Below are 81,389 nucleotides of genomic sequence, written 5' to 3' on the forward strand. Positions count from 1 at the left end.
CCGACAGAGTTCATCCTGAGCCAGTAACAAACTCTCCATAAAAAATATGATGTTTGTTTAGCTCATAAACTACTTATTTGTGTCATTAATAACACGTTGTTTTGATTCAACATTTAATGTTGAAATCGGAATTAACGTTGACATATTGCAATTCAGTTTTCAATGTTCATTTAAATAAATAATTGCTTTACTACTATATCATCTTTGTTTACACTTTGTCAAAAAAGATTTCATTTGCTTAACAATCATTTAACATTACTTTAACAATATTAAATTATTAATATCTTTTTTTCAAGTATATTTTTTACACTTTTAAAAATTTATTTAAAATAATGTTTTGCCGTTTTGACGACTTTTATATATTATCAACTTCATAATAAAAAGTCAATAGTTTAAATATATTTTTGCAACAAACTTTTCAAGCTACTTAATCGTGCTTTCATTGGTCACAAGAAATTATTCTAACAGCAATTCAAAAAATTGCAAGAGAAAAACTGAGCAGAATTAAAAATTTCTACCCAGTTCTATAAATAATCTATTTTTTTGTTTTGTCGATGATTTGTTTTGCCATTGATTGATATATTTTACCTAGTCGATCATCCGCTTGATAAATAGAAGGTGCGAAATCTTTTGGATTCCATGATGGCTGTTCTAATGGTAATTGACCTAAAAGTTCTGTTTGCAACTCATCAGCTAACTTTTCACCGCCACCTTTACCAAACACGTATTCTTTATTACCAGTTTCTTTACTTTCAAAGTATGACATGTTTTCTATAACACCTAAAATAGAATGTTCTGTATGTTTAGCCATTGCACCTGCTCTTGCTGCAACAAAAGCTGCAGTCGGATGCGGCGTAGAAACAATAATTTCTTTACTAGATGGTAGCATTGTATGGACATCTAAAGCGACATCACCTGTACCTGGAGGTAAGTCTAAAAGAAGATAATCTAAATCTCCCCAACGTACCTCAACAAAAAAGTTAGTTAACATTTTACCTAACATAGGTCCTCTCCATATAACTGGCGCATTTTCTTCTACAAAAAATGCCATCGAAATGACTTTAACTCCATGTCTCTCAACTGGTATAATCTCTTTGCCATCCACTTCTGGCTTTTTGTCTATACCCATCATATCTGGAACACTGAAACCATATATATCAGCATCGACGAGTCCAACTTTTTTACCTTCCCTTGCTAATGAAACGGCTAAGTTTACAGCTACAGTGGATTTACCAACGCCCCCTTTACCAGATGCGATTGCTATAAATTCAACAGGATTATCCTTTGATAGTAAACCTTCTATTGTTTGCGGTTGGTCATCACTGTTACCTCTATACTGTTCAACAACATCAGACGGTAATTCCTCAAATCTTATTCCAACAGTATTCGCGCCATTTTCTTTAAGCACTTCCACAATAGCCATTTGTAAATCTAACTGTGGCTGTCCTCCTAATTGAGCCATAGCCACTTTAACACTTACATGTTCTATCTCATCTTTTGTTGTTACCTCTACGATTCCATCAGTTTCCTTTAAAGGAACATTAATAATTGGATCCTTAAGTTCTCCAACAAGTTCTTTAACTTGCTCTATCGTTAACACAAAGCGTCCCCCTCTATTATATAAATATATCCACTAATATTCTAACAAACATAACTTAATTTTGCTTAAGTAGTTTACACTTAGTATAAATATAATCTTGGTAATACAAAAGCAGTTAGCTCAACGGTCACTTAACCACCTCTTAGCACTTATATCATCAACTATTTATTCTGATTAAGATTTTTGCTATCAGGATAAAAGACTTCTTTACATATAAATAGAATACCCATAATTACAACAATCACCCAAAAATCAATATCTATATATGCATAATGAATGTGAACAATAAAATAGAATAATAACGTTGTAACAACAAATGTTATTAAATGATAAGTTATTCCTTGAAAATAGGGATTATCTGGTAATTTTTTTCTGAAATAATCCATTAAGTTCTCAATAATAAATAAAGTAAAATAACCTAATACGATATAACTGCCGTAATAAATTAAGTTATCATAAAAGCTTTTATTATAACCAAAGTATGCTAGATGAAAAAATATAAGGATACGGCTTAATCCATATAAGCCAAATCCTAAGAATGCTAAAAATATAGCGCCAGAAATGATAAATACCGAAAGCACAATAAGCGTCGTAAATAAATACTTTATATATTTCATTGCTTACTGTCCTCCCCTTCACCTAATTTATTTTCTGCTTATTTCACATTAATCCTTAATTAAAAACTGTTTCTTATTTTACCATTATAACAACATACACCCAAATACAAATAAGCAAGTATTAAAATTCACTAAACTTCAATATTTGCTTAATAATTAAAATACATATAACTTTTTGTTTTATTCTAAGAATTGAATTTGCGATCATCTTGTTTATACAGTGTATTCCAAAGTACAAACAGTACGATTAAAATGATAAAACTAAGTAAAATCACATTGTGTATTGGTAAATGAATAAATGCGATTGTTAAACCATAAACCGTACCCATAATTGTAGAGCCGATAGAATTACCTAAACTTTTTGTTAATGTATATAATGACATCATACGCTTCATATTCTGTGGGGAGGTTTCTTCTTGAGTTATTACACTATCTTTCGTATAAACTGTTCCAAAACTAATACCAGCCAGCAATAAACTAAACGCTATAAATATTGGTGTTTTTGTACCTGCAAATATAAAAATGCCACATATTGTTAATAATGTAAAAGCAAATATATACAAGCCTTTTCTAGACATTTTTGCTTCTAACCTATTTAAGTTGAAATTTAACACTAACCAAGCAAAGGAAATTGGAAAAATAACAAACCCACTTTGTAATGGTGATAGTCCGAGTTCTTCTTGAAGATATATCGGCATATATAAATTATATCCCATCAATATCATTGCATATAAAAAATCTGTGATGAAAACAAGTATAATTGTTTTGTTAAATTCTTTAACAGGGAAAAATGGAGCCGCTACGCCCTTTTCATTTTTAATTAAGATCATACCCATAGCTATCGCTACAATAAACGAAATACAATTTAAATACCAATGACTGCTATTCATTACTGTAAACATTAAAAAGAAAACAAACAGATAAAATAACATAAGCCCTTTAATATCTAATTTATGTGAAGTTGTCGTTTGTTCATGTTCAAAATGAAATGTAAATACTACCAATAACATCGCAATGATAGCGATAGGTATATTGACAAAGAATAGCCAATGCCATGTAGCAAATTCTAAAATCCCACCGCCTAGGACGGGACCTATGATACTTGATATACCCCACACACTGCCCACAATCCCCATGATTTTATATCTTAATGGAATTGCAAAAGCAAGCTTTGGAACTATTTGACTCAAAGCCATCATTATTCCTGCACCTAATCCTTGAATAAAGCGCGAGATAATTAATATACCAAATGTACTACTTATACCTGAAAAAAAGCTTCCAATCGTAAAAAAGACTAATCCTAATAGTGTTATGTATATGATTTTAGTGCGGTCCAACAACTCACCTACAATTGGATTAGCAATTACAATTGCTATAAAATAGACTGAAAATATGAGTGATATTGAACCAGTCACATTTAAATCTTCTTTTATAGTAGGCAATGCTAATGAAACGATTGATGTTTCAATTGCAGACATAAACATAATTAATATTAATGCAACAACAACACCAAATGTTTTTATATTCATAATTAATCTCCTAACACGATACTTTCATTATCAATCATTACTAAATCACTAATTGTGCCTAAGTTCAATAGGTTTGCTGCAAATTACTTCTTTTGCCCTATAAAAAGGGATTAAAAAGAAAGCGAGAATTATAATCAAATGAACCTTTTTGATTTACTTCTCGCTCCCTTATTTGAGTGCTTTTTTAATCCTATTCATTTTGTAAAATAATCATACTTTACATTTAAATGGTCCATCTATTCAATGATTACATAAAATATAAAATAGCTATAAAGTGAAAAACAGAAGCTATTAAAATAAACAAATGCCAAATCATATGAAAATAAGGTCTATCTTTTTGCGCATAGAACCACGCACCTATTGTATAGGCTATACCGCCCAATAGTATAAATAACATAAACTTCAAGCTAGTATCGAAAATAATTGTGGGTAAAAATATTATGCCAATCCATCCCATCACTAAGTACATCGTTAAGCTAAGCTTATGATTGACATGTTTAGCTAAAGATTTATAGAGTATGCCCCAAAGCGTTATACCCCATAAAACAATCATTGCTGTCCAGCCTATCCAACCACCTACTAGTACTAGACACACTGGTGTATAGGTTCCAGCAATGGCAATATAAATCATACTATGATCAATGATTCTAAGTATAAATTTATGTGAAGAATAATTAGGCATTGTATGATAGACCGTTGAAGATAGAAACATTAAAAAAATACTTATTACATAGACAGAAACACTAAAAGAGCCTAAAACACCATGTGCAAAATAACTTTGTAATGCTGCATATGGCAATGCGCATAAAGTAACAAAGGCAGCTACGCCATGTGATACTGCATTACCAATTTCTTCTCCAAAAGTTAATGGTATGATGTTTTTAAATGATTTAGTGACTTTATTGCTTTTAATCTCTAATGGTTTAGTCATTAGTGTAATCACCTTTTCTTAGATCCTATTTAAACGTTTTAAATCAGCTGTAGCGGTTTCCACACTATCTTTGCCCTCTTTGTTTTTTAATGGTGAGAACTCTTCGTCCCTCGGTACTTGTAATGTTATAAAACTATGAGCATATTGGAAGATATCAAAATAAAATAATTCAAATTTTAAAGCAGGATTTTCAATAACGCCAAAATCATCGTCCAATTGTTTAAGCTGTTTTACTGCTAAATGATATGGCAAATGATTATCTACAGCAGTGTTAATAAATTGTAGCTTAAACATATGTATACCAATGTTTGCATTATTTAATTGATTTGCAGTTTCTGCTTCCAATTCTGAGTATTCAAGCACTGTATCTTTATCCTCGTTTGTAACTAACCTTCCGACGCTTTCCCCATGCTTGGGATGAATCGATTTCGTTGTAATATCCATACTATTTTGGAAAGTATAACCTGCAAAAAATAAATCTAGCACTTTTACCAAAACATTATCAATGTTATTTAAAAAGATATATTCAACACCATTTTCTGTCATATCTTCAAGATATCCTGCTTTTTTGAGTGATTTAAATACGCCACCATTACCATTTGGAGTTTCCAAAATAGAACTATCAACATCTAAAATAAGTTTGCCTTCTTCAGATAATGCGACGATATTATCTTGAATAAAAAAGTGTACATGTTCTTTGTCATATCCAAAATAATTTTTTTCTTCAAAAAACAACTGGGTTTGACTATCATTTATTTTACTTGTCATGATATACCAATCTACATAAACACCCGTTTTTTCTTTCAATTCTAATAATTGACGTGCTTGTAGTTCAAATAAGCTCACACCTTCAATCTCAAATGCACCCTTAGGTCCTTTGTATCCTAAACGTGTGCCTTGTCCACCTGCCATTAAAACTACTGCAAATCTACCTTTTTTAATTGCTTCTATGCCAACATCTTCAAATTGTTTAATTTCTTCATCTGAAAAATTTTCTTTTATATCGTATTTCACTTCATTTACTGAAGATATATCATCTATCATTTGTTTATTTAAATACAAATCACGATATAAATCTTGAATGTAAGCTAAATCTAATTGATCAACTTGACTAGCTAATTGTTCTTTTTCATTATTACTCATTAATTTTTCAAATTCTATTAGATGTTCTTGGTTAAACTTTGCTAACTCTTTCTTATCTAACATGTTCTCTCTCCTTTATATTCAAAATAGATAAAAATAATATCTTATATCTAATAGGAATATATAATTTCACTATATGCACTTTATATTATTACAATTATAATCACAACCATAATCACTAAAAATTTAAAAAGAGATTATTAAAAAATGATTTGAATAATACGTAAAGCGCACCTATTGAAAGCGCGCCTGCTAACGATAAGTCTACTAAGCCACCTGTTTTAAAAACTAAGGGGAATTTAATCGTTAACGGTATTGGATATAATAATTTTACACCTCTAGGTGTTAACATATCTAGTATAACATGTGAAAGCAAACCAAGGATAATTGAAACCAAATAATACTCTGGTGTTTGGATAAAATATAAAAGGATACTAATTATAGAAAGGAATAATAACGAGTGTGTAAATGTCCTATGACCAAACAGTATACGAACTAAAAAACTCAATACTTTGAAACGTCTTCCAACCTTGCTTTGCGTGTGACAAATATCAGGTAATAAGCTTGATATAACTGCAAGCGTCATAATTGTAATCGATGTAAATAAATCTGTTTGGTAATATTCTATAGTTAATGCGCCTACTAATAAACCGCATGATGTGTGTGTTTTACCTGTCATGTGCATTGCCCCTTTTCTCGGCTAAATTTTACCATAAAATTATAGATAATGCGAACATACTTTCGTAAAATAAAATAGTATGACATAATGATTAAAAGTATCACACAATCACTTGAAAACGATTACTTTTTATTGTATGCTATAGCTATAAATAATTTAAAGGATGTGTTCGCGATATGGCAATGACAGTAAAAAAAGATAACAATGAAGTAAGAATTCAATGGAGAGTCGCTGATATTAAGATTCCAACAAGTGAAATTAAAAATGTTTCTCAAGATCAAAATATCCATGCAGTTCCAAAATTAGATAGAGAAAAAGTTTCACGTATTGGTTCTACATTTGGAAAAACAAATCGTGTTATCATTGATACTGATAATCATGAATACATTATATACACGCAAAATGATCAAAAAGTTTATAATGAAATTACAAAATAATAATCACTAAAAGTTTAATTTAATAAATCTAATTGATTATAAAAAGAAGTGAAATTCTGATAAATAGAATTTCACTTCTTTTTCAATATACAGAGTAAGTGAATATTGAACAATGGCTTTCAATCATATAAAGGTTTAGTTAAATGCTATACTAAAAATATCAATTAGAAAGTAGGTGAATAACATGTATGTTGTTACTAATAGAATAGATGTTAAGAAAGGGTTTGCTGAAAAACTAGCACCAAAATTTACACAAGGTGGAAAAATTCAAGATTTAGATGGCTTTCATCATATTGAAGTGTGGTTAATAGATGACGAAGCAGATTACGACCAAATGTATGTTAATACTTGGTGGGAAAATGAGGCAGCTTTCAACGGTTGGCTAAAAAGTGACGCTTTTAAAGAAGCGCATAGTCAAAACAATAATTCCCAACAAGATGAGCCATCTCCTATTTTAGGAAATAAAATTGTCAAAGCTACTGTTTTAACAGAACTTCACTAATCTAATTAAAAAACACACATTTACAAATATGAGAAATGACTTAAAGGTAGATTACCTCTAAAAATTTCAAATATGAGTTCATGTGTGTTTTATTTTATTTAATTAAAATAAAGATGTGCCATTAAAGCAATAATTGGTAAAGCGATGATTGTTCTAATCAAGAAAATAACAAACAATTTAAAAATACTAACTGGTATTTTAGATCCTAATATGACGCCACCCACTTCAGATAAATAGATCAACTGCGTAATACTCAAAGCACCAATGACAAACAATGTTATGTCATTGCCCACACCTTCAATTAAAATAGAAGGCAAGAACATGTCAGCAAAACCTATTAAAACTGTTTCTGAAGCCTGTGTAGCTTCTGGAATTTGCAATAAATCTAAATAAGGTACAAAAGGTTTACCAATGATTGCAAATATTGGAGTATAAGTCGCAATGACTGTAGCTAAAGTCCCAACACTCATTACAACTGGTAATATAACGAACCACATATCTATAACAGTTTTAAATCCAGATTTAAAGAACGATTTGAATCCTGGTGCTCTAATTCCTGTTTCTGTAGCCATATCAAATCCATGTCTCAACGCAGTTTTATTTTCAGGTAACTTCTCAGTTCTCATTTCCTCAGATACTTCTTTGGAATATTCATCTTTAATCTTACTCAATGGCCATATTCTAGGTAAAATCAAGGCACATACAATACATGATACGATTACTGATAAATAAAAATAAAAGAAATGATTTTGCATATGTACTGTTTCTGCAACAACAATTGCAAATGTTAATGATACTACACTGAAAGTTGTGGCTATCACTGTCGCTTCACGTCTAGAATAAAATCCACCTTCATACTGCCTACTTGTTATTAAAACTCCAACTGTCCCATCGCCAATAAATGATGCTAAATTATCTACTGTCGAACGTCCTGGCAGTGTAAATAGTGGTCTCATGATTGGTCTGAAAATCGGTCCTAATAATTCTAATAAGCCATATTCCATTAATAAAGGTAAAAAAAGTGCCGCAAAGAAAAACACAGATACAAGCGTTGGTAATAAACTTTCGAACACTAAACCACCAGTATCAGTTGAATAAATTGCTTTTGAGCCCATTTTCAAATATGTCATCCAGACAAAAATAACGGCTAAAACCCTTAAAATAAGCCATACAAATTTTACATTAAATGCGTTATTCATTAATCCATCAGGTTTCAATTTATTTTTCAATACCGTCGAACAGATGATAGATAAAACACCTGAAATAGTAATTATTATTACAATAATCACTGGCATCGCATCACCTAATAAATCTTTTAATAGACCTGCTAAAAATGCCACTGGTAAAGTCGTTTGCTTTTCACCATCTTCAGTCACGGTTATAGGAATCAAAAATAGAATAATCCCCAAAACTGACATCAAAATGAATTTTAATCTTCCTTTGATAATTTGTGCTTTACTATAATCGTCCATTTCGTTCACCCCTTAGGTGTGTATATATTTTCATAAACACTTTAAAAAGCAACAGCAATAATTATAACCTATTTTGTATAAATATGTAAATCAAATTTTAATGTCTTTTTAATGTCATTTCTTTTTATAGCTAATAAAAGGAGTGGGACAGAAATCTAATTTTATTAAATAGATTTCGTCGTCCCACCCCGATAAGGTTGACTAGAATTGAAAAACTTAATCTAAAGCGCGTTTTCAGTTCAATCATTTTCTGTCAATATGAAGTGAGGTTGGTACAAATGCATGTTGTCTCAGCCTCTACTTTAAATGAAAGCGCTTTCGTTTTCAATCTTTTATATATTGAATTTATAATTTTCTCAATAAAAATAGAAAATATGGTACACCAACAATTGCGACAATGACACCAACAGGAATATCAATTGGCGGATGGATGCCTCTTGCTAGACTGTCGCTTATCATTAAAATTAAAGCACCTAATAAGCCAGACATAAGCGTAATATGCTTATGTTTATGACCAACTAATTGTCTAGCTATGTGAGGTGCAATGAGACCTAAAAAGCTCAGTCCACCAACTACTGATATTGAAGCACCTGCTAGGATGACAGCTAAAAATAAAAGAATTGCTTTTACCTTTTTCACTTTTGCCCCGAGTGCAATCGCTATCTCATCCCCTAATGTCAAAATATCTAGTTGATGACAATAATAAAATATCACCGGTAACGCAACAATAAACCAAGGTAATATCACCCACACATTTGACATACTATGACCATATAAGCTACCTGTTAGCCAGACTAATGCCGTGTTAGCGTCAAGCGGGTTACGTATGAGCATATATTGTACAATTGCTGTACATATTGCACCTATCGCTAAACCAATTAATGCTAACTTAGAGCCCTTTACATTAAATCTTGATATTAATATAGTTAAAATTAAACTTATGATTAATGCGCCTGCAAATGATCCAAATGGCAATATGAATAAAGGCGCTGATGGAAATAACATGATGATTGTAACGGCAGATAAACTTGCACCTTTGGTAATACCTATCACATCAGGAGAAGCCAGAGCATTTCTTACTACGCCCTGTATCAATGCACCGGAAATAGCAAGGCTACTACCTACAATTAATGCCAAAAACATTCTTGGCGCTCTATACTCGTTAATTATAAAATTATTTTGCGTAAAAAGGCTATTTACCGCTTCAAACGGATTGATTAAAACAGCACCTATTGAAAGGGACGCAATTGACGCAATCAATAACAATACTGTAACTAACAAATAGCGAAATATGAATGGACGCCTCATAGCCTTCTCACCCCTTTTATTGTAAATGCTAAGAAATAAAAAGCACCTATAAATGACGTTACTATACCTACAGGTGATTCAAAAGGAAAGGCAATCAATCTACTTAAAACGTCAGATAATAATAATAAGTTTGCACCGATAATCATCGTTAAAGGCACCATTAATCTATAATCTGTTTTAATATAGTGTTTAACAATATGTGGCACTATCAGTCCTACAAAACCAATTGGACCTGCGATTGAAACAGAAGTACCTGCCAACACAATGACTAAGATACCAATGATCATTCTTATCAATTTAACATTTTGGCCTAATGAGGTGGCCAAATCTTCACCTAATTCCATGATTGTCAATTGTTTAGCTATGATAACTGTACAGATAAATGCAAGTATCAACCATGGCAAGATACCTAATACTTGTGTCCATGTAATCGAAGATAAAGATCCTACTAACCAAAACATCACTGTTGATGTTGCATCTTCATTTAATAAGATAATACCCTGTGTCATACTTGAAAAAAATAAATGGATTGCCATTCCGGCAAGCGCTAACTTAATTGGAGTCATCCCTCTAGTTGAGCCAGATAAAGCGTAGACAGTTAGACCACCTATGAAGGCACCTATAAAAGCTAATATCGTTGCATAAGATGACAACGATGGCACAATCATAGTAATCAATACAATCACGAAAGATGCACCTGAATTCACGCCAAATATTTGAGGAGAAGCTAAAGGATTTCTAGTCATCGCTTGCATTAACAATCCTGCTAACCCTAGCGCTGCACCTATGAATAAACCAGCTAACATTCTTGGTATTCGTACATTATGTATTAAAAAAGTTTGTTTCGTTTGTGAATGCGCAAAAAAATAATCATTAAAGTCATTGAAAGTAATATGAGATGCGCCTATACTTAAATTAAAATAAATAATGACAAAAAGCGCACACACACTCACAATAAATGTGAGTGCTGTGCGTTTGTTATTTTTCTTGTCTTCAGTTTTGGTTTGGTTAATGCTATTAGACTTAGTCATTTACCGTTCACCTTACTTTTGTTGTTTATCATTTTTTTCATCTTTTGAAATCTCTACTAACTGTTTAGCAATCTCTTCAGAAGAAATGATACCTCTTGCACGAGCCCAAGTATTTCTATCTACAATAGCAATTCTATCATTTTTAACAGCATCTAAACTTTGCCAAACTGGCTCTTCTTCTTGCTTTTTCAAGTTTGGATCAGCTTTTCCTTTGTCCACCATGATAAACATGCGTCCTGGATTAATGTCTGAAAGCACTTCTGAATTTAGTTGTAAGTATGGTCCTTTTAAATACTTAGATAGATTATCTGTTTCAGTTTTATTAAGCGCGTTGTTAAAACCTAATTCTTTTAATAATTCACCTACATATGTATTTTCTGGGTGTGCAAGCAAACCAGATTTGGCAATTACTGTAGCTAATACTGGTTGAGATTTGTCCATTGTTATTTCTTTCTTATATTTATCCATTAACTCATTATGTTCTTTTAATCTTTCTTTTCCTTTATCTTCTTCACCTGTAGCTTTAGCAATTGTTTTAAATGCCTCTAAGTTGTCTTTATAATCACTATCAAAGCTTGGTAACATTATCGTAGGGGCAATTTTTTCTAAATCTTTTTGTATGCCTTTATGTCTATTACTATCTGCGATAATTAAATCTGGTTTCTGATTACTAATTTCTTCCAGGTTTGGTTGTTTACGTGCACCCACTGATTGATAATCACCTATTTTTTCACGAATCGGTGCTAAAATTCTATCTTTTTTACCATCATCAGCGACACCAACCGGTTTAATATCCAATGCCGCTAATGCATCAACAAATGAAAACTCAAGTGCAACTACACGTTTAGGTTTTTTATCAATGTTAGTTGTTCCTCCATCATGCTTAATCGTTGTGCCGTTTTTACTTTTGTCGTCATTTTTAGATTGGTCAGAACCATTATCACTAACTTTACCACAAGCCGCTAACAGGATAAGCGTTAATGTGATTAATAATAGACCCATCCATTTAGATCTCTGCTTCATCGTTTTCACTCCTTAGATATGTATCATTACACATCTAATTTTATTGATAACGATTCTCAATGTCAATAATTTTTTTATTAAAATTTGATAAAAATCAAATTTTATTCAATATTCTCATATTTTTGATATAACACATTTTTTCAATAACATCATCACTCTGATAATCTTTAGCTAAATTAGGTACAAACATACTTTGTGCTAAAGCTTTGTAACCTAAACTGAACTGTATTTTATCTCCGATACGGTAATGATCATTATTTAATAAATTTATCATAAGGTGATCACTCGTCGCACCCAAAACTTTCACTTGATGATGTAATGGTTTAATGTCATTAACGTCTGTGTCTAAATTTCCTATATCTACAATTGCTTGTAAATAGTGTTCTCCATCATTCATGTTAATACGTGGTTTGATTTCAACAATTTCTGTTTCTAAAATGATGGCATTTTGATATAAAGTAGCAAATGAATTATTTGTAGTCGTTTCAATTCCTCTAAACAAAGTTTCTCCAACTCTTAATTCATTAATTTTTCCTAAATCGTTATAAAGCATTTGTAATAGCATACTAGAATTGCCACCTGAGATTATTTCAAATTTCATATGTGTTTCTTTCTCGATTGAAGTTATAAACTGATTGATCATCTCAACGTCCTCTTCGGTTGGAGCAATAGCATTAAAACACATAAAATTAAAAGCCAATCCTTTGAGGGAAATATGATGCATGTTAATAATTTCTCTAATATAGGCAATTACATCGTAAGTCAGCACACCTTCTCTAGCATCTTTCCAATCAACCATTAATAATATTTTATGTTTCACATTATAATTACTTGCGATTTCATTGATTTGTCGTATTGTTTCTAATTCAGTTTGGATGCTCATGTCAATGTGGCGTACTACATTTTCTAATTCATCATGGTTACTATTTCTAATTAATGTATAAGATATGGCTTCATCTGTACTTTTTAGAATATTGCTGATCCTTGCGTCTGCAACATGTGTAATGCCAATACTTTTCAACGTTTCAACGATTGTTTTATCACCCGCTACACATTTAATCACAGGTGTAAAAGCAATGTGATGTTGTTTTAAAAGTGTGTTTAATGTCATGGCGTTGTATTTAATTTTAGAAAGATTTATGTTGATTTTTGCCATAATTACACCTCATTACTTAAAGGATTATCTAAATCTACAGTTAAATAATTTTTAACCTTACCTTCCATTCGCATACGTAGCAATGCTTTCACATTTATTTTAGCTCCAAATAAGGTTTGTCGTAGTATGTGTGCATGTGCTTTTTTAGAATCAATGGATTGTTCAACTGCTTCGCGTACAAGGTCAAATAGTTCGTCTGCTTCAATACCATCATATTGCGTAAAATGATGTATTAGTTCTGAAATTTGATTTTGAATGACAGCATGTTGAAATTTTGCAATGACCGCTTCAATATTCTCGACGATTAAACTTTTATTAGTAACATTAATGTTAGGTAATTGAGCTTTTAACGTATCTAAGTCAATTCTTGAACCTCCTAAATCTCTGATCATAAACTTCATTTTAAAATCGTGGTTCAAATTAACAATTGTGTTTTGCATGTGCGCTTCTAATGCAACACCGTAATCTTGGATATAGGCTATTAATGGTTTTATAAGTGTTAATGCATAATTACTAATAAATTTTTTAATTGTCTCTTTGGTTAACTTTAGACCAAGCCATTCTATATAACTATCGACAATGATTTGATTATCTACAGGATTTCTATTGACCAAACTTCCAGTTACTATCGTGAGACCAGTGTTTGAAATTTGTGGCTGATAGCGCACAATACAAGCTAATTGGCGTGCGATATCTTCATCTGTATCAGCATATATACCATAGGGCTCCAACGCGACCTTTAATTGAGGATACACATCCATCATATCTTGCAGCTCATAACTTAATTTAGGACCGTCAACGGTTGTTACTGCTGAAACGGTTCTCACTGCACTTGTCGCCTGAACATTTATTGGTAATTTGACATGAAATGGTTTATTGAGTAGCTCCATTGTTCTAAAAGACAGTGTTGCTTTGGATTCTAAGTCAAACGGTGTCGCTACAAGACGTTGTGTTTCTATCCAATGTCCAAATTGTTGTGGAATAACATTTTCATATTGCCATGGATGTACAAATATAATTCGATAATCTGCTAAATCTAAATCATGTGAATCTAGAAATGCTTTTATTTTAACTTTATATTCAGGAATGACTTGATTGATGATATATTGTTCATCGTCTTCCATCGCAGTTGCTATACAAAATTGTTTATGGATAAGCATGATTTTCAATGGAATAATTTTTTCAAATTCAGGCGCATATAATTTAACTTCTTCATTCGTTAAGGGTAACTTTGTTTTAGTTAAAGGGTGTGTTGGATGCCCCTCCACTACAAGACTTTCAGAATAAATTAAATCATTAACATCATTATCTTCTTTCATATGTTGGAGCCATGTAAAAAAGTTGATCGTAATTGGCATTCTTGAAAAATTCAAACTATCACGAATGTTAGATTGTCTATTATTAAAATGTTCATAACTCATCGCTAGTCCTTCTCGGCTTGATTGTAACTCTGCTGTTAGTCTAGTACTGATAGGGATATCAAATTGATTTGTTAATAATTCAAGCAATTGTTCCAAAGATTCAATATTAAAACTTGCGTCACCTTTAATATAACGTATCTCACCTTCAAAGACATAACGCATTAAAGTACTCTTTCTTATATAGTTAACATTTAATGCTTGTCCTTTGTATTGAAGTTCTAGGCATTTATCAAAAGACTTAAAGAACATTTTATCAGGAAAAATATGTTCTTTAAGAATCGCATTAAACATGCGGTATTGAATATTTAAATCTGCTAATTTCCATATATGATGCATCATACAACATTGCCTCCATTTGTTCTTTGTCTGTTAATCGTGCCAAATATTAATGCAATCGTTAAGGTACTTAATCCCATAATAATGAAGGTTTCTATAATACCTATGTACTCAGTTAAAAAACTCATGATCATGGCACCTAGGGGAATCATCCCTCTATCCATCATTACAACACTTAGTATTTTCCCTCGATGTTCTGATTTAACACGATGTTGAAAATAAATCCTATTAGTGGTACGCATCCATTGACTGAACAGACCAATTAAGAAAACTGAAATAAAAAAAACAACAATATTCTGGCTAATACTACCTAATAAAGAAACGCCAAATAATATCGAACTATAATAATACATCTTCACCATAGAGATGTTTTCTAGTAAATTAGGTAAAATCATCGTCGCAATAATACCACCTATTGCACAACATGTCATTGCTGTCCCAAACATCGTTACTTGTTCAGGGAACGTCTTATCTGTTAAAACTGGTAATAATGAAGTATATGTAAAACCACTAGCCATTATAAATAAAGATGTTACAAATATCCTAGTGCCAACGCTATTATCTTTAAAGTATTCAAACACAAATTTAATACTCATTTGTGTTTGTGCTTCATTATCTCTCGGTTGTTCAATCTTAAGAGGCAAGCACAGCATTAAAGATATTAAGTAACATACCGCTTGTATAATGAAACTTATTTCTGCGTTATAGCTCGCCATTACTAAACCTGCTATAGCAGGACCTATAGATCTACAAATATTAATAATAAATGAATGGTACGAAACAACCTGTGTTGTTGTTAAACGGTTCGTCAAATCTGGTAGTACAGATTGACGAACTGGCGTTTCTATTGCACTCATAATACCTCTACCCAATGAATATAATAAAAATACTACAATCGGTATATCCCATTCTTGAAAGATTAAGACACACAATAAAGTGGTAAGTAAGAAAGAAGAAGAGATAGTTATTTTCAATAATTTCCCCCTATTACATCGATCTGCTAATGCACCAGCCCATACACTTATGAGTAAAATAGGTACAAGACGGAAAAAATTAATGAGTCCAAGATGAATTGCGTTATGATATAACGTATACACATACCAATTTAAAGTGATATGTCCAATCCAATTTCCTAAAAATAATAGGAACGAACTTGGGAAAAAATACTTTGCCATAATTTCACCTGACTTTTTTAATTGATAATAATTATCATTATCGATATTATGGATTATACAAATATCTTATACTTTTGTAAAATAATTTTTAGAGGTGCTTTATGAATTCAAAAAGTATTAACAACAATTTTTTAAATAATATTAACAATGACGAACAACATGCATTTGATTATTTATCATCAATCAATGAACAATGGGCAAAATTGTTCCTAAATATGCTTTTAGAAAGTCGAGATAAAATATCTCAAAGATTAATTTCTTCATTACATAGGGAAAATTTAGTAGAAAGTCGGAGCCACAGTAAGGTTATTTCTAATCAAGATTTGAACATTGTACACTTACCAGCAAACAGTAAATTGTTATCCATTGCGTTTCCTAAACTTAATAAGACACTATATGCAACTATAACAGGAGAACATGCATTTGATCGCTTAGATGTTCAAGGGCCATTTTATATTGAACACAATGGCAGTTACAATAGAGTACAACATCCAAATGAAATATTAAACATCATTTTAACAATATCGCCAGAACTTGATAATGAAGCTAGCACTCAATTTTATGAAGATTTGAACAATAGTGTCACAAATATGGCAATTGCATTAAGCTATCAAGCATACACATTAGAAAACAATAAAAAAAGTTTATATGATTTAATTATAAATTCAGAGGATAGTTATTTGAGTTCTGAACAGTTTGTTATTGAAGGACACCCAATTCATCCGGGAGCTAAATTACGAAAAGGAATGACACCAGAAACTGTAATTAATTATTCAGCGGAATTTGGTAATGCCATATCCTTACAATTTATTTTAATACATAAATCAATAGCAAAAGCTCAAACTTATATTGAAGAAGAAAATGATTTACTTTTTAGAATGTTTGAAGGGTTAAAAGCAGCTGTTATGAATCATGTTGGTCGTGATCAAATTAATCAATATTACGTAATGGTCGTGCATCCATGGCAATACGACCATATATTATTACAGGAGTACAAAGCAGAATTAAATACCAAGAAAGTGATACCAATTGATTATCAACAATCATATTACGCAGGACTATCATTTAGAACATTAATGCCCAAATATCCTGAAAAATTACCTCATATTAAGTTATCAACTAATGTTCATATTACTGGTGAGATAAGAACATTATCTGAACAAACTACAATAAATGGGCCACAGGTAACACGTATCCTTAATGATATTAAACAAAATGATTCATTGTTTAAGCATATAAACGCTGATACAATTGATGAGCTTGCCGGTATTCATTTTTATAACTCATTGGATGAGACAACTATCAGAACAAAAAGAAGTGAACAACTAGGTACATTATTTAGAACCAATATTTATCAATTGATCAAAAATGATACTACACCCATCATTCCTTCAGCATTAGTTACTTCAACTATATATAATGATGAACCATTAATTGTCTCGTTAATTAAAAAATATAAAGAAAAAAATAAACTTCCGACCTTTGAAATAGCTGCTTTATCTTGGATACAACAATACAGCCAAGCCTTAATAGATATCACGATTCCTCTATATGTGAAATACGGAATCGCCCTTGAAGCGCATCTACAAAATTCAATCGCTACATTTACCGAAGATGGGCTTTTAGATACACTTTATATACGTGATTTTGAAGGGCTACGTATAGATCAAATGCACTTAAATAAGATGGGCTATAGTACTGCAAAATTTCATGAAAAATCTTTAATTTTATCTGACCAACCTCAAACAGTATTCAATAAAGTTTTTTACTCAAGTATTCAAAATCATCTCGGTGAATTAATTGTCAGTATTACAAAATCAAGTGAGCACTCTAATTTTGAAACTCAACTTTGGCAATTGATCCGTGATATTTTAATTGCTAAATTAAAAGTTATTGCAAATGATATAGATGACCAACAACGCGTAGAAAATATTAAATCAATTCTATTGGCACCAAAAATAGATTATAAATGTGTTACAACGATGCGCCTCACAGATGAAGCGGATTATTATACTTATATCAAGGTTAGCAATCCATTATATCAGGAATAAAAATACGCTATATGAACGTACAAAAAAACTACCGGTAAAGTAATTACTTTACCGGTAGTTTTGTATTAAGCATTATTGTAAGCCTTTATTTTCGTTGTTTGAATCTTGGCTTTTTTCATTTTTTTGTGACCATTCTTTTCTAGTCATCACGTCTTCAACACGCATATTCACTTCTACAACTTCAAGACCAGTAATATATTTAACTTGTTCTTTTACTAAGTCTGTCACTTTGCGGAAGATTTTAGGTGCAGATTCACCATATTCTAAAATAACTTTTAAATCAACTGCCGCTTGTTTTTCGCCTACTTCAACGCTAACACCTTGTGTTACGTTGTTACTGCTACCAAATGAACTAGAAATGTTATCAACGAAGCCGCCTTTCATTTCTAAAATACCATTTACTTCGCGTGCAGCAATACCAGCAATTTTTTCAATAACTTCGTCTGAGAAAGTTAACTTATTAGTGAATTCTGGTTCTTGTTGCTGTTGTTGCTGTTCTTGCTCTTTTTCTTTTACTCCAGTTTGATTATCATATGCTTGTTTTGCTTTATTATTATCTACTGCCATAATTAATTCTCCTTTTTTATATAAGATTTTAAAATGATTAATTTACTATTTTAAATTAATTAACTCCATCGATTTAAGAAATTCAAAAAATCCTGCTTACGGTCTTTAGTATACCCAATACCAATACCAATTAAACATAAAACAATTATTAATATTGTACTCCAGAAACCTAACGTTAAAAATAAGATAGCGATAATTAGAAATGCTAAAAATCCAATTATTCTCCATTTAAACGTTTTGAAAAAATCAACAACTTCTTGTGTAGAATCTTGTCTTTGTTGGTTATTATTGTTAGCCATGATAACCCTCCCTTACAACACACGTTTGCCTGAGGCTTTTTGATCTCTAACATTAACCTCTAATTTTGAAACTGGTAATTCTGTGAAATGCTCAACATTTTGTTTAATGTCATTTCTTACTTCTTCTGTCAATGAACCAACTTGAACATCACCTGGAACAAAGAAATCCGCTTTTAAAGCAATATGTGATTTCTTTTTCTTGTTATATAGTTTCGCTATAACATTTGGTTGACGAATTTGGTCATATTTTACAAGTGTATCGTATGCAGATTTTTCAACTGCTTTTCTTGATACATAAATATGTCCATCTTCATAGTCTTTATAAAGTCCAGGTTTTCTGTACGTAGGTTTAAACAAGCTAAATACAAGTATTAGACCTATTAAAATCAGTAGGGCTGCTAAGCCAATAAGCGTCGGTTCAAACCAATTAAATTGCTTGAAGTAGTCTTGGTACTCACTAATTCTAGAATCTTTGATATACATAAATAGTAAAAAACCAACGATGACTACGATTAATAGACCTAGTATAAAATTTTTAATTCGCTTCACCTCGTATGACACCTCCTATAGTTAAATTATATGTACATTTCATACATCTTTATACCCCGTTAAATAAAAGTAAAAACATTTTAAATTGAAATTATAATGTATTTGGTAAAATAATTTTAATTACTGTCGTGATGCGTTTGTGATTGACTATTTTTTTCATGGTCTTGACTCGCTTTTCGATATTGTAAATATTTTTCATCTGAAACAAGTAATTTATTGCTAGGCCGTGGTTTTTCAATTGATAATGATTTGAATAACGACCAAATCATAAAGATAATAACGATTGAAAAAGGTAATGCTGCTATGATTAATAAGTTTTGTATTGACTGTGTACCACCTGTATAAATCATAATCATAGCAAATAGTGCTAAAATAACACCCCAACTTACTTTTACTACGCCAGATGGATTAATACTCCCTTTAGAACTCAACATACCTAGCACATAAGTTGCAGAGTCTGCTGAAGTAACAAAGAAAATCATAATTACAATGAGTGTAATAATACTGAGTAAAAATCCTAATGGAAAATGCTCAAGTGTTGCAAATGTTGCAGTTTCAGTTGCCTCTTTAGCAATGTTGGCAATGCCATTTTGCTGTAAATAAATCGCTGACGCCCCGAACACTGCAAAGAATAAAAAACAAACAAGTGCAGGTACAAAAAGTACACCTAAAATAAATTCTTTAATTGTTCTACCTCGAGAAACTCGAGCAATGAATATGCCAACAAAAGGTGCCCAAGAGACCCACCATGCCCAGTAGAAAATTGTCCACTGTTGCAACCATTGGAATTTCTCCCCACCTGATTGTGGAATACGTAAACTCATGTTAAAGAAATTAGCAATATAATCTCCCAATGAGTTAGTAAACGTATTTAAAATGTTTAACGTAGGTCCGACACAAAATAATGCGATTAATACTACAAAAGCTAAAAACATATTAATATTACTTAAGTTTTTAATGCCTTTATCAATACCTGACCAAGCAGACCACGTAAATAACACTGTAGCAATAACAATAATCACAACTTGTGTACCAAAATTAGAAGGTATTTTAAATAAAAAATTTAGACCTTCATTAATTTGTAATGCACCAAATCCAAGTGTCGCAGCAACACCAGTCACTGTGGCGATAATTGCAAGCACATCGATTGCGCCACCTATTGGCCCACGCATCATCTTTTCTCCTAAAACTGGTCTTAATGTAGCACTCACTAATCCAGGATAACCTTTATGAAAATTAAAGTATGCAAACACAAGTCCAACAATTCCGTACACTGCCCATGCATGTATACCCCAGTGGAAAAATGAGAACTGCATCGCTTCATTTATAGCAGTTTGTGTTCCTGCTTTATGTATCGGTGTTAATGTAAATGCATGACTGATAGGTTCAGCTGTTGTCCAAAATACTAAACCAATCCCCATACCCGCACTAAACAACATTGCAAACCATGATTTTAGTGAAAATTCTGGGTCTTCTCCTTCTTCTCCTAAAGTTATTGTTGAATATCTAGAAAATAATAAATAAATAGATACAACTAAAATAGCTAATACTAATAGTAAATAATACCATCCAAAATTTACTGCAATAAAATTGGTAATCGCTTGTGTAACCGATTCTAATTGTTTAGGCGCAATTGCGCCATAAATAACAAATAGCGTACAAATCGTTAGCGCTACCCAAAAAACTACTGTTAATTTTTTAAGACGCATATTAACATGACACTCTCCCTTTACTTTATGTGTCATATATACCCTTACATCGTGGTAATATGCGTAATTTATGAATTTAATTGTATTTAACACTTTAATTTATACATTTTATATCTTAAATTGTGCGTATATTCAAAAGTAATAATTTTCGATATTGATATTGTGAGAAACCGTTACTTTGAAAAAATAAAGGAGCAAAATAACAATCAAATATACTGTTTTGATTGTCTTTGCTCCTTTGTAGCAGCTATTTTATTGAAAGCTGTTAAACTTTTATAGTATTGCTTAACAATAAGAATTTCTCAATAGCAGTGTTCATATTTATAACATCGTGCACTTTTACTAAATAGAAATAACTAATTTGCCAACCATGCTGTGGTTTTCCATTTTTTTATGCGCTTCATAAATATTATCTGCTGTTAATCCTTTTAACACTTCATTTGCTGTTGGTTTATAGTCGCCTGATTCTACTTTGTTAGTGATATCTTTTAAATAGGTACCATGAATAGACATATCTTCTGTTTTATTTAACGGTCTTGAATACATATATTCATGTGTAAAGGTTACACTTTTAGGCTTCAATAAATTTAAATCTTGCTTATTGTTGAAAGCAACAATTGTAGCAATCTTACCGCGTGGTTTTACTAATTCAATCATTTTTTCGTAATACAAGTCCGTATCAAAAGTACAAAATATATAATCTACTTCACTAATTTCATATTTTTTAAATTCATCTGTCAGATTATTTTTATGATTCAACACGATGTCTGCACCTAATGATTTTGACCAATTATACGTTTCATTGCGAGATGCAGTGGTGATGACGTGTAGCCCGTAATACTTTGCTATCTGTGTTGCGATACTGCCTACGCCACCTGCGCCATTAATTATTAATATGGACTTGCCTTTATTTTCTTCTGGATTATGAGAAATATTAAAAACATCAAAAAGCGTTTCTGAAGCTGTTAAACCAGTTAAAGGGAGACTTGCCGCTTCAACATCACTAATATTACTCGGCTTCAATGCTACCAATCGTTCATCAACAAGTTGATATGTCTGATTCGATCCTTGATACGAAGGTGAACCTGAATAATAAACTTCATCGCCAATCTTAAATTGTTTAACATCTTCGCCTATAGCTTCTACAACACCTACAGCATCATATCCTAAAATTCTTGGCGACTCATTTATAGACGATTGTCTAATTTTCGTATCTACTGGATTCACACTAATAGCAGTTAAACGCACTAATAATTCATATTGCTGAGGCTTTGGCTTCTCTATATCCATTTCATAAAATTGATTACCCTCATCTAATGTAAACGGTCTATCTGCAGCAATTGCTTTCATATGTGCATCTCCTTTACTTATAAATTGTCTGAAACTTGGACCACTTGTTTACCAAAATTATCTCCAGTAAATAAATTTCTAAATGCATTAGGCACGTTTTCAAATCCTTCTACGATCGAAGTTTTTGTTTTTATTTTATCTTCATTTACCCACTGAGCAAGCTGTTGACTCGCTTGTTTAAAGTCATCAGCAAAATTTGCAACAACAAATCCTTTCATAAGTGCTTGTGATTTTATCAAAATCGGCTGAATACGTGGTCCGTGCTCAATACTTTTATCATTATAGCCAGAAATTGCACCACATACTGGAATTCTAGCAAATTGATTTAAGTGTTTCATTACTTCATCTGCAATGTGTCCACCAACATTTTCAAAATAAACATCTACACCATCTGGAACTGCTTGAGCTAATTGTTCTGAGAAGTTATCAGCTTTATAATCTACACTAGCATCAAATCCTAATTGTTCAGTTAAATATTTCGTTTTGGTTGTTCCGCCTGCAATACCAACCACACGCGCACCTTTTAATTTAGCTATTTGACCTACTACTGAACCGACAGCCCCTGAAGCTGCAGATACAACAACAGTTTCTCCTTCTTTTGGTTGGCCGATTTTTAGCAGACCATGGTATGCCGTTTGACCAGTCATACCTAATACACTTAGATATAAATAAAGTGGAATGTCTCTCTGAGTAATTTTCGTAACTTTTTGAGCTGATACATTTGTATATTTTTGCCAAGGTAACATACCTAATACATAATCACCTTGCTCAAAAGTGTCAGCGTTGGATTGCACTACTTTTCCAACAATATGTCCTGCCAATGGTTCATCTAATTGAAATGGTTGTATATAAGATTTACTATCATCCATTCTGCCACGCATATATGGATCTACCGAAATATATATCGCTTCAACTTGAATCTCATCATTACCAGGCTCATCTATTTCAATAGTTTCGTATCTAAATACATCATCAGAAGGTATGCCTTCTGGGCGTTTTGCTAATACAATGCTTTCTGTTTTCATTATTTTGCCTCCATTTCATATTTTCTTCTATTCTATAGTAATGAAGTTATGCAATCAATCAAATCGCTTATTTGATATTTTGTCCTCGTGTTATGATAAATAAAATGGAGCACTTAAATGATTGTAATGAAGGAGAGTGTAATATGCGATTAAGTATACTAGACTATGTTCCAATATTTGAAGGCAGCGATACTACTCAAGCGATAAATCATTCTGTTGAATTAGCTCAATTTGCAGAATCGCTAGGTTTTTATCGATTTTGGGTTGCTGAACATCACAAAGTATTGTCAGTTGCTTCTAGTGCTCCTGAAATGATAATGATGACTTTGCTAGAAAATACAAATTCGATTCGCATAGGCAGTGGTGGTGTTATGCTTCCTCACTATAGTGCATATAAAGTAGCAGAAGTATTTAAAATACTAGAAGGACGTCATCCCGGCAGAGTGGATTTAGGCATTGGCCGTTCTATGAGTTTTAAAAATGTAAATCAAGCATTAAATGAAAACAAAACAACCAACGTTGATTTTAAAACACAAATTGTGGATTTAACAAACTATTTTAATGATGACATTCAAAGACAAAGATTTCTTGGATTATACGCTACACCTTTAATCAATACACAACCTGCTATGCATTTATTGGGCACAAGCCAAAATAGCGCTGAACTCGCTGCACAACTTGGTTTACCCTTTGTCACTGCTTTAATGGGTAAGAATAAAGATAAGGTTAAACAATCCATCGATGATTATCGAAAACTATTTTCAAAACTTCATCCAAACCGAACACCTTATGTTATTATTTCAACTTTTGTAATCACTGCAAATGACATTCAAAAGATTAAAGAATTGGAACAAGCTTTTCATCTATGGTTATTGCGTATTAACTATTTAAAACAACCTAGTCACTATCCATCAATTACATTTGCTCAACAAAGACAACCATCTACTAGAGAACTTGAAAAAATGAGGCAAAATGAACCACGCTTTATCAGTGGTTTACCAAATGAAGTTTACACACAATTACAAGCAATCGCACATAACTACAATGCGGATGAAGTAATGATTCAACCACATGTTTATGGGGAGTCAAACCGCAAAAACGTGTTACAATTATTAGCAATTGAAAACAATCAATTTTAAGTTTTTTATAATGAGTAAATATAGTGACTTCATAACTGTTCAAAAGATAATTCTAATATAATAGAGTTATCTTTTTTATTTATAATTCCCAAAGAAATGCATTAATTTGATCTGTAACTTTTTCATTATCATGAAGCTCGCTATGTTCAGCTTTAGGTCCATAAACTTTGTATGTTTTATAAGTTTTAACATGATTTGATAATAAGTACCTTAACGATTCTGATGATACATTCGTTACTCTACCATCAGAATGCGTCCCGTCTTTTAAATCACCATAAATATTAAGAACTTCAGCGTTTTTAGGATAGTGTGCTTGCATGGATAATAAATCGCGGTATTCTTTTAACATCTTGTTGGGTTTGCCATTTTTGTCTAAATGTATATTTAAGTCTAAACCATTGATATCTACTTCTCCGTTAAAGTTTCCAGCTAAACTAACTTGCTTATTCAACTTAGGTAAAACACTATCATCACCATACTTTAACATATAATAACTAAAAGATTGATTTCCCATTGAATGTGCAACAAAATTAAATTTTTTAAAATGATATTTTGCATTAAAAGCTATCATAACATTTTTGATCCATTGTGCATTTTTTTCTAAATTTTTATTTTCATTATCTTCAAGTATAATTTTTATAATTGGACGCTTCATATTGTTAGATATATTTTTATTAAATGTCACCTTTCCATTTGATGAAACTTTAGCTTCAACAACGTCATTTGTAATATTATTTTGGACTGCCGAATTTACCATGTATTTTTCTGATTGAGTTGTTCCAGAATAACCATGTAAATAAAATGTCGGTACTGATGTTTCACTGGACATGTTTTTAATTAACGTTTTGTTAAACACTTGGTTCATGACCAAAAGAATAATGCTAGAAAAAATAATTAATATTAATACGATACTCAATTTTTTTAAGTGATGATTTAGTTTGTTGAATGTCATATGTATAACCTCTAATACTGTTTTATTTTATTATACTTCATACTATTTGAACTTACTAAAATAAAACAAATTCTTTCTATTTTTACGAGTACAAAAGTTGTATACATTTTTGATTATTTATAAAACAAAAAAACTTCCCATATTAATATGGGAAGTTTGAAACGTTTCTTCTGTTTGACATCAATTACCTAAGCAATTAATGTACCAAATCTGTGAGCGAAAAATATTCGCAACAACATTTGGGAAATTAACGTTTTGAGAATTGTGGTGAACGACGAGCTTTTTTAAGACCTGGTTTTTTACGTTCTTTCATACGTGGGTCACGTGTAAGTAATCCAGCGCGTTTTAATGAACCTCTATATTCAGGATCTGCTTCTAATAAAGCACGTGCAATACCATGACGGATAGCTTGTGCTTGTCCAGTGAAGCCACCACCGTGAACGTTAACTAATACATCATAGTTACCTTTAGTTTCTGTAACATCAAATGGTTGGTTTAAGTCTAAGATTAATGATTCGAATGGTAAGTAGCTACGTACATCAGTGTGGTTAACAGTAATGTTACCTTCGCCAGGTACTAAACGTACACGTGCTACTGAGTTTTTACGACGGCCTGTGCCTTTATATTCAACTTGTGCCAATGTAATTTCCTCCTTTTAATTAACCACGTAACTCGTAGTTTTCTGGTTGTTGTGCAGCGTGTGGATGTTCAGCGCCACCATATACAAATAATTTTTTGCCTTGTTTTTCACCTAGACGTGTGCTTGGTAACATACCTTTAATTGAGTTTTCAAGTAGACGTTCTGGGTTTGTAGCTTTTAACTCACCAGCAGAGATTGATTTGATTCCGCCTGGGTGGTTACTATGACGGTAATACATTTTGTCTTGTTCTTTATTACCAGTGAATTGAATTTTAGCAGCGTTGATGATAATTACATAATCACCTGAATCAACGTGTGGTGTATAAGTTACTTTATTTTTACCGCGTAGAATAGCAGCTACTTCTGATGATAAACGACCAAGTGTTTTACCTTCAGCATCAATAACATACCATTTGCGCTCAATGTTTGCTTCATTAGCCATAAATGTTTGACGCATATAATTGTCCTCCTAGAATAAATAAATGTTTCTTGTCTAATTAAAGTGATATTTAAACTTAAATTCATTTATTTTGTTAATTTATAATTTCTACGTGCTTCTATATCTTGTTACACAATAAGATTCCGGGGCTTATCGTGGGGTGATATAAAACAATACCGTTAGTTATCGTATAATTTTTATGGGGTTTTGTCAATGTAATTCAACTATTTTGTGTAGATTTTTTTTGATATATTTTTATATCTTCACCAAAGTCTCTTTTCAGTGCTTCGGGGGATAAATATATATGTTCCAAATACAATCCATCAGCTGGTGCAGTGAACGGAACTTTATTGCGATCTTTAGCAATTAATAATTGTGGAACTACCTCAGGTTGGAATTTCCCTTTGCCTACTCCAATTAAAAATGCTACTAACACACGCACCATATTATATAAAAATCCCGAACCAGTAACGACATAATCAAAACCATATTCTGTTTTTTCTATTTTACTTTCATATAACGTACGGACTTTACTTTCAACTTCTGTTTTTTGGGAACAAAATCCAGTAAAGTCATGTGTACCAATAAACAAATTGGCAGCTTGTGACATTTTTTCAAAGTTTAAACTTTCTGGTACGTGATTTTTTAAACCACATTCAAATGGATTTTTATTAGGTGATTGATAAACTTTATAGCGATAAGTTTTACCGACACAATCATAACGACAATGGAATGATTCATCTACAAATGAAACATCTTTCACATAAACATCATCAGGCAATGCCCGATTCATCGCATATCGCCATTGATCTGGTGAAATGTTAAGCTCTGTATCAAAATGAAAATATTGTTCTAATGCATGCACGCCACGATCAGTTCGACTACTAGGATGTATTCTAATATGTCGTTTGTGCATGCGTTTAAGTATTTTTTCAAATTGTTGTTGTACGGTTCTACCATTATTTTGAATTTGAAAACCTAAGAATTGACTACCCTGATATGAAATATTTACTAAAACACGAACCATTCTTTACACTCCCATATACTTTAACACAAATAATATTATTGCTATTGGTATAATTGAAATCAATAACAAACTATCAGACCATTGCCAGTCTAATTGACGATAACTTGTTCGCTGTTTGTTTGTTTCATAACCACGGACTTCCATTGCAATGGCTAAATCTTCTGCTCTTTGGAAAGCTGAGATAAATAAGGGTATCAATAAAGGAATAAATGCTTTAACTCTGTTGATTAACCCCCCAGAACTGATTTCAGAACCTCTTGATTTCTGTGCTAAGATAATCTTATCTAGCTCATTCATTAAAGTTGGAATAAAACGTAAAGCGATTGACATCATCATACTCAGTAAATGTACAGGAACTTTTATCAACTTTAATGGATATAATAATCGTTCAAACGCATCAGTAAGATCTAATGGACTTGTCGTTAAAGTCATGATCGTAGATACCATAATGATAAACATTAGCCTCAACACAATATAAATACCTTCTAAAACGCCTTGAGTATCAATTGAAATAAACCCTATCTCAAATATACGCATACCACCTTTAGTTAAAAACAAATGCATTAAAAAGGTGAAAATCAGAAAAATCCATATAGGTGTTAATCCCTTTATTAAAAACCAAGATTTTATGTGCGCTGCTTTCATCATGGTTACAATGATCAAGAATAACCATAAATAAGTGATAAATGAATGTGCAAAAAATATTAGTATGATAAATAAAAATACAAATATTAATTTGGCACGTGGATCACGACGATGTACAAAAGTGTCTAATGGAAGATAACGTCCTATAATAAACTTATCTCTCATGTTGTTGCCACTCCTTATACATCTCAGTGAATTCTGATTCGGTTAATGCCGTGCGCTCAAATTTAAATTGATGCTTTGCTTCAATATCTCTCTGTAATTTGACGATGTCTGGTACATCTAAATGCATATCTTTAACATAGTCGTCAGCATTAAACAATTTTCTTGGAGAACAGCTTTCCACTAACTTGCCATGTTTAATAATTTTCACTTCATCAACATATTTTGCAACATCATTCATTTCATGCGTAACTAATATGATTGTTTTATTTTGTTCAAGCTGAAGTTTCTTTAACATTTCCATGATTTGATTTCTACTTTTAGGGTCAAGTCCTGCAGTAGGTTCATCTAAAATAACAATATCTGGATCCATAGCTAATATAGAAGTAATTGCTATTTTTCTCATTTGACCTCCCGACATTTGGAAAGGTGATTGTTCAAGTATATCCCTATTAAAACCGAACTCTAATAATAATTGAAATGCTCGTGTTTTTACTTCTTCAAGTGGCATATTAAAATTTTTAGGTCCGAATAAAATTTCTCGTTCCACGGAGTCTTCAAAAAGTTGTGATTCTGGAAATTGGAATACTACCCCTACACGCTTACGCACTTGCTTTAAATATTTATCTCTAGTCTTGTGCGTAATCATGACCTCATCGACCTCTAAAGCGCCATGTGACGGTTTTAGCAATCCATTAATATGCTGTATTAATGTAGACTTACCAGAGCCTGTTTGACCAATCACTGCATAATACTTACCTTGTTCAAAAGTAGTTACAATCTCTTTCAATGCAAGATGTTCATAAGGTGTTCCTTTTTGATAAACATAGGACACTTGATTGAATTTAACAGTCATAATTTGCTTACCAACCCTTCATAAGAAATATAGTCAGTAACACCTAATAGTTGTTGGCTCATTCTCATTGCAAACGGTAAATCTAAACCTATTTGTGTTAATGCCTCTCCTTTATTAAAAATAACTTGAGGCAAACCTGATTGATATAGAAAGCCTTGGTTTAAAACAACTAAATGATCCGCATCTATAGCTTCAGATAAATCATGAGTGATGGATATAATTGTCACATCTTTTTCTTCCTTTAAACGATGTATGAGTGAAATTAATTCTGTTCTACCTTCTGGATCTAACATAGACGTCGCTTCATCTAATATGATGATATCTGTATTTAATGCTAAAACACCTGCGATAGCGACACGCTGTTTTTGGCCACCAGAAAGTGATTGCGGCTCATATGTAGCTCTGTCCAGCATATCTACATCCGCTAATGCTTTAGGCACAATTTCATGCATTTTCTCGTAAGTCATAGCATTATTTTCTAAACCAAATGCTACATCAAATTCCACAGTAGACCCAACAAATTGATTTTCTGGATTTTGAAATACAATTCCTATATGCTGTCTCAACTTATTTAAGTTATCGTCATTGATACTAACACCGTTTAAATATATTTGGCCCTCAAAAGGTTTTTGAATGCCTATCATCAGTTTTGCTATCGTTGATTTACCTGAACCATTATGACCTACTATAGAGGTCCATTTGCCTCTAGGAATGCTAAATGATACATCATTTAACGCAAGTGGTTCATCGCTATTATATTTAAAAGATACATGATCAAATTTAATTATTTCTTCTGCTTGCGTTATCATAACAGTTATCTCCTAAATCAAAAATATTAATCATATACTTAATCATTTTACATGAAAAACGATAAATAAGCACTTCATCTTCATTAATTTCTCTTTTAAATTTTATTTATTGAGACACGCATAAAGATAATTTTGAGCATAAAATACACTTCTCATTAATATAAATAGTTAACAATTATTGTTTCTTAGCAATTTATCTACTTTTAAATTTATGAACAAAATATTGCCTAGTTAGAACTTCTTATGCATTGGCTCTATGAATGTATTCCTTTACCTTACCCAAATTAAGGCTCAGCAGTTCGCTATTGCTTCGCAATTGCATAAGTCCCCCTAAATTCTTCGAATTAAGGCTCAGCAGTTCGCTATTGCTTCGCAATTGCATAAGTCCCCCTAAATTCTTCGAATTAAGGCTCAGCGGTTCGCTATTGCTTCGCAATTGCATAAGTCCCCCTAAATTCTTCGAATTAAGGGGGACTAACAAAAAAAAGCGCGCACCCCATCATATTTGAGTTCACGCTTTAAAATTTATTAAGTTTGATGGGGTACTCTGAGCTAGACAATATTTGTATGTGGCAAACATTATCGTTGCACTCATTTGCTTTATACATAGTAGTATGTGTATTTAAATTAAACTAATTCTATAATTACTGATTCAGCACCGTCACCGCGACGAGGGCCTACTTTAAGGATACGTGTGTAACCACCTTGACGTTCTGTATAACGTTCAGCAATTTCACCAAATAATTTTTGAAGTGCAGTTTGTGTTGTTTCATCTTCATTTAAGACTTCAACATTACGTAAAGTTTTAGCAGCTTGACGACGAGATGCTAAATCTCCTTTTTTACCTAAAGTGATTAATTTTTCAACAACACTACGTAATTCTTTTGCACGTGCTTCTGTCGTTTCAACACGTTCACTAACAATAAGTGAAGTAGCTAAGTCACGTAACATCGCTTTACGTTGATCAGAAGTACGACCTAATTTTCTGTAACCCATGAGTTAACCTCCTTTTTATTAATCTTCTTTTCTAAGACCTAAGCCTAGATCTTCAAGTTTATATTTAACTTCTTCTAATGATTTGCGTCCTAAATTGCGCACTTTCATCATATCTGCTTCAGATTTATCAGCTAATTCTTGAACAGAATTAATACCTGCGCGTTTCAAACAGTTATATGAACGGACAGATAAGTCTAATTCTTCTATAGACATTTCAAGTACTTTTTCTTTTTGATCTTCTTCTTTTTCAATCATGATTTCAGCATTTTGTGCTTCATCAGTTAATCCAACGAAGATGTTCAAATGTTCAGTTAGGATTTTTGCCGCTAGAGAAACAGACTCTTGTGGCGTAATTGAACCATTAGTCCAAACATCCAAAGTTAATTTATCAAAATCACTACTTTGACCTACACGTGTGTTTTCTACAGTATAGTTAACACGTTCTACTGGTGAATATAGTGAATCCACTGGAATTACACCAATTGGTAAATCACTAGTGTTATTTTGTTCTGCTAATGCGTAACCTCTACCCTTATTAGCAACAAGACGGATTTTTAAATGTCCACCTTTAGATACTGTTGCGATTTTAATCTCAGGATTTAAAATCTCTACATCACTATCATGCGTGATGTCGCTTGCAGTAACTTCGCCTTCATCTTTTACATCAATCTCTAATGTTTTATCTTCTTCAGAATAAATTTTCAATGCTAGCTTTTTGATGTTCATAATAATTGTTGAAACATCTTCTACAACATTATCTATTGCTGAGAATTCATGTAATACACCTTCGATTTCGATGTACTTAACGGCTGCACCTGGTAATGAAGATAGTAGGATACGACGTAAGGAGTTTCCTAGTGTAGTACCGTAGCCACGTTCTAGTGGTTCAACAACGAACTTACCGAATTTAGCATCTTCACTAATTTCAATTGTTTCAATTCTAGGTTTTTCGATTTCAATCATTTACAAATATCCTCCTTGATTACGTCGACTTGAATTGTACTGTGTTTCTCAGTGACTTGCGACAATAACGATAATATTATACGCGACGACGTTTTGGTGGACGACAACCATTATGTGGTACTGGAGTAACGTCACGGATTGCAGTTACATCTAATCCAGCTGATTGTAATGCACGGATCGCTGATTCACGACCTGGGCCAGGACCTTTAACAGTAACTTCAACAGTTTTTAAACCATGTTCCATAGCTGCTTTAGCTGCAGTTTCTGATGCCATTTGTGCTGCAAATGGTGTTGATTTTTTTGATCCTTTAAATCCAAGTGCACCTGCTGATGACCATGATAAAGCATTACCAAATTCATCAGTAATAGTTACGATTGTATTATTGAATGTTGAGCGGATGTGTGCCACACCATTCTCAATATTCTTTTTCACTCTACGTTTACGAGATACTTGTTTACGTGCCATTTAAAATTTGCCTCCTTTACCTATTATTTTTTCTTGTTAGCTACAGTTTTAACTGGGCCTTTACGAGTACGAGCATTGTTTTTTGTCTTTTGTCCGCGTACTGGTAAACCACGACGGTGACGGATACCACGGTATGATGAGATTTCCATTAAACGTTTAATGTTTAAGTTTTGCTCACGACGTAAGTCACCTTCTACTTTATAATTGTCTACTACTTCACGGATACGACCTAATTCGTCATCAGTTAAGTCTTTAACGCGAGTATCTGTAGATACATTAGCTTCTTCAACAATTTTTTGAGCTGTAGTAGTACCGATACCATATACATAAGTTAAAGAAATAACAATACGTTTTTCACGTGGAATATCTACTCCTGCAATACGTGCCATAATTATTTACACCTCTCTTTATTAACCTTGTCTTTGTTTGTGTTTTGGATTGCTACAAATTACCATTACTTTACCTTTACGTTTAATGACTTTACATTTTTCGCAAATTGGTTTTACTGATGGTCTTACTTTCATTTTAATACCTCCCTATATTATGGAGTGACGATTATTTATAACGATACGTAATTCTTCCGCGTGTTAAATCATACGGAGACATTTCTACAGTTACTTTGTCGCCAGGTAGAATTCGAATATAATTCATTCTGATTTTACCACTTACGTGAGCTAAAATCTCATGACCATTTTCTAATTCTACTTTAAACATTGCATTTGGTAAAGTATCTAATACTGTACCTTCTAATTCAATAACATCTTGCTTAGCCATTTATTAACTTCCCCCTTTTTACAATAGTTGGTTATCGTCTAAGATCAACTATAACCATACGAGTCTATAAGTGTTGTTAATAAGTTCAACAAAATTAAAATGAATTACTATATCGCATTGTCACTCTTTTTCGTTTATACTCTTGGCATTACATAGACCGTACAAAGTTGATACTATTTTAGGTTCTCAAGAATATCGATTACGTTTGAAGTAACCTCATTAATATCTTTTGAACCATCAATGTTTTTCAATACATTTTCATTATCATAGTATTCTAGGATTGGCTTAGATTGTTTTACATTGACATTTAAACGATTTGCAACTGTTTCTGGGTTGTCATCTTCACGTTGGTATAATTTACCACCGTCAATATCACAAATGCCATCAACTTTTGGAGGATTGAATACAAGATGATAAGTGTGCCCGCATTTTTCGCAAATTCTACGACCAGTAAGGCGGTTCATTAATTCTTCTTCAGGTACCTCTATATTGATAACAGCATCAATTTTTCTATCTAGTTCTTGCATGATTTCACTTAATGCTTTTGCTTGTTCAATAGTACGAGGAAAGCCGTCAAGTAAGAATCCTTTTTTTGCATCGTCTTCAGAAATTCTTTCTTTAACAATGCCCACAGTAACTTCATCAGGGACTAATTCTCCACGATCCATGTACGATTTAGCTTCTTTTCCTAAATCAGTTTCATCTTTAATCGCTTTTCTGAACATATCTCCAGTAGATATGTGTGGAATTGGGAATTTCTTAACAATTTCACTCGCTTGAGTTCCTTTACCTGCGCCAGGTAAACCCATTAAAATGATATTCATAAGTGCCCTCCTACAATTTATCTACCACCAAAGCCTCTATAATCTTTTTGACTCACTTGAGCTTCAAGACTCTTCATTGTTTCAATCGCAACACCAATTACAATAAGTAGACTTGTACCACCGACTTGTATCGATTGTGGTAAGTCCATCACCTTAGTAGCAATGATTGGTAGTATAGCAACGACAGCTAAGAATATTGATCCTACAAAGGTCAATCTGTAGAGAACTTTAGTAATATATTTTTTTGTTTGTTCGCCAGGTCTAATACCCGGAACATAACTGCCTTGTTTTTTAAGGTTATCAGACATCTTTTCAGGATTGACTTGTACAAATGCATAGAAATATGTGAATGCAATAATAAGAATCACATAAACAATCATCCCTATATTATTTGATGGATTTGCAACGTCAGATATTTTTTGCGCCCAACTTGCATCAGGGAAGAACAAAGTTAATGTTCTTGGTAATAAGAAGAACGCCATTGCAAAGATGACTGGGATAACCCCTGCAGAGTTAACTTTCAAAGGTAAATATGTTGCTTGTGAACCTAATCGTTGTGCAGACTGTTTTTTCGCATATTGAATTGGTATTTTTCTAATAGCTTGTAGTACGAATATTGCACCAACCGTTAGCAATACCATTCCAACAATTAATCCAATAACTTTTAACCATGCTAAAGTTGTATCATCTTGTCCTACAAAGGACTGTTGGTAAAACTGGATTAATGATGAAGGTAATGAAGATAAAATACCTCCAAAGATAATGATGGAAATACCATTACCAACACCGAATTGAGTGATTTGTTCACCTATCCAAATTAAAAACGCTGTACCAGCTGTTAACACAACAGCTATTGTTAGGTAGCTTATTACGGACTGATCCATAATAAGTTGACCTTTCAAATAATTATTAAATTGGAACGCCATTCCTATTGATTGGATAAAAGCAAGTACAATCGCAAAATAACGGGTTACGTTATTAAGTTTTTTTCTACCTGCATCACCTTGTTTTGCCCACTCTGAAAACTTTGGAACAATATCCATTTGTAATAACTGCATCACAATTGATGCAGTAATATATGGCATTATACCCATGGCAAAGATAGAAAAGTTCTGCAAGGCTCCGCCACCAAACGTGTTAAGTAAGTCAGTGACACCTTGAGAACCTTGTTGACTGTCAAAAGCAGCTGGATTTACGCCAGGTGCTGGAATATAAGTACCTATTTTAAAAATAACTAACATTGCGAGCGTAAAAAAGATCTTGTTACGAACTTCTTTTGTAGTAAAGAAGCTCACAAGCGTTTGAAACATTAGATCACCTCGTGTGCTCCGCCTTTAGCATCAATAGCTTCTGCTGCAGAAGCAGAGAATTTGTTAGCTTTCACTGTTAACTTCTTGTCAAGTGAACCACTACCTAGTACTTTAATACCAGATTTTTCACTTTTAACTACACCAGATTCTACTAATAAAGCAGGAGTTACTTCAGTACCATCCTCAAATTTATTAAGTTGGTCTAAGTTAACAATAGCATATTCTTTGCGGTTAATGTTAGTAAAACCTCGTTTTGGTAAACGGCGGAATAAAGGTAATTGTCCACCTTCAAATCCTGGTCTAATACTACCACCTGAACGCGCTTTTTGTCCTTTTTGTCCACGGCCACTAGTTTTACCGTTACCAGTAGCTGCACCACGACCTACGCGGTTACGAACTTTACGAGAACCTTCTGCTGGTTTTAACTCATGTAATTTCATTTCGGCACCTCCTTAATTATTTTTCTTCTACTGTCACTAAGTGACTTACTTTGTTGATTTGCCCACGAATAGCAGGGTTATCTTCAACAACTACTGAAGAGTTTGTTTTTTTCAAACCTAAAGCTTCAACAGTTTTACGTTGTGTTTCTGGACGACCTATAACACTACGAGTGAGGGTAATTTGTAATTTAGCCATAACTTATTTTCCCTCCTTAATTATATAATTCTTCTACTGACTTGCCACGTAATTTCGCAACTTGTTCAGCATTTTTAAGGTTTTGTAATCCATTAATTGTTGCACGCACCATATTGATTGGTGTGTTTGAACCTAAAGATTTACTTAAGATATCAGTGATACCTGCTAGTTCTAATACTGCACGAACAGGACCACCCGCAATAACACCAGTACCAGGAGCTGCTGGTTTCATCAATACACTACCTGAACTGAATTGTCCAGTGATCATGTGAGGAGTTGTACCTTCGACACGTGGAACTTCAACTAAGTTTTTCTTAGCTGCTTCAACTGCTTTTTTGATTGCTTCAGGTACCTCTTGTGCTTTACCAGTACCGAATCCAACGCGACCGTTTTTATCTCCAACTACTACTAAAGCGCTGAAACGGAAACTACGACCACCTTTTACAACTTTTGCAACACGATTAATTGTAACAACGCGTTCTTCAAATTCTTTCGCTTCTTCTCTACGAGCCATGTAAATGTCCCTCCTTTAAATTAAAATTGTAAACCATTTTCACGAGCTGCATCTGCTAATGCTTTAACACGTCCGTGATATAAATATCCTCCGCGGTCAAATACAATTGTTTTTACGCCTTTTTCATTCGCTCTTTTAGCAATTGTTTCGCCGACTTTAGCTGATAAATCAACTTTAGATCCAGTTTCATTAGCTAGATCTTTTTCTTGTGTTGAAGCTTGTGCTAATGTTTTACCATTAACATCATCGATAACTTGTGCATAAATGTGTTTGTTTGAACGATAAACATTTAAACGTGGTTTTTCAGCAGTGCCAGATAATTTGTTACGGACACGAGCATGTCTTTTCAAACGCACTTTGTTTTTATCAATTTTGCTGATCATTTTATTACTCCTTTCTTCTGAAAGTTATTTATTATTTACCAGTTTTACCTTCTTTACGGCGAACGTATTCACCTTGGTAACGAATTCCTTTACCTTTATAAGGTTCTGGAGGTCTTACTGAACGAATGTTTGAAGCAATAGCTCCAACTTGTTCTTTTGAAATACCTTCTACAGTTACTGTAGTGTTTTTATCAACACCGAAAGTGATACCATCTTCAGCTTTAAATTCAACTGGGTGTGAGTATCCAACGTTTAATACTAGGTCATTACCTTGCATTTGAGCACGGTAACCTACACCTACAAGTTCAAGTGTTTTTTTGTAGCCATCTTTAACACCTAGAATCATATTATTAATCAAAGCACGAGTTGTACCATGAACTGTTCTGTCATTTTGAGAATCAGTTGGTCTTACAACTTCTAATGTGTTTTCATCTTGCTTATATGTCATTCTTTCATTCATTGTTTGTGATAATTCGCCTTTTGGACCTTTAACAGAAACTGTATTTCCTTCGATAGTTACTGTAACGTCACTAGGGATGTCAATAATTTTTTTACCAACACGACTCATGTTATCGCACCTCCTTGTTATTAATTATTACCAAACGTAACCTAAGATTTCTCCACCAATATTACGTTTTCTTGCTTCTTTATCAGTGATTACACCTTCAGAAGTAGAAACTAATGCAATACCTAAACCATTTAACACTTTAGGCACTTCGTTTGCTTTAGCATAAACACGTAAACCTGGTTTTGAGATACGTTTTAATCCAGTGATAACACGTTCATTGTTTTGACCATATTTAAGGAATAAACGAATAACCCCTTGTTTATCGTCTTCAACGTATTCTACGTTTTTAATGAAACCTTCACTTTTTAATATTTCAGCAATTTCTTTTTTGATATTTGATGCAGGCAATTCTAACTTATCATGGCGCACCATGTTTGCGTTTCTTACACGAGTTAGCATATCTGCAATTGGATCGTTGATTGTCATTGAATGTTGCCTCCTTTCAGACTTTTTTCTATTACCAGCTAGCTTTACGAACGCCAGGGATTTGGCCTTTATAAGCTAATTCACGGAAACAAATACGGCATAATTTAAATTTACGATATACAGAATGTGGACGACCACAGCGTTCACAACGCGTATATTCACGTACTTGGAACTTTTGTTTTTTTTGTTGCTTAGCAACCATTGAAGTTTTAGCCACTTAATTAGCCTCCTTTAGAGATTATTTTTGAAATGGCATACCGAATTGTGTTAACAATTCACGAGCTTCCTCGTCAGTGTTAGCAGTTGTTACGATAACGATATCCATTCCTCGTATTTTACTTACTCGGTCATAGTCGATTTCAGGGAAAATTAATTGTTCTTTAACACCTAAAGTGTAGTTACCTCTACCGTCAAATGCTGATTTTGATACACCACGGAAGTCGCGAACACGTGGAAGTGATACCGCAATTAATTTATCTAAAAAGTCATACATTCTTTCACCACGTAAAGTTACTTTAGCGCCGATTGGCATACCTTCACGTAAACGGAATGTAGCGACAGATTTTTTCGCTTTAGTTACTAATGGTTTTTGACCAGTGATAGCTTGTAATTCTTCTACAGCATCATCTAATACTTTAGAGTTTTGTACAGCATCACCAACACCCATGTTCACTACAATTTTTTCTATTTTTGGTACTTCCATTACTGAACTATAGTTGAATTTTTTGACTAAGTCCGTTGTAATTTCAGAATTAAATTTTTCTTTTAAACGATTCACAGTGGATCCTCCTTTCAATTAGTTATTCATTATTAGATTTGATTTCTTCGCCAGATTTTTTAGCGATTCTAACTTTTTTACCGTCTTCGAATTTGAAACCTACGCGAGTTGGTTCATTCGTTTTAGGGTCTAATAATTGTACATTAGAAACATGGATTGCTGCCTCTGTTTCTAAGATTCCACCTTCAGGATTAAATTGAGTTGGTTTTTGGTGTTTTTTAATAGTGTTAACACCTTCCACAACGACACGGTCTTTTTTAGGTTCTGTAGCTACTACTTTACCTTCTTTACCTTTGTCTTTACCTGCGATAACTTTTACGTTGTCACCTTTTTTGATATGCATGTGTGGCACCTCCTTAAATTTATATATTTATAAATAATTTATTAAAGTACTTCTGGAGCTAATGATACAATTTTCATGAAATTACCTTCACGTAATTCACGCGCAACTGGTCCAAAAATACGAGTACCACGTGGGCCTTTGTCGTCACGAATGATGACACATGCATTTTCATCAAATTTGATATATGAACCGTCATTACGACGTACACCTGATTTAGTACGTACAACAACAGCTTTAACTACTTCACCTTTTTTGACAACGCCGCCTGGTGTAGCATGTTTAACAGTAACGACGATAACGTCACCAATGTTCGCTGTTTTACGACCAGATCCACCTAATACTTTGACTGTAAGTACTTCACGTGCACCAGAGTTATCTGCTACTTTTAATCGTGTTTCTTGTTGGATCATGAGTTAAACCTCCTTTATCTTCACTGTTTATTAAATAATTACTGATTCTTCAACAATATCTACTAAACGGAAACGCTTAGTTGCTGATAAAGGACGTGTTTCTTGAATCTTAACGATGTCCCCTAATTTAGCTGAGTTGTTTTCATCATGTGTTTTGTATTTTTTAGAGTATTTTACTCGTTTGCCATATAGTTTGTGTGTTTTGTATGTTTCAACAAGTACAGTTACTGTTTTATCCATTTTATCGGAAACGACTCTACCTACATAAACTTTACGATCATTTCTTTCGCTCACTTTAGTAACCTCCTCTTTCAATTTGATTATTGATTAGCCTTACCTTGTTCAATTTCTCTTTCACGAGCAACAGTTTTTAGACGTGCAATCGTTTTTCTCACTGTACGAATACGTGCAGTTTCCTCTAATTGACCTGTAGCTAACTGAAAGCGTAGGTTAAAAAGCTCCTCTTTTGAAGATTTGATTTGTTCTTCGATTTCAGAAGTGGTTAAGTCTCTAATTTCCTTAGCTTTCATTTGTTTCACCACCCAATTCTTCACGTTTTACAAACTTAGTTTTAACTGGAAGTTTGTGACTAGCTAAACGTAATGCTTCACGCGCAACTTCTTCGTTTACGCCTGCAACTTCAAATAAAATTCTACCTGGTTTTGCAACTGCAATCCAGCCTTCAACGGCACCTTTACCAGCACCCATACGAACTTCTAAAGGTTTTTTAGTGTAAGGTGTATGTGGGAAGATTTTGATCCAAACTTTCCCGCCACGTTTCATATAACGAGTCATTGCAATACGAGCTGATTCGATTTGACGAGATGTGATCCAAGACGTTGTAGTTGCTTGTAAACCATACTCACCAAATGTTACATAGTTACCGCCTTTAGAACGACCAGTTGTTTTAGGACGATGTTGACGACGATATTTAACACGTTTTGGTAGTAACATTATTATTTTCCTCCTTCACTAGTGTTCTTAGTAGGAAGAACTTCTCCACGATAAATCCACACTTTGACACCTAACTTACCATAAGTTGTGTCTGCTTCTGCGTGTGCATAGCCTATGTCAGCACGTAGTGTATGAAGTGGAACAGTTCCTTCTGAATATTGTTCTGCACGAGCGATATCAGCACCAGCTAAACGACCAGATACTTGTGTTTTGATACCTTTAGCGCCTTGTTTCATCGCTCTTGTAATAGCTTGTTTTTGTACACGACGGAATGATGCACGGTTTTCTAATTGACGCGCAATATTTTCTGCTACCAATTTAGCATCTAAATCAACTTTTTTGATTTCAATTACGTTGATGTGTACTTTTTTATTTGTTAATGAATTTAATTTGTTACGAAGTTTTTCGATTTCTGAACCGCCTTTACCGATTACCATACCTGGTTTACCAGTGTGAATAGCGATGTTGATACGATTAGCTGCACGTTCAATTTCTACATGAGAAACTGATGCTTCACTTAATGCGTTATCAATAAACTTACGGATTTTTAAATCTTCGTGTAATAATGATGCGAAGTCTTTTTCTGCATACCATTTAGCTTCCCAATCACGGATTACACCGACACGAAGTCCAATTGGATTAATTTTTTGACCCACAGTGTTCCCTCCTTAAGATTTTATTAAGCTTCTTTAGCTTCTTCTTTACCGTCACTTACGACGATTGTAATGTGGCTTGTACGTTTGTTGATCGCACTTGCACTACCTTGTGCACGTGGACGGAAACGTTTTAAAGTTGGTCCTTCATTAGCATAAGCTTCTTTAACTATTAATTCATCTGTGTTCATATCATAGTTATGTTCTGCATTAGCTAAAGCGGACATTAATAATTTTTCAATTACTGGTGATGAAGCCTTGTTTGTTAATTTTAAAATCGCTATCGCTTCACCAGCGCTTTTGCCTCTAATTAGATCTAATACTAATCTAACTTTACGAGGTGCGATTCTTATTGTTTTAGCAACCGCTTTTGCTTCCATTCCAATTTCCTCCTCTACCTGTTAGATATTATCTTCTTGTTTTTTTATCGTCTGCAACGTGACCTTTAAATGTACGTGTTGGTGCAAACTCTCCAAGTTTATGACCAACCATATCTTCTGTTACAAATACAGGCACATGTTTACGTCCATCATATACAGCGAATGTATGTCCGATGAAATCAGGGAAAATAGTTGAACGACGTGACCAAGTTTTGATTACTTGTTTTTTCTCGCTTCCGCTTTGAGCTTCTACCTTTTTCATTAGGTGATCGTCAACGAAAGGTCCTTTTTTAATACTACGAGCCATAGTGGCGCCTCCCTTCTTATTATGTGCGTGCAGCGTTTAAGCCGCACACCCAAATAAGTTATTTTTATTTTTTCTTACGTCCACGAACGATAAGTTTATCTGATGATTTTTTACCGCGACGTGTTTTCTTACCAAGTGTTGGTTTGCCCCAAGGTGACATTGGAGAAGGCATACCGATTGGTGCGCGTCCTTCACCACCACCGTGTGGGTGATCGTTAGGGTTCATTACAGAACCACGAACTGTTGGACGGATACCTTTCCATCTTGAACGTCCAGCTTTACCAACGTTAACAAGTTCGTGTTGGATATTACCAACTTGACCAATAGTAGCGCGACAAGTTGAAAGAATCATACGAACTTCGCCAGATCTTAATCTGATTAATACATATTTTCCTTCTTTACCTAATACTTGTGCACTAGCACCAGCAGAACGAGCAATTTGTCCACCTCTGCCAGGTTTCAACTCGATGTTATGAATAACAGTACCTACTGGAATATTTTGTAGTGGTAGGGCATTACCTACTTTAATATCTGCTTCAGCACCACTTTCAAGTACTTGACCTACTTTTAAGTTTTTAGGTGCAATAATATAACGTTTTTCTCCATCAGCGTAAAATAACAATGCGATATTTGCTGAACGGTTTGGATCGTATTGAATTGAATCAACTTTTGCTTGGATACCATCTTTGTTACGTTTGAAATCAATTACACGGTATTGACGTTTATGTCCACCGCCATGATGGCGAACAGTCAATTTACCTTGGTGATTTCGTCCCGCTCTTTTCGGTAGCGGTTGTAATAATGACTTTTCAGGAGTAGTTTTCGTAATTTCTGCGAAATCTAAACTAGTCATATTACGACGACCGTTAGTAATTGGCTTATATTTTTTTAGAGCCATTGTCGTTTACCTCCTTATTGGTAATTTTTTAGTTAAATAGATCGATTGATCCTTCTTTTAATTTAACGATTGCTACGCGTCGTTTGTTTGTATAGCCTTGGTAACGGCCCATACGTTTTTTCTTTGGTTTGTAGTTAATGATATTTACACTATCAACTTTTACATCAAAGATTTCTTCTACAGCGATTTTTACTTGTGTCTTGTTAGCACGAGTATCAACATCGAATGTATATTTGTCTTCAGCCATTGCAACTGAAGATTTTTCAGTGATTACGGGGCGCTTAAGAACGTCTCTTGCTTCCATTATCCGAGCACCTCCTCAACTTTTTTAGCAGCTGCTTCTGTGATTACTACACTATCAGCGCTTGTTAAATCTAGAACGTTTAAACCTTGTGCAGTTGTTACTTGAACACCAGGGATGTTACGTGCTGAAAGTGCAACATTTACATCTTCAGATTCAGTAACTACTAACACTTTTGTAGGTTGTTCTAAGTTAGAAAGTACAGTTTTGAATTCTTTTGTTTTTGGAGCTTCAAAACTTAATGCATCTACAATTGTTAAGCTATTTTCTTGTGCTTTGAAAGATAATGCTGAACGTAATGCTAAACGACGCATTTTCTTAGGCATTTTGTAAGCATAGCTTCTTGGTGTTGGTCCGAATACGATACCACCACCACGCCATTGTGGCGCACGAATAGTACCTTGACGCGCACGTCCTGTACCTTTTTGTCTCCATGGTTTACGTCCACCACCACGTACTGCTGAACGGTTCTTAACAGCATGTGTACCTTGGCGTAATGAAGCACGTTGTAAATTAATTGCTTCAAAAAGAACGTTATTGTTTGGTTCGATTGCAAATACTGCATCGTTTAATTCAACTGAACCTGATTTAGTTCCATCTACTTTTAATACATCATAATTTGCCATTATGCATTTCCTCCTTTCGCTCTATAATTATTTATTACCTTTAATTGATGAAGAGATTTCTAAGTATCCTTTTTTCGGACCTGGTACATTACCTTTTACTAAGATAACATTGTTTTCAGTGTCAACTTGAACTACTTCTAAGTTTTGGACTGTTACAGTGTTTCCACCCATACGTCCTGGCATTTTTTGTCCTTTGAAAACTTTTGAAGCATCAGATGCCATACCTACTGAACCAGGTGATCTATGGAAATGAGAACCATGTGACATTGGTCCACGTGCTTGGTTATGACGCTTGATAGCACCTTGGAATCCTTTACCTTTAGATACGCCAGTTACATCAATGATGTCACCAGCTTCAAATGTATCAACTGAGACTTCTTGACCTACTTCGTATTCATCAACATTAACGTTTCTGAATTCACGAATGAAGCGCTTAGGTGCTGAGCTTGCTTTTTTAGCATGGCCTTCAGCTGGCTTGTTAGCATATTTGCTTGACTTGCTTCCTTTTTTGTAAGCTGCTTTATCAGCATAGCCTACTTGGATTGCATTGTAGCCATCTACTTCTTCAGTTTTCTTTTGTAATACTACGTTTTCACTAGCTTCTACTACTGTTACAGGGATTAAATCACCGTTTTCTCCGAAAACTTGTGTCATCCCGATTTTTCTTCCTAAGATTCCTTTGGTCATCGAAAGTCCACCTCCTAATTTTTTCTATTATAATTTGATTTCGATGTCTACACCAGATGGTAAGTTTAAGCCCATAAGAGCATCTACTGTTTTAGGTGTAGGGTTAACAATATCGATTAAGCGTTTATGTGTACGTTGTTCGAATTGTTCACGTGAATCTTTATACTTATGCACGGCACGAATTACAGTATAAACTGATCTTTCAGTCGGTAACGGAATTGGTCCAGACACATCTGCACCAGAACGTTTTGCTGTTTCAACAATTTTTTCTGCAGATTGATCGATAACTCTGTGATCATAAGCTTTTAATCTGATTCTGATTTTTTGTTTTGCCATAATTTTCCCTCCTTATTCGTCTACATTTAAGTGATAGACTTCTCCACGAAAACTATCTCACACAGCGCCATGGCAAAGCGGCCGGGTGTGTCAGTAACCTTTCGCTTCATCGCGTGTTCTTAAAGTCCAACATTAGATATGTTACATGAAAAGCAGTGATTTATCAAGCTTTTCTGCAAAAGTTTTTACTATTTGCCTAACACATACCTTGTTATTATACTTGAACTACTTATTCAGTTCAACCACTTTTAGGAAATTTTTAGTTTTTGTAATTTTAAATGTTTATTTGCCCTTTTTTATTTTCATTTGATTTATTTCGTTTATACTATTATTAGTTAGGAGTGAATATTAATGAAAAGTGGTATCCGTACGACACTTATAATCCTTAGTTTAATATTAATTGTTGGCGAGTTTATTTATGGCATCCCATTTTTAGGTGGTAGTATCATTTTCAGTTTTGGTTGGCAGCCTTTATTAATCAATGCATTACTTTATTTTATAATCGTGATTATATTAATAGTTGATAAACAAAATTCTATTAAACCAATGTTAATCATACCATTGTTAGGTGTTATTGGTTCTTTTATAGCATTCATACCTTTTGTTGGGATGATTGTCCATTGGGTTTTATTTTTCTTGATGTTGTTCTTTGTTTTGATTATTTTCTCTACGCCGCTTTATGTTCCAAACAAGCATGCAAAAGTTGTTTACACGCAACAAAAGCAAGAGAATAATAAATTTTAAAGTTATACAGCCATGATTATTATATTATAATGAAGAAACACGACTTTTTTATAAACTGAATACAGATAATTAACACGTATAAAAAATCCCTTTGCTTCGATATGGATCGACTGCAAAGGGATTTTTTATTTAGCCGTGAACAAATACAAAATATAATATAAACAGTATCATTAAAGCATACATGATTGGGTGGACTTCTTTATGTCTTTTAGAAATCAACATTGTTATTGGATAAAAGATGAAGCCACAAGCAATACCAGTTGCGATTGAATAAGATAACGGCATCATAATAATCGTGATAAATGCCGGTACTGCAACTTCGAATTTTTTCCAGTCTATTTCCGCAAAATTAGCAGCCATTAATACACCTACGACTACAAGCGCTGGTGTAGTCACTGCACTTGTTACTACTTCCATTAAAGGGCTGAAAAATATCGCTAATAAGAAACAAAAGCCTGTAACAACACTAGCAAATCCTGTACGAGCTCCTACAGCGACACCTGACGTTGACTCAATATAGGAAGTTGTTGTTGTCGTCCCAAAAATCGAACCAACTATTGTTGCTAATGAATCAGAAAATAATGCTCGACCAGCTCTAGGTAATTTATTATTCTTCATCATACCTGCTTGTGTTGCCACCGCAACGAGTGTACCTGCAGTATCGAAGAAGTCTATAAATAAAAACGTTAAAATTACAATTAAAAATTGTACTGTGAACAATTGACTAGGATCTTTAAATGCTTCAAAAGCAGCTCCGAAAGTAGGCTCAATACTAGGGACTTTGCCCACTATGCCACTTGGCGTATGTATTAGTCCTGTAAGCATTCCTAAAATAGATGTTAAGACCATACCTATAAATATCGCACCAGGTACTCTAACAGCATATAATATCACTGTTATTATAATACCGAATATCGTTAACAATACAGGGCCATCAGTGATATGACCCAAAGTTACTAATGTAGAATCATTATTAGTGATGATTCCTGAACTTTGTAATCCAACAAAAGTAATAAATAAACCAATACCTGCTGAAACTGCCATTTTCATTTGATAGGGTATTGCGTTAATAATGGTCTCTCTTAAACCAGTCATAGTCAAAATTGCAAAAACCACACCAGAGAATAACACGCCGGTCAAACCAACTTGCCATGGAATACCCATTGTTAATACCACTGTAAATGCGAAAAATGCGTTTAAGCCCATGCCAGGTGCTAAGGCAATTGGATTTCTAGCTATCAAACCCATAAATAAAGAACCGACAAACGCCGCTAATGCTGTAGCAACAAAAATAGCGCCTTGGTCCATTTTCATATCTTCTGAAACACCTTTTACGCCTGCTAAACTAAGTACTTGAGGGTTGACAGCTAATATATATGCCATTGACAAGAAAGTTGTAAGCCCACCAAGTATCTCTTTCTTATAGTTTGTTTTATGCTTTTCAAACTTGAAATACTTTTTCACGGTTTAGTTCTCCTTTTTTTAAAATACCTACACATTCTAATACCAATTACATTATTTTACAATAGCAAACACGAACTTCTTGTTAAAATTTATACTTTTTGTTCGATTAATTTAAAATTTTAATCCTTTTAGTGCATCTTGGAATGGATTGTTCTCTAATCCATCATCGTTATTCATATATTTTTTCAAATCTTTTTTGTTAACTTTATCTGATTTTTTGTTTTTGTGACGTTTATCCATTTGTGCTTGTGTTTCAGTATGGCCACATACACAACGATAAACTGCTTCTTTGCCTTTTCCAAACAACATCATTTTTTTGTGACAATTTGGACAACGTGCATTGGTTTTTCTTTGAATATTCTTTTTAGTTTTACATTTAGGATCCTGACAAACGAGCATTTGACCATTTTTAGTTTTAACTTTAATCATAAATTTGCCGCATGTAGGACATTCCGTCGTTGTTAAATTATCGTGTTTATAATTTTGTTCACTTTCTTTGATTTCATTAACGACTTCATGTGTGAAAGATTTCATTTCAGAAATAAATTGAGTGGCATTATATTTACCTTGCTCTATTAATGATAGTTTTTCTTCCCACTCAGCAGTTAATAATGGTGATGTTAATTTTTGTGGTGCAAGTTCTAGTATTTGCTTTCCTTTAGATGTAACTCTTATCTTACCATCACGAGATTCAATTGCATTCATGTTAAATAACTTTTCTATGATATCTGCTCTAGTAGCAACAGTTCCAATCCCACCTGTTTCTTTCAATGTTTCGTTATATTTTTTATTATTTAATTTAAAGAATTTTTGAGGGCTTTCCATCGCTTTTAATAAAGTACCTTCATTAAAATATGATGGTGGTGTTGTTTCATGTTGTTCGATTTTAGGATGTGTTATGTGCAATTTAGATGATTTGGTTATTTTATCTATTTGTTTGTTGACTGCTGCTTCAGTTTCATAAATCGCTTTAAATCCTAACTTTTTAGTAACTTTATCTTTAAATTCAAATTTATAATTCCCTGCTGCGATATTGATTGATACAGCTTCGTATTCATGTGGTGGCATAAGATTTTCTAAAAATCTTTGAGCAATCATCAGATAAATTTTTGTTTCACGTTGTGAGAGCTGATTCATATCAGGACGTACTTCTGTCGGTATAATTGCATGATGATCAGATACTTTTTGATTGTTTATAAATTTTTCATTTGTTGAAAATGATTGTGCTATTTGAGATTTTGCAATTTCTTTCAATGATGTTCCCATGATCGCTTGAATTCTATCTTTAAGTGTACTTACCATATCGTCAGTTAAATAGTTAGAATCTGTACGTGGGTAAGTTACAAGTTTGTGTCTTTCGTATAATGTCTGTAAAACATTCAATGTTTCTTTTGGACCAAAGTGATAGCGTTTATAGGCTTCTTGTTGTAAATCTGTTAAATTAAACAATTTAGGTGCATATGATTTTTTATGTTTTTTATTAATACTTTCAACCAAACCTTCTTTATCAATAACTTCACTTTTTATCTTTTCAAAAACTGATTTATCATTACTAGACTCCGGCGTCATACATTGGAATGTGAGGCCTTCGGCAACGATATTCATCTTAAAATAAGTTTGCGGTATAAAGTGATTAATTTCATTTTGTCTCATTTGAACAAGTTGTATCGTCGGCGTTTGAACCCTACCAAGTGACAATTGCGCATCGTATTTTGTTGTTAATGCACGAGTTGCATTGATACCAACAATCCAATCTGCTTCACTACGAGCAAGCGCTGCATAATATAAATTATTAAATTTGCGTCCATCTTGTAATTTTGCAAAACCATCCTTAATTGCCTTTTTAGTTACTGAGCTAATCCACAATCTTTTGATAGGTTTCTTATTATGAGATTTATCTAAAATTAAACGCGCAACAAGTTCCCCTTCTCTACCAGCATCTGTTGCGATAATAATGTCTTTTGTATTTTTATTATTAATTAATGATTGTACAATAGAAAATTGTTTTTTAGTTTTGCTTATGACAACGGTCTTCATACGTTTAGGTATAATAGGGAGATCGTTAAGCTTCCATTCTTTATAGTTATCATCGTATTGTTCTAGTGTAGCATTTGTAACTAAATGCCCCAGTGCCCAAGTGACAATATACTTATTATTTTCGAAGTAGCCATTACGTTTATCATTTATATTTAATGCTTGCGCAATATCTCTGCCTACAGACGGTTTTTCAGCAATAATGAGTGATTTCATAATTTCGTCCTTTCAATTTCAATGATATTCTTATTGTAACATGTGTATAGCACATCAAAACTTCCATTTACATGAAAAAGTTCTTATAATTAACTTAATAGTTCATCATATGGAGGTATTATATGAAAACAACAAATCCGAACGATGTCGATCAAATCTTGGAATTTTTGAATAATGCTAACTATCAATCTGCTTCCTATTTGTATAAATTGCCACAAATGCATAATGACATTAGGACCGTTATTACCAATGCAATACAAGACCCAGGTGTATTTGCACAAGTGAACAATCAAGATGAAATTACAATGCTGCTTTTGGCTTTAAAATACGAAGACAATAAATATAAAGTATTAGGACCATTCATAGACAAAAGCATCAAGCCTTCTATCGATGAGATGACACAACTTTTCGATGCATTAGCGCAAAGTAAACCTGATACTGCAAATTTTAATTTTTCATTTGAAGAACATGAGCAAACATATTTACCATTTATGAAATCTTTAGGTGCATCCTATAGTTTTACTGATTATTATCTCATTTCTACGAAAGATATTGGCGACGTTGGTAATGAACAGAATATTATTGAATACCAACCTGCGTATTACCGTTATTTTAGTAAATTACACAATCAAACATTCAAACATGATGTAATGACTGCTGACGAAATTGTAAAATCATTAGATGAATACCATCGTCTATTTATATTCATGTCTGAAGGGTTATTAAAAGGCTATTTATATCTTGAAATCGCTGAAAATAACAATGTAGCTGAAATCAAATATTTTTCTTCTCACTCTGATTACAGGTTAATGGGAATTGCTTTTGATTTACTCTCATATTCTTTACATTTTGCTTTTTCAACATTTGATATTGATAAGATATATTTTAAAATACGCAGTAAAAATACTACGCTTGTTGAGCGTTTCAATGAATTAGGTTTTAACATTAATTATGAATATAAAAAATTCAAATACGTAGCGGCATACATTTAAATTGTAAGCGTTCTACATTTTTACATTTTTAATATATACACACACTATTTTAAAAATTAAAAAGCTGAACTGTAATCTAATGTTTTTACTATTCGATGCCTTTACTTTAAAATGAGTATCTAGGGCAATCTTCAGTGATTGTTTTATAGAAGGAAAGTAAAATTAAATAGAGAGTGAGTGAAGCTTAGTTATGGATTTATTAATTGCCCTACTCCCAGCGTTATTTTGGGGGAGTGTTGTTTTAATTAATGTGCTAGTTGGTGGTGGCCCTTACAATCAAATTAGAGGGACTACTTTCGGTGCACTTATCATAGGTATCTTATTATTACTTACTGGCAATACAAAATTCGATGACCCCATCGTAATTATTGTAGGTTTAATATCTGGTGCTTTTTGGGCATTGGGACAAGGTTATCAATTAAAATCAGTCAGTTTAATTGGTGTATCTAAAACAATGCCAATTTCAACAGGATTACAACTTGTAGGTACTACTTTATTTAGTGCTATATTCCTAGGTGAATGGAGCACGGGTACGCAAGTTATACTTGGCCTAGTTGCAATGATTTTACTTGTTGGAGGTATTGCACTTACATCAATTAAAGGAAAAAATGAAGCTTCAGAAAGTACTAAAAACTTTGGTAAAGCAATTCCTATCTTGTTAATTTCCACTGTTGGTTATGTCGTCTATGTTGTGGTTGCACAAATTTTTGGTGTTGATGGCATGAATGCCCTATTCTTCCAATCTATTGGTATGGCAATCGGTGGATTAATATTATCTGCTAAACATGAGACTACTATTAAAAGTACCGTGTGGAACTTAATACCAGGTGTCATTTGGGGTATAGGTAACTTGTTTATGTTCTATTCTCAACCCAAAGTAGGTGTGGCGACAAGCTTCTCATTTTCACAATTATTAGTAATTGTTTCTACACTTGGCGGTATATTCCTTTTAGGTGAACGAAAAGATAAACGTCAGATGATAGGCATTTGGACGGGTATCATTTTAATCGTTATAGCTGCCTTTGTTTTAGGTAACATTAAAGCTTAGATAAAGCATTATTATTAAATTTTATTCGACTTATAAACTTTTATAAAAACTAAATTTATGCCGAATAACTAGGAGGAATCTTAAATGTTTGAAGATTTAGCAGGAAAAGTAGTTATTATTACAGGTGCTGGTAGTGGTATTGGAAAAGCGATGGCAGAACAATTTGGTGAAGAAAAAGCGAATGTTGTATTAAATTACAGATCCGAACGTCATATGGACGCTATGGAATCCTCAATTAAATTAATTGAAAACGCTGGTGGTAAAGCGATAAAAGTTCAAGCAGATATCTCTAAAGAGAATGATATTGATCATCTCATCCAAACTACTGTAAATCATTTTGGTACATTAGATATCATGATTAATAATGCTGGATTTGAAAAAGCAATACCAACACATGAAATGCCTTTAGATGAATGGCAAAAAGTAATTGATATTAACTTAACTGGCGCATTTTTAGGTGCCAAAGCAGCAGTTAATCAATTTCTTAAAGAAGATAAGAAGGGTGTTATTCTTAATACCTCAAGTGTACATGACAAGATTCCTTGGCCTAACTATGTAAATTACGCTGCAAGTAAAGGCGGTTTGAAATTAATGATGGAAACAATGTCTATGGAATATGCTCAATATGGCATCCGCATTAATAATATTTCACCAGGGGCAATTGTAACTGAACATACAAAAGAAAAATTTTCAGATCCAACAACTCGTGCAGAAACATTAGAAATGATTCCAGCAAAAGAGATTGGTGAAGCAGATGAAGTAGCAAACGTAGCAAGATTTCTTGCCTCTGATTTAGCAAGTTATATTCATGGAACAACTATTTATGTTGATGGTGGCATGACTAATTACCCAGCATTTATGGGAGGTAAAGGATAAATTCCTCACGTTCCATTCAAAAAATGAACTTAGCCATTAATATCTTTGCTCAAAATAAAAGAGCTAATCCGTAACGGATTAGCTCTTTTTTATATTTAAAGCCTTACAAATAATCAATTAAACAAATAATGCTTGATATATATATAAAATAATAATGCTGATTAAAATCGTTAAGTTGCTCACCATACCAACAAGCGGCAACGTCTTATACTTAAATTGAATTGAATAAGGTATAATAGCAACACCTACTGGTAATAACCAAGCAACTTGTAATGTTGTTTTAATCATATTATTATCAACAGGTAAAAAGAAATAAACCAACAATCCTGCGATGACACCTAATCCATAATGTAAACCTAAATATTTCAAAGCGATAGGTAAGAAACGCTTATCGATACTAAAGTTGAGCATTAAGCCCAATAAGATCATTGATAATGGCATGTTAGCACCAGATAATACTGAGAAAAACTTAATTACAGGTTCTGGAAAATGAATATTAAGCATATTCAAAATAAACATGATGATATATGTCATTAAAGGAACCGATTTTAGTAAATTTTTGCCTAAATACTTAAAGTCAAAGTTATCACCAGCACTGCTGAAATAACTTCCAACAAAGTATGTAACACCAAACATAATCACAGCGCCACCAATATCTGCCATTCCAAAATATATCATTCCTGTTTTAGGCCAAATCGCTTCTACAAGTGGATAAGCAAATAAACCAATATTTAGCGAAGCAGTCATCATTCCAACTGTACCACGGATATGATTATCATATTTTAAGAAAAACCAAATTACGATGACCTTAGCGATAACACCATACAAAATCATCAATATCGGTAGTACTGATAGTGACAAATCTAAACTTGCACCATTTAAATTAACAATCACTAAAGAAGGTAATGTTACGTTTAAAACGAGTGTTGAAAAAACTTGACTATCATTAGCTTTAAAGTAATTTATGCGTTTAAGTGTATAACCTAGTGCAATTAGTAAAATAATAATGATAAATTGTTGGGTCACATTAATCCTTCTTTCATCCAATCATCTGTTTTCATTCTATTTTCATACTTTAACATAAGTAGCAACCATTTTAGAAGCTTTCGAATCCATGTTATAATTTAATTTATATACGAAACGCTTACATTAGACAAAAAGGTGGTAATGGAATGGATTTAAATGACAAATTAGCAGAACTGAAACATGATTACGTTAGATTACAAGGCGACCTCGAAAAAAGAGAATCAGTCAATCAATCTGTGGACCCTTTAGTTAAACAACTTGAAAAGATAGAGCAAGAAATGTCAGAAGTACGTTCAGAAATTAGACAAAAAGAAAATAAATAACATCCTAGTAAATCAATAATTTACATGCTAAGATTAAGGGCGAACATAGAAAGGATGTAATAAATGCAACTGTATCTTATATTTTTGCCAGTGTTATATTTAATCGTAAGTTACATAAGTATATTTAAAATGAACACCATTATAACGCGTATTTTACGTATTATTATGTCTTTACTTTTATTATTCGTAGTAGCTATTACAACTTTATCATTCCCTGCAATAAATTGGTGGGTCTTTATTGTACTACTGCTTATCATAAGTAATGTAGAAATTACAGCTTTCAAAAACAGCAAAAATGATCAAAAAGCCGTCCAAATTTTAAACATTATGAGCGTTATTTTATTTGTAATTTATGTTATTTTGACTTTAGTTTTATATTAAAAAACATTATTTTAAAGATACGATAACGTAACATATATAAAATCAGCCCCGAAAAGCTTTCTAATTATAAGAAACTTATCGGGGCTAATTTTATATATTTATACTTCGTAATGCTTTCAACGCTTACCTCGAACAGGGCATGGTCTTGTACTTTCCAAAAAATATTATCTTTCATACCTCACAGTAATCATTACTTAATCAACTTAGAAAGAAACTCACATCATTTATATTTCCAAACGCCTAATTATATAAGTGCGGACATACAAAATCTTTAAAGGTAGGTAATCTCGTACGTCCGCATTATATTTTATTCTATTTTCGTTTTCTCAAGATTTTCGCCTTAAAAGTAAATAATATTTCATATATTACTGGTACGACTATTAAAGTTAATAAGGTTGAAGAAATCAATCCCCCTACTACAGTTGCTGCCATACCTTTTGAAATAATGATAGAACTATCTTCACCAAATAACATAGGCATCAACGCTCCAATAGTTGCTAATGCTGTCATGAGAATTGGTCTGATACGTGTTCCACCTGCTTCTAACAATGCTGCTTGCATTTCCATACCTTGTTGTTGTTTATTTATCACTCTGTCAATTAAAACTATTGCATTGGTTACAACAATACCAATTAACATAAGCATACCAATCATGCTCGGTACAGAAATTGTCTCACCAGTTACTACTAAAGCAACTACAACACCTATAACTGTATATGGTAATGAGAATAATATAGTGAAAGGTGCCAATGCGCCTTTAAATGTTAACACAAGCACTAAATAAACTATTATAATTGCTGCTAACATCGCCATAGATAATTGGGTTACTGCGTTACCTATATCTTCATTTGCGCCTCCCATGTTGACGTCTACGTTATTAGGTTTATCTATTGTATTTAATTTCGATAACACTTTCTGTGAAGTCCCACCAACATCATCATTTGTAACTTTTCCAGAAACTTTTGACGTATAGTCTCCCGCTTTAGTTTCTATTTTATTTGGCGTCGTTGTTTTTTCTAATGTTGCGATGTCACTTAATTCAATAGCTTGACCAGTAGCTGTTTGTATTTCAGTGTTTTCAAGTTTTTCTTCTGTCCAATCCGTTTCTTTATCTTCTTTAATTTTCACATCTATCGATTTACCATTTTCCTTTACGGTTGTGACACTTTGCTCAGGTGTATTCTGATTTAATGTCATAGCTAATTGAGATGCAGACAAACCATAACTAGAGGCTTTATTTTGATCTACTTTGATATTATATTGTTCGTATGTTTGAGATAAATCAGATTTAACATTAGCTATACCATGAATATTTTTCATTTCTTTTTCGACTTTATTGACAGTTCCTTTTATTGCATCAAGAGATGGTCCAGTAATTGTAACTGCTAATTCATTATTTGTTCCACCTGTGCCCATATCTTGATTTGCCCAATCTCCAGGATGCTGATATTTGTTGATATGTTTTAAAACTTTATCAGGTTCTTCATCAAAATTAGGTGTATTACTATCATATTCAACCATGATAGCCATGCTATTTGAACTGCCTGTAGGGTCTGTTGGAGTTGATCCACCAACGGAATACTGAACTGTTTTAACTTTATCTTTATTGTTCAAATACTTTTGTACTTGTTCAGCATGTGCTAATACCCCTTTTTCTGTTTCACCCGGTTCAGGTGTATAAGTTAATGCCATAAATTTATCTTCCCCAGTTGAGATAAAGCTAGTGCCTAATTTTGCTGCACCTAAACCAATACTAGCGATTAAAATAACCGTACTTAAAATCATTACAATCCATTTGTGCGCTAATGACCAGCGCAATATACGCTTATATCCTCTTCCTACCAAACCTAATGTTTCTTCTTTACGTTGTTTAACACCTTTTTTGAAAAAAGTAGCACTTAAAGAAGGTACGATGGTAATCGAAACAAGTAAAGAAGCTAGTAAACTAAACGCAATCGCTAATGCAAATGGTCTAAACATCTCACCTACTGATCCATTGACAAATGCCAATGGTAGAAAGACTATAATGGTAACGATTGTCGACGACATTATCGGTTTAAATACTTCACTCGTCGCACTAATAATGAGCTTATTACCACTTAATGGTTCTTTTTTATCTGATAAACGTCTATAAATATTTTCAACAACAACAATTGAATCATCAATAACTCTACCTATTGCAACTGTTAGTGCACCAAGTGTTAATATATTTAATGATACATCTGTTAATTTCAATGCAACCATTGCAATTAATATAGACATCGGTATTGAGACGACTGAAATTGCAGTTGTTCTAATATTTCTTAAAAATAATAATATAACAATTATGGCAACAATCGTGCCGAGTGCTGCTTTTTCAATCATTGTATATAGTGAGTCTTCTATAGGTTCCGCAGTATCCATAACTTTTGTAGCTTTTATATCTTTATTATCTTTGGTAAATTCATCAATTTCTTTTTTCGTGTCTTTCGCTACTTTAACAGTGTTAGCATCTTGTGCTTTCGTCACTTGTACATTGACTGCATCTTTGCCATTTGTTTTAGAAATTGATTGTCGTTCATCACCTACTGAAATATTTGCAATGTCTTTGAGTTTAACAGAAGGCATGCTACTTTCTCCGTCTTGAGCATCTGAACTAGGCATTGCTGTTGCCATGTTACCGCCTTGTGATGAACTTTGAGCACTAGAACTCTGATTTGCACTTCCTTCGTTGCCACCTTGAGCACTCATGCTTGAAGCTGATAATGGAATTTCAAGGTTTTCCAATGCATTTACTGAAGTGAATTGGCCATCAATTACTACCGACTTTTCAGTTTTACCAAACTGAAATAAACCTAATGGGGTTTCACTAGTTGCACCCTTTAAGAATTGTTCCACACTATCTACAGTCAATCCTCTATCTTGCAATTTTTCTTGGTCAAATTTAATTGAAACTTCTCTCGATGTCTGTCCATTCAATTGTGCATTTTGTACGCCATTGATTGTTTGAAGTTTAGGTAGTAACTGCTTATTAACTTTTTTGGTTGTATCTTTTAAATTATTATCATTTGTAGTAAAAGAATAAGCTACAATTGGAAAAGCATTCATTGAATTCCTTGTTAACTCTGGTTCTTCAACGCCTTCTTCGAATTTTATTTTATCAAGTTCTTTTTTTAAATCGTTTTCAGCTTTATCCATATCTGTGCCATTTTCATATTCAACAGAAACCATAGAAGCATTTTGAATAGATTGTGCATTAACATTTTTCACACTTGCCATTGACCTTATTTGGTCATCAATTTTATCACTAATGTCATCCTTTACCGTTTCTGGTGTAGCACCTGGCATGGTTGTTTGTACAGTAATCACTGGAGGTTCAACATCAGGTAATAATTCAAGTTTCATTTTCGCACTTGAATAAACACCGCCTAAAATGACCAGCAATACCATAAGAAAGATTGCAAATTTATTTCCTAGCGAAAACTGCAATAGTTTTTTTATCATATCTTTTCTCCTCTCAAATAACATTTTAATTCGATATTGCATTTATTTTCTTTATGTATAATCATATCTATGTATTTTCTAAACTCATAAAAAATGCACGTTATAAAGTTTAAGTTGCATATTAAAACTTTATAACGTGTCTACTTTTTTACAAAACTACAAACAAAACTATTTACGTTTTAATTTACGTGAAAGCTTAATTTTAGTCTTAGTCAACTTCGGCTTAACATTTTCAATAACTTGATATAATGGTTTATTTAACACATAATCAAATTCACCTATTTTTTCACTTAAATACGTTCCCCATACTTTCTTAAATGCCCATAATCCATAATGGTCTGATTCCTTGTCTGGATCATTATCTGTACCACCAAAATCATATGTTTTTGCGCCGTGTTCTCGAGCGTATTGCATCATAGCAAATTGCATGTGATGATTTGGCAAGAAGTCTCGGTAGTCATTAGATGATGCACCATAAAGATAGTAGGATTTATTTCCAGCAAACATTAGCAATGCACCTGATAAATATAATCCCTCTGGGTGCTTAGCTTCTAACGCTTCCATTTCATTAATAAGTTCTTGTGTTTTTTTCATTTTATTGTCAGCATCGTTTATTTTATTTAATGTCTTTTTATCTTGTTTTTTGTCAGCCAGCTTTACTTTTTCCGCTTCTAATTGTGCGATGTCTTGACGTAAATCTTTAAGGACTGGTTTAGGTTCCAATTTCACTAAAAATAATTCCGCATCTCCATCTGGATGTAAAGCATCGTATATGTTTTGGAAATAGCTAATATCTCTAGTTAAAAAGCCATCTCTTTCGCCAGTGATTTTCATTAACTCTGCAAATGTTTTCAAACCTTCTCTATCAGAACGTTCTACTTTCGTACCACGCTTTAATGCTAACCTTACTTTTGAACGATTACGTCTTTCAAAACTTTGAATTAACGCATCATCGTTTTTATCAATCGGTGTTATCATTGTCATTCTTGGTTGAATATAATCTTTCGAAAGTCCTTCTTTAAAACCTTTGTGTTTAAACCCTAATGATCTTAAATGCGTTAGTGCATCAGCACCTTTATCTACTTCAACATCGGGATCAATTTTAATTGTATAAGCTTTTTCTTCTTTTGCAATTTGAATTGCGTATTCTAGCAATGTTTCTAATGCTAATTTATTACTATAATCCGTTACAAAACCTCTTGAAATATAGCATAGCGTATAAGGTAATTTAGGAACCTTTTTAAATAATAACTGCGCCACACCTAAAATTTCACCATCTTCACCTACTGCGATACACTTTGAGTACCAGCCAGTCAATTTCTTTGTTTCTGCCCACTTTGTTAATTGCAATAAGTCACCTTGAGGGTGCGCTTTAACAAAGGCATCATGCGCTTGGTTCGTTATATTCATCTTTTCCATAAACCTGATATCTCCTTTTACCATTACATACTTTGTTATTATACATTGCTTCACACATTCTTTCACATCATTTCCCATTATTTGATATAATAATATACGAAATGAGGTGTTTTTGTGCGTATCATTATCTTGTCATTACTTTTTTTAATAAATTTAATTTTTGTAATCCAAACATTTAATACAACTTTTAATGTTTCATATTTAAGTATAAGAATTATTCTCGCTGTTTTTACATTTGTAGTAACGGGTTATTTACTACTTTTATCTAATAACAATAAATGGGGAACTTACTTAACTATTTTAACACTAATAATTTCTTTGATACACATCATTGTTATTGCACATAGTATGTATGTTTACATTTATTAATCTGCTTCAACTTTGTACTTAAGCCCTCTAATGATTAATGTATATGGTGAAGTTGTATTATCATCTTTCAAAGTAACTGCTTTATAACCCGAATATTCACCATCATATATATGATATACAATATCATCGTTTTCCAATTTTAATGTCGTGAATGTTTCTGTGTTGTTCACGATTTCCATTCCAAACCACTGTTGCCATTTTTCAACCGTATGTGCTCTTTCTGTGCTATTAATTTCAATACTTTTTATGCTAAAAGCATTTTGGCGTAATGGTTTTAACTTTTCTTCTCTTGCTTCAATATTTTCATTCCATTGAATAAAAAATGGCGGCTTCACCCTATAATCAGGATCAGCTATATATAACAAGCGCCATGTAGTCTTTTCTCCTTTTGTGTTTTCTCGTTGCATTTCAACAGGACCTATGACATCTATACTTTGTGCTTCCAGCGTTTCTTTTAATTTGGTAATATCTTGCGTTTGAAATGCTATTGTTTTTAATCCTTCTTTATAATGATCTTGAACAATTTTCGAAGGAAACGACACTCGACCTTCTTCACTTTTTACAATTTTTTGCAATTTCTCTGGTTTATAAATATCTAATAATTCAATGTAAGCATTATTTAAGTAGGCTAAACGATTGTATGTGCCCAATTTCTCATGTTTACCACCTTGATATAGTGTAAATAAATGACCTGGGAATTTGAAATTATCTAATTGTTGTACATAATGAACGATATGATCTAACTTTAAATCTTGCATACCTTTATCCCCCTAATTTTCCTTTACATTTATTTTAACAAATTGTATACATGTTTACTTCTGATAACCCATTATAATGATTTAAATTGCAATTATAAATTTATCTTTATTCAGATATCAAAAGCATCACTTAATAAATAGGTATTGCTTTCCCTGTCCAAATAGGCTAAAATATAACTTGTTCAAAATTAAGTTAGCTTTGCTAACCATTTTCGGAGGTATGCTTTCATGCAAAATAAATTTGTATTTGATAACATCATCGCAATTTATAGACCGTATACAAAAATGTTCCAACCTATCTTTGAATCATTTGATCTATATCCTGCACAATGGCTCGTTTTAAAAGATATTTCCTACAATGCACCAACCACTTTAGTACAAATTTCAAAACGACGCTCTATTGAGAAGCCTACCACAAGAAAAATATTAAAAGTACTTTCTGAAAAATCTCTATTAACTGTTGAAACAGGTACAGATAAACGAGAAAAATGGCTTTCACTTTCTCCAAAAGGAGAAAACCTTTATAAAAACATCAGTTCACGTGTAGATAAAGTGCAAGACGAAATTATTAAAAATACAGGTTTATCAGTTTCAGAAATTGAACATATTACAAAATCACTTCAACTTATTCACGCGCAAATTTTAGAAATGGAGGAATTTTAACATGAATCAAACAGCATCGATGAAGTCACCAATTTGGACGAAAAATTTTAATATCAATTTCATTACAAACTTTTTAGTTTACTTATGCATGTATTTGCTTATCGTCATCATAGCGAGTTATACAAAAACTGAATATCATGCGTCAGACAGTATGGCGGGACTCGTGTCTGGATTATTTATTATCGGTTCTTTAATTGGACGATTTATCACTGGAAAGTATGTTAATAAAATAGGTCCTAAACGTATTTTAATCATTGGTTTAATCTTATTAATCATCACACAATTGTTTTATTTTATAGAAGGTGCCTTAGCTGTTCTAATGTTCACGAGATTAGTTAATGGTATTGCTACTGGGGTTACTACGACAGCAACGGGGACAATTGCTGCTTATGCAACACCACAAGAGAGAAAAAGTGAAGGTATTAGCTTGTTTTCTTTAAGTTTAGTTATAGGCGCTGCAATCGGCCCATTTTTTGGCCTTTTACTTATTAATACATTCCCAATTCAATTGCTATTTTTGCTTTGTTTAATGTGCGGTATCATCAGTTTTATCATTTCATTTTTTATTAAGTTAGATATCGATATCACTAGTGATATCCCGAAAACACAAACAACTGAAAGCAAAAAATTTAATATTAATAATTACATCGCCAAAGAAGCATTACCTGTGGCAATTATTATGCTCCTTGCAGGATTATCTTATTCGTCTATCCTGACATTTTTACAATTTTTTGCCCAAGAAATCAATTTAGTTACAGTATCTAGTTATTTCTTTATTTTTTATGCTATTGCATCACTCATTACAAGACCAATTGCTGGTAGAATGATGGACCTCAAAAACGAAAACGTCATCGCTTATCCTGCTTTTGTCTTTTTAATCCTTACATTTTTAACATTAAGTATTACAAATAATAGTTGGTTATTAATTCTTGCTGGGTTACTCCTTGGCGCTGGTTACGGCAATATTTCATCTTGTATGCAAGCCATTGCAATCAAAGTATCTCCACCAGCTAAATATGGTATTGCTACCTCAACCTACTTTATCGGTTTAGACTTAGGATTAGGTTTTGGACCTTATGTATTAGGCTTTGTAACATCTACAGTGTCATTCGCTCAATTATACGCTATTATGGGCGTATTGGTTTTAATTACTGGTGTTATTTATTACTTCGTTCACGGTAGAAAAGTAAAACACATGAATGCTTATTAATTTTTTCATAAAACAATAAGTTAAGGTTACTGTAAATTATTTGCTTTAGCTGCCAACAAAACTATTTTTGTTGGCAGTTTTTTTGTACTCATTTTAATTATGAACCATCCAGTATTACTTTATATATTTAAATTTGAATAATAGTTATTTCAAGGTTATTATTCAATTTGAATGATCGTATATTTTAAGTTTATTAAAAAAACCAAATGCTATTATAGCACTTGGCTTATCTCTTATTTATATCATTGTCATTGATAATTATCTAATTGTAACTTTAGTGATTAAGCAACTTTTATGTTTTCAATTTCTTTTATAATATCATCTATTACTTTTAACTGCTCATCAGTGTAATAATAGAACACTTGTCTTTCATCTGTTTCTGATCGAACTTTTGAGATCAACTCTTTTTTATAAATCTTTCTTATAATCACATCTATTTTACTAGTGTCCCATAACATTTCAAAATGTAAGGTATCTCTTAATTCTTTTCCACTAATTTTATTAGCTTCATAAACTTTAAACAACACTACAAATTCTTCAATAGATAAACGGTGAACTGACTTCAACCAATGTTTCAACTGACTTAAAGCCCTCTCAGATGTAATATAAAATGATGCTTTACTTTCCATAAATTTGGCCTCCTCATGATTTACTTTCATTGTTAGTATTGGCTTTATATAATGAATAAGCTTTTAAAATATTATATAACACTTTCTTCATTAAATCTATTATTTTAAAAGAAACAGATAAATAAATTTTACTATTGTAAAGTTTTTATATAGCTACAATTGATTATGGTAATATTTTTCTATTGTTCATTATCTTTAATCGTTAAAAAAATACTTATGTATAATACATTTTCATATAAAAATATCTTTCCACATTTTTGAAATCATTTCACATAAGATATGAGTTCAAATTATAATAAAAAAGAGTAGAAGATAATTCAAATTGAAACTTTGAATTATTTCCTACTCCTAATATTTTTTTAATAATCACAATAGTGATTATAATTATAAAGTTATTAGTTATTTAAACTTTTTAAATATTTAATAGCTGATTATCATGGTCAAATGTTCAGTTCTCATAAATGCTATCTCCTAATAAATCAGCCACCAATATAGTTCATATTGATTTTTTTACGTTTTCTATTGGCTACTGTTTGCGCTGTACGTTCATCTGAATATCTATCATCACGAATATTCCATAAAGCTTTAAACTGTTCAAACAGTGCCTCATCTGACACACCAGATCGCATAAATGATTTCACATTAAACCCGTCCACGGTACTAAATAGACAACCATAAAACTTACCATCTGATGATAATCTCGCACGTGTACATGTAGAACAGAATGATTCAGACACACTTGTAATCAGACCAAATTTAGCACCATTATCTTTATGTCGATAATATTTTGCAACTTCACCAAAATACTTGGGTTCCACAGGTTCAATATCAAATGATGACTCTACCATTTTTAACATTTCATCTTTTGTTACAACCTTACTGAAATCCCAACCATTATCATTACCGACGTCCATAAATTCAATAAAACGTATTTCAATATCTTTATCTTTAAAATATTGAATCATAGGTAAAATTTGATCATCATTCACACCTTTTTGAACAACTACATTTACTTTTACATGAAAACCTATTGAGACCGCATAATCTATTTGTTGTAAAATCGTGGAAGCTTTAATATTTCGATTATTTATAGCTTGGAACACTTTGTCATCAATCGCATCTAAACTCACATTAATACGTCTTAAACCAGCATCATATAATTTTTGGCCGTGTTTTTTTAATAATAAACCATTAGTGGTTAAACCAATATCTTCTATACCATCAAGTTGGTTCAACTCATATATTAATTTATATAAATCTCTTCTTAATAAAGGCTCTCCACCTGTAATACGTATTTTTTTGACTCCTAAACGTGTATAAACTTTAGCGATACGTACCATTTCATCAAAAGTGAGTAATTCATCTTTGGGTAGGAAAACAAAGTCATCGCCAAATATTTCTTTCGGCATACAATAGTCACAACGAAAATTGCAACGATCTGTAACTGACAACCTCAAATCTCGAATTGGACGTCCAAGTTTATCAGTTATTTGTTCTACCATCTGATCAGCCTCCTATATATTCATAATGTCGTGATGTAAATCTATTAAGTCTTGTTGATAGTTAATATTTTTGTACCAATAATCAGATGAACCAATTTCACGCACATCTAACCAATCACTTTTGACTTTTGAATAGACATTCTTAAGGCTGTAATCGCCTGATTCCAATGCTGATTCTATAAAAGATAGAGTATGCGGGCTGTAAAAAGCCATCGTTGGAATGGGCATTCCATCTTCTTGGAAACCGGCGATATCTAGTTGATCTTCTATTAAATGTTCCACCATAAATTGATACAATTTACTTATTGCTTTTTGTGTAATCATAGGTGTATCTACAGATATGACAAAGAAAAGTGTTTCGTCTGAATGTTGTCTCATTACTGAGTAAATACCAACCAGTGGACCTTTACCTTTGTTTTTAGCATGATCGATAACAATCTTATCATGATCAAATTCATGTGCTAACGTTTCATTAGTACTAATAATTATTTCATTAAACATATTAGTAGCTTCTAAAACTTCAATGATACGTTTGTAAAACATTTGATAGTTAATCTCTGCAAACGCTTTTGGTTTACCAAATCTTTCTGATTGTCCTCCAGCTAGTATAATTGCTTTCATATGTCTATTACCCTCCACTAACTGGTGGTATCAACGCTACAGTATCATTAGACGTTACGATATCATCACCTTTGACAAATTCTTCATTAACTGCAATTTGAAACTTTTTGTTATTAATATTAGGGTAACGCTCAAACAAATCTGTTACAAATTCATCAACGGTAATATCATAACTTAAGTCAATATCTTCTGAACTTTTACCCAAAACTTCTTTGATTTCCGCAAAGTATAATACTTTCATAACTATTCTCCTCCAACTGCATCCTCATGGCTACCATGTTGGTGACCTTGCCATTCAGCACCATCTTCCCAAATTTCTTTTTTCCAAATGGGTACTACCTCTTTAATACGTTCAATTGCATATTCATTAGCACGATAAGCATCTTTTCTATGTGGCGAAGAAACACTTATCAATACTGCAATATCTGATATCGCTAGTGGCCCAATTCTATGAACAATAGCCGTTTTTGTCCCCGGCCACTTTTGTGAAATCTCATCACCTATTTGTGCCAACTTTTTTTCTGCCATAGGTATATAAGCTTCATACTCCAAATATTCTGTTTTGACTCCCTGTGTCCACTCACGTACATGACCTGTGAAAATAACAACGGCACCTTGATGTTCATTGAGAACATACTGACGATATTGTTCTGTTGCTATTGGCTCGTTTATAACCTCAAATTGTTTCATTCAATCCATTCCTTTTTCATTAACGAAAGATAATAACCATTGTTCAAATTTTTGAAGTGCTAATGGTTGCTCAATATTAATATCGTACTGAATATTTGATAATTTATTTAGCTGTTGGTAATCAGCATTATCACGATATATCAGCACTTTATCATAATTTGCTTCTTTGAATCCTTCTACTAAAATGATGTCACTGTCTATTGTAACAGATTTATCAATGATTTCATCCAGTCTTTGATTTTCAATTCGTGTAACTGTTTGTTGTAGATGGTGACCTTGAACGATACTTTGATCCGCACCAGCATTAAAATGTTTCATGTGATCAACAGTATCCGTTTGAAGTTCAATATCTGATAGGTTTAAGTCATGTTGACCATGATGTTTAATCGTTGCTACGCAAAAACCATGCAATTTTAAAAATTTCACTGCATGTGTCATCAATGTTGTTTTCCCTGAATTTTTATAACCTATAATTTGTAATATCATAGCGTAGTGTCCACTTCATATGTTTGCGATTCAGTTAAAATGACATCAACTGTGTGACCTTTTTGATATCCTCTTGTACCACTTGGTAACACAATCATTGCATTGCTATGTGCAATTGCTACTACTGCACCAGACTTATTAAATCCTGATGGTACCACTGTCATCTCTTTACCATTAAAAGTCACTGTTGCTCGAATAAATCTTGTAAACGGATTTGGCTTTTTAAAGTCTTCCATAAGTGTAGCTTGTACAATTTGTGGATATATAGCTTTGGCGCCCATCATGTGCTGTATTGCAGGTTTGACATAGAGTTCAAATCCAGTGAAACAAGCAGATGGATTACCTGATAATCCAAATAAATATTTATTATTAGCAACAGCTACTGTAGTTACACTACCGGGACGCATGGCAATTTTGTTAAACAGGACTTGCGCATTGACCGCTTCATAAATTTGAGGCAAATAATCGAAATCTCCTACAGATACACCGCCAGTAGTGATTATAATATCATGCTCAGCCATAGCTTCACGCATCACTTGAATACTACTATTCAAATCATCTTGTTGAATTTTATAAGCATTGACTTCTAAGTGATGCTTTTTAGCTAAAGCAGTTATCATAGGGCCATTTGAATTACGAATTTTTCCTGGTTCTAAATCATCTCCAACATCCAATAATTCACTTCCTGTAGCGATAACAGCCACGCTAGGTTTTTCAAAAACCGGAACTTCTGTATAGCCATATGTTGCTAAAACAGCTATAGACCCTGGATTAACACATTGACCTTTTTCTAATAAAATATCTCCAACCTTTGTCTCTTCACCTTTTAACGAAATATTCTCATTTTCGCTAAATGTTTTTCTTATTGTAAAATCTTGTTCTCCTTCGACAGTTTGTTCAAGCATAACGATGGCATCAGCACCTTCAGGTATTTGTGCACCTGTCATAATTCTCACGGCTTCAAATGCTCCAACTGTTTTAGTTGAAACTGACCCCGCTCCAATGTGGTCAATAACTTTAAATTTAATGCGATTGTCACCGCTTGCACCTTTTGTATCAATACTTCTTAACGCAAAACCATCATATGGTGATTTATCAAACCTTGGTATTTTATGGGTCGCTATAATATCTTCAGCTAAAATGTAATTTAAGCTTTCTGCTAAAGGTAAAGTGATTTTATCCATAAAAATTTCTTGGTTTATCACACGTTGAATTGCTTCACTCACTGGAATTGGGTTTCTTTTCTCTACAGACATCGCAAATCTACTCCTTATAATTAATAATTTCATGATATACTAGAACACGATTAGGAGGGATACTTTGACTGAATTTACGCATATTAACAAACAAGGGAATGCGAAAATGGTAGACGTCTCTGATAAAAACATAACAAAACGTTCAGCTACTGCGCATTCAAGTATAACGGTAAATCCAGCGATTTATGAACAAATCGTTGATCACACTAACCAAAAAGGAAATGTGCTTAATACTGCTCAAATTGCTGGTATTATGGCAGCAAAAAATACAGCTGATATTATACCGATGTGTCACCCGTTACCTTTAACTGGTATAGATATCACATTTGATTGGCAAAAAAAAGCACAATCATTCATTTTAAATATACAGGCAACCGTCTCTACAACTGGAAAAACTGGTGTGGAAATGGAAGCACTTACTGCCGCTTCAGCTGTAGCACTTACAGTTTATGATATGACAAAAGCTTTAGATAAAGGCATGGTCATTGGCGAAACTTACCTACTCTCAAAAACAGGTGGCAAATCTGGTGATTACAAAAGATAATTGTCTTAAATATTAATATGTAAGAGATAGAGTCCGACGAACATATAAACGTTGGGCTCTAATTATTTTGTAATCTCTTGAACTAAATGATTCAGTTCTGGTTTAATGAGCTTATTCAATGCTAATTTCACTGCGCCCGTAGAGCCAGGTATACTAAAAATCAATTTATCATTTACGGTACCTGCAATAGCTCGAGATAATAACGCACGTGTTCCAACATCTTCTGCATAACTTAAATATCTAAATAATTCTCCAAACCCTTCGATTTCTTTAGTAATCAAACTGGATACAGCCTCTATCGTTACATCTCTTTGTGCTATACCAGTTCCACCTGTAGTGATAATCACATCAATATCTTCTGCTAACCATTGCTTAATTTGCTGAGTAATTGCTGTTTGCTCATCTTTAACAATCTTATAATGCGATTCAGAAATCGTAACATTTAATGTAGAGATTAGCTCTTTAACTAATTTACCACCTTTATCTGTTTCATAATCTCTTGTATCAGAAACTGTTAATACTGCACATTTAATATATCTATCAAGTTTAACATTTGTATGCATATTGAACCTCCTTAGCCAAATAATTGGTTGATTAACGTCATCGCTTGTTGTGGGTTAGTCATACCATGAATCAATAACCTTCCGCCTTTAAAGCTAACTATTCTATGTGCTTTATATTCAAAATGTAACATGTAAGGGTTGCGTTGATATGGAATCTCTTGTTGTTGCAAAAATGTCTCCAACATTTCCTGGGAAATTTCAGGGTTTTCATATTGAACAGTATCCCTTCCACATAAAGTTGCAAATTGCCTTTGTGTTGTATTGAGATACGGATATGTTGGTTGTGTGCCACAAGTTTTACAAGCGCTATCTTGCAATTTTTTAAATCCAAATGTAAAATGTGTGCCTTCCCAGATATCACCGTAAGTAACTTTAGGTGCAATTGTTGCGCCTGTTAATATTTTCAATGCATCTTTTAATTGTAAACTAGTCGTCATAGTGACTGCTGGCTGAATGACACCTACTGTATCACAAGTCATATTAATTGCAGGTAGCTGTGGAATCAAACAGTTAAAACAAGGTGTTTGTTCAGGTATAAACGTCGCTTCCACATAAGTACTTTGTACCACACCACCATAAATCCAAGGTATAGCAGCTTTATAGGCAAAATCATTTATCAATTGTCTCGTTTCAAAATTATCTGTTGCATCTAAAATAAGTTGTACATCTTGCGCGTATGTTTCTAAAAATAACCGATCGACATGTGCAATGTGTAAATGCAATCTCAAATTTTGACGTATAGCCATTAAATTACGTTCTGCTGCAACTACTTTTGGTAATTTATCTGCTGCATCCATTTCTGTAAACATCGTTTGGCGTTGTAAATTACTATATTCAATATAATCTCTATCTACAATTGTTAGTTCACCTACACCAGCTCTTACTAATCCTTCTGCTAGGTGCGTCCCTAAAGCTCCCATACCTATAATTAACACATGTGCATTCATAATTTTCTCTTGCCCAGATGTTCCTATATGTTTAAATAACATTTGTCTAGAATAACGTTCTACACTCACTATGAAACCCCTCACTTTGCGTCATTATTTTCATTATAAATCTTGAAGGTCTATGTAACAACGGTTTAAATTCATTATGCAAAAATCCTATATGCCACTTTTATTCATATTACCAATGCAAAACTTAACAAAATAAAAGAGTAAGAACGAAATCAAATTTAGATAGTGATTTCATATTCCTACTCTTTATCGCAAAACAGTTTCAAAAGATATAATGATACATTTATGGTGATTACTGATACTTTGATTTTTGACATTAAAGTCACTAATCATTATTTAAATTTGAATTTTTAATCCATCAAATGCAATGGTTGATTTTAAGCCATCTTCTTCTAATTGCTCTTCTAATTGTTTAATTTGTGCCTTCGTTAAACTTTCAGTAGCTTCAATATGAGTAAAATATGTATGCTTAGCATTAATAGCTTTAGCAATAGTCACACATTCATCAAATGTAGCCTCTCCTAAAGCATTTAACATACCTTCTGGATGAATACGTTCATTAGTTATAGGATTAACTTCATTGCTACCAAAAGGTAAAATAGCAACATCAACATTATTCAATTTCTCCGTTGGTCGGAAACCTTTAATCTCATCTGGAATAATAAGTATACGATTGGTATTTGTAGTTAAATAAAAACCAATCGCGAATTGTTCTGCTAATTGAATCCATTCTACCTTTGTGTCATCAAAATTAATTTCTGCATCATTGTCAACAATTACTAGGTTAATTACGCCTAATGATTCTAAATATTGAACATATTCCCAACGCGCAAAATATGCTTTAAAATCTTCCACTTCTTGAGTTGTAATATAAACCGTTGACGTTTTGGACTTAGGTACTTTGTGAATAAAATCAAAATTGAGTGTTTCCCATATTCTAATCCCCATCGTGTGATCTGGATGCCAATGAGAGTAAATGCCATATTTTATATCATAAATTTTTGATTGTCTTAGTTGTTGAAATATATCTTCTGAAGTGTCGATGAGTAATTGTAAATCATGAATGAAGATACCAGGCCCTGTTCGTTTTTGTGCATCTTTATGCTGTGAAACTGATTGATAAAGTGTTGGTATACCCCCAGAAGTTCCTAAACATTCGATAATCATTACATCAACCCTTACTTATTTATAAATGTGATTATAATTATTGCTCAACCATTCATAAATTATAGTTGCATATCACCCTATATTAATAATTTCATGTGCCAATATTTCAGCTTCATATTGCGAATGTGTAACAAAGATAATTGGTATATTCCATAATTTAAAAATTCGTTTTACTAACAAAATACTTTCTTCTTTCGTTGCATCATCTAAACTTGAAAACGGCTCATCTAGTAACATCAAGTCTGGTTTAGTACTTAAAGTTCTAGCTAATGCAACACGTTGGGATTCACCACCAGATAAGCGAATTGGAAATTTATCTTTTAAGTGAACAATATTTAGTTGATTCATTAAATTATCTATGTGCTGAGAGTACTGTGTCATAAAAGTAATATTTTGAAACACAGTCATATTTGGAAATAATTGATAATCTTGAAACAAATAACCGATATTGCGTTTTTGAATCTTCACATCAACATTTGAAGTAGTGTCTGTCAATATATGGTCGTTAATCTTTATAAACGCTTGGTCTGGTTGTTGTAAACCAGCAAGCATATTTAAAATTGTTGTTTTACCTATACCTGAAGGTCCTTTAATGGCATAGATTTTAGGTGTAGTATCATCTATTTCTACATGTATTTGCGTACTATTTAAAAGATGATCCAAAGATATATTTAGCATTAACGAACCTCCCGATAACCATCTTTATTCAATAGATTGATTGTACCAATTACAGTAACCGCAAATGCAACCAATACAATCACCCATAACCATGCTTGATTTTCTTTCCCTTGCTCTACTAAAAAGTATATTTCTAAAGGTAACGTGTTGGTTTTGTTAGGAATATAGCCTGCTACCATTAACGTAGCACCAAATTCTCCAATTGCCCGTGCAAAACTCATCATTACACCAGCAAGTATTGAACGCTTAGATAACGGTAAAACCAATTTAAAAAATATTTTACTTTCACTCGCGCCCATTGTTCTTGCTGTATTCAACATCTTGGGATCTATGCTACGAAACCCTTGTACAGTATGCTGATACATTAACGGAAAGCTTACAATGATAGATGCAAATATGGCACCAGTTAAAGTAAATACAACTGGCAAATGTAAAAAATCGCTGAAGAACCTACCAATCACACTACGAGGTGAAAATATAATCAGTAAAATAAAACCCATCACTGTTGGAGGTAACACGATTGGTAAAACAATGAAACTTTCTAAAAGTCTCGTTATAAAGCCACGACGCTTATACAACCATCTTGATATAAAAACACCTAATATCGTAACGATAATCGTGCTGATAACCGCAACCCTCAATGATATCCAAAATGGCGTGACATCTGGCATTTTTGCTACCTCCTATACTTTGAATTTATATTTTTTTAAAATTTCTTGTGCTTCATCTGTTTTTAAAAATTCAACCCAATCTGTTGCTAATTTTTTATCTGAAATCGTCGCTGACTTATATGTGATAGGCTGTTTTAACTCAGCTGTTTGAATTTCTTGCACATTACTATCACCATTTTTTTGACTTTGATATAAATCTGTTTTATAAACATAACCTAATTGGGCATTGCCTTTTTCAACATAATTTAATACTTGTCGCACGTCTTTGGCAAAAACTAAATGTGGTTTAACATCCTCATACAATTGATGATCTTTCAAGTATTGCTCAGCATATTTACCTGCAGGCACAGATTTAGCCTCACCTATAGCTAACTTTTCACCTTGCTTTAAATCAGACACATTTTTATATGTACTATTAGATTCACCTATAAGCACTAAATCATTTTGTGCGTATTCATATTTATTTTGAGCTTGTTTTCCTAATGCATCAATATCTTTTGTATTTGCAGACATAAATACATCTACAGGCGCCCCTTTCTCAATTTGCTGTCTCAAGGCTCCTGATCCACCATAATTAAATGTGATTTTAGCATTTTTATGTTTTTTATTAAATGCTTGTTCTAAATCTTTAGTAACATCTGTTAAACTTGCTGCAGCTGAAATATGTATTTCTTTTTTATTATCATCTTTATTGCTAGTATCTTTTTCACTATGATTATTTTCGCTATTAGAGCACCCAGTTATTAACATACAAATCATAATAGTAGCAATAATTAAAAAATGCCAAGTTCTTTTCATTTGATTGCCTCCTTTTTCATATAATTATATGCCTCTTTATTTCAAAAAAAAAGAGCGTATACTAAAGTAAAAATAACTTTGTATAGCTCAATTTTCAAAATATTTATTATAGCGATGTAATAAAAGTTTTAAATGCGTTTTGACCTTGTGGTGTGTTTTTAAATACACCCGCATCCTCTAGTACGCGTTTGAATTTAAAACCAAGTTCTTTTTCAATAATTTCCTCTACGTTCTTTTCATTAATATCATATCGTTGTGTCATGTCTTCTGCCCATGATTGATGTATACCTAACGATTGTTGTTGGTCACCTAATAAAAATGCCTTAACCTGTTGTAATTCTTGTTTTAATCTACCAGGTAAAATAGCAGTACCCATGACTTCTATTAATCCAATGTTTTCTTTCTTAATATGTTGGACGTCTTTATGAGGGTGAAAGACACCATCTGGATATTGTTCCGATGTTTGATTATCTCTTAAAACAATATCAAGTTCATATTGTTGTTCCTTATAACGTGCAATAGGCGTTACGGTATGATGACGCTCGCCATTTTTACTGTATGCGCTTATATCAACAGTTTCATCTGAATAATTATTCCATGCTTTTCTAATAAATTCTGCCGCCGCCACTAAGTCGTTTTTATCTTCACTTTTCAATCGAATGACGCTCATTGGCCAATACAAAGTCGAAGCTGCAACTGTTGGAAATTGTTTTAAACTAAAGTTGTGCTGTTCCTTAGCGTTGTCCATCGGAAATGTGTGTCTACCCGATTGATAATGATTATGCGTCAAAATTGAACCGCCAACGAGTGGAATATCTGCATTCGAACCAATAAAATAATGCGGAAATTTATCTACAAAATCCAACAGTTGTACAAATGTTTGCTTATCTATGTTCATAGGAACGTGTGATTGAGATAAAACGATGCTATGCTCTTTAAAATAGGCATATGGAGAATATTGAAATCCCCATTGTTCTTGTCCTAAATTCAATCTGATGATACGATGATTGGTTCTCGCTGCTTGTATTACAGAGCCTTTAAACCCTTCATTTTCCATGCATAGTGCACATTTAGGATAATCTGTTGCAGGCGCTTCTTTCGCTTTGGCAATTTGTTTAGCATCTTTTTCTGGCTTGGATAGATTGATTGTTATTTCCATGTCACCATACTCACTTGCTGTGTTGAAATTTATATTATGCGCAATTGCATCTTCTTTCACATAATGATTGCGTTTGGTTATGTTATAAAAATAGTCTGTCGCTTTCTTCGGACACTGTTGATATAATTCATAAAACTTTTGATTCAGTACAGATGGACGAGGTGTGATTAAATCTAATATTTGTGCTTCAATGATTTCTTTGCTATATAATGCGTCATCTATACATTTGGAATTGATCGCTTCTTGAATCCAGTGTTGTGTTATCTCAAGTGCAGTTGTCTCTGAATTAAATTTGGAAGTGGTTGTATCATCTATGCCTGAAGCATTTAAAATACTCAGCAACCTATTTTGAATATAAATGGCGTCTTCCGCTTCATAATCCCCATGTGCAATAGCGTGAGATACAAATAATTGGACAGCGTATTTATTCAATAACATGCATTATACCTCCTGATATCCGTTAGGGTGCTTTTCATGCCATTGCCAAGCAGAACCAATAATATCATGTATATCATCATGTTTAGGTTTCCATCCTAATACTTGCTGCGCTTTATTACTTGATGCAATTAATTTGCTAGGGTCTCCGGCTCTTCTTTCACCGACAACGGCATTTATTGTTTTACCTGTAACTTTTCTTGCTGCTTCTAAAATTTCAAACACAGAATAACCTTGGCTACTACCTAAATTAAATGCACCTGACTCTCCACCATTTTTCAAATGTTGAAACGCTAAGATATGCGCATCAATTAAATCGACGACATGTAAATAATCTCGTATGCAAGAGCCATCTTCCGTATCATAATCATCACCAAAAACAGTTAGTTCATCTCTTTGCCCTAAAGCTGCTTGTAATACAATTGGAATTAAATGCGTCTCAGGTCTATGGTCTTCTCCAATTGTGCCATCCTCTTTTGCTCCTGCAACATTAAAGTAGCGTAGTGCAGCATAATTCACACCATAAGCTTCATGACTCCAATGCATCATTTTTTCCATCATTAATTTACTCTCACCATAAGGACTTGTTGGCGTTTTAGAATCATCCTCTGTAATTGGCACAGAATCTGGTTCACCATATACAGCTGCAGTTGATGAGAAAACAATATGCGCTACCTCATGATCATACATAACTTCTAACAATACCTGTAAACCATTAACATTATTATTGAAATAGGTTAGTGGTTTTTCAACAGATTCACCAACTAATGAATATGCACAAAAATGAAATACACCTTCAATATTTTCGTTATTAAATACATTTTCTAAAAATGCCTTATCACGAATATCACCTTCGTAAAATTTTGCTTTGTTGTGTATTGCTGCTTTATGTCCAGTGCCTAAATTATCTACAACAACAACATCATAACCTCTATGAATTAATTGATCTACTGCATGACTTCCAATATAACCTGCGCCACCTAATACTAGTACACCCATGAAAAAATCCTTCCTTTTTTAATTTGATTTTAAATTGTTTTTACACCATCACTAATGCCGACATGATAAAACGATGGTTCATAACCAATTTTTTCTATATATTTTTTTGTAACTTTATCTTCTAATGCTTGGATTTGATTTTTGTGCACTAATGCAATTGCACAACCTGCAAAACCTGCGCCTGTCATTCTAGCACCGAGCACACCTTCTACTTGTTGAGCTGTTTCTGCCAACGTATCAAGTTCAATACCTGTTACTTCATAGTCATCTTTTAAAGATGCATGTGAATCATTTAATAATTGCCCAAATTTTTCAAAATTATTATCGGATAATGCTTGATAAGCAAGTTTCGTACGTTCATTTTCTGAAACGGCATGTTTTGCTCTTCTACGTTTTACGTCATCTTTAATAAGCATTTGATGTGCTTTAAATTGGTCCATTGTTAATTCACCTAAAGATTCAATATTCAACTTTTGTTGTAATGATGACAGCGCAGATTCACATTCACTTCTGCGTTCATTATATTTACTTTCAGTTAATGAGCGACGTTTATTGGTATTCATAATCGATATGACATAGTCTCCAAATTTTGCCGGTACAAATTCATAATTTAACGTTGCAGTATCTAGTAATACGGCATGTTCTGCTTTCCCCATCCCTATTATAAATTGATCCATAATTCCTGAATTGACACCCATAAATTGATTTTCAGTACGTTGTCCTATCTTAATGAGTTCTAATCTCTCTAAATTTAAGTTGAATAACTGTTTTATCAGCCAACCGGTTAATAATTCTATTGATGCAGAAGATGAAAGACTAGCGCCATTTGGAATATTACCTTCTATCAAAATATCAAAGCCTTGTTTAATTTCTGAAAAAGCTTCTACTAAATATTTAATAACACCTTTGGGATAATTCGCCCAATCATGTTCCTTATCAAAATCTAAATGGTCTAAATCGAAGGTGATCATACCGACCGTTTCAAAATTATTAGAATATAGGCGAACCAAATTATCTTCTCGTTTAACCGCTAAACCATATGTGCCTAATTCAATTGCAGCTGGAAAAACATAACCTCCATTATAATCCGTATGTTCTCCAATTAAGTTAATTCTTCCTGGTGCAAATGCACGCACTTCAGGCTGTTTGTTAAATATTCTTTCAAATTTCTCACGCATAGCTTCTAACATAATATTCCGCTCCTTTAAAAAACGATATAAACCAGAATCGAACTCCTTAGTAAACTTAAGTAAAGTTTACTTGTTTACTAAATGTTTTGTCAATATACATTACTTGTTAACTTTAAAGGTCATTCTTTCTTTTAATTGTGCTTCTGCTATAACATGTATGGCAATTTGTCTTGTTTTATTTATTCTCTCTTCAGCCATTCTTACTGCTATTTTCCCATAGTCGTCTATTGGGATATGTACACTACTGATAGAAGGAACTGCATACTGAATGACTTCTAAATCATTAAAACTTATCAATTTTATATCATCAGGTAAAGTGTATTTTTTTAGTTGTAATTGTTGCAAGATACCTATTGCAATCATATCGTTACCTGCAATAAAAACTTGTGGCAAATGATGGTTTTGTAATAATTCGTTTACTGCATTTATACCATCTTCTTTATTCCAACCATTCATCAATAATCTACCTTTTCTTTGATGCTTGTCACACCAGTCAGTAAATGCGGTATATCGCTTATCTTGAATATTTGGACTATTCAATGTTGGCATACCAGCAAGATTTTTTATTGTATGCGTACCACCTACATAAACAATATCCTTTAAACCTGAACGATCTATATCATTTAATAATTGAATCATAGCATCATATAAATCTGAATAAACAGCATCAACAGATTTAGGTGTGTTAGCGTTATTGATAACCACAATATTCTGATTGTAACTCTGCAATTCTAAAATAGCTTCTGAAGCAAAATTCCCCACAACAATAATTGCACCAGCCTTTGCTATTTTAGTGAAATCAATAGGATCATGTTCACCATCAATTCGAAGCGTTCTTTTTAATGATAAATTTAAACGTTTCACCTCCGCTTCAATGGCAAGTCTAATCTCACGATAATACGGATCAGACATTTCTTTGGCTCGTGATGCATAAGTAATAATTTGTATACTTTTATTTTTTCTTTCAGACTTTTTATATTGAAAATTATCTGCTATATCATATATTCTTTTTCTCGTTTCTTGAGCGACAGATAAGGTAGGGTCGTTATTTAACACACGAGAAACCGTACCTGGACTCACCTTTGCTTCTTTCGCAATATCTCTTATACTAGCCATTCATCGAGTCACCTCTCAACTTCATGTTTACTATAAGTTTACTTCTAAGCATGATATATATCAAACATATATTATAGTTATAAGTATGTTTATGAATACAGTTTATTTTTTTTGCAACAAAAAATAAGCTAAAATAGTTAGTGAATAGGAACTGGGGGATAAATACTATGAATGAAGATGTTTTGACAAATCAACATATTGTTAGATATGAAAACGGCAAACTTATTGAAACAACAGATCACTACGTCACAGAATTCCCACTGACAATCATGGTCAATGGAGAAGAATTTGTTACAGTCATTTGCAGTCCAAATCATATGGAAGAATTAGTCTTAGGTTTTTTAGCTTCAGAAGGTGCTATTTTAAAAAGTGATGATTTAAAATCTATCCAAATAGACGACAGTAAAGGTTTTGCCCATGTAGAATTAACCAAATCACTTAATGACCGTTTTGAATACTCTACGAAACGTATGATTGCATCATGTTGCGGTAAGAGTCGTGAATTTTATTTCCATAATGATGCTGCTATAGCGAAAACATCTATGTCTAAAATTAAACTTACCCCTCATCAAGTACTTAATATGATGACACGTTTACAAAGCGCAAGTAAAATTTTCAAACAGACTGGTGGCCTACATAATGCTGCCATTAGTGATGGAGAGACATTTTTTGAACACAGACAAGATATTGGTAGACATAATGCTTTAGATAAACTTTATGGTTATTGTATACAACGACATATACCTGTGCGAGATAAAGTATTAATTTTTAGTGGGCGCATATCTTCTGAGATTCTTATTAAAGCTGCGAAAATTGGCGTTGGTGTTATTTTATCTAAATCCGCACCAACTACATTAGCTGTAACGCTTGCCAATGATTTAAATATTACAGCAATTGGTTTTATTCGCGATGGTAATTTTAATGTTTATAGCCATCCAGAACGCATAACATCATAATGATAAAAAAAGTATTCCTCACTCTGTGAAAATATCAAATTACAGGCAAATCTTATGTGATATGTCACCTAATTTTTGTTTTTATATCCATTGAGTTATGCAATATTATAAAAGCACGTATACTCATTCACTATTAAAATATTGAGTGTGAATTGGTGCAGACACATACAAAAAAGCATTAGCCAAATATGAAAGTATAAAGCTACGCCTTCAGAAATCGTGCATAAAAAATGTCGACAAAGTTGGAGACTTTGTCGACAAGCTAATATCTTCACTATGTGAAAATACTTTTTATATTATAGTAAAAAACATTGGAGCTTATTCAAATATCTTCTTTTACAATATGATAGCAAAAGCTTATAAATACATAACCTTGCTTCACATACATTTCTTTAGCACTATCTTCTCCATCGGCAATCAGTATCAATGGTTTTTGCATGGCTAATTCTGCGACAAAACTTTGCATCACGCTACCAACACCTTGCCTTTGATGACATGCTAATACGCCAAAACCATCAATTTCAACAGTTGTCTCATCTATAATCAAATCTAATATACCAGCCGGAACACCTTGCTTATAAGCTATAAGACGTGTTTTAGCATCATTAATATATTGATTTTTAATCATATTAGAACTTTCCCTGACATATTCCTCACCGTATGGTGCTGCGAACTGGCTATGAACACCGATATAATCATCTATGGTATGCTCATCCACCACTTTAACTTCGATTTCAGAATCTACATATTTTTCGAAATTTTGAGGTTCAATCGCATATAACTCCATTAGACCTAATTCAAATTGTTCTTGATTAATTAATGCTATCCATTGTTGATCCAATTCTATATTTTCAGGAAAGGTAAAGGTTAAATGATTAGAGCTCTGTTGCTTATGCATATGTGTTTGTGTAGCAATATCTGCTTTCCATTGTTTAATTGAAGGCATTTGTTTGTACACCCATTTATTTGCATCAAATACTAAAGGAATTTGAGGAGTTAAATAAATTACTTTATCTTCATCTTCAGCATAAATATTCCCAGGTTGGAAAATATTGTTTAAAGTAATGTTTGCCATCATTTTCACTCCCCTTTATCGAAACTGATTCTACTTAAGTAATTGTTTAAATCGACTATGATTTAACATGATATTACCAATTAAGCTGGCAATCAGAGCTTTAATAATATCACCAGGCATAAATACAAAAGAAAGCATAATAGATTTAGAAATCGGTAAATTTGTTATAAGTCCCATTATAATCGTACCAACAACATCTAATAAAACGACCCCTATCACTACTGTTGTTATCAATAATACAATAAAGTTGATTCTTTTCAAATATAAGTCTCTTACAAGTCCAATGAGATATGTAACAACAGGATACATAAATAAAAAACCTGCTGATGGCCCTGCAAATACACCAATACCACCACGACCACCTGATAGCAACGGTAAACCAGCAACTACTAAAAGTAATAAAACAACAATACTCAATGTTCCATATTTACGACCTAATAGAATAGCAGCTAGAAATATACCAATATTTTGTAAAACAATTGGAACAGGCATTATTGGTAACGGGATTGCAGGTACAAAACCTAAAACTGCAATAATTGCAGTCATTAAAGCAGTATAAACTAAATATTTCGTTGACATCATCAAACCTCCTTTAATGAAAAAAATTATACCACAAATGTAAACTATTAAAAACAAAAAGTTTACAATAAAAAATGCCCTTTTTATAAACAAAAACATGAGCCCGGACAACTTTACTTCGTCCAAAGCTCATGTTTTATTTTGATGATGTCTAATTAAGCCTCTAAAAAATTACTATAACCAACGCTTTATGAATTAGATTTCAAAAATTTCTCTTTCAAATCTTTTCTCATAAATTCCAATGTATAAGGATCGTTATACCAATAAGTTTCTGCTTGTACCTCTATGACATGATCATTTTTAACTGCAGATAAATTGTTCCAAAGATCGGTTTTTTTATAACCTGGTTTTGATTTACCTTCGCTTGTAGAAACAATATAATCACCAGCATAATCCGCTATTTTTTCTTGTTTAATTTCAGCCCAGCCTTCTTTTTTAACTAATTCGTTAAGTTTATCAGGCATTTTTAATCCAAAAGCTTGGTAAATGACTTCACCACCACGACCCCAGTTAGGACCGTATGTGTAAAGTTTTTTATCGAATTCATCAAATATTGATACTGTTGTATTTTCACCAATTTTCGCTTTGATTACTTCACCATCTTTTTCAGTTTGTGATTTCCATTTTTCTTCCCATTTTTTTACTTTATCTTCTTTTCCAAGTAATTTACCTAATTGTCTTTGTTGGTCTAAATATTTATGCTTACCATAATCGTAAACTACTGTGGGTGCAATCTTTTTATACTTTTTAATGTTTTTATCTGTAGAGTAAGCTACGATTAAATCCGGTTTTGTTTTAGCAACTTTTTCAACATCATTTTCTCCAACTTTTTCAACATCTTTAAATTTATCTTTTAAAATATTACTGCTATCGACTTGCTCATTAACTGCTACAATTTTGCCTCCTAAATATTTAATTCCACCTGCATATGTAGGTGCAACAACTGCAATACGTTCTGGATTTTTAGGTATATCAATTTTCTTTCCGCTATCTAATGTATAAGCTTTTGTATCTTCTTTTTTACTATCTGAGCCACTTTCAGATTGTTTCCCACAAGCAGCTAATATTAAAACCATTACAATAATTGGAAATATTAATTTTTTCATAAGGTCCCTCCGTTGAAAATGATTATCATTACCAATGAATTATATAATGATTATAAAATTTGTACAATAGAAAACGATAAAGTCCGTATAATTGT

General features: G+C 32.8%; 95 protein-coding genes. 14 read left to right on the plus strand and 81 right to left on the minus strand.

All coding sequences use genetic code 11. The features are described from left to right. Window positions 1-535 precede the first annotated feature (535 nt). The 6 genes from KA926_RS12900 to KA926_RS12925 all read right to left on the minus strand — a co-directional run bounded on the left by KA926_RS12900 (window position 536) and on the right by KA926_RS12925 (window position 6,499). Window positions 536-1,600, minus strand: coding sequence for an Mrp/NBP35 family ATP-binding protein (locus tag KA926_RS12900; protein ID WP_107385224.1), 1,065 nt, complete (start codon window positions 1,598-1,600; stop codon window positions 536-538). A gap of 161 nt (window positions 1,601-1,761) precedes the next feature. Continuing rightward, entirely contained in the window at window positions 1,762-2,217 is a 456-nt protein-coding gene (locus KA926_RS12905) for a SepA family multidrug efflux transporter (protein WP_107385225.1), read from the minus strand. Between the two features lie 185 nt (window positions 2,218-2,402). Then, entirely contained in the window at window positions 2,403-3,746 is a 1,344-nt protein-coding gene (sdrM, locus tag KA926_RS12910; protein WP_107505110.1) for a multidrug efflux MFS transporter SdrM, read from the minus strand. Between the two features lie 247 nt (window positions 3,747-3,993). Then, window positions 3,994-4,677 carry a PAQR family membrane homeostasis protein TrhA gene (gene trhA / locus KA926_RS12915; protein WP_107385227.1) on the minus strand — a complete coding sequence of 228 codons (684 nt, stop codon included), beginning with the start codon at window positions 4,675-4,677 and terminating at the stop codon, window positions 3,994-3,996. Between the two features lie 18 nt (window positions 4,678-4,695). Then, window positions 4,696-5,883, minus strand: coding sequence for a UTP--glucose-1-phosphate uridylyltransferase (locus KA926_RS12920; RefSeq protein ID WP_210144565.1), 1,188 nt, complete (start codon window positions 5,881-5,883; stop codon window positions 4,696-4,698). A gap of 115 nt (window positions 5,884-5,998) precedes the next feature. Continuing rightward, the gene (locus KA926_RS12925) at window positions 5,999-6,499 is read right to left on the minus strand and encodes a metal-dependent hydrolase (RefSeq protein WP_107386485.1); all 501 of its coding nucleotides are present in this window, start codon (window positions 6,497-6,499) and stop codon (window positions 5,999-6,001) included. 176 nt (window positions 6,500-6,675) lie between these two features. Between KA926_RS12925 and KA926_RS12930 the strand changes: the two genes are divergently transcribed. Together KA926_RS12930 and KA926_RS12935 are read left to right on the plus strand one after the other, a co-directional pair. Beyond that, window positions 6,676-6,936, plus strand: coding sequence for a SunI/YnzG family protein (locus tag KA926_RS12930; protein ID WP_107385334.1), 261 nt, complete (start codon window positions 6,676-6,678; stop codon window positions 6,934-6,936). A gap of 184 nt (window positions 6,937-7,120) precedes the next feature. After that, window positions 7,121-7,438: a heme oxygenase gene (locus KA926_RS12935; RefSeq protein ID WP_107385333.1), complete on the plus strand. Its 318-nt coding sequence runs from the start codon at window positions 7,121-7,123 to the stop codon at window positions 7,436-7,438. Between the two features lie 98 nt (window positions 7,439-7,536). Here the strand turns inward: KA926_RS12935 and KA926_RS12940 are convergent, their stop codons facing one another. The 7 genes from KA926_RS12940 to KA926_RS12970 form a co-directional block, all read right to left on the minus strand. After that, a complete protein-coding gene (locus KA926_RS12940; protein ID WP_107505111.1) occupies window positions 7,537-8,910 on the minus strand; it encodes a YjiH family protein in 1,374 nt (457 codons plus the stop codon). A gap of 345 nt (window positions 8,911-9,255) precedes the next feature. Further along, window positions 9,256-10,218 carry a FecCD family ABC transporter permease gene (locus KA926_RS12945; RefSeq protein WP_107386484.1) on the minus strand — a complete coding sequence of 321 codons (963 nt, stop codon included), beginning with the start codon at window positions 10,216-10,218 and terminating at the stop codon, window positions 9,256-9,258. Then, window positions 10,215-11,249, minus strand: coding sequence for a FecCD family ABC transporter permease (locus KA926_RS12950; RefSeq protein ID WP_107383885.1), 1,035 nt, complete (start codon window positions 11,247-11,249; stop codon window positions 10,215-10,217). Before KA926_RS12950 ends, KA926_RS12945 begins: the two co-directional genes overlap by 4 nt. A gap of 12 nt (window positions 11,250-11,261) precedes the next feature. Beyond that, window positions 11,262-12,272, minus strand: a complete 1,011-nt coding sequence (locus KA926_RS12955) for an ABC transporter substrate-binding protein (RefSeq protein ID WP_107505112.1) — start codon at window positions 12,270-12,272, stop codon at window positions 11,262-11,264. A 94-nt stretch (window positions 12,273-12,366) separates the two neighbouring features. After that, a complete protein-coding gene (locus tag KA926_RS12960) occupies window positions 12,367-13,428 on the minus strand; it encodes an alanine racemase (RefSeq protein ID WP_119535447.1) in 1,062 nt (353 codons plus the stop codon). Window positions 13,429-13,430: 2 nt separating this feature from the next. Then, window positions 13,431-15,188 (minus strand): IucA/IucC family protein, encoded by a 1,758-nt coding sequence (locus tag KA926_RS12965; RefSeq protein WP_119535448.1) that lies wholly within the window; start codon window positions 15,186-15,188, stop codon window positions 13,431-13,433. Then, window positions 15,185-16,360, minus strand: coding sequence for an MFS transporter (locus KA926_RS12970; protein WP_210144567.1), 1,176 nt, complete (start codon window positions 16,358-16,360; stop codon window positions 15,185-15,187). The genes KA926_RS12965 and KA926_RS12970 overlap by 4 nt, the downstream gene beginning before the upstream one ends. A gap of 101 nt (window positions 16,361-16,461) precedes the next feature. On the opposite strand from KA926_RS12970, the gene KA926_RS12975 reads away from it, so the two are divergent. Next, window positions 16,462-18,411: an IucA/IucC family protein gene (locus KA926_RS12975; RefSeq protein WP_210144569.1), complete on the plus strand. Its 1,950-nt coding sequence runs from the start codon at window positions 16,462-16,464 to the stop codon at window positions 18,409-18,411. Between the two features lie 72 nt (window positions 18,412-18,483). On the opposite strand, the gene KA926_RS12980 is transcribed toward KA926_RS12975, so the two are convergent. From KA926_RS12980 to KA926_RS13005, 6 genes are all read right to left on the minus strand, one after another. After that, on the minus strand, window positions 18,484-18,978 hold the full coding sequence (locus tag KA926_RS12980) for an Asp23/Gls24 family envelope stress response protein (protein ID WP_210144571.1): 495 nt from the start codon (window positions 18,976-18,978) through the stop codon (window positions 18,484-18,486). Window positions 18,979-19,037: 59 nt separating this feature from the next. After that, the gene (locus KA926_RS12985; protein WP_019468675.1) at window positions 19,038-19,277 is read right to left on the minus strand and encodes a DUF2273 domain-containing protein; all 240 of its coding nucleotides are present in this window, start codon (window positions 19,275-19,277) and stop codon (window positions 19,038-19,040) included. A gap of 12 nt (window positions 19,278-19,289) precedes the next feature. After that, window positions 19,290-19,826 carry an alkaline shock response membrane anchor protein AmaP gene (amaP, locus tag KA926_RS12990; protein WP_107383892.1) on the minus strand — a complete coding sequence of 179 codons (537 nt, stop codon included), beginning with the start codon at window positions 19,824-19,826 and terminating at the stop codon, window positions 19,290-19,292. A gap of 116 nt (window positions 19,827-19,942) precedes the next feature. Next, complete coding sequence (locus KA926_RS12995) at window positions 19,943-21,535, minus strand: BCCT family transporter (protein WP_107383893.1); 1,593 nt, start codon at window positions 21,533-21,535, stop codon at window positions 19,943-19,945. A 342-nt stretch (window positions 21,536-21,877) separates the two neighbouring features. Further along, entirely contained in the window at window positions 21,878-22,885 is a 1,008-nt protein-coding gene (locus KA926_RS13000) for a zinc-binding alcohol dehydrogenase family protein (protein WP_107383894.1), read from the minus strand. 17 nt (window positions 22,886-22,902) lie between these two features. After that, on the minus strand, window positions 22,903-23,910 hold the full coding sequence (locus KA926_RS13005) for an NADP-dependent oxidoreductase (RefSeq protein ID WP_107383895.1): 1,008 nt from the start codon (window positions 23,908-23,910) through the stop codon (window positions 22,903-22,905). 143 nt (window positions 23,911-24,053) lie between these two features. Here KA926_RS13005 and KA926_RS13010 point away from each other — a divergent pair, with 143 nt between their 5' ends. Beyond that, the gene (locus KA926_RS13010; RefSeq protein WP_119535452.1) at window positions 24,054-25,049 is read left to right on the plus strand and encodes an LLM class flavin-dependent oxidoreductase; all 996 of its coding nucleotides are present in this window, start codon (window positions 24,054-24,056) and stop codon (window positions 25,047-25,049) included. A gap of 79 nt (window positions 25,050-25,128) precedes the next feature. Here KA926_RS13010 and KA926_RS13015 read toward each other — a convergent pair whose 3' ends face one another. From KA926_RS13015 to rpsJ, 36 genes are all read right to left on the minus strand, one after another. After that, window positions 25,129-26,001 carry an alpha/beta hydrolase gene (locus KA926_RS13015; RefSeq protein WP_107504557.1) on the minus strand — a complete coding sequence of 291 codons (873 nt, stop codon included), beginning with the start codon at window positions 25,999-26,001 and terminating at the stop codon, window positions 25,129-25,131. Between the two features lie 247 nt (window positions 26,002-26,248). Beyond that, on the minus strand, window positions 26,249-26,641 hold the full coding sequence (rpsI, locus tag KA926_RS13020) for a 30S ribosomal protein S9 (RefSeq protein WP_019468668.1): 393 nt from the start codon (window positions 26,639-26,641) through the stop codon (window positions 26,249-26,251). Between the two features lie 19 nt (window positions 26,642-26,660). After that, window positions 26,661-27,098: a 50S ribosomal protein L13 gene (gene rplM / locus KA926_RS13025; RefSeq protein WP_107383898.1), complete on the minus strand. Its 438-nt coding sequence runs from the start codon at window positions 27,096-27,098 to the stop codon at window positions 26,661-26,663. Window positions 27,099-27,300: 202 nt separating this feature from the next. After that, on the minus strand, window positions 27,301-28,107 hold the full coding sequence (gene truA / locus KA926_RS13030) for a tRNA pseudouridine(38-40) synthase TruA (RefSeq protein ID WP_107386077.1): 807 nt from the start codon (window positions 28,105-28,107) through the stop codon (window positions 27,301-27,303). Window positions 28,108-28,110: 3 nt separating this feature from the next. Continuing rightward, window positions 28,111-28,917, minus strand: a complete 807-nt coding sequence (locus tag KA926_RS13035; RefSeq protein WP_107383900.1) for an energy-coupling factor transporter transmembrane component T family protein — start codon at window positions 28,915-28,917, stop codon at window positions 28,111-28,113. Continuing rightward, entirely contained in the window at window positions 28,907-29,770 is an 864-nt protein-coding gene (locus tag KA926_RS13040) for an energy-coupling factor transporter ATPase (RefSeq protein WP_107504560.1), read from the minus strand. Before KA926_RS13040 ends, KA926_RS13035 begins: the two co-directional genes overlap by 11 nt. Further along, window positions 29,767-30,579: an energy-coupling factor transporter ATPase gene (locus KA926_RS13045; RefSeq protein WP_019468663.1), complete on the minus strand. Its 813-nt coding sequence runs from the start codon at window positions 30,577-30,579 to the stop codon at window positions 29,767-29,769. Before KA926_RS13045 ends, KA926_RS13040 begins: the two co-directional genes overlap by 4 nt. Window positions 30,580-31,206: 627 nt before the next feature. After that, a complete protein-coding gene (rplQ, locus tag KA926_RS13050; RefSeq protein ID WP_019468662.1) occupies window positions 31,207-31,575 on the minus strand; it encodes a 50S ribosomal protein L17 in 369 nt (122 codons plus the stop codon). A gap of 18 nt (window positions 31,576-31,593) precedes the next feature. Then, on the minus strand, window positions 31,594-32,538 hold the full coding sequence (locus KA926_RS13055; protein ID WP_019468661.1) for a DNA-directed RNA polymerase subunit alpha: 945 nt from the start codon (window positions 32,536-32,538) through the stop codon (window positions 31,594-31,596). Window positions 32,539-32,614: 76 nt separating this feature from the next. Continuing rightward, on the minus strand, window positions 32,615-33,004 hold the full coding sequence (gene rpsK / locus KA926_RS13060) for a 30S ribosomal protein S11 (RefSeq protein ID WP_019468660.1): 390 nt from the start codon (window positions 33,002-33,004) through the stop codon (window positions 32,615-32,617). 23 nt (window positions 33,005-33,027) lie between these two features. Further along, on the minus strand, window positions 33,028-33,393 hold the full coding sequence (gene rpsM, locus KA926_RS13065) for a 30S ribosomal protein S13 (RefSeq protein WP_107383902.1): 366 nt from the start codon (window positions 33,391-33,393) through the stop codon (window positions 33,028-33,030). Between the two features lie 21 nt (window positions 33,394-33,414). Continuing rightward, window positions 33,415-33,528: a 50S ribosomal protein L36 gene (gene rpmJ / locus KA926_RS13070; RefSeq protein WP_002482634.1), complete on the minus strand. Its 114-nt coding sequence runs from the start codon at window positions 33,526-33,528 to the stop codon at window positions 33,415-33,417. 31 nt (window positions 33,529-33,559) lie between these two features. Further along, window positions 33,560-33,778: a translation initiation factor IF-1 gene (gene infA, locus KA926_RS13075; protein WP_001118443.1), complete on the minus strand. Its 219-nt coding sequence runs from the start codon at window positions 33,776-33,778 to the stop codon at window positions 33,560-33,562. Window positions 33,779-33,951: 173 nt separating this feature from the next. Continuing rightward, window positions 33,952-34,602, minus strand: coding sequence for an adenylate kinase (locus KA926_RS13080; RefSeq protein WP_019468658.1), 651 nt, complete (start codon window positions 34,600-34,602; stop codon window positions 33,952-33,954). Window positions 34,603-34,619: 17 nt separating this feature from the next. Beyond that, window positions 34,620-35,912, minus strand: a complete 1,293-nt coding sequence (gene secY / locus KA926_RS13085; protein ID WP_107383903.1) for a preprotein translocase subunit SecY — start codon at window positions 35,910-35,912, stop codon at window positions 34,620-34,622. Continuing rightward, complete coding sequence (gene rplO / locus KA926_RS13090; protein ID WP_019468656.1) at window positions 35,912-36,352, minus strand: 50S ribosomal protein L15; 441 nt, start codon at window positions 36,350-36,352, stop codon at window positions 35,912-35,914. Before rplO ends, secY begins: the two co-directional genes overlap by 1 nt. 16 nt (window positions 36,353-36,368) lie before the next feature. Next, complete coding sequence (gene rpmD, locus KA926_RS13095) at window positions 36,369-36,548, minus strand: 50S ribosomal protein L30 (protein ID WP_002482630.1); 180 nt, start codon at window positions 36,546-36,548, stop codon at window positions 36,369-36,371. A 16-nt stretch (window positions 36,549-36,564) separates the two neighbouring features. After that, window positions 36,565-37,062: a 30S ribosomal protein S5 gene (rpsE, locus tag KA926_RS13100; RefSeq protein ID WP_019468655.1), complete on the minus strand. Its 498-nt coding sequence runs from the start codon at window positions 37,060-37,062 to the stop codon at window positions 36,565-36,567. Between the two features lie 20 nt (window positions 37,063-37,082). Further along, window positions 37,083-37,445 carry a 50S ribosomal protein L18 gene (gene rplR / locus KA926_RS13105; RefSeq protein WP_107383904.1) on the minus strand — a complete coding sequence of 121 codons (363 nt, stop codon included), beginning with the start codon at window positions 37,443-37,445 and terminating at the stop codon, window positions 37,083-37,085. Between the two features lie 31 nt (window positions 37,446-37,476). Beyond that, entirely contained in the window at window positions 37,477-38,013 is a 537-nt protein-coding gene (gene rplF, locus KA926_RS13110; RefSeq protein WP_019468653.1) for a 50S ribosomal protein L6, read from the minus strand. 27 nt (window positions 38,014-38,040) lie between these two features. Further along, window positions 38,041-38,439, minus strand: a complete 399-nt coding sequence (rpsH, locus tag KA926_RS13115; RefSeq protein ID WP_019468652.1) for a 30S ribosomal protein S8 — start codon at window positions 38,437-38,439, stop codon at window positions 38,041-38,043. A 31-nt stretch (window positions 38,440-38,470) separates the two neighbouring features. Further along, window positions 38,471-38,656, minus strand: a complete 186-nt coding sequence (locus KA926_RS13120; RefSeq protein WP_002482625.1) for a type Z 30S ribosomal protein S14 — start codon at window positions 38,654-38,656, stop codon at window positions 38,471-38,473. Between the two features lie 21 nt (window positions 38,657-38,677). After that, window positions 38,678-39,217 carry a 50S ribosomal protein L5 gene (rplE, locus tag KA926_RS13125; RefSeq protein ID WP_210144573.1) on the minus strand — a complete coding sequence of 180 codons (540 nt, stop codon included), beginning with the start codon at window positions 39,215-39,217 and terminating at the stop codon, window positions 38,678-38,680. Between the two features lie 22 nt (window positions 39,218-39,239). Then, the gene (rplX, locus tag KA926_RS13130; protein WP_107383905.1) at window positions 39,240-39,560 is read right to left on the minus strand and encodes a 50S ribosomal protein L24; all 321 of its coding nucleotides are present in this window, start codon (window positions 39,558-39,560) and stop codon (window positions 39,240-39,242) included. A 41-nt stretch (window positions 39,561-39,601) separates the two neighbouring features. Next, on the minus strand, window positions 39,602-39,970 hold the full coding sequence (gene rplN, locus KA926_RS13135; protein WP_019468649.1) for a 50S ribosomal protein L14: 369 nt from the start codon (window positions 39,968-39,970) through the stop codon (window positions 39,602-39,604). A 30-nt stretch (window positions 39,971-40,000) separates the two neighbouring features. Continuing rightward, window positions 40,001-40,264: a 30S ribosomal protein S17 gene (gene rpsQ / locus KA926_RS13140; RefSeq protein ID WP_019468648.1), complete on the minus strand. Its 264-nt coding sequence runs from the start codon at window positions 40,262-40,264 to the stop codon at window positions 40,001-40,003. A 26-nt stretch (window positions 40,265-40,290) separates the two neighbouring features. Continuing rightward, on the minus strand, window positions 40,291-40,500 hold the full coding sequence (gene rpmC, locus KA926_RS13145) for a 50S ribosomal protein L29 (protein ID WP_002482620.1): 210 nt from the start codon (window positions 40,498-40,500) through the stop codon (window positions 40,291-40,293). Continuing rightward, window positions 40,490-40,924 (minus strand): 50S ribosomal protein L16, encoded by a 435-nt coding sequence (rplP, locus tag KA926_RS13150; RefSeq protein WP_019468647.1) that lies wholly within the window; start codon window positions 40,922-40,924, stop codon window positions 40,490-40,492. Before rplP ends, rpmC begins: the two co-directional genes overlap by 11 nt. Window positions 40,925-40,926: 2 nt before the next feature. Next, window positions 40,927-41,580: a 30S ribosomal protein S3 gene (gene rpsC, locus KA926_RS13155; RefSeq protein ID WP_019468646.1), complete on the minus strand. Its 654-nt coding sequence runs from the start codon at window positions 41,578-41,580 to the stop codon at window positions 40,927-40,929. Window positions 41,581-41,603: 23 nt separating this feature from the next. Next, the gene (gene rplV, locus KA926_RS13160; RefSeq protein WP_019468645.1) at window positions 41,604-41,957 is read right to left on the minus strand and encodes a 50S ribosomal protein L22; all 354 of its coding nucleotides are present in this window, start codon (window positions 41,955-41,957) and stop codon (window positions 41,604-41,606) included. A 28-nt stretch (window positions 41,958-41,985) separates the two neighbouring features. Further along, the gene (rpsS, locus tag KA926_RS13165; RefSeq protein WP_019468644.1) at window positions 41,986-42,264 is read right to left on the minus strand and encodes a 30S ribosomal protein S19; all 279 of its coding nucleotides are present in this window, start codon (window positions 42,262-42,264) and stop codon (window positions 41,986-41,988) included. A 64-nt stretch (window positions 42,265-42,328) separates the two neighbouring features. Continuing rightward, window positions 42,329-43,162, minus strand: a complete 834-nt coding sequence (gene rplB, locus KA926_RS13170; protein WP_107383906.1) for a 50S ribosomal protein L2 — start codon at window positions 43,160-43,162, stop codon at window positions 42,329-42,331. 28 nt (window positions 43,163-43,190) lie between these two features. Continuing rightward, window positions 43,191-43,466, minus strand: a complete 276-nt coding sequence (rplW, locus tag KA926_RS13175) for a 50S ribosomal protein L23 (RefSeq protein ID WP_019468642.1) — start codon at window positions 43,464-43,466, stop codon at window positions 43,191-43,193. Then, complete coding sequence (rplD, locus tag KA926_RS13180) at window positions 43,466-44,089, minus strand: 50S ribosomal protein L4 (protein WP_019468641.1); 624 nt, start codon at window positions 44,087-44,089, stop codon at window positions 43,466-43,468. Before rplD ends, rplW begins: the two co-directional genes overlap by 1 nt. Window positions 44,090-44,116: 27 nt before the next feature. Then, entirely contained in the window at window positions 44,117-44,776 is a 660-nt protein-coding gene (gene rplC / locus KA926_RS13185) for a 50S ribosomal protein L3 (protein WP_019468640.1), read from the minus strand. Between the two features lie 27 nt (window positions 44,777-44,803). Then, window positions 44,804-45,112, minus strand: a complete 309-nt coding sequence (rpsJ, locus tag KA926_RS13190) for a 30S ribosomal protein S10 (protein WP_002482611.1) — start codon at window positions 45,110-45,112, stop codon at window positions 44,804-44,806. A 351-nt stretch (window positions 45,113-45,463) separates the two neighbouring features. Here rpsJ and KA926_RS13195 point away from each other — a divergent pair, with 351 nt between their 5' ends. Beyond that, on the plus strand, window positions 45,464-45,856 hold the full coding sequence (locus KA926_RS13195; RefSeq protein WP_107383907.1) for a hypothetical protein: 393 nt from the start codon (window positions 45,464-45,466) through the stop codon (window positions 45,854-45,856). 129 nt (window positions 45,857-45,985) lie between these two features. Here the strand turns inward: KA926_RS13195 and KA926_RS13200 are convergent, their stop codons facing one another. Both KA926_RS13200 and KA926_RS13205 read right to left on the minus strand, forming a co-directional pair. Continuing rightward, window positions 45,986-47,320 (minus strand): NCS2 family permease, encoded by a 1,335-nt coding sequence (locus tag KA926_RS13200; protein WP_210144575.1) that lies wholly within the window; start codon window positions 47,318-47,320, stop codon window positions 45,986-45,988. Window positions 47,321-47,431: 111 nt separating this feature from the next. After that, window positions 47,432-49,570, minus strand: a complete 2,139-nt coding sequence (locus KA926_RS13205; RefSeq protein ID WP_210144578.1) for a DNA topoisomerase III — start codon at window positions 49,568-49,570, stop codon at window positions 47,432-47,434. 122 nt (window positions 49,571-49,692) lie between these two features. Here KA926_RS13205 and KA926_RS13210 point away from each other — a divergent pair, with 122 nt between their 5' ends. The 3 genes from KA926_RS13210 to KA926_RS13220 all read left to right on the plus strand — a co-directional run bounded on the left by KA926_RS13210 (window position 49,693) and on the right by KA926_RS13220 (window position 52,486). Beyond that, the gene (locus tag KA926_RS13210; protein ID WP_107383909.1) at window positions 49,693-50,562 is read left to right on the plus strand and encodes a GNAT family N-acetyltransferase; all 870 of its coding nucleotides are present in this window, start codon (window positions 49,693-49,695) and stop codon (window positions 50,560-50,562) included. 190 nt (window positions 50,563-50,752) lie between these two features. Next, a complete protein-coding gene (locus KA926_RS13215) occupies window positions 50,753-51,610 on the plus strand; it encodes a RhaT/GlcU family sugar-proton symporter (RefSeq protein WP_019468635.1) in 858 nt (285 codons plus the stop codon). Window positions 51,611-51,694: 84 nt separating this feature from the next. Continuing rightward, window positions 51,695-52,486: a glucose 1-dehydrogenase gene (locus tag KA926_RS13220; RefSeq protein WP_107383910.1), complete on the plus strand. Its 792-nt coding sequence runs from the start codon at window positions 51,695-51,697 to the stop codon at window positions 52,484-52,486. Window positions 52,487-52,603: 117 nt separating this feature from the next. Here the strand turns inward: KA926_RS13220 and KA926_RS13225 are convergent, their stop codons facing one another. Next, entirely contained in the window at window positions 52,604-53,512 is a 909-nt protein-coding gene (locus tag KA926_RS13225; RefSeq protein ID WP_107383911.1) for an AEC family transporter, read from the minus strand. A 146-nt stretch (window positions 53,513-53,658) separates the two neighbouring features. On the opposite strand from KA926_RS13225, the gene KA926_RS13230 reads away from it, so the two are divergent. Both KA926_RS13230 and mspA read left to right on the plus strand, forming a co-directional pair. Next, window positions 53,659-53,835, plus strand: a complete 177-nt coding sequence (locus KA926_RS13230; RefSeq protein ID WP_019468077.1) for an SE1832 family protein — start codon at window positions 53,659-53,661, stop codon at window positions 53,833-53,835. A gap of 63 nt (window positions 53,836-53,898) precedes the next feature. Next, complete coding sequence (gene mspA / locus KA926_RS13235) at window positions 53,899-54,216, plus strand: membrane stabilizing protein MspA (RefSeq protein ID WP_107386330.1); 318 nt, start codon at window positions 53,899-53,901, stop codon at window positions 54,214-54,216. 312 nt (window positions 54,217-54,528) lie between these two features. Here mspA and KA926_RS13240 read toward each other — a convergent pair whose 3' ends face one another. From KA926_RS13240 to KA926_RS13250, 3 genes are all read right to left on the minus strand, one after another. After that, window positions 54,529-57,699 (minus strand): efflux RND transporter permease subunit, encoded by a 3,171-nt coding sequence (locus KA926_RS13240; protein WP_210144580.1) that lies wholly within the window; start codon window positions 57,697-57,699, stop codon window positions 54,529-54,531. Between the two features lie 168 nt (window positions 57,700-57,867). After that, window positions 57,868-59,118, minus strand: coding sequence for a lipid II:glycine glycyltransferase FemX (locus KA926_RS13245; RefSeq protein WP_210144582.1), 1,251 nt, complete (start codon window positions 59,116-59,118; stop codon window positions 57,868-57,870). Window positions 59,119-59,483: 365 nt separating this feature from the next. Next, on the minus strand, window positions 59,484-60,245 hold the full coding sequence (locus KA926_RS13250) for a VOC family protein (protein WP_107385094.1): 762 nt from the start codon (window positions 60,243-60,245) through the stop codon (window positions 59,484-59,486). Between the two features lie 228 nt (window positions 60,246-60,473). Here KA926_RS13250 and KA926_RS13255 point away from each other — a divergent pair, with 228 nt between their 5' ends. Next, complete coding sequence (locus KA926_RS13255) at window positions 60,474-60,908, plus strand: MarR family winged helix-turn-helix transcriptional regulator (RefSeq protein WP_107386332.1); 435 nt, start codon at window positions 60,474-60,476, stop codon at window positions 60,906-60,908. A gap of 1 nt (window position 60,909) precedes the next feature. Further along, a complete protein-coding gene (locus KA926_RS13260) occupies window positions 60,910-62,118 on the plus strand; it encodes an MFS transporter (RefSeq protein WP_107386333.1) in 1,209 nt (402 codons plus the stop codon). A gap of 281 nt (window positions 62,119-62,399) precedes the next feature. Here KA926_RS13260 and KA926_RS13265 read toward each other — a convergent pair whose 3' ends face one another. The 7 genes from KA926_RS13265 to KA926_RS13295 all read right to left on the minus strand — a co-directional run bounded on the left by KA926_RS13265 (window position 62,400) and on the right by KA926_RS13295 (window position 67,302). Then, on the minus strand, window positions 62,400-62,747 hold the full coding sequence (locus KA926_RS13265) for a transcriptional regulator, SarA/Rot family (RefSeq protein ID WP_019468084.1): 348 nt from the start codon (window positions 62,745-62,747) through the stop codon (window positions 62,400-62,402). Between the two features lie 479 nt (window positions 62,748-63,226). After that, window positions 63,227-64,249, minus strand: a complete 1,023-nt coding sequence (gene moaA, locus KA926_RS13270) for a GTP 3',8-cyclase MoaA (protein ID WP_107504800.1) — start codon at window positions 64,247-64,249, stop codon at window positions 63,227-63,229. A gap of 12 nt (window positions 64,250-64,261) precedes the next feature. Next, window positions 64,262-64,870, minus strand: coding sequence for a molybdenum cofactor guanylyltransferase MobA (mobA, locus tag KA926_RS13275; protein WP_210144585.1), 609 nt, complete (start codon window positions 64,868-64,870; stop codon window positions 64,262-64,264). Between the two features lie 7 nt (window positions 64,871-64,877). Next, a complete protein-coding gene (gene moaD / locus KA926_RS13280; RefSeq protein ID WP_019468087.1) occupies window positions 64,878-65,111 on the minus strand; it encodes a molybdopterin converting factor subunit 1 in 234 nt (77 codons plus the stop codon). A gap of 2 nt (window positions 65,112-65,113) precedes the next feature. Then, on the minus strand, window positions 65,114-65,560 hold the full coding sequence (locus tag KA926_RS13285) for a molybdenum cofactor biosynthesis protein MoaE (RefSeq protein ID WP_107384120.1): 447 nt from the start codon (window positions 65,558-65,560) through the stop codon (window positions 65,114-65,116). Continuing rightward, window positions 65,561-66,046, minus strand: coding sequence for a molybdopterin-guanine dinucleotide biosynthesis protein B (mobB, locus tag KA926_RS13290; RefSeq protein WP_119535710.1), 486 nt, complete (start codon window positions 66,044-66,046; stop codon window positions 65,561-65,563). Further along, window positions 66,043-67,302 carry a molybdopterin molybdotransferase MoeA gene (locus KA926_RS13295; protein ID WP_119535709.1) on the minus strand — a complete coding sequence of 420 codons (1,260 nt, stop codon included), beginning with the start codon at window positions 67,300-67,302 and terminating at the stop codon, window positions 66,043-66,045. The genes mobB and KA926_RS13295 overlap by 4 nt, the downstream gene beginning before the upstream one ends. A 64-nt stretch (window positions 67,303-67,366) precedes the next feature. Here KA926_RS13295 and moaC point away from each other — a divergent pair, with 64 nt between their 5' ends. After that, window positions 67,367-67,846, plus strand: coding sequence for a cyclic pyranopterin monophosphate synthase MoaC (gene moaC / locus KA926_RS13300; protein WP_107384123.1), 480 nt, complete (start codon window positions 67,367-67,369; stop codon window positions 67,844-67,846). A gap of 62 nt (window positions 67,847-67,908) precedes the next feature. On the opposite strand, the gene KA926_RS13305 is transcribed toward moaC, so the two are convergent. The 10 genes from KA926_RS13305 to KA926_RS13350 form a co-directional block, all read right to left on the minus strand. Beyond that, window positions 67,909-68,409 (minus strand): MogA/MoaB family molybdenum cofactor biosynthesis protein, encoded by a 501-nt coding sequence (locus KA926_RS13305; RefSeq protein ID WP_119535708.1) that lies wholly within the window; start codon window positions 68,407-68,409, stop codon window positions 67,909-67,911. Between the two features lie 11 nt (window positions 68,410-68,420). Further along, complete coding sequence (locus KA926_RS13310; protein WP_119535707.1) at window positions 68,421-69,425, minus strand: ThiF family adenylyltransferase; 1,005 nt, start codon at window positions 69,423-69,425, stop codon at window positions 68,421-68,423. A gap of 276 nt (window positions 69,426-69,701) precedes the next feature. Beyond that, complete coding sequence (locus KA926_RS13315; protein WP_210144587.1) at window positions 69,702-70,532, minus strand: MBL fold metallo-hydrolase; 831 nt, start codon at window positions 70,530-70,532, stop codon at window positions 69,702-69,704. 72 nt (window positions 70,533-70,604) lie between these two features. Further along, window positions 70,605-71,210 (minus strand): ATP-binding cassette domain-containing protein, encoded by a 606-nt coding sequence (locus KA926_RS13320; protein WP_210144589.1) that lies wholly within the window; start codon window positions 71,208-71,210, stop codon window positions 70,605-70,607. Continuing rightward, window positions 71,210-71,881, minus strand: a complete 672-nt coding sequence (modB, locus tag KA926_RS13325; protein WP_210144591.1) for a molybdate ABC transporter permease subunit — start codon at window positions 71,879-71,881, stop codon at window positions 71,210-71,212. Before modB ends, KA926_RS13320 begins: the two co-directional genes overlap by 1 nt. A 12-nt stretch (window positions 71,882-71,893) precedes the next feature. Beyond that, window positions 71,894-72,679: a molybdate ABC transporter substrate-binding protein gene (gene modA, locus KA926_RS13330; protein WP_210144593.1), complete on the minus strand. Its 786-nt coding sequence runs from the start codon at window positions 72,677-72,679 to the stop codon at window positions 71,894-71,896. 106 nt (window positions 72,680-72,785) lie between these two features. Then, window positions 72,786-74,276, minus strand: coding sequence for a UDP-glucose--hexose-1-phosphate uridylyltransferase (gene galT, locus KA926_RS13335; protein ID WP_210144595.1), 1,491 nt, complete (start codon window positions 74,274-74,276; stop codon window positions 72,786-72,788). Between the two features lie 3 nt (window positions 74,277-74,279). After that, window positions 74,280-75,272 (minus strand): UDP-glucose 4-epimerase GalE, encoded by a 993-nt coding sequence (gene galE / locus KA926_RS13340; RefSeq protein ID WP_210144597.1) that lies wholly within the window; start codon window positions 75,270-75,272, stop codon window positions 74,280-74,282. 29 nt (window positions 75,273-75,301) lie between these two features. Then, on the minus strand, window positions 75,302-76,462 hold the full coding sequence (locus tag KA926_RS13345; protein WP_210144599.1) for a galactokinase: 1,161 nt from the start codon (window positions 76,460-76,462) through the stop codon (window positions 75,302-75,304). Window positions 76,463-76,561: 99 nt separating this feature from the next. Then, a complete protein-coding gene (locus KA926_RS13350; protein ID WP_210144601.1) occupies window positions 76,562-77,578 on the minus strand; it encodes a LacI family DNA-binding transcriptional regulator in 1,017 nt (338 codons plus the stop codon). Window positions 77,579-77,745: 167 nt separating this feature from the next. Here KA926_RS13350 and fdhD point away from each other — a divergent pair, with 167 nt between their 5' ends. Continuing rightward, window positions 77,746-78,534: a formate dehydrogenase accessory sulfurtransferase FdhD gene (fdhD, locus tag KA926_RS13355; protein ID WP_210144603.1), complete on the plus strand. Its 789-nt coding sequence runs from the start codon at window positions 77,746-77,748 to the stop codon at window positions 78,532-78,534. A gap of 322 nt (window positions 78,535-78,856) precedes the next feature. Here the strand turns inward: fdhD and KA926_RS13360 are convergent, their stop codons facing one another. From KA926_RS13360 to KA926_RS13370, 3 genes are all read right to left on the minus strand, one after another. Continuing rightward, window positions 78,857-79,609, minus strand: coding sequence for a GNAT family N-acetyltransferase (locus KA926_RS13360; RefSeq protein ID WP_210144605.1), 753 nt, complete (start codon window positions 79,607-79,609; stop codon window positions 78,857-78,859). 30 nt (window positions 79,610-79,639) lie between these two features. Beyond that, complete coding sequence (locus KA926_RS13365) at window positions 79,640-80,188, minus strand: biotin transporter BioY (protein WP_210144607.1); 549 nt, start codon at window positions 80,186-80,188, stop codon at window positions 79,640-79,642. Between the two features lie 188 nt (window positions 80,189-80,376). Then, the gene (locus tag KA926_RS13370) at window positions 80,377-81,294 is read right to left on the minus strand and encodes an ABC transporter substrate-binding protein (protein WP_210144610.1); all 918 of its coding nucleotides are present in this window, start codon (window positions 81,292-81,294) and stop codon (window positions 80,377-80,379) included. Window positions 81,295-81,389 lie beyond the last annotated feature (95 nt).

The sequence above is a fragment of the Staphylococcus sp. GDY8P94P genome, assembly GCF_017892255.1.
Classification (GTDB): Bacteria; Bacillota; Bacilli; order Staphylococcales; family Staphylococcaceae; genus Staphylococcus; species Staphylococcus cohnii.

Coding starts and splice junctions, on each gene's coding strand:
- KA926_RS12905 (WP_107385225.1), bottom strand. CDS start 2,217: ATGAAATATATAAAGTATTTATTTACGACGCTTATTGTGCTTTCGGTA.
- sdrM (WP_107505110.1), bottom strand. CDS start 3,746: ATGAATATAAAAACATTTGGTGTTGTTGTTGCATTAATATTAATTATG.
- trhA (WP_107385227.1), bottom strand. CDS start 4,677: ATGACTAAACCATTAGAGATTAAAAGCAATAAAGTCACTAAATCATTT.
- KA926_RS12920 (WP_210144565.1), bottom strand. CDS start 5,883: ATGTTAGATAAGAAAGAGTTAGCAAAGTTTAACCAAGAACATCTAATA.
- KA926_RS12925 (WP_107386485.1), bottom strand. CDS start 6,499: ATGACAGGTAAAACACACACATCATGCGGTTTATTAGTAGGCGCATTA.
- KA926_RS12930 (WP_107385334.1), top strand. CDS start 6,676: ATGGCAATGACAGTAAAAAAAGATAACAATGAAGTAAGAATTCAATGG.
- KA926_RS12935 (WP_107385333.1), top strand. CDS start 7,121: ATGTATGTTGTTACTAATAGAATAGATGTTAAGAAAGGGTTTGCTGAA.
- KA926_RS12940 (WP_107505111.1), bottom strand. CDS start 8,910: ATGGACGATTATAGTAAAGCACAAATTATCAAAGGAAGATTAAAATTC.
- KA926_RS12945 (WP_107386484.1), bottom strand. CDS start 10,218: ATGAGGCGTCCATTCATATTTCGCTATTTGTTAGTTACAGTATTGTTA.
- KA926_RS12950 (WP_107383885.1), bottom strand. CDS start 11,249: ATGACTAAGTCTAATAGCATTAACCAAACCAAAACTGAAGACAAGAAA.
- KA926_RS12955 (WP_107505112.1), bottom strand. CDS start 12,272: ATGAAGCAGAGATCTAAATGGATGGGTCTATTATTAATCACATTAACG.
- KA926_RS12960 (WP_119535447.1), bottom strand. CDS start 13,428: ATGGCAAAAATCAACATAAATCTTTCTAAAATTAAATACAACGCCATG.
- KA926_RS12965 (WP_119535448.1), bottom strand. CDS start 15,188: ATGATGCATCATATATGGAAATTAGCAGATTTAAATATTCAATACCGC.
- KA926_RS12970 (WP_210144567.1), bottom strand. CDS start 16,360: ATGGCAAAGTATTTTTTCCCAAGTTCGTTCCTATTATTTTTAGGAAAT.
- KA926_RS12975 (WP_210144569.1), top strand. CDS start 16,462: ATGAATTCAAAAAGTATTAACAACAATTTTTTAAATAATATTAACAAT.
- KA926_RS12980 (WP_210144571.1), bottom strand. CDS start 18,978: ATGGCAGTAGATAATAATAAAGCAAAACAAGCATATGATAATCAAACT.
- KA926_RS12985 (WP_019468675.1), bottom strand. CDS start 19,277: ATGGCTAACAATAATAACCAACAAAGACAAGATTCTACACAAGAAGTT.
- KA926_RS12995 (WP_107383893.1), bottom strand. CDS start 21,535: ATGCGTCTTAAAAAATTAACAGTAGTTTTTTGGGTAGCGCTAACGATT.
- KA926_RS13000 (WP_107383894.1), bottom strand. CDS start 22,885: ATGAAAGCAATTGCTGCAGATAGACCGTTTACATTAGATGAGGGTAAT.
- KA926_RS13005 (WP_107383895.1), bottom strand. CDS start 23,910: ATGAAAACAGAAAGCATTGTATTAGCAAAACGCCCAGAAGGCATACCT.
- KA926_RS13010 (WP_119535452.1), top strand. CDS start 24,054: ATGCGATTAAGTATACTAGACTATGTTCCAATATTTGAAGGCAGCGAT.
- KA926_RS13015 (WP_107504557.1), bottom strand. CDS start 26,001: ATGACATTCAACAAACTAAATCATCACTTAAAAAAATTGAGTATCGTA.
- rplM (WP_107383898.1), bottom strand. CDS start 27,098: ATGCGTCAAACATTTATGGCTAATGAAGCAAACATTGAGCGCAAATGG.
- truA (WP_107386077.1), bottom strand. CDS start 28,107: ATGGTTCGTGTTTTAGTAAATATTTCATATCAGGGTAGTCAATTCTTA.
- KA926_RS13035 (WP_107383900.1), bottom strand. CDS start 28,917: ATGAGAGATAAGTTTATTATAGGACGTTATCTTCCATTAGACACTTTT.
- KA926_RS13040 (WP_107504560.1), bottom strand. CDS start 29,770: ATGACTGTTAAATTCAATCAAGTGTCCTATGTTTATCAAAAAGGAACA.
- KA926_RS13045 (WP_019468663.1), bottom strand. CDS start 30,579: ATGATAACGCAAGCAGAAGAAATAATTAAATTTGATCATGTATCTTTT.
- rplQ (WP_019468662.1), bottom strand. CDS start 31,575: ATGGGTTACAGAAAATTAGGTCGTACTTCTGATCAACGTAAAGCGATG.
- KA926_RS13055 (WP_019468661.1), bottom strand. CDS start 32,538: ATGATTGAAATCGAAAAACCTAGAATTGAAACAATTGAAATTAGTGAA.
- rpsK (WP_019468660.1), bottom strand. CDS start 33,004: ATGGCACGTAAACAAGTATCTCGTAAACGTAGAGTGAAAAAGAATATT.
- rpsM (WP_107383902.1), bottom strand. CDS start 33,393: ATGGCACGTATTGCAGGAGTAGATATTCCACGTGAAAAACGTATTGTT.
- rpmJ (WP_002482634.1), bottom strand. CDS start 33,528: ATGAAAGTAAGACCATCAGTAAAACCAATTTGCGAAAAATGTAAAGTC.
- infA (WP_001118443.1), bottom strand. CDS start 33,778: ATGGCTAAGCAAGATGTTATTGAATTAGAAGGTACAGTATTAGATACT.
- KA926_RS13080 (WP_019468658.1), bottom strand. CDS start 34,602: ATGAATATCATTTTAATGGGTTTACCTGGCGCAGGTAAAGGAACTCAA.
- secY (WP_107383903.1), bottom strand. CDS start 35,912: ATGTTTCAAACGCTTGTGAGCTTCTTTACTACAAAAGAAGTTCGTAAC.
- rplO (WP_019468656.1), bottom strand. CDS start 36,352: ATGAAATTACATGAGTTAAAACCAGCAGAAGGTTCTCGTAAAGTTCGT.
- rpmD (WP_002482630.1), bottom strand. CDS start 36,548: ATGGCTAAATTACAAATTACCCTCACTCGTAGTGTTATAGGTCGTCCA.
- rpsE (WP_019468655.1), bottom strand. CDS start 37,062: ATGGCTCGTAGAGAAGAAGCGAAAGAATTTGAAGAACGCGTTGTTACA.
- rplR (WP_107383904.1), bottom strand. CDS start 37,445: ATGATCAGCAAAATTGATAAAAACAAAGTGCGTTTGAAAAGACATGCT.
- rplF (WP_019468653.1), bottom strand. CDS start 38,013: ATGAGTCGTGTTGGTAAAAAAATTATTGACATCCCTAGTGACGTTACA.
- rpsH (WP_019468652.1), bottom strand. CDS start 38,439: ATGACAATCAACGATCCAATTGCAGATATGCTAACTCGTGTAAGAAAC.
- rplX (WP_107383905.1), bottom strand. CDS start 39,560: ATGCATATCAAAAAAGGTGACAACGTAAAAGTTATCGCAGGTAAAGAC.
- rplN (WP_019468649.1), bottom strand. CDS start 39,970: ATGATCCAACAAGAAACACGATTAAAAGTAGCAGATAACTCTGGTGCA.
- rpmC (WP_002482620.1), bottom strand. CDS start 40,500: ATGAAAGCTAAGGAAATTAGAGACTTAACCACTTCTGAAATCGAAGAA.
- rplP (WP_019468647.1), bottom strand. CDS start 40,924: ATGTTACTACCAAAACGTGTTAAATATCGTCGTCAACATCGTCCTAAA.
- rplV (WP_019468645.1), bottom strand. CDS start 41,957: ATGGAAGCAAAAGCGGTTGCTAAAACAATAAGAATCGCACCTCGTAAA.
- rpsS (WP_019468644.1), bottom strand. CDS start 42,264: ATGGCTCGTAGTATTAAAAAAGGACCTTTCGTTGACGATCACCTAATG.
- rplB (WP_107383906.1), bottom strand. CDS start 43,162: ATGGCTCTAAAAAAATATAAGCCAATTACTAACGGTCGTCGTAATATG.
- rplW (WP_019468642.1), bottom strand. CDS start 43,466: ATGGAAGCAAGAGACGTTCTTAAGCGCCCCGTAATCACTGAAAAATCT.
- rplD (WP_019468641.1), bottom strand. CDS start 44,089: ATGGCAAATTATGATGTATTAAAAGTAGATGGAACTAAATCAGGTTCA.
- rplC (WP_019468640.1), bottom strand. CDS start 44,776: ATGACCAAAGGAATCTTAGGAAGAAAAATCGGGATGACACAAGTTTTC.
- rpsJ (WP_002482611.1), bottom strand. CDS start 45,112: ATGGCAAAACAAAAAATCAGAATCAGATTAAAAGCTTATGATCACAGA.
- KA926_RS13195 (WP_107383907.1), top strand. CDS start 45,464: ATGAAAAGTGGTATCCGTACGACACTTATAATCCTTAGTTTAATATTA.
- KA926_RS13205 (WP_210144578.1), bottom strand. CDS start 49,570: ATGAAATCACTCATTATTGCTGAAAAACCGTCTGTAGGCAGAGATATT.
- KA926_RS13210 (WP_107383909.1), top strand. CDS start 49,693: ATGAAAACAACAAATCCGAACGATGTCGATCAAATCTTGGAATTTTTG.
- KA926_RS13215 (WP_019468635.1), top strand. CDS start 50,753: ATGGATTTATTAATTGCCCTACTCCCAGCGTTATTTTGGGGGAGTGTT.
- KA926_RS13220 (WP_107383910.1), top strand. CDS start 51,695: ATGTTTGAAGATTTAGCAGGAAAAGTAGTTATTATTACAGGTGCTGGT.
- KA926_RS13230 (WP_019468077.1), top strand. CDS start 53,659: ATGGATTTAAATGACAAATTAGCAGAACTGAAACATGATTACGTTAGA.
- mspA (WP_107386330.1), top strand. CDS start 53,899: ATGCAACTGTATCTTATATTTTTGCCAGTGTTATATTTAATCGTAAGT.
- KA926_RS13240 (WP_210144580.1), bottom strand. CDS start 57,699: ATGATAAAAAAACTATTGCAGTTTTCGCTAGGAAATAAATTTGCAATC.
- KA926_RS13245 (WP_210144582.1), bottom strand. CDS start 59,118: ATGGAAAAGATGAATATAACGAACCAAGCGCATGATGCCTTTGTTAAA.
- KA926_RS13250 (WP_107385094.1), bottom strand. CDS start 60,245: ATGCAAGATTTAAAGTTAGATCATATCGTTCATTATGTACAACAATTA.
- KA926_RS13255 (WP_107386332.1), top strand. CDS start 60,474: ATGCAAAATAAATTTGTATTTGATAACATCATCGCAATTTATAGACCG.
- KA926_RS13260 (WP_107386333.1), top strand. CDS start 60,910: ATGAATCAAACAGCATCGATGAAGTCACCAATTTGGACGAAAAATTTT.
- KA926_RS13265 (WP_019468084.1), bottom strand. CDS start 62,747: ATGGAAAGTAAAGCATCATTTTATATTACATCTGAGAGGGCTTTAAGT.
- moaA (WP_107504800.1), bottom strand. CDS start 64,249: ATGGTAGAACAAATAACTGATAAACTTGGACGTCCAATTCGAGATTTG.
- mobA (WP_210144585.1), bottom strand. CDS start 64,870: ATGAAAGCAATTATACTAGCTGGAGGACAATCAGAAAGATTTGGTAAA.
- moaD (WP_019468087.1), bottom strand. CDS start 65,111: ATGAAAGTATTATACTTTGCGGAAATCAAAGAAGTTTTGGGTAAAAGT.
- KA926_RS13285 (WP_107384120.1), bottom strand. CDS start 65,560: ATGAAACAATTTGAGGTTATAAACGAGCCAATAGCAACAGAACAATAT.
- mobB (WP_119535710.1), bottom strand. CDS start 66,046: ATGATATTACAAATTATAGGTTATAAAAATTCAGGGAAAACAACATTG.
- KA926_RS13295 (WP_119535709.1), bottom strand. CDS start 67,302: ATGTCTGTAGAGAAAAGAAACCCAATTCCAGTGAGTGAAGCAATTCAA.
- KA926_RS13305 (WP_119535708.1), bottom strand. CDS start 68,409: ATGCATACAAATGTTAAACTTGATAGATATATTAAATGTGCAGTATTA.
- KA926_RS13315 (WP_210144587.1), bottom strand. CDS start 70,532: ATGATTATCGAATGTTTAGGAACTTCTGGGGGTATACCAACACTTTAT.
- KA926_RS13320 (WP_210144589.1), bottom strand. CDS start 71,210: ATGCTAAATATATCTTTGGATCATCTTTTAAATAGTACGCAAATACAT.
- modB (WP_210144591.1), bottom strand. CDS start 71,881: ATGCCAGATGTCACGCCATTTTGGATATCATTGAGGGTTGCGGTTATC.
- modA (WP_210144593.1), bottom strand. CDS start 72,679: ATGAAAAGAACTTGGCATTTTTTAATTATTGCTACTATTATGATTTGT.
- galT (WP_210144595.1), bottom strand. CDS start 74,276: ATGTTATTGAATAAATACGCTGTCCAATTATTTGTATCTCACGCTATT.
- galE (WP_210144597.1), bottom strand. CDS start 75,272: ATGGGTGTACTAGTATTAGGTGGCGCAGGTTATATTGGAAGTCATGCA.
- KA926_RS13345 (WP_210144599.1), bottom strand. CDS start 76,462: ATGTTAGAAGCTATGCGTGAGAAATTTGAAAGAATATTTAACAAACAG.
- KA926_RS13350 (WP_210144601.1), bottom strand. CDS start 77,578: ATGGCTAGTATAAGAGATATTGCGAAAGAAGCAAAGGTGAGTCCAGGT.
- fdhD (WP_210144603.1), top strand. CDS start 77,746: ATGAATGAAGATGTTTTGACAAATCAACATATTGTTAGATATGAAAAC.
- KA926_RS13360 (WP_210144605.1), bottom strand. CDS start 79,609: ATGGCAAACATTACTTTAAACAATATTTTCCAACCTGGGAATATTTAT.
- KA926_RS13365 (WP_210144607.1), bottom strand. CDS start 80,188: ATGTCAACGAAATATTTAGTTTATACTGCTTTAATGACTGCAATTATT.
- KA926_RS13370 (WP_210144610.1), bottom strand. CDS start 81,294: ATGAAAAAATTAATATTTCCAATTATTGTAATGGTTTTAATATTAGCT.